Raw genomic sequence first — 103,039 nt, 5'->3', positions numbered from 1 at the left:
GCCACAAGCAATCACTGTAGTGGCAGCAGTGGCAGTTAAGCCTAATGCCGCTAATAGAGAAAGTAAGTTTTTCATTTTTTCTCTCCTCTCCTTTTGTAAGTACTATATTTTACCATTTTCTTTTTAGGTATTTTTTTAAAATAAAGGCAATAAAAAAGTGACTTTTGATATCTTTGTCACTCTTTTTTTAAATATTTATAGAGAAGTTAATTCAATCTCATACGCTTTTAATAACTCAAGTTTTACTATGCAAAAATTTTACAGGAGCCGAAACGATATTAAATTTTGTTTTTTAATAAACCATTCATACTTCAGAACCAGTTATAGCTGCAATTTCACCATAATAATTATTAGGGGTATTGTCAATATAAGCTCGATACTCTAAATCCAACATAAGTTGTCTTTCATTGTTCTCTCATTTAAATCAGACCGTAGAACGAGCAGTAAGATATATTCTCATAGTTGATGATAATGTTATATCTTGTTTTTCATATCAAGATCCTTGACCTGGTAAAATGCTACCAATTTTTCAAGTATCTTTTGTAAGTAAAAAAGTTTGGCCATTATATCCTCGATAAGCAACTTTTAAACCAGGAACTTCAAATCCTTCAAATAGTGATGTTAACTCTGGAAATTCATGAACTCCTGAAATAGCAGTTACATTAATACCGTAAATTCCAAAAGCAGCATACTCGTGTGGTTTAACAGTTTTTCTAGCAGACTGTTCTTGAAATCTTCAGATGTAATCATAATCAGTTTGATTAACATTGATAGTTTCTTGTTTGTTTTGCTCTGATGAAGTTATTGATGTTGCTATGTTTCCAACTGCCGTACCTCCAAAGATAATTAATCCAATTGTCATTAAGAATTTTTTCATAATTTATATTTTCCTTTCCTATCGATTAGTATAGTATCATAGTTTATTTTAAAATAATATGACCAATTACTACTTTCAATTTAATGAACCTTGTTTGTTTGGAATTTTTTTATCAAGAGATATTACACTAGTGAAAAATGTTTTATTCTTAAAATAAAAATCCAATGATATATGCCATTAGATTTATGATTACAACTTTAAGTTTTTCTAAATTAATTTTAATAAAATAAAACTAGAGAAACAGTAATCAGTACTAACACACGCATAGTCTGGCTTTCAATAAGAACCAAATGCAATTTTATATGCTAAACGCATCATTAAATTACCAGATTGATGTTTTACTACACAAAGATTTTACAGGAGACCGAGACAGTTGGTTAATTGTTATTGCTGTTGCTTTTGTTTTACTACACAAAGATTTTACAGGAGACCGAGACATAAGGAGGAGTTTCTGAATCGAAACTTTTGTTTTACTACACAAAGATTTTACAGGAGACCGAGACATAAGGAGGAGTTTCTGAATCGAAACTTTTGTTTTACTACACAAAGATTTTACAGGAGACCGAGACCTGGCGTGGTAATACTCATTGCTTGAATCTGTTTTACTACACAAAAATTTTACAGGGGGCCGAAACATTGACCTACCATTCGATATCTTTTATCAGTTTTACTACACAAAAATTTTACAGGGGGCCGAAACTGTTAATTTCGTCAAAAGCTTCTTTACCTGGTTTTACTACACAAAAATTTTACAGGGGGCCGAAACATTGTTATTGTAATCATTATTGAACATTGTGTTTTACTACACAAAAATTTTACAGGGGGCCGAAACAAGGGGAGGAAGAAGAAGAATATGAGGGTTGTTTTACTACACAAAAATTTTACAGGGGGCCGAAACACATTGATAACACAACTTTCTTCACAATCAGTTTTACTACACAAAAATTTTACAGGGGGCCGAAACATTTTATTAAAACGGGGTGGTAGAAACTTTGTTTTACTACACAAAAATTTTACAGGGGGCCGAAACAAATTGAAAAAAATTAAAAGGAGAATGGAAGTTTTACTACACAAAAATTTTACAGGGGGCCGAAACCCCCTATATCTTTACTTAGCTTTTGGTTGAGTTTTACTACACAAAAATTTTACAGGGGGCCGAAACTCACTATTAATAATACAGGATTAATTAACAGTTTTACTACACAAAAATTTTACAGGGGGCCGAAACCTATGAAGGTATTGAGGAATTCAAAAGATTGTTTTACTACACAAAAATTTTACAGGGGGCCGAAACTTAATAACCTGGTTGATTTCCTTAGCATATGTTTTACTACACAAAAATTTTACAGGGGGCCGAAACGGTTTAAGATTATTTAATGCAACTTTTAATGTTTTACTACACAAAAATTTTACAGGGGGCCGAAACGAACTTGAAACATTGTTAAAAGATATGGACGTTTTACTACACAAAAATTTTACAGGGGGCCGAAACGCTGAAGAGCACTCTATTCAGAAATAGGAAGTTTTACTACACAAAAATTTTACAGGGGGCCGAAACAGGAAACAAATTTTGGTTTTGCAACGACTGGTTTTACTACACAAAAATTTTACAGGGGGCCGAAACACAATCTGTGATAAAGCAAAAACGTTATCAGTTTTACTACACAAAAATTTTACAGGGGGCCGAAACTATTCAACAAATGTCTTGTCATAATTCATTGTTTTACTACACAAAAATTTTACAGGGGGCCGAAACTATGTTCTGAATCTAATAAAGCATTTTTTAGTTTTACTACACAAAAATTTTACAGGGGGCCGAAACTGACCAGAAGTAAACGAACGACAAACAAAAGTTTTACTACACAAAAATTTTACAGGGGGCCGAAACGTCAAATCAAGTATTTTAAGTAATTTTTTAAACTATTTGATAGTTTTTAATTGCAGTAAATAAAATTTCTTCGCTTTTATCGTTAAATAAAAGCATCTTTTCGTATTGGTAGTCATAAACGTTAAATTGTTGAACAATATTTTGAGAAACTTTGTTTAAAATTGGTTCAACATCTTGATCAATGAATTTTTGAATATCTTCTAAATTATTATAGAATTCTGAAAAATCAAGCAGAAATTGCTCACCAAAGATAAAAACATCACTTAAGTTTTTATCATCAATTAACGGCATTTCACTAAGTACTAAAATCTTATAATCAATTTTATTAATCAAGCTCATTATCTTTGGTAAATCTTGATATTTAATTCCAGTAAAAGGATTGTCAAAAATCACTAAAGCTTGGTTATCCATGCAAGCAATGATGAAGTTTAATAATTTGAAATAGAGGTTATTTAAAAGTTCAAAAGTAATGTTATCTTCGGTTAGTCTTTCATCATTTTGGTTTAGCATTTCCAATTCTAAATAATCACTCAATACTTGTGCAATTGAACCAATTAAATTAGTTTTTAAAGACAAGTGGTAATCACTTTTAATTTCTTTAAAAAGGTTATTTAATGATTCTAATTCATTTTCTAATTTAAAAGAGAATAGAAGACTTTCTAGTTCAATTAAGTTTTTGTTTTGATATTCCAAGGCTTGTAAAACTTCTTGAATTAAAGTTTTTACAATTGATTTTGAACCATCAAAGAAGTCTTTTTCAAAATCAATTAAGTTGGGAATATTAATTACTTTCAAATTTTTAAGGTTGTAAATCAAATCATTTTCTTCTCACTTGACCACAGCATCCTCAGGTATTTTTTTATTATTAAAGGTTAAGTTTAAGACTTCTAATAAATCTTTACGTTCTAAATAATCTTTATTGAGAATGATCTTAGTTTTTGTTAAGTTAAACTTAACATAATTTAAGCGTTTATAGTTTTTAATAATCACTACAAAATCACCATCCTTCTATCGTTTTGATCTTGTTCTTGTAAACTCTTATGCCCAACCATAATTTTGATTTTGGCATACTGTTTTTCTGTCACTTGTAATGCACGTACATTACCAAGTGCTGGTAAATTTTTCTCTAACCTTCTAATGGTGTTATCAACCACATCTTGATTCAGGCACAACTTACTATAAATTGATTGTTGCACCATCACATAACCTTCTTTTAATAAATACTTTCTGAACTTGGTATATTCTTTCACATAATGCTTCGAAGTCATTGGCAAATCATACATTACTAATAAACGCATATATCTATAACTCATAATACTGAATATGTTCTAAGTAAGGAAAAACTAAATAATCCATTTCACCAGATTCCATATAATTAATCACATTATCAACATATCGATTAATTGCCGATGTCAGAAATACATCCTTACCATCAAAGTTAATTTGCACATTTAATAAATTCACTAACGCTTGTTTTTGTTCCTTACCAAAGTACTCTCATTCTTGGTAATTCTTATAAACAAAATCATCAATCACCGGACGGAAAGGTTCCATTAAATCATCAGCCAAGGCAAAAGCATCGTACTGATTGGAGTGAAATAGACTAATTGATGGGTGTAAACCTTTAGATACAATTGTTCGACTAAATGCTGAACGAATCACTGTATAACCAAAGTTTAGAGCTGCATTAATAATATTGTCTTGACTGCGAGCAAATTCGTTACCAAATAGTTCGTTGAAATACACTTTTGCCGCATGTCCTTCCCGGTTACTAACATCACCTGGTTGAACCTCTTTAATATATCCTCTTAACATTTCTACTTTAATTGCACTTTTATTGTTCTCTTCTAAAATTTCTAGTTGACTCTCAATTTTTTGTTTAACAATTTTTGCTCATAATTCTCGCTTAGTTTCTATCTTTCAGTTAATTTGCTCTTTAATGATTTTAAATTGTAAATGATGAGCATCAATTGGATTAAGAACACTTGTAGGCATTAAATCAACATCACAAAAGATAACCATAACTGAATTAATTGCGAGTTTATTTAATATCTGTGTTGTGACAATCGAGCGGTAATCTTGAAAGATTACACAATTTAAATCTGAAATTAGAAACTGACGCGGAATTTCGTTTTTAGTTACTACCAAACTATCTAAAAATAAAGAAACTTTATCTGCATTTTCAACAATGACTGTTTTTCAACTCATTTTAAAAATAAAAAAATGGGATCGTTGCCAACCCCATGTTTACGACATAATGTCTTATTTCGACAGTCTGTAAAATTTTTGTGTAGTAAAGTAAATATAATAATATCTACATTTTTATTCTAACGCATATTTTGATGATTTAACACCTAAAACGTCAAGATTTAGTAATTTAATGTCAACAAGTTTATTCATAAAAGCAAATGTACGATTGTCCTTTTCTTTGTTAAACTCTATATTCTTTTTATCACGCTTATTTCTATGTAAGTAATTGACTTCAATCCTATTTTTTCCGTTAGAACCTCCATTCGCTTTTCGAATTTGTCATTCATCATCGAATTCTTTATAAAGTATAGTATCACCTGGATAAATTTGTAAATAAAGGTCGTAATTTTCATCTATTTTTAAATCAAATTTGCATTTATTATATCCACTCAGATTTTCAATTAGTTCTTTGTCATTTGCTTTTTTAAGCATAGAAGCATTCACAAAAAGAACCTTAAATTTTCCAGTTAATTTATTTTTGAAAATATCAATTCTAAAAGGTTTGAAACTTTCATAAACAACTTTGGTCTTTTCAGAATCAACACTTGGATATTTATGAGTAACATCTAAATAATTACCAATTCTATTTGAATAATACTTCAACACCTTCACTGGTCGAGTATTACTTTCTGGTTTCTCGCTTTGTTGCTTAGTAATTGCTTCTTTAAGGATATCTCGAACATAAACAAACGGATTTTTGATGACTATTTCTTTATCATCTTTATTTTTATAAGTTTTTTCCATATATTCATCATAAATTTTTTGTAAATAAGCAAAAGTTTTGGGATCAGATTGTTCCATCAAAGTTTTTACTTTTTTAGTTCCAAAAATATCATTTATTTTTCCATCATCTTCAAATAATTTACATTTTTCAATCTTGGTTCAACTTTTATCATCGTTTTCATTTAATTTTCTATAAACATATAAAGTTTCGTTGGTTAACTGTTTATTTAAATTCTTGGAATTCATCCTAGAAAAACGATAATCAAAATTCATTATTTCTCCACGATGTTGTTTAAAACTGTTTTTCTTAGTTTCTAATCCTTCAAGAGTTAATTGTGCATTACTACGAATTCTTGGCGAAGAAGCGATTGCAATTGCATCAATAGCATGATGTCTTAAATCATCACGATCTTTTGGTCCCAAATCAAAGTATTCTTTTTTAATATAATCAGTATAACGACCGTTAATAGCTTGAATTTTAAAGGGTTGGTTAGTCTCTTTAACATAATGATCTAAATAAGCCTTAACCTCTGAAGTTGCATAACGAGTGTCATTCAAATTACGGTTAATAAAATCTCTGCGATTATCAGGATTGCTGTAATCCTTTTCATCTAAAAGATTTTCAATCTTAGTTCTAAAATAGCGTGTTTTTCCCTCATCATACAGTCTTTTTTTTACAAATTCTTGAAATTCAGACCAGTTCATTTTTGTAGTCTTTGATGAGAAATAACCATAAGGAGTATCTTGTCCCTTAACATGGTTTTCATTACTATGGACTAAAACTAAATTATCCATTGAACTAGTATAAGAAATTGATTCAGGAATAATGTGATCAATTTCAGTATAACTTGGATTATCAACCACTTTCATCACATCTAAAGTTTCACCACAATAAGCACACATTTGGTGTTGTTCAAGATACAAACGCGCTTTCTTCGCTGCCTTACCCCTTAAATCACGACCCTCAAAACAATCTCTAATAAGTTTATTTGTTTTTTCATTTTTGTTTTGCATCTCATTAATATGCTTTTTCAAATCATCACTATTCTTTTCACGAACTAACTCAATCACAACATTACTAATTTCATAATCACAATAACGTCTTTGAATTTCTTTTAAGACTTTTAGTGACTGAATAAAAGCACGTTTAACGACTGGGGAAATATACATTTCGTTAATTTGACTTGCTGAAACCGGAACATACTTAGTATTTTCAAATTGAATCTTATATTCTGGTTTAATCCCTTTTTCATGGAACAAAGTAATTCCTTGCTTGGGTTCTACTAACATTTCACCCAAAACTTTCTCAATCGTACTATTACTTAAAGCGTGAGAACCAGAGAACTTGATGTGAGATAAACATTTGCTTGTCACTTCAACATCATTTATTTTCAAAACATCCTGGTTTTTCTCAATCAATTCCTTTAACTGTTCTTGTCGTTTTTCAACTGATTGATATTTTGTAAAAATTTCACTCATTGCATCCAAGATATTATTATTAGAATATTTTAATCAATGAGTTGGTAAAGTGTTTTGGGTGAGTTTTTTATAAATTTCATTCAAAACCTTAAACTCTGTAAAAATTGGATTTCCCTTCTTATCGATTCGATAACCGGTAATCAAAATATCCTTATCTAAACTTAGAATCGTTCTTAAACGACTAAGAGTTAAATTGGTTGGTTTTTTGCTCTCACTGTAAATTGATGCAATAACCTTTTCTTTTTCTTCCTTTGTCAATTTTGAACTATCACGATGCACAGGATCAATAATTGATAAACCATTTAAATCATTTAATAGGTTAAACAATGAAGCATAAATACCGTCTCTTGGTGCACGAATTTGAGTTTTGTCATAGGTATCGAATCCAATTAAGTTTTCATAAAATTTCTTTTCATCACGATTCCATCCAAAAGGAGAGGGATAATTGGGACCTTCATAATAATGTCGTTTTCGGTTAAAAATCTCCAAGAAGTCAGCTTTTAAATTCGTATCCAAATTAGTTAATTCTTCTTGTTTAGCAAAGATTGCCTTTAACTCTTTTTCATACATTTCATGAGTAATATCTTTGTTCTTAGTACCAACAATCTTTCCTTCCTTAGCTAAATTATCAAGTTGAATTTCACAAGCAAAACGATTATCTTTTTCAACTGCGTTTTCTGTTTTAATTTCTGCATCTTTCTTGTCACTTTTTTCAGCTTCTTCAATTTGGTCATCTAATCAACTAAAAGTTCCTCTTCGCTTCATCATACTATAAAGAATCATCATTAATTCTTCTTTGCTAACAACTTCACTTAAAGCATCTTTTCTTAGTTGGTAAACATCTTTTTGACTACCAATTTGTAAATCAAAGAAATCCTCTCTTTTTTCAAGTAAACCATGTTTAACAAATAAATCTAATAAGTCCTTACGACGTAATTTATCCCTACGGTTCATTCTCCGACTTGAACGTTTTTCTCTTCGTGATTGATTATTTTCTGAATCGGCCTCAACAAAAATTCGACTTCCTGCATCAATAATTTCAAATTCATCAGCACCAACAATTGCCCAACCAACCGACGAAATCCCAATATCTAAACCAATATTTACTTTTTTCTTTTCGTTCATGAAAAGACCTTCTCTCTCTATTTCCACTTCTTAAAATTTATTCTAACGATGAATAGAAAAAATAACAGAGAAAAAATTGAATTTACTAACTTTTTATCTGCTTTGGCAAAAAGAAAAACCACTTTCAATGGTTTTTCTTAATCAGTAATCTTGTCATAAATCTGATCAACATTTCTTAAAAAGTAATCTAAGTTAAAAATTTGATCAAGTTCAGTTGATTCAAGATATTTTTCAATCCCTTCATCAATTAACACCTGTTTAAAGTCAAGATTTTCTTTCAAACAAAGCATGGTACATTTTTGAATAAAGTCATAGACCTCTTCGCGAGAGTGATTAGTATGAATTAAGATGTAAGTCATTAAAGGTTGTGAATAAAAAACATTATTTGCACTCTTAATATGCTTTAACATTTGTTCTTGATCAATCACAAGATCAGTTAGAACATTAGTCATTCTTTGAATCAAATAAGAAACTAAATGGAAAACATCTGGGAGGATAACTCGTTCATTTGAAGAATGAGAAATATCACGCTCATGTCATAAAACATTATTTTCCAAACCAGGAATAACATAACTTCTTAACATTCGACTTAATCCAGTAATGTTTTCTGAACTAATCGGATTCTTTTTATGAGGCATTGAAGAAGAACCTTTTTGATTAACACTAAATCCTTCCATGATTTCTTTAACTTCACTACGTTGTAATAAGCGGATTTCTGTGGCCATCTTTTCAAAGGTAGTAGAAAGGTTAGCAAACACTAAGTATAAAGAAGCTAAACGGTCGCGTTGACTAACTTGCGTAGAAAGGTGATCTCGAGGCATTCCTAGTTGTTTAGCAACATCCTCTTCAATAGCAATTTCTAAATTAGCGTAATTACCCATTGACCCAGAAATCTTGGTCACACAAACATCATTGATTGCTAATTCTAAACGTTTTTCTTGACGTTTTAGCTCTTCTAATCACAATAAGAACTTCAATCCTAATGATGTTGGTTCTCCATACATTCCGTGGGTGCGACCCATAATCAAGGTATGTTTATGGGTTTGTGATAGTTCATTCAACCTTGCTTTTAAACCAGTTAAATATTCTTGAACTAAGCTTATTGACTCTTTAATCAAATAGTTTTGCGCTGTATCAACAATATCAGTAGAAGTAATTCCTAAGTGAATTCATTTACTTTCTTCACCCAACGATTCACTCAACATTCTGCTAAATGCAACCACGTCATGTTTAGTTTCTTGTTCTAACTCTAACATCCTTGTTTTATTAACCTTGATTTTTTGTTTAATCAAAGCCAAATCTTGTTCAGGAACAATCCCCAACTTGGTTCATCCTTGAACAACCAATACTTCAATCTTGGTTCAAATTTCGAGTTTATGATCATCATTTCAAATTGCTTTGATTGGTTTAACTTCATATCGTTCAATCATCTTTAACCTCCAAACTTATCTAATAAATTAATTGTCTGTTTGCGGTCAGGACCAACAGAAAAACCTTGAATCGGAATATTACATAACTCTGAAATCCGGTTAATATAGTTTTTCGCATTAACAGGAAGTTCATCTCAACTAGTCACTTTGGTAATATCAGTTTTTCAGCCTGGTAATTCTTCATAGACCGGAGTGCATTTTTCATACTCAGTATTTGATGCGAGAATTGTATTAATCACTTTGCCTTGATAGTTATAACTAGTACAGATTTTAATCGTCTCTTCACTATCTAAAACGTCGAGAAGAGTAATAAATAAAGTATCAAGTCCTCCAGTACGAATTGAGTAGTTCATAGCGACCGCATCAAATCATCCCAACCGACGGGGGCGTCCAGTATTTGAACCATACTCGTGCCCACGTTCTCTTAATCGATTACCAGTTTCATCTAATAGTTCAGTCGGCATTCCCCCAGTTCCTACCCGAGTATCATAAGCTTTTGCCACTCCAATAACTTTATTAATTAGTTTATTGTGAATTCCTACCCCAATACTAACATTGTTCGCTGTAGTATTAGAGCTGGTAACAAATGGGTAAGTGCCATGGTCAAGATCTAATAAAACCCCTTGTGCTCCTTCAAATAAAACCATTTTTTGAGCCCGGATTGCGTGATCTAAAAATTCCCCACAATCAATAATGCGGTCTTTAATTGCTTCATACTGGTTAACTGCTTCTTGATAAATTGTTGCAAAATCAACTGCTTGGCCTTGATAAATCGTAGTAATTAATTGGTTATGATATTCCACTTGTTCTTGAAGTAACTCTTTAAAGTTGGGTTCTTGAAAATCACAAAGACGAAGACCACATCTTGAGGCTTTATCAGCATAAGTAGGACCAATACCGCGCTTGGTCGTACCAATCTTTCGGTTAGCACGAACCTCTTCTTGTAAGGCATCAATTTCTTCATTGTACTTAAAAATAACATGAGCACGATCAGAAATAAATAAGTTTTTGGTATCAATGCCTGCATCTTGTAAAATCTTCATTTCACTATTTAATTTAGTTAAATTAACTACACACCCATTGCCAATAATATTGATTACTTGAGGATTCAAAATTCCTGAAGGAACAATGGTTACTTTGTATTTCTTTCCTTCATTTCAAATAATGTGACCAGCATTATCTCCTCCCGCAAAACGAACAACCAGATCAGCATCCTGAGCATAATAATCAGTAATTTTTCCTTTACCTTCGTCCCCTCATTGAGAACCAACCACCACCAGGGTTTTATATTCTTGGCTATTTAACATTAAAAGCTCCTTATCAATAAAAACAACACCACTATTCAATGTTATTTCAGAAAACTCACTAACCAAACAATGCTAGTAGAACTCATAATCTAGAATTAATACTTGGTAAAATCCCAACCTCTTTATTCGATGAGATAGTTTTCTTTTTATCTATTTAATACTTTTTAATTATATCTAAAAGTTAGTCAGAAACAAAAACCCAACCATTCAAGTTTAAAGATCCTTGACTGGTTCATTTTAAGAAAATACTTAATGATATAATTAGAACGAAAGTAGGTGAATAATATGAGTAAAGTATTAGTCATTAGTACTAGTGTTAGTGCTAAAGAAAAATCTTATTCGTTGGCATTACTTGACCGTTTTTTAAAACACTATCAAGCAAAAAACCCTAGTGATGAAATTATTAAATTAGATTTAAATCAAGTAAGTATTGCGCAAAAAACATTAAATGTTGAAAACCAAGCTACCTTTTGGGATGAAGAAACTAAAGAATATATTAACCAGTTGAAAACAGTTGATAAACTAGTAATTGCTTCACCAATGCACAACTTTAACATTCCTGCAATGATGAAGAACTACTTAGATCACGTTTTATTAGCTAATGAAACTTTTTCTTATAAGTATAGTGAAAAAGGTGATGCCAAAGGTTTATTACCAGACTTAACTGTGCAAATCTTAACTACTCAAGGCGCTCCTTATGGGTGATATCGCTGAGGCAATCATACCGATTATTTATGAGGAACTTGAGATTTTGTTGGGGCAAAGGTGAAAGAACCAATTTTGGTTGCAGGAACTAAAACTAAGCCTTATAGTCAGTTAGAACCAAGCAAAGTAATTGATGAATTCGATGCTAGAATTAAAGTTGCAGCAGAAGAATTTTAATAACAAAAAAAGACTAAGTTAGACTTAGTCTTTTTCTTATTTTAACTTTTAATTTTTAATCAAAGTTCCTGATTCACCTTTGATGACCGCTCCTGCCTTGTCTAAGCTTCCAATAATTGCTGGTCTACCTTGGGTGTTCTTCACAAATGACATTGCTGCCTCCACTTTTGGTAGCATACTCCCTGGGGCAAATTGTCCATCCTTGATATAACCATTTAACTGGTCAAGAGTTAAATTTGCAAATGTTTGTTGATCTGGTTTATTATAGTTAATTGCCACTTGTTCAACAGCAGTTAGAATAATTAATTTATCAGCATCGACTAATTCAGCAACCTTAGCTGCAGCAAAGTCTTTATCAATTACTGCAGCCACTCCTTTTAGCGTATTATTATCATTAACCACCGGAATTCCCCCGCCCCCAGTAGAAATGGTAATAAAACCAGCAGCAATCATCGTTTTAATAATCTCTTTTTCCACAATATCAACTGGGCGAGGTGAAGCAATCACCCTTCTTCAACCTCTTCCAGCGTCCTCTTTAATATCTCAATGATTAGTTTCAACCATTTTTTCTGCTTCTGCTTTTGAAAGAAAACTTCCAATTGGTTTGGTAGGATTTTTAAAAGCAGGATCATTTTGATCAACAATAGTTTGGGTGATGATTGAAGCTACCTTTTGACTCATTTTTCGCTTGGTTAATTCGTTACCAATCGCATTTTGCAAATCATAACCAATATACCCCTGACTCATCGCCCCACATTCAGGAAAATCAACCACTGGTGAATGCTCATCAGCTTTATGCGCTAAATCAAAACCATTGTTAATCATTCCCACTTGAGGTCCATTTCCATGAACAATAATTAAATCAAAACCTTGTTGTACAAAATCAACTAAATTTTTAGCCGTATTTTTGACAATTTCTTTTTGTTCTTGAGGATTATTACCTAAAGCATTTCCTCCAATTGCAACTACAATTTTCATTTTTATTCCTCCTTTAATTACCTTTTTTAGGCAATCTTTCCTCCGATGACTCCTCCAATTGCTAGCAAAATCACTGAAAGTACCAACAAACCAGCTAAGAAGGGTCAAATTCCTTTTAAGAACTTTCCATAATCGACACGAGCAATCCCAATTGCTCCCATGACAACTCCACTAGTTGGGGTAAACAAGTTTAATAAACCACTAGCAAAAGAAAAAGATAAGATTGATCCAGATCCAGCAATATCTCCAGCTACCAAATTAGGATTATTTGGATCAGCAGAAACTGTACTTGCCAATAGGGGAAAGACCGCAGTTGCAAAACCAGATGTCGAAGGAATTACAAAAGAAAGAGGAAGGAACAATAAGTAAAGCACAACAATTCTTCCTACTGGACTAATACCCCCAACTGAATCGGTTAGACCTTTAACAAATAGTTCTTGAAGGTGAGATTGTTCAAGAATTACTCCTACTCCTGCAGCAGTCGCAATAATTAAACAAACACTCAGAATATCAGCAGCACCCGCCATAAATTGTTTTAAGAAGCCATCTTCACCAAGACCATTAACTAATCCAAGCACAATTGCACTAATTAAGAAAAAGCAAGCAACAACTGTTAAATCCCCAATTCCAAACCCAGGAATTAAGGCAGTTAGATAAGGAGCACGATTATTGATTGTTTTTCCAGCATCAGCAAACTTACTTCCTCCCAAAATTGAATCTCAACCAATTAAATAAACAATCATTAAAATAAATGACAAAGCAAAAACTGCAAGCGTAAGTTTTTTTCTTCAATCCATTACTACGATGGTTTGGCTTTCACTTAAAAAGAACTTTTTATCCCCAGCAAGAGTGCTAAAAGTAATTGATTTAGCAGGATGTTTTTTTGTTTTAATTGCATAAGTCATCACCCCAATAATTGCTGCAGCAGTCATGATAAGTCAACAAATTAAACGTCAAACCAATCCATCTCCAACACTAATAAATTGAATACTACTATCGACATTACCAGCGCCACTATTTAACGCGTCAACTGCTACTGTAACTACAAACGGGTTAACTGTTGAAGCCAGAGTTCCTACTCCTGCTCCAACTAAAACAATTAATAACCCTGTAAAGACATCAAAACCAGCAGCTAACATTAAGGGGATACAAATCATGTAGAATCCTAAAGATTCTTCAGCCATTCCTTCCACAGTTCCACAAACAGAGAAGAAAAACATCAAAGGAACAATTGCTCAAACTTCTTTACCTTTTAAGGCTTTAGTAATTTGTTGAGCAAAACCATCTAAAGCTTTAGAATTAATGATAATTGTAATATAAGCACCAAGCATAAGGATGAAAATGATAATTCCACTTTTATTCATAAATCCTTGAAATAAAGAGTAGAAAATATCAACAATTCCCATTGCCTTAATAGTTTGAGGTTCAGATTGAGTAATTGGAATTCCCGTCGATGGATCATAACCAATGATAACGTTAACATCAGTTTTAACCCCAGTTCAATGTAAAATTCACGTTACTAAAACTAAAATTGCAATAATCAGTAAAATAATCGAAAACGCAGAAATCATTTTGAACATTTTTTTGTTCTTGGGTTTTTTGGTTTTCTGAGAAGAATCAGAATTCTTATCAACTTCTGAACCTAGCTTTTGACTCTTTTTCAATTTAACTTCGCTAGTTTTCTTCACTAACTGGTAATAATCAAGCATCAAGTTCTCCTTTGTCAGTTTAAATTCTTTAACCAATTGTCGCGACCATTACCGCTTTAATTGTGTGCAAACGGTTTTCGGCTTCTTCAAAAACAACCGAATGTTTTGAACGAAAGACTTCGTCAGTTACTTCCATTTCATTTAAACCAAATTGTTCGTGAACTTGTTGGGCTGTTTCAGTGTTTAAATCGTGAAATGCTGGTAAGCAGTGCATAAATAAAACATCAGGTTTAGCATTTTGAATCATTTTCATATTGACTTGATAAGGTTGTAAAAGTTTTACCCGTTGGTCCCAAACTTCTTTTGGTTCTCCCATTGATACCCATACATCAGTATAAATAGCATCAGCATCTTTACTAGCCTTCATTACATCAGCTTCTAATTCGATAATTGCACCAGTTTCTTTAGCAATTTCTTGACATTGTTCAACCAACTTAGAATCTGGTCAAACTTCTTTTGGTGCACAAGCTACAAAATGCATTCCCATTTTTGCACAACCAACCATTAGCGAATTTCCCATATTATTTCGTGCATCGCCACAAAAAACTAATTTCAATCCTTTTAGTTTACCCTTTTCTTCTTGAATGGTTAAAAAATCAGCCAAGATTTGGGTAGGGTGAAATTCATCAGTTAATCCGTTTCACACTGGTACTCCCGAATGAGCTGCTAAACTTTCAACATCAGTTTGTTTATAACCACGAAATTCAATTCCATCAAACATTCTTCCTAAAACTTTAGCAGTATCTTCAACTGATTCTTTCTTCCCAAATTGAGAACCAGAAGGTCCTAAATAAACTGTTCCTGCTCCCTGATCCATTGCTCCCACTTCAAAAGCGCAACGAGTTCTGGTTGAGTCTTTTTGAAACATTAAAGCAACATTTTTACCTTTTAATAATTGGTGTTCATTTCCCGTATACTTAGCACGTTTTAAATCACGTGACAAATCTAATAAATATTGGATTTCTCTGGGAGTAAAATCCAATAATTTTAAAAAACTTCTTCCTTTTAAATTAACACTCATAAAATTTCTCCTTTATTTAATTATTTGGTCTCTAAATCTTCACGATAAAGAGGCATCGTCATACAACGTGGTCCCCCTCTTCCACGAGAAAGTTCGCTTGAAGGTATAATTAAAACTTCTACACCCGCTTTTTTTAATAATTCAATAGTGACGCTGTTGCGTGAATAAGCAATTACTTTCCCTGGTTTTAACGTAATAACATTAGTTCCATCATTTCATTGCTCTCTACCAGCAGCAACAGGATCATCACCACCACAACGGATAATTTTTACATCCTTATTGGTCGCTTTCTTTAAAACATCAAGTAAAGATTTATCAATTGTTTTCATCTCATCACTATCAGCATCTAACTCATAAATTTTAAATTCACTTAAATTATCAAAAATTAGGGGGTGTGCGATAAATTTATCATAATCAATGTTAGTGAAAACTGTATCTAGGTGCATAAACGCACGTGATTTTGGTAAATCTAAAACAATAATTTTCTTATATGAACCATCAGTAAAAATATTTTTTGCAGCAATTTTAATTGCTTCCATAGTTGTTCGTTGTGAGCAACCAATAATTAGGGTATCTTTGTTCAAAACTAAAATATCACCACCCTCGATACTTGGCACTCCGTTACGTTCATAAAAATAAGGAACTTCACCTTTAAAACGGTCGTGATTTTTAAACACAAAATCGGGGAAGAAAGTTTCTCGATTTCTAGTTTCACTTCACATACGGTGCATAGTAATTCCGTGACCAATTGAAGCAAAAGGATCACGTTGGAATAAAACGTTTGGTAAAGGGTCAGCGACAAAAGGATAATCTTTAGCACCCGCTTTAATTCCTAGTTCAATCTTTTGAGTTCCCCCAATCATCTTATTAATCATGGTTTGGTTATCCATTTTTGTTAAATAATCTTTAAATTGATCAACGAATTCTGGTTTAACGTTTGCTTCTTTAATAAATTGATCAACGAATTCTGGTTTTAAGTCTGGATTTTGATCTAAAGTTTCAGCAGCCAAAATTTCGACATAGAGTACTTCTACCCCATTTTGACGCATCAACTCAGTAAAAGTATCATGCTCTTCTCTAGCAACCTTTAGAAAGGGAATATCATCAAATAGTAAACGTTCTAGAAGTTCGGGAGTTAAATTTTCCACCTCTTCTCCTGGTCGATGCACTAAAACAGTTTTTAAGACCCCAATTTCTGAAAACACATTAATTTTATTAGCCATTAAACAATGGTCCTCGTTTCTATAATTGTTTTGAAATATTACAATCACCTTTATTGTACTCTAAAAAAATAAATTAACTGTTATTTTTACAGTTTAACTGTGCTTTTGACAGTTATTAATATTCTTGTTTTTGCAATAATGCTTGTTAGAATAGATATTATTAATTATGAAGAAATCCTTCTCCATCAAAGAATAAGAAAAAAAATATTGTTTTTTTCAATTCTTTTTAAAAAGTTTATGGTAAAAAATGAAACAGAGAAAGTTAAGAGAGACATGGGAAAGCAAAAAAATATTTTAGTACTGGTTGAATCTCCAACCAAAATCAATAAAATTAAAAACTTTTTAGAAACAGGTCATCCTGAAGTTAAATTTGAAGTATTAGCAAGTGGAGGACATATTACCAAAATTCCTAATCGAGGCAAGGATAATTTGGGTATTGATGTTCAAACAATGACACCAGAATTTGTCAACGATCGTAGTAAAACCAAAAACATTACTGCCATTAAAAAGGCTGGAAAGAAAGCAGATTTGATTGTTTTAGCATCAGATCCTGACCGCGAAGGAGAAGCGATTGCTTGACATTTAAAATCCTTGTTTACCGATGAAAATAAAGTAGTAAAGCGCATGACTTTTGATGAAATTACTCCAGAAGCAGTTCTGGCTGCGTTTGACCAATTGCGAGATGTTGATCAAGATTTAGTTAACGCTCAAATTTCTCGACAAATGTTAGACAAAATTATTGGATTTTTAATTTCAGGAGTTTTACAAAAAGCTACTGGTCTTTTGAGTGCAGGAAGAGTTCAAACCCCAGCGTTAAATATCCTAGTCACTCGTGATAAGGAAATCAAAGCCTTTAAAGAGATAGCTTATCAAAAGATTAAAGTAATTGATGAGCAAAAAAATATTCACCTTGATTTAAATAAAGATCAACAAGGAGTTTTAATTAATAAACCAGAAACTTATTATTTGATAAAACCTCTTGATGAAAAGATTATTAATGAGTTAACCACGGAATATAAATGTGTTGATTATAAAGGAGCAGAATTCGAGACACGCTCATTTAAACCTTATTCAACTGCGGGGTTATTACAAGATGGGTTTAGTAAGTTGCGTTTGAGTAGTGCACAAATTACAATGACAGCCCAAAAGTTGTACGAAGAAGGATGAGTCACTTATATCCGTACTGATGCGCAACGATATAGTGAAAGCTTTATTCAAGAAGCTCATGACTATATCGATAAAAACTATGATACTAACTTGTTTGCACAACCTTTAAAACCCAAAGGAAAACAAGGTAATGTTCAAGATGCCCACGAATCAATTCGTCCCACTCATTTAAGTGATACACCCTGAAAAATTGCTGATCAGTTTGATAATGATTTGCAAAAGCGACTATACAACTTAATTTGGTGAAATACCTTAAAATCTTTAATGCATGGTCCTAGCGGAATTAACCATCGCTGAACCTTTGATAATAATGGTTATGAGTTTAAACAATCATGACAAGAAGTCAAAAACTTAGGTTATCAAATCTTAGATCTTGACCAGACTGATGAAAACATTGAATTAGATGATAATGACCAATTGGTAAGTAAAAACCACGAAACTGCTCCTGCTCTTGAAAAGAACAATGACTTCATCCTTAACCTTGGAAAAGATCATATTGTTAATGAAAATGCTAAAACCGCACCACCCAACATGTACAACCAAGCTTCGCTAGTAAGGGAATTAAAACGTTTAGGTTTAGGAAGACCTTCAACTTACAACCCGATTTTAACTAAACTTCAAGACCGTAGTTATGTTAAATATCATAAAGGCAAACCAATTGTGGTTGAAGATAAAGGTTATATTGCTAATAATTATTTATATGCAGAATTCCCTGATACTTTTGATGTTGGTTACACAGCAGGAATGGAAGAAAACTTAGATAAGATTTCTGAGGGAGAACTTGATTTCCACCCTTGGTTAAAAAATATTTATGATGAATTATCAACTAAAGTTGAAGCAGAAAAACTAAAGGTCAAAGCAGAAAGTGATATTATCTGTCCACGTTGTGGTCAGGGTCATTTAGTCTTTATCCGTTCTTATTTCAATCGTGGCCGTGGTTGTTCAAACTTTCCAATCACTGGTTGTTCTTATCGTGAATACGAACAAGCTGATGGCACTTGAAAAGAGTATGTTGCTCCTGAAAAAATTGATGGAGAAAAGAAAACTACCAAGAAAAAGACCTCAAAAAGAAGTACCACTCGAAAAACTAGTACAAAGAAATAAAAAAAACTAAACAAGATTCAAGTCTAACGCTTACTCTTGTTTAGTTTTTTTGTTCCTGCATATAATTCTGATTTATATTAGATTAAAAAAACAAGTTATATTTCCCATTTTTTCTATTAATTAAATCTATCTCAATTTAAAGAATATTATTTCTTTATCTTTGATTCTTAAATTCATTATAAATTTCAGGACTAACAAATCTTGAATGCATAATAGTATCAAGAGGTCACTTTGCTTCTTTTTGGCTTAAAGAATCACGTTTATTCTTCACTCAAATTACAAAATCAATCAATTGATCGTTACTTAAGAATTGAATTAAATCTGTATCTTTATCAATTTGATTAGTTGTCATCAAAAATTTACTACGGTTAATCTTTGAATAGTTGAATTGATATTTTTTTTGTTTAAATTCAGGTTTATTAAAGATATAAGTAATCAACTTTATTGCTTCACGATTAATAGGTAAATTCAGGCTTTTGAAGGTTATCTCGTTATTATTTTCAAGAATAACTGTTAGTTCTTTTTTCTTATTATCATAAGATAAATTTTGGTTACTTGAAACAAATAAGTTTTTTAACAAGAAATTTTCTAATTTTTGTTTATTAATTTCATAATTATTGTCATTTGGATAAGTTAAATAAATAAAACTTGATAAAAAAGCTTTATAAAAAACTTTTTTATTAGTCATCATTCTTTGTTTATTATTTTGACGCTCCAAAATTAATGAATAATAGATTTCATTAATTTTTCTATTATTTTCTTTTTCAACAAAGAAAGCGTTGATGAAGTAATCTGCTTGTAAAGAACTTCCAAAAACAGTAGTTATTGCATCAATTACAGACTGAATTATTTCTTCTGAATAAAACTGAAAATCAAGAACATCTTTGTAGGTTTGATTATTCTTTGCCAATAAAAGGTTTAAATCACCATAAAAATGAGAATAGAACCGATCAATGGAGTTTTTATCAACTTTTATTCGTTCGCTTTCTTCAGTATTTTGGTTCCCAAGATAAGCACCCAAACTCTTAAGGGTGGTTGATAAAAACTCCTTTAAGAAGGTTGGTTGGATTTCATTTCCTTTTCTAGGATTAATCTTGTTGTTATATTCCTTACTTAAATAGTTTTTACTCTTCACTCTATTTTTAAATTCTTCTAACTTATTGTGCTGACTATGAATATCTTTTTGATCAAGCTGTTGTTTGGTATTAGAAGTATTTTTTAATACAGTAAGTAAAGAACTTTTTTTATCATTTAGTAAATTGTTTTTATCCAAGAAACTAAAAATATTCTTTGAGTTAAAATGAATTGTATATCATTTGAACTTATTGTTTTTATAGTTCTTTAAAAAGTCGTCATCGTCAATATTAATATCTGTTTCTTCACCATACTTCAATTTCTTGACTTGAATTAAAAGAAAATTCTTCGCATCCGGTTTTAAATTATTAGAAAAAAAGAACAAGTTAAACTCGTTGTCGCTAATTTTAATAAAGTAAATTTTATTCTTATCTAATTTATCATAATCAACAATATTTGCTCGTTTATATTGAACCTCTCTTTGTTCACTATCTTCTTTTATTGGTGCTATCTTTCCATAATTTTCCTCTAAAAGAAAATTTCCTTTTGATGAAAAATATTCAATTTCCTCCTTACTAATTAACCTTAACAAAGTGTAAATATCAGAATTATTAAAAAATGAATATGCTTTATCTTTGGGAGTTAAGTCTGGAACTTGGCTAAGTTTACTATACAAGTTTCATCCCCGAATTTGTAAATCATCATACTTAGTTTGAAATTCTTTATCACCAATAATCTCAGTATGGGTAACCACTTCTTCTTTAAGAATATAATTCAAAACTTCTTTTATTTCGGGGTCATTATCAAAAATAGTTTTCAACCTTAGGTTATTAGGATTTAACAATCCACTCAATTCAAACTTATAAAGAAAAAATGTCATCGACAAAATAACAAGGGATTCAAGACGAAACTTAAGTTCTTTATTATCAAGATACTTTCTAAATAAATGATTTATTTTTTCGTATAAATAATTCTTATTTGCTGAAATTATCTTTTCTTTGTTAGATTCATAAATTTCTTGAAGATATTCTTCAATTGAACCTTCAAATTCAAGAATAGTTTTATTATCTGGTTTGAATAATTCTTCATTAGAATGACTTAAAATGGCTCTAGTTCTTTTATTCCATTCTCACAAAATTTTATCAAGTTTCTTAATTTCTTTTTTGCCAACAAGAATTGTTTGACTATCAGCATTTACGATCTTATTAATAGTTCGTAAAGATGATGGTCTTGTTTTTAATTTCCACTCTTCTTCATCTCTAAATGATAAAGCGTTAAATCCATAAATTAAAAACAAATCCGCTGCAATTTGCTCGTTTAATTTGTTCATACTTTTTCTCTCTTCTGTTCTTTAAGATTATAAAACAAAAAATCTCCACTACATAATCGTAGTGGAGATTTTTGAGGTTCTATTCCCCTGTGAATCCACAAGGGTGTATACCAAAAGATTCGCTGAATTGGCCGAAAGCGTCGTTCTATTCCCCTGTGAATCCACAAGGGTGTATACCATACAACGCCGCAATTAAAAAATTAATCGAGTTCTATTCCCCTGTGAATCCACAAGGGTGTATACCATCATTCAGATTTACATTTTAAAGAACCATGTTCTATTCCCCTGTGAATCCACAAGGGTGTATACCATTTCTCGTGCGATTAAAACTGAACCAATCGTTCTATTCCCCTGTGAATCCACAAGGGTGTATACCACCTAATGCTTTTGAACAAATAAAAAAAGAGTTCTATTCCCCTGTGAATCCACAAGGGTGTATACCATTTAAAAAATGATTTGAATTAGAAGATCAGTTCTATTCCCCTGTGAATCCACAAGGGTGTATACCTTCTGTTGAAAATTGTGTTTTGATTGTACCGTTCTATTCCCCTGTGAATCCACAAGGGTGTATACCATCTTGAAATCAAATTAACTAAACCAGCCGGTTCTATTCCCCTGTGAATCCACAAGGGTGTATACCCACACAACTATTTAAAAAGACGATGCAACAACTTTATTTACCCAGAATTATACAGGAATAAATATCTGAAACATCGTCATTAACGTTTATTGTACTCTTCTAAGATAAGATGGAAGTAAATACAAATCTAAAATGAATAAATATGAGAAATTTTTGCAATCTCCTATTAAATATAGGAGTGGATGCCTTTGTGTTTTACACACCTTAAATATACTATAAAAAAGTTAGTAATTAAACTATATTTTTGAAAGTTAATAAAAACCTCCTATTTTACTAGGAGGTTTTGGTTTTATGACTATCTACTTAAACTATAGATATCACTTTTTGTTTTTCTAAAAGAGTTGAATTTCTTTTCTTCAAGAATTTCACGATAAATTTCATCGCGATACTTTACACAACCATTGATTACATCATATAAAGGCTCAGCAGAACAACGAACTTCAAATTCGTCCCCTTCATAAACCTCACTAGAAATTAAGTTCCCTTTTTGATCAAAATCTTCTAAATGGTATTCTTTGGCTAATTCTGCTTGAATAAACTTATCAATTCCCTTAATGTAAGCTCCACCACCAGAAATGGTGATTCCTTTACCAAGTTTCTTTAAGTCAGCAACTGATCCTAAAGCTTTCTCAGTTGAAAGTCTTAACACCTTTCTAATTGCAGGAATAACGTGTTCACGGAACTCGTGAATCATTACTTCTCTGATTTCTTCAGGAGTAACATAAATTGTTTTTGAAATTGAAAGTACTTCTCCAGATTTAGCACTATCTTTAGGAATTAATAACCCGCTTACACGGTAAGGGCGTTCGTTTGGTCCGGGCACTAAAGAAGCAATCGCTTTTTTTAAATCTTCAGTTTCTTTTAACCCAATATGTACACTCTTAGTACTTAAAATATGTTCACGAATCTTTTCAGTTAAATAATCTCCAGCACAGTAGCTTGAAGCTGAATGCAAGATTGAATCCTTAGCAATTACGGCAATATCAGTTGATCCACCACCGATATCAACTGACATAATTGAAGTTCCGAAGATATCTTGTCCAGAACCCAAAGCGGCCATCTTTACTTCTTCTTGAACAAATCCCCGACTAGCACCAAGTTTAGTTACAATACTTTCTAATGCTTGGCGTTGCACTGGATTAATATCACTAGGAGTGGCCATAATTACCACTAACTTTTTTTTGGTTGCTTTAGAAATTTTGAAGTGGTCAAAAATTCTAATCAAGATTCTTTCTAATGCTTGAGGATCAGCAATATTTCCATCACGTACAGGACGTTTAATAGTAATATGTTCATTAACTTTATCAACCAAAGATTTGGCAGCTTCACCATAATAAACCCGGTTCTTTTCATAATCTTCAGCAATATAAGAAGGTTCATCAAAACGTAGACCAGTGTTAACATAACGAGCTTTCATGTTTTCTGTTCCTACATCCATACATAACCACTCATAACCCGCAATCGAGTCATTAAAAGTAGCACTCTTTTTAAATTGTCATTTTTTAAAATGTGTCATTTCTTTCTCTCTCCTTTCGCCTATCTACTTGGTCTGATAAATTCTTTATCATACAAGTCGTTTTTATACATTTCATAAATTTCAGTTCCCTTAATTACACAATGACGTGGTTCGGGAGCAATAATTACTTTTTCTAAGTCTAATCTTTGAGATAGATAAAGATCAATATTTCTCAATAAAGATCCTCCTCCAGTTAAAATTAAACCGTTTTCTTGGATTACTTTTGCAAAACTTGCTGCAGAACGCAGAATTATTGATTTGCAAAGGTTCACAATTGGTTCAATTGCTTCAAGAATAATTCCTTGAATTTCTTCTTTTTGTAAAATGATTTTGGTTGGTTTTCCAGTTTTCAAGCTTTTTCCATAAATCGCAATTTCTTTATCAATATCTTTTAAGTCATCATGACCTTGAACATTGATTCCAACTTCAATTTTAATGCTTTCTGCTTGTTCTCTGATAACTGAAATATAATGCTTATCTTCTAAATACTTTTGAATCGCAGCATCGATAGTATTACCAGCAACATTAACTGAATCTTGAACAATAATATCTCCAGTAGCTACAATCGAACAATCAGAAGTTCCAGCACCAATATCAAGAAGAAATGCTCCTTGTGAATCTCAAATTGAAATTCCAGCACCAATTGTTGCTAATTTAACCGCAGGCATGATCACAATTTTTTCTGCGTTCATTACCTTGCTAAAGTATTCATATCTTCTAAACTTTTCACTGAAGTTAGTAATTCTTGCTGGTTGGTTACCGTGTAAAGCTTGTCTTAAGACATCTTCATCCAAACGATAAATCTTTGAAGGTACAGCCACCAACACCACCGAGTTCTTCCAAAAAGATCCTCATTTTCAAATTTTTTTATTATTAACTTGCACGATATTTACAAAAATTTCTGTTAATAACGCCACTAAAGCATTAACATCAGAAATTACTCCGTTAGCTAAAGGCTCACGCACAAGTTTATTGGTTGGTGATTTATCACGCATAATTAACGCTTCTTCACCGATAAACACTTGACCACTTTCATTATCAAAAACAATAATCGAAGGTTGGTCGTAGACAATTTGATCATTAACTTTAACAATCAAATTTTTTGTTCCTAAATCAATAGAAACCATATTGACATTTTTCATCAGTTTCATCCTCTCTAAAAAATTTATATAGTGTTTTAATTTATTGTTTTATTTCTCTATCAATTCTAATAGAGATGAATACTGATCAATGAAGGAATTTTGAGGGGCTTTTTACCTTTCTCATTTGTTATTCTACAAGATATACACTCACAAAAAATAGTAAACTAACAAATAATTAAAATATTTTTCCAATTAGTAACGTTTAAGTGTTTTTTTGAAAGGATGAGGTAAAAATTTGCTTTTTTAGATAAAAAAAACTAGGACCGTTTATGATCTTAGTTTTCTTTTTGACTTTTCTTTACTAGTCTTTTTTGCTGTTGATTTTTGACTAATAGCAGCGATTAAAGCAACTAAACAAGGAAAGATTCCTGAAAAAATTGTTAATACTAATAAAAAGTAGGGGTTGTATTCCTTACTTCTCTTAAGATACTCGCAACCAAAAGCATAAAAAATGGTTAACAAAGCGCCTCCACCAATCATTGGTAAACATCAATAAAAAACATTAATGTTTAGTTTATGAATTTCTAAAGTTTGGTGATGAATATTGCCCCCTAAAATCAATCAATAGATTAAAAAGTAGGAAAAAAGACCAATTGTCAGGCAAGCAAACAGGATAGTAAAAAATGTTAAAGTAACATAAGAAAAAATTCGAAGGTTTTTATTCACAGATGCGTTCCTCTCTATACAATCTCCTCTTTGATTATATAAATAAAGCAAGCTATCAACAAGATATTAAGACCCCTTATTAACATTTTGTGTAAATATTCTACTTATTAAACTTAAAGAAGCAAATGTCTCCGTCCTGAACTTGATAGTTTTTTCCTTCCAAACGCATCTTTCCTGCATCTTTTACTCCCTTTTCTGATCCATACTTGACAAAATCATCAAAAGAGTAAACGTCAGCTTTAATGAATCCCTTTTCAAAATCGGTATGAATTACCCCTGCGGCCTGAGGAGCAGTATAACCAGTCTTTATTTGTCAAGCATGAGTTTCTTGGACTCCTGTAGTGAAAAAAGTTCGCAATCCTAAAGTGGTGTATGAGACTTGAATTAATTCATCCAATCCAGTTTGCACAGCACCTAAATCGGCAAGAAATTCTTGTTTTTCTGCCAAACTGACTTCAGAGAGTTCAGCTTCAATCTTGGCACAAATTTTTACTACCCCAGCGTGATGAGCAGTAGCAAAGGCTTTAACTTGTTGCACATAATGATTATCTTCGCTTAAAGTCGTGTCATCAACGTTTACTACATAAATAAAGGGTTTAGCAGTTAAAAGTTGGAAGGTTTTTAAAAGCTGAGTTTCTTTTTCATTTAAAATCAATTCACTTAATAACTGGTTATTTTTCAAAGTAGTTTGGCACTTAATTAACAAGTCGTATTCTGCTTTTAAATCGCTATCATGATTAGTCTTTAGTTTGGGAGCCAATTTAGCAAGACGTTTTTCAATTGATGCCTCATCAGCATAACCCAATTCTAAATTAATGATTTCAATATCACGAATCGGATCTACAGCCCCTTCTACATGCATAATTTCCTTATCATCAAAGCATCGTACCACTTCACAAATCGCATCAGTTTCACGAATGTTAGCTAAAAAAGCATTTCCTAAACCTTCACCTTTTGAGGCGCCTTTAATCAAACCAGCAATATCAACAAACTCAATCGTTGTGCGAACCACTTTTTTTGATTGGTTCTTCTCACTTAAAAAATCTACGCGCACATCTGGAACTTCAACCACACCAACATTTGGTTCAATTGTAGCAAACGGGTAGTTTGCAGCCTCTACTTGTGAATTAGTAATCGCATTAAATAGGGTTGACTTACCAACATTTGGCAAACCAACAATACCGACCTTTAAACTCATCTTTACTCTCTCCTTGTTTTTCTACACTTATGATTCGAACCCACCACTTGATTTTTTAATCACCCGATAACTTCGAGGATAATCTCTTGGTGTTTTACCTAACTTTTGATAAAACAAATTAACTCTAACACCTAAATACTTATCAACCAGAACTTGCTTATTCACCAACTTTAAATTTAATTTCTCTGCTAAATTACCACTTCTAGTAATTTCTTCTTCAGCGCGCGGTCCTTTTAATAAAATATAAGTTCCTTCAACTTTGAGCATTTGTACTCCTAATTCAAGAATAATATCCAAATAAGCAACTGCTCGAGAAACGATTATTTCAAACTCTTCTTGGTGTAAGACGCTATATTGTTCAGCACGATCACTAACTACTTCAATACCCTGTAAGTCTAAAGTATTAATCACTAACTTCAAAAAATTAACTTTCTTTTGGCTGGCTTCAATCAATACCATTGTTAATTGCGGAAAGAAAATCTTTAAAACAATCCCAGGAAATCCTGCTCCACTACCAATATCAGCAACTTTTTGTTGGTCTAAATTAAATTGGTTGGTGAACAATAAGCAATCAAAAATATGCTTATAATAAAAATCAGTTTCATTAATAATCCGGGTTAAATTATACTTTTCATTTTCTTGAACTAATAACTGGTAATAGTTATTTAATTGTTCTTTCACCAAAGGGGTTAAATTAACATTAATACATTGATCAAAAAGGTTTCACTGGTCAAAGTTACTTGCCTTCATGTTTGAATAAATCCTTATATCCGTTTTTAAAGTACAATCCACCACTATACAAACTAAAGATAGTGGCCAAATAAATCGGGATTAATACAAGTTGATTTAAATAACTATATTCATCACCTAAAACTTGATTAGCTGATGAACCGTTATGGAAATACAAGTAATTAATAAAGAACAATAAAGCTAACCCAACCATTTGAAAGACTGTTTTTAGCTTGCCATAAATTCCTGCCCCCAGAGTGACTCCCTTACTTGCTAAATTCATCCGAATAAAGTCTACAAAGATATCTCGTAAAATTAGAATCACTGTAATTCACACTGGTAACATTTTAGTAACTGCAAACAAGATAAGCACAGAGTTAACTAGTAATTTATCAGCAATCGGATCGAAGAACTTCCCAAAAGTTGTCACTTGATTGTATTTCCTTGCAATATAACCATCCAAAAAGTCAGTAAAAGAAGCTACAATAAATACCAAACCACCAGTTAGCATCATTACAGGTAAGTGAAAATCACCATTGTTAATTGCTCATTTTCAAGTTGGCGAAGCTAACTGATTAATTTCTGCATAATAAGAAACTAAAACTAAAGCAATGACTACTGGAACTAAAATCAGACGTAACAAAGTTAAGCGATTAGGTCAATTCATTTAAATAGTTCTCCTTACATTACTTCATTTTATCATTTTTAGTTTTTTTAGGTGATGATTTTGATTTTGGATCACGACGATAATAATTCTTTCAAGGTTTAAATTTAAACATAAAGGGAGAAAAATCTTCGTCATCCAAATACCCATCAAATCCACCAGGAAAGGGATGAATCTTAAAGAATTGTTCTTGAATTAACCACGCAATTACAGTTGAAAGGATTAGACTAACAAAAAGAATTAAAAAGTACATTCCACTAGTATCAACAAAACGGGTTTTATGAGTAGGGTCACTATCAATAAAAGTGTAAAGTCCTGCCAAAATAAAAATAGTTACAAAGATTCCTGAAATAATACTTAAAATCGGTACTCCAGGATATTTATCAACCTTGACCTTATTAGTTTTGCGGTTAATTAAAGCAGCAAAGATGAGAACATCAACAATGAAAAACGAAAGAATTGAACCCACTGACCCCATAATACCAATAAATTCAATTGGTCGTTCACTTAAAGAATTATTCATTGTAGTCCACCCGTGTCAATCGCCACGATGAATAAAAATTCCCATCGTTAAACAAAGGATATAGAAAAAACTTGCTCCTGTTATTCCAATCACCGCACATTTAAATTTACTTATCTTTCCCCGACGTTCACCCACAAACAATAATTTTGCTTCTACATCAGACTCTAAGTTAAGAATTCCAATCATGCTAAAGATGTTAAGGTTTAAAAAGCAAATTAGCATCATCATTAAGTTAGGAATGATTTTTGCAGCGATAGAACTATTTCCTAACATTCTTTTAAACAAGAAGGCGATTGAACCATCAGGTGAGCCTAGGAATAAAGAAATGGCCATTAAGACATAAAATGAAGCTGCGAAAATCATTCCCGCCATTAAAGCTTTTGGTACTACTTGTTTATGAGTAGCAGTTTTTTGAGAGTTAGCAATAAAATAAAACCCGTCAAAAGAAAGCATAATTCCCCCAAATCCCCGGAAAAAACTAGTTGCTTTCCAGTTGTGCTGTGATCAATCACCTAAATGTTCACCTTGATAAAACCCTTGGTTAAACATCGCACCATTTTTTCCACTCAAAACAAATCCAGCGACCAGGGCAATAAATAAAGGAATAAATTTAAAGATATTTCCCCCCACTTGCAATCACTTTGATCACTTTGGTTTAAAAGCATTAAATAAGGCGAAGAAAACCATCATAAAAATTCCCAGACTTAAGTAAAGAATTAATTGAAGACCCGCACTTAACTGAATACCAATAAGCTGAAACAAAAAGAAAATAAACGTCCCGGTAAATAAAGCATAAAAGGCAGGTGTATAAATAACTAAATAAAGCAAAGCAAAAAATGAAGCAGTTTTGCGATTGATAAATAACTTAGTTCAGTTTCCCATTGTTCCGTTACCAAAGTGTTTAGTTGATGATGATATTTCTATAAACACTAAGACACTCAAAAAACAAACCAGACCCACAATTGCTCAAAGCATAATACTAATAATCGGGTTTTGGGTTGCTTTAATAATTTCAGTATTTTTAATATAAATTCCAGCGCCAATGACAGTTCCTACCACCATTGTAAAAAGGGTAAGAAATTCAAAGGTTTGCTCACTAATTCGATGCTTTTTTATCATTTTTAACCCTTTCTCTCTTAATATAAAAAGAATATAACAAATCCTTGATTTTTTTCCCTCTTTTTTTAAAATCAATTATCGGTGTTTACGCTTTTCTTTCCCAGAATTTTTGCTAGGAAAGAAGACCTGATCCCAACTAGGAATTTTTTTATGTTCAGCAGATAATTCTCCGTCAAACCCATTTTTAAACGGATACTTCTTAAAGAGGTGTTCTTGAATTAAAAAAACAATTAAAACAATTAATAAAGAAACTATCATCGAGACGGTAAACCAAATACCACTGGTTTGAACTCAAGGAGTTTTATGATTAGGGTCAGGATCAATAAAGGCATAAATTCCTAGAATTGAAAACAAGAACATAAAAATTCCTGAAATAATCCCACAACTAATAACTCCATTATATTTTTCAACCTTGACCTTATTAGTTTTGCGATTAATAACTGCTGCAAAGATGAGAACATCAATCATGATAAAGGCAATCGCGGTGTCTGCAGAAGCAATAATGCCAATATATTCAGAAGGTTTATTGAAAAAATAAATTAATGCTTGACTTTCTGAAGGAACACCTTTGAATATATTGTCATTAACTCAGTTTAAATCAGTATGAATTCCGTTTCATCCGTGACTGGTTATTAAAAAACCAATTAAAATAAAAACAACATAAACTACAATCGAAACCCCAACTTGGAAGAAGGCGGTTTTTGCATGACTAACACTAGTTTTATCTTTGCCAATAAATAAAAGTTTCGCATCAGCATCTGATTCAATTGAAGTAGCACCAATGATTGTAAAAACATTAACATTTAAAAGACAAATAATCATTAGCAAAATGTTAGAAGTAATTCGTGAAGCATTACGCACACTTAAAGAAACTTCCTCACCGCTTTTCCCGCCAGCAAACATCTTTTCAAACAAAGAAACAATTGAACCATCAGGTGAACCTAAAAATAAAGAAATTGCAATCAAGAGATAAAAAGCAGTGACAAAAACCATCCCAAAGAATAACGCTTTAGGAACTTGTTCTTTATGAGTTACCCCTTTTTGAGCATTACAAATATAAACATAACCATCAAAAGAAAAGAGAATTGCCCCAAATCCGCGTAAAAATAAGGAAGGATCTCATTGGTGAGTACTTCAATCATTTCCTGCATAACCCCCATTGAACATCGCTGAATTTTTATCAATTAAACAAAAACCAGCGATTAAAGCAACAATTAAAGGAATGAACTTGAAAATCGTCCCAAAGAACTGAAGTTTCTCCCCAATAATCGGTTTTAAAACATTAATTGTTGTAAACCCTAACAAAATAACAATTCCCGCGACTAAATAAATCGTTAATTGAATTGAAGGTGTAATCTCTTTACCAATCGCCTGTAATAAAAAGGTGACAAATGAACCTGTAAAAAACGCATAACAACTGGGCATATACATAAAGACGTAAGTTAAACTAAAAAAAGAAGCAACCTTTCGGCTAATGAATAACTTAGTTCAGTTTCCCATTGTCCCGTTACCAAAATGACGGGTCGAAGAAGAAATTTCCATAAAAACGATGACACTTAACACACAAACAATTCCCACGATCAACCATAGAATAATCCCAATAATTGGATTTTTAGCTTGTTGTAATAGTTCACTATTTTTCATGTAAATACCAGATCCAACCACTGTTCCTAGTACCATCATAAATAGCGTCATAAATTCAAAGGATTTTGTTCTTGTCTGGCCTGCTTTTCTCTCCATTGAATTGCTCCTAAAAATATACTTAGATTTTATAACAAAGTGGGGAAAACACAGGATTATTTTTTAAGAAACAAAAAAACAACCTTTAAAGGTTGTTTAAGACATTTTTATTCTTTAGACAAGATTTCTAAAGTACGAACAACTTTTTCATCAGACATTATAAAATCACGATTCTTCTTGATATTCGCCTTCATCTTCGCAAAATCAGCCTTTGTCACTTCTCTTCGCATATTGATCAATACCTTTTCGTTTTTTAATTATAAATTAGCAAAGCTCTTTCCGCAATTCATTTATTGTCTTTTCTTCTGGCTCTTCTGCATGATTTTTTTCAACAATTTCGATTAATTATAGGTTTTTTGATCAAGAGCATAGTTATTCTTTAAATAAAATAACAACATCTGAATATCAGCAGGATTAACTCCTGTAATTCGAGAAGCTTGACCGATTGAAAACGGTCTGACCTTCATTAGTTTTTGTCTCGCTTCAGTAGCAAGGTTGGCAACTAATTCATAGTTTAAATCCGTAGGAATTAGTTTTCGCTCTAGTTTAGCAAAGCGAGCAGCTTGTTTTTTTTCGTTTTCAACATAACCTTCAAACCGACAGTTAATCACAATTGATTGGGCAAGGGTATCAGAAATAGTTGTTAAACTAGGGAAATAAGGTTCAAATTCTTTTAAATCAACTTTTGGTTGTTTTAAAATCTCATAGGCACTCAAACCTTGATTAATCACTGCTTGACTAGTTGCAATTAACCGCATTGCCAATTCACTTTTTGGCGAAAATCGTGTCGTTTTTAATTCACTAACAATTTGTTCAACTTTTGCTTGTTGTTCTAAAAATTCTTCATAGTCAGTTTGAGAAACCAGCTTCATTTCATAACCAATTTTTCTCAATCGAGCTTCAGCATTATCATTTCTTAATAACAAACGGTGTTCAGCTCGACTAGTTAATAAACGGTAGGGCTCTCAGACTCCTTTGGTAATCAAATCATCAATCATGACCCCGATATAAGCTTGATCACGGCCAAGAATTAAAGGTGGTTGATCATCAATTAATCTTGTAGCATTAATTCCTGCAATTAATCCTTGTCCTGCAGCCTCTTCATATCCACTTGTGCCATTAATTTGTCCTGCAGTAAACAAACCATGAATTAACTTGGTTTCTAAACTTGGCTTTAATTGTTGAGGATCAAGGCAATCATATTCAATTGCATAAGCTCATTTTTGTACCCGTACGTTGGCAAATCCTGGTAGACTTCTTAACATTTGGTCTTGAACTTCAATTGGCATTGATGTTGAAAAGCCTTGTACATAAAAAGTGTTCAAACTTAGTGATTCTGGTTCAATAAAAATTTGGTGGGTCTCTTTAGAAGCAAAGCGGACAATTTTATCTTCAAAACTTGGACAATATCGAGGCCCTGTGCCTACTTCTTTACCAGAATACATCGCTGAGGCCGCTAAATTTGCTTCAACAATCGCTTTAGTTTGGGGTGTAGAGTGAATTAAGTAACACATTGCTTGTTTTTCTAAAGAAGTGAAGGTTTTGGTTTGACTAGAAAACGAAAGCTTTGCATCAGTACCTGGTTCTAAACTTGCTTGACTTAAATCCACAGAATCTTGAAAGACTCGGGGAGGGGTTCCGGTTTTAAAACGCGATAGCATAAAACCATAATCAGCTAAGGTTTTTGATAACCCCGTGGTGGTCATTTCTCCATTTGGTCCTGAACTTGTCCGACTATGACCCATTAAAACATCTGCTTTCAAGTAAGTCCCAGTTGTCAAAACCACCGCTTGGGCAGTTATTTTTCGTCCATCTTGTAAAATCACACCTTGAATATGGTTTTGTTCATCAATAATTAAATCAAGAACAGCACCAATTACTAAGGTTAAATTAGGGGTGTTTTTTACAACATTTTCCATATATTTTGAATACGCTATCTTATCAGATTGCACCCTCAAGGCTCAAACTCCTGGTCCACGAGAAGAGTTCAAAAGTTTAGTTTGTAAAGCAGTGGCATCAGCTGCCTTGCCCATTTCTCCTCCCAGCGCATCAATTTCACGCACGACAATCCCCTTGGCAGGACCTCCGATACTTGGGTTACACGGCATTGTGGCAATTTTGTCATCATATAAATTAATCAAGGCAGTCTTCTTGCCAATCTTAGCACTCGAAAGAGCAGCTTCTACTCCAGCATGTCCAGCACCAACGACAATGACTTCATAATTTTGGTCATTCATTTTGATATTTCCTTTTCTTTTAATCAGATTAATCGAAGAGTTATATCTTTGACATATAACTTGTAAAAGCTTTAATTCTTTGACCATTAAAACTAAGTTGATTTTATCATTACTGGTAAGAAAACCATGACAAATTAACTGGAAAATTTAGCAGAAAAGTTAGGCTTCAAGAATACTAAAGACCCACTGGCTATTGACCTGCACAAGGTTAAATCCTAATGATTTAAAAAAGGTTTGCGCAGTTCCTTCATTGGCGTTCATTGCATTTTGATAAGGATAACTAGTACCATCAATAGTGCGGTTAAGCGTGGTTCCTCCCGTAGCAACAATTACTTTTTCAGTTTGTCAGTTACCAGTGTTCGGGTTTTTATAAGTTCTGGTAATGGTCCTATTGGTGGTATCAGTAGTATCAATCACTCACCCATTACTATTGGTAGCCTGGGTTAGTTCAGTATTAGCAGTGGCTAATTGATTAGTCAAATCATTAACTTGGATTTGCAAAACATTATTACTAGAACTTGTGGTTCCGATTTGCGTGTTTTGGCTCGTGATGGTGTCATTAAGCGTGGTAGTTATATCGCTTTGACTAGCGTTCCCATCCTTTAGCGAAGTGATACTAGTGGTAAGGTTATTGTTAGTAGTAGTTAAACTATTGATTTGATCAGTTTGGGTAATAATATCTTGATTCAAAGCATTAATTAAATCACCTTGATTCTTATTAATCGTGGTTAAAGAAGTGATTGTAGCATTCAAGTTTTGATTTGTGGTAGTTAAACTACTGATTGTGCCAGTATTACTGTTAATTGTTTCTTTAGCTACACTCAGTTGGTTTTGTAAAGCAGTCGCTTGCTCGTCACTGCTTAAAGCAAGGGTCTTAAAAGAAGGGTTGCCAGTCGTGGTCGCTGTGGTTTGTCATTGGGTCGATCCGTTTACCAATGATGCTTTAAACCCTAATTGAGCAAAGTAATTTAAAGTGGTAGTCGTATTCGCAGTTCACGTTCCAAAAGGATCGAATTCAATTCCGTTAATATAACGATCAAGCCCATAAGAAGTACCTGTTTTTAACATTCATTTTTCCACATTTCATTGACCAGTGGCGGCATTCTTGAAGTTTCTGATTAAAGATTTATTAGTTGTATCAGTGGTGCTAATCTTTCAACTGGTTCCAGCACGAACTGAAATTAAACTAGTATTTGCTGTGCTTAACTGTTGGGTTAACGTACTAATTTTTGTCGATAATGATCCTTGAGTGACAAATAAAGTTCTTAATTGCAGTTGGTTGGCAATTAAAGTGGCAAGCAAGGTGTCAATGTTGTCTTGGTTAGTAACGTTGCTGTTAATTAAATCTACTAATTGATTGTTTAAATCCGTGTTGGTGGCAATTAAGGTATTAAGTTGAGTTTGATTCGTACTCATCGTTGTGCTTAAAGTATTAATTTGGGTTTGGTTGGCAGTGGTTGTATCAACCAATCCTTGTAATTGGGTTTTCAAATTCGCATTAGTTGTGGTTAAGGTACTAATTTGAGTTGCTTGGTTACCAATTGTTTTTCCAGTTGTGGTTAGTTGATTAATCAAAGAAGTAATTAATTCTTGATTCTCATCCCCATCATCAGGTTGATTTGAACTACTTTTAGAAGAGCAAGCAACAACACTAACCGCACTAATACTAGTTAAACTAATTACACCTAAAATCGTTAATAATTTCTTCATTAATTCATCGTTTCTTTTTTAATAATTCTAAATATTTAAGTTTTTCATGCTTTTTATTCTAACACTTTATTTTTTATCATTCTCATTTTGAGAACGATAAAAAATAAAAACCAGTATTATAGCTGTGTGCTCAACTGGTTTTTTACAATTACATTTCGCTTCTTCTAATTATGAACAGAAGTTGATGTTTCTCTTTGTTGCTTCTTAGCAATTTTATGTTGACGACGCTTAGAAATAATCCCGTGAGATTCACGAATCAAACTATAACCAAGTAAATTCAAAGAACCCAAAACTAAATTAGCAGTTTTTAAACTTACGCCGTCTTGATTCTTACGTTCTTTTAGCATCACTACCAACACATAAACTGAATAGGCAAATAAAACTAAGAGTAAAATTCCCACAACCAGCATTGCTGCATAACTACCTTGGACCTTTAAGTCGCGAGCATTACCAGCTTGAACATCATTTCAAATCCCAGGATGAGCTAGGGCAACACAACCAAGCACAAATAGGGGAAAACCAAGAATCAGTTCACAAAAACTATAAACAATCTGCAAAAAAATCGCCGAACGTTGTTGGATTGTCGCATCACTTGTTTGATTTTTATTCATGAAAACTTCCTTCTAACTAATTTTGATTATAAACTCTAAAATCAAAAAACAGGATAAATTCAACCTAAACAACTGGTTTAATTCGTTCAAATAAAACCTTTTTTTCACCAAGTTTCTTAAACTTTAAGTTCTGATAAGTCTTTAATTCTCCATAACTAAGCACTTCTGGTTCACTAACTCCACATTGATTAACCATTAATGGATAACTAAAAACTAAAACTGGTTTTAATAAATAACTAATCGTAGTCATTGCTTTTTGCAAATCCATTAAAACCACTTTTAACTGGTCGAGTTTTTCTTCTTTTGCTAACACTCAGGGCATTTGTTCTTCAATGTACTTATTACAAAAACTTGAAAAATCAAGCACCTTACGCACCGCACCACTAAGATCATATTCATCCATTAACTGTTGAAAATCATCAATTACTTGATTAATCTTTTGGTTCATCAAAGGTGAAGTAATTGTTAAATCATCACCTAAATAACCATCAAAATATTTACTAATCATGTTATTAACTCGCGAAATCAAATTTCCAACATTATTGGCTAAATGCGCATTAAAAGATTCAATAAACATACTTTCACTAAAGTTACCATCCTTGTTAATTGGTAATTCATAAGCTAAATAAAAGCGAAGTCCATCAGCACCATACTGGTTAATATAAGCGATTGGATCAATAACATTTCCCAATGACTTTGACATTTTCTCACCATCATTAACAATTCACCCGTGACTTAAAAGTTTATCAGGCATTCTTAAATCTAGCATTTTAAGAATTGTTGGTCAATAAATCGCGTGAAAACGCGTGATTTCTTTACCTACCAGTTGAACAATTTCACTTTGATTACTTCAAAATTTTTCAAATAATTGACCATCATCTTGGAGATAACCCAACGCAGTTAAATAATTGGTCAAAGCATCTAATCATACATAGACAACGTGCTTTGGATCTTCGCTAATCGGAATTCCTCAAGCAAACGATACTCGGGTAATTGAAAGGTCTTTAAGACCAGGATCAACAAAGTTCTTTAACATTTCGTTTTGACGATAAACAGGGAGAATAAATTCTCCACTTAATAATTCACTAATAAAATCTTGAAAAGAAGAAACCTTTAAAAAATAGGTTTCTTCTTTTACTAATTGAGGAGCGTCGTGTGACACTTTGCACAACCCGTTTTCATCAATTTGGTCAGGATTTAGAAACTCTTCACAAGAAACGCAATACAACCCTTCATAAAATCCAGGATAAATATAACCTTTGTCCAATAGTTTGGTAAAGATTTTTTTTACTGTTGTGGTATGTTCGTGATCAGTGGTACGAATAAATTTAGAATAACCAATTCCTAGCTTGGTTCATAAAGTTTTAAATAGTTCAACTTTTTCATCCAAATAAGCTAAAGGAGCTAAACCCATCTCCAGGGCTTTTTTTTCAATTTTTTGTCCGTGTTCATCACTACCAGTTAAAAAGAAGGTTTCATAACCTTGACTTTGTTTATACCTGTTAAGAATATCTGCTAAAGTTGTGGTGTAAGCATGTCCAAGATGAAGGTTTCCACTTGGATAGTAAATTGGGGTAGTGACATAGAAATACTTCGCTTTATCCATTATTTTCTCCCTTAGTAACTAAGTAATTATACTTACTCATGATTTTATCAAAGCCTTCGCCTTTAGTTCAATCTTCTAAAAACATCACAACTTGATTAACTGTTGATTTTAATGTCGCAAGTTCATCCTTGCTAAACTTTGAAAGAACCCAATCAACCAAACTATAGTGTGCTTGAGGTTGACCAATACCAATTCTTAAACGTTTGAAACCTTGACTATTTAGAGATTGAACAATACTTTTAATCCCGTTATGACCCCCACTTGAACCTTGCTCTTTAAATTGAGCACGACCAAGAGGAAAGTCTTTTTCATCATATAAAACGATTAAATCAGTGAGTGGAACTTTGTAATAATTCATCAACGCTTGAATCGCTTGTCCTGAATTATTCATAAAAGTTAAGGGTTTAAGGAAATAAACCTTTTCACCATTAACTTGACTGAAATAAACTTCCCCATTAAATTCATTTTTAGTTTTTTCTCATCCGTACTTTTCTAAAAGGACATCAACAGCAAGAAAACCCGCATTATGACGGGTATTGGCATATTCTGAGCCAGGATTGCCTAAACCAACAACAACTTTCATTAGTGAACTTTAATGTACTTTTCTACTTTTTGATGAATTTTTTCCTTAGCTTGATCATAAACATGAGATAACGATTCATCATTAACACTTGCTTGAATCATCGGAGCAATTAAACTCGCTACTGACACAATCTCTAAACCTTCAAAGTGTTTAGTTTCAGGAATTTCAATCGTGTTAGTTACCACCACTTTTTTAATCACCTCATCCTTAATTGCTGTTGATAAACGTTCAATTGCTGGACCATTGAATAAACCGTGACAAGCAAAAATATAAATCTCCTTGGCTCCATGAGCTTTTAAAGCGTTAGCCGCATTAACAATAGTTCCTGCTGTATCAATTAAATCATCAATGATAAAGCAAGTTTTTCCCTCAATATCTCCCAAAACAAATTCCACTTCTGCTTTGTTTGGTTCTGGACGACGCTTAGCAATTACCGCTACACCTTCAGTTAAACCATGAGTATATTCATCAACCTTATGAACTCTGGTTAACCCTCCGTGATCTGGAGAAACTAATAAACAATTTTGATAATCCAATTTATCACTAATAATCGTATTAATAATTTGTTCAGCCAAAGTTTGTGAAGTTTCAAAGTTATCAAAAGGAATATCAAAAAATCCCATTGTTTGTGCTGAGTGAATGTCAACTGTAATTACCCGGTTAGCTCCAGCCACAGTTAGCAAATCAGCTACCAGTTTTGCGGTGATGGGTTGACGAGAACCAGCCTTACGATCTTGACGAGCATACCCAAAGTAAGGCATAACCACATTAATCTTTGCTGCACTAGCACGCTTAAAAGCATCTAAAGCAATTAATAACTCCATCAAGTTTTCATTAACAGGTTGATTGGTTGATTGGACAACATAGATTTCTTTTCCTCGAACCGATTCTAAGGATTGCACCAATACTTCCCCATCAGCAAACCGAATTGTTTGTACTTTTTTTTGTTCAATACCTAGTTGCTCACAAATCTGGTTAGTAAGTGCTTGACTAGCACTCAACCCAAAGATATTAATATCACGTTTATTATTCTGACCCATGCTTTCGACCTTTTCTTTGTTAGTTAATTTTATTTTAGCAAAAACCGCTTCAAAGTCCTGATTAATCTTTTATCAAATAATTGTTGCATTTCTATACATCGCAATAAGAATTTTGGCGGCGTTTAAACCAAGTAAACTTTTTACGTTTTGGTAGTTTTTGACTTTCTAATTGCAACTCCTGATTTAACTGCTTGAAATCAATTTGGTGTTGTGGATTAGAATCAACTTCAAATTCATGGCTAGTTCTTAATCGTTTAATTGTTTCTTTAAAGTGAATTGTACTGGTTGGATCAGCAGTTTCTAACTTTCAAATACGATACTTTCACCCCGATAGGTAAAGATCAACATAAATTCGTGAATCTAAAAAAGCATCTTGTCATAAACGGATACCTTTGATTTTGTCATAAGAATAAACCTTGATTTGGTTATTGATGATATTGTCTGTGGCTGAAGAACGTTGATAAATCTGTTGATCAGTAACAATTACTACATACAACCGCTGAACTAGAGAATAAGCACTGTTGGTAGCAAATAAAGCTGAAATGACCTTTTCTTCACGAGGAATCAAGTTTCTAGTTAACTTTCAAAACTGACGAGCAGTTAAGGGTGAAAGCGTATCGTTGCGTCAGTTTTGGTCAAATAACTGGTCGCGAACCTCATTCATGGTTAAGAAAGCAGTTTTTGTTAATCGGTGTTGCTTTTTTTTGATTTTGCTTAGTTTTGGTGATTGAACTTGCTTTTTTACCATTATTTCCTACCCTTTGTTACTGAAATTATATCAAAAAGATTGTTTTTTTCTTTTTTGGTCCTATAATGACTAAATATGCAATTAATCAAATCGGTTTATTTAGAACCTGATGTGTTAGAGGAAAGCATTTATGGATAGCAATAGTAAAAAAACTAAAAAGATCGTGACCACTGCTGATTATATTAGTATCAGTTTTGGGATTTGTGGGATTTTATTTGGAATTCTTAGTCTTTGTGCAATAGCAAGTTTTTGAAGCGAAAAAGAAACACTGCGAAACAAAGATGCCTTCATTTTTACCCTAACCACTTTGGTTGTAGACAGTATTTCTGTAGTTGCTGCCTTGATATCTTTCTTTTATGGTTATAAAATTTATAAAACTTTAAATAAAAAAGAAACCGATTTGGTTAAAGCTAAATTGGTAAGCCATGAACAAAATTCTTTTATTTTCGATATAGTCTCTTTTTTAATCGGAATTGTTGGGATGTGTTTTGGATTAACTAGTCTTTTAACAATCACTCCCTGACCAAATGACAAGATTTCAAAGATTGTTACAGGAGTAGGAATTGTTATGGATGCTTTAAGTTCAGTGATGATTATCTTTGCTTTAAGTGAATACCACAAGTATAACAACACCAGAGAAATCGCTATTCATTTGCGCGAACGAGATTCGTGATACCAACTAAGCACTCAAATTAGTATTCACAAGCTAAGAGTAACTCCTAAACATACTCATGGCTTACCATCAAAAAAAGAATCACTAAATATTGCTCATAGTAAAAATAATCAAGTTAGTAAAAACCGCGTCGAAATTTAAACGCGGTTTTTATTTTCGAAAATGAGTTTTTTCCAAATTATCAACAATTTCTTCATAACTAATTTGGGCTTGCTTTTGTTGTTTTTGATCAACTCCATACTTTACTAAAAACTTGTTATAGCTTGCAAGAGTCATTTTGTCATCACCCTTATTCTTCAACTGGTGCGTTGCTTTTTGTTGGTAATAAAACCCAATTAACATCGGAATCAAGATAAATGATGAAATCAAATCAGTTAAACCAATAAAGAAAAAGTATCACAGCGGATTATTTACTCCCTTAGCAGTGAAAAACCCAATTAAAGTTAAGGGAACAAAGATAACCAGCGAACGCAGCGAAGAAGCAATTGTTGCAGCGATCGTTCGTCCCTTTCCTTGAAATAAACCCAAATCAATATAACTAAAACATGCTAAAGGGTAAAACATAAAGAAAAGAATTAAATACCAGTAAAATTCATTCCCATATTTAGCATAAGTAGAAGGAAAGGCAAAAAGTTCTAACATGTAAGGACCAATTGCAAAAACTAACATTAAAATAAAAGCAAATCACCCCAACATCAGTCAACTTGAACGTTTCAAAATTTCTAAAATTCGGTCGTTTTTTCCTGCCCCATCATTATAAGCAATCATTGTTCGGACCCCTTGATTTAATCCTACGACTGCTGAAAGAATAAACTCATTTCACGGAGTAATTGAAGAAATTAATTGTTGAAGAATTGATACCCCCCCGTTAGCTTCAATTGAAGGTCCAGATCTTGATGCTGGTAACCGGATTACCAATGATGTGGTTAAATAGCCATTCACCACAAAAGAAAAGTAATTAATAAAGTTAGGAAATCCAGCCTTCAAAGCATAAGTTAAATTCTTCAAGCGAAGATTAAACAAATCGTGAAAACTAAAGTTAGAATAAGTCACTTTACTAAAAAACATCACAATTAAACAATAGATAAACTGGTATAAAAAAGAAAAGATTGTTCCTAATTGAGCAGCAGTCAATTCTAAATCAGTATATTTCATCAATAAGATTGAGGTAAGAAATTTCACTCCCAAACTTGTGATTGTCATAATCATGATATGAATCATTTTTCCTTCACTACGCAACATGTTCATACTCATAAACGCTAAAAAGATGGCACTAATTCCATAAATTAGGGGTTGAACATCTTTTCAAGCTAACTCTTCAACAATTAAATTTTGGTTATGACCCATTTGAGAAGCAATTAAAATTTGTCCTCATGGACGATAAGATAAAGCAAATAAAACTACTCCGATAATAATTGAACCCAAAAAAGAATAAGTTAACCCATTCCCAGCAATTTCTTTAAGCTTTTCTTTATTTCTTTTCCCAAATTCAGTAGAATAGTGCATTCCTGCTCCAATGGCTAAAATCTGAGTAAAAGAAAGCACAATGTTATATGATTGCACCGTATATTGGGTGGAGACATTAATGTACTCTTTCATCTTTGCACTCGTGATAGAAATGTTGTTATCCTTAAGAAAGTTTAAAAGGCTAAGTGGACCGTTGGTAGGATCGGCAAAATCGATGCCATTTTCAATCTTAAAGTAATTAAAAACTGTTTCTGCTTGTTGATTGTTTAATTGAAAGTATTGTTTTAAGGTAGCAATAAATAATCCATGATCATTAGCAATCCCCGTGGTATTATTCAAACTTTGCAAAAGAATCGAATGACTATCATCTCCAACCATATATTGTAAATAAAGCGGGTTTTTAATCGCGTTGGGAGTGACAAAAATTAAGGAAAGTGATTTATCTAAAATGTTATAAAGTCCTTGGACAACCATCAAAACAATTGTTGGCAAACAAAAAAACCAGATAGCTTTTCACGTACTTGCATAGCGCAGCATTGCTTCACGTTTAGTCATCATCGGAATAAAAAGTTTATCTTCATCCCACCCACCATTCAAACGAACTAACTCTTTTTGTTGTTCAGTAGTTAAAGAAACCTTTTGTTTTGAAGAAGATGTTTTTGTTCCATATAACCACTTAAAAAAGGGTTGATCGTATCAATTACTCTTGATCTTTTTTGATTTATGCATACTTTTTTTATTCTAACCCAGAATTAATCTTTCCAAAAATTATTACCAAATTAATTCTTTAATTTAGGAAAATACCATAATTTAATCAAAATTCAAATAAATAACCTTTAAAAAAGTTGTTTTTGTAACTTGTTTGTTTAGTTAATAATCAAAAAATAATATAATTCATAGGAGTTAAAGTTTCGAAATGAATGTTAACAAAAATGAGTTAAATTAACACTGTAATCAATAAAAACTGTCTTTTTTTAAATCGTTGTCGAATAGAAAGTATTTCGGAAATAAACTATAATTAAAATGTATTGTGTAAGTTTGTGCTAAACAATATAGCAAAGGGAATTGGGTTATGAGTATATTATTTATTGAAAATTTGACACACGCCAATGGAAATAAATTACTTTATAAAAACAGTTCTCTTCGTATCAACAAAGGGGAACATGTTGCCCTACTAGGACCGAACGGTGCTGGAAAAACTACTTTATTAAATATCATTAGTGAAAAAATCACTTTCGATCAAGGTAATGTCGAATTACACCCACGAGCAAAAATGGGATATTTAGATCAACACCAAGATATCGATTTGAAATTAAAAGTTGATGATTATTTAAAAGACGCCTATCGTAATTTATACGATATTAACGATCAGATTCACGAAATCTATGAAAAAATGGCTGTTGAGTATCAAGAAGCGGATTTGATTAAAGCGCTGGCATTACAAGAACAACTAAATGTGCAGGGGTTTGATCAAATTGATAAACAAGTTGGAAACTTAGTTAATGGTTTAGGAATTGAACTTCCTAACCTAAATAAAACTCTTGGTGAACTATCAGGAGGTCAACGAGGAAAGGTCTTATTAGCAAAGTTATTACTAGCTAACGATGACTTTATCTTACTTGACGAACCAACCAACTTTTTAGACGTTGAGCAAGTGGAATGACTAGCAAAGTTTTTACAAAATTATGAAAATAGTTTTCTTTTAGTTTCCCATGACAACGACTTTATTAACCAAACAGTCAACGTTATTTACGCAATCGAAAATAGAGAAATAAACCGCTATGTGGGAAATTACAACAAATATCTGGAATTATCACAGTTAAGAAAATACCAGTATGATCAAGCAGTTAAAAGTCAACAACAACAGATTAACAAACTGCAAGAATATGTGGCAAAAAACAAAGCTCGAGCTTCAACTGCTGCAAGCGCTCAATCAAGACAAAAACAATTAGATAAAATGAATGTGTTAGAAGAACGCAGAGATTTAGTCAAACCAAAGATGAATTTTCGTTACAGAAGACCAAGTGCAAGTGTAGTCGCTAAGATTAATAACCTAGAAATAGGTTATGATTTTTCATTACTACAACGACCCTTAAATTTTGAATTGAGGGAAGGGGAAAAGGCAATTGTGAAGGGTTATAACGGAATTGGTAAAACTACATTCTTAAAAACATTAGCAGGAGAATTAAACCCCTTTAAAGGGCAAGTCGAACTCGGGAACGGGGTGAGTGTGGCCTTTTTCCACCAAATTGAACAATTTGGCGAAGAAACCCCAGTTCAACTTTTAAAACGTGAATATCCAATGATGACTGATAGTGAGATTAGACAAACTATCGGAAGATTTGGAATTAAGTCGAACTTGATGAACCATCCGATGAATTTACTTTCGGGAGGAGAACAAACCAAGGTGAGACTTTCGGCGCTGAGTTTACAACCATGTAACCTATTAATTCTCGATGAACCAACTAATCATATTGATGTCTTAGCCAAAGAGGCTCTTTTAGAAGCGATCCAAGCTTTTGAAGGCACTGTTCTTCTAACAACTCACGACATCAATTTTGAAACAAATTGGGCAGATAAGGTCTTGAACTTCGAAGATTTAGTTTAAATCACGAATTGTCAAACCTTAACTAAGGAAAATTAGAAATAGGAGAGAAAATTTTTATGGACGATAGAAATTTTTCTGTTGTTACTAACTTTGCTTTAGATTCTTTCAACCTTGTAAAAAAAATCCAAAAAGAAATCAACAAAAAATACAACATTCACGCTGATAACTTATTCTACGTGTTAACTGTTTATTCTAACGAAGGTTTAAACCAAGAAAAAATTGGGGAAATCTTATGAGTAAATAAATCTAAAGTAGCAAGAACGCTAAACACTTTAGAAGATGAAGGGTTTGTAGAACGTCGTCAAGATCGTTCTAACCGTCGTCAAAATAACATTTACACTACTCCTAAGGGAAAAAGAGTGTTCAATGACACCATGGATTTATACAAGAAAATGTTAGCATCAGTTGATGCTGATGAATTTAAAAGCAAGTTAAACGGTTTTGTGCAAGCAAGCTTAAGTAATAACTAATGCAAGAAAAACTAGGATTATTCCTAGTTTTTTTTATTTAATTCTAAAAATTCGCTCACCATTTTTCCTGGTAGCAGAAATAATATCATCACTATCTAATTTTTTTAGTTTAGCAATTTTTTTCACAATAATTGGGGCAAGCCGTGGGTAGTTAACCTTACCTTCAAAAGGAATGGGAGAATTGTACGGAGCGTCGGTTTCGATTAACAATTGGTTCAAACTCATCTTCTGAACAATTGTTGCTAAGACTTCATTTTCAGGATAAGTAATCATTCCTGAAAATGACAAGTAATAACCACGATTTAAGAACTCTTCAGCAAACTGTTCATTGCCTTCTCAAGAATGAATCACAGCATTCTTTACTTTGTACTGGTCAAGGATTTCTAAACTATCTTGATAAGCTTGAATTTGGTCCTTAACATCCTTAACATGGAGGACGACTGGAAGATCACGATCTAAAGCAATTTTAATTTGAGCAATAAAAATTGCTTTTTGTTCTTCTTTAAATTTGTTAGTACGACTATAATCTAGTCCAATTTCTCCAATTGCAACCACATTATTTCCGCTAGTCATCTCTGTAATAGCATCCAATGCTTGAGAAGTAAAATACTGGGCTTCATTAGGATGAATTCCAATAATTGCATAAACATTAGGATAAACACTGGCATAACGCAAAGCAATTTTTGATGACTTCACATCATAACCAACAACATTTAACATACTTACACCCGCTTGTTGAGCACTCTTAATTAAATCCCCAGCAGTGGTATCCATTTGTAGGTAAACTTCATCATTTAAGTGAGTATGAGTATCATAAATTCCAGCCATTTTATTTCCTCCGCTAATGTCTTAATTTTATAACAATTAGGTTAAAGAAAAACAGTTTTATTTGTGTTTATCTTAATTTACTGATTCAAGAAAAAGTGAAAGGCGTTCTGAGTAGTTTTTTCGATCACTAATTGAGGACTAACTCCTTTCAATTCAGCAATCTTGTTCACTGTTAAACCAAGATACTTACTAAAATTCATTTGTCCACGAAAAGGATCAGGGGTCAAATAAGGAGCATCGGTTTCAAGTAACATTCGTTCTAAAGGGATAATTTTTACCGCATCTTGTAATTGCTTGGCATTTTTAAAAGTGACTGCTCCCCCAATCTCTAAATAACAACCATGATCAAGAAATTTTTGCGCATAACTTTTATTAGCAGAAAAACAATGAACAACCTTCTTCTCTACTTGATAATCTTTTAAAATCATCAACGCATCATCATAAGCTTGAAAATGATTAACCTGATCACGAAGGTGCATCATTAACGGAAGTTTGGTCTCTTGAGCAATTTTGATTTGTGCTTTAAATCACTTTTGTTGAAGTTCAATCTCTTTGTTTGAATAAAAATAATCTAAACCAACTTCACCAATGCCAACTACTTTTTTATTAACTGTTAATTCCTTTAATACTGCTAAATCATCAAAAGAGTGTTGACCAACCTCATTAGGATGCACTCCAATAATGGCAAAAGCGTTAGTAAAAGGTTCAACTTGACGAATTGCTAGTTGGGATGAGGCAAGACTAAAACCAACATTATTAAAGTAGCCAACTCCTGCATCCATAGCCTCACTAATAATGGTATTTAAAGCAATTTTTTCTTCTTGATACCAAGAGTCATTAAAATGAGTGTGAGCATCATAAATTTTTGAATTATCAAGTTTTAACATTAAAACCTACTTTCCTAAACAATACTTACGAAAAATGTTGTCAATAATTTCTTCATCATATTCTTGACCAATCAATTCACCCAAGCTATTTCATCCATCCATCAAATCAACATTAACAATGTCGATTGGATAATCGTGATTTAAATTAGTTAAAGCGTTTTTACAACTAAGAGCAACTTTTTCTAACAAAGCAATTTGGTTCAAATTAATTAATAACAAATCGTCATTTTTCAAGATTTCATCGTTATTATATAAAACTTTAATCGCTTTAATCAAATCATCAATATCATTGTCTACAGCATTAGTCAAAATTACTTCCTCATTGAAATAAGTTTGTACTTGAGTAATTTCATTCACAGTCAAAGACTTAGCTTTATTTAAGATAATTAAATGGGGTTTATTTTTAACTTGATTAAATAAAACTTTATTTTCTTGGTTATTGAAGTTATCAAAGTTAACCACATACAAAATCAATTGTGCTGTAGTTAAATACTCTTTAGCTTTATTAATTCCCAAACTTTCAACCACATCAGTGGTTTGACGAATTCCTGCTGTATCAATTAAATTAATTGTAACTCCTTCTAAATTAATCTTACCTTCAACAATATCACGAGTAGTACCAGGAATATCAGTAACAATTGCTTTATTTTCATTAATTAAAGCATTTAATAAAGAAGATTTTCCGACGTTAGTTTGACCAATGATCGCAGTTTTAATCCCTTCAATTGCTTTCATTGCTAACTTTGAACGGTGAATAATTGCTTGTAACTGTTCAAGAATTGAAGTTAAAGTTAACTTTAATTCTTCGGGAGTAGAACCTTCGATATCATCATAATCAGGATAATCAATTGAAACTTGAATTCGAGAAATTAAATCCATTAAACTTGCTTTAAAACTAAGAATCGCTTGATTATTTTTCCCACTCATATTATCAACACCAATTTTTAAAGCTAAATCATTGGTTGCATGAATTAAATCATTAATTCCTTCTGCTTGAATTAAATCAATCTTATTATTTAAGAAGGCACGTTGGGAAAATTCTCCTTTTAAAGCCATTCTAGCTCCTTTTTGAATTAACAAGTTAATAATTCTTTGGGTGTTCAAAATTCCGCCATGACAGGCAATTTCTATCACTTCTTCGCCAGTGAACGAAGCAGGAGCATTATAGAAAGTGATAACAACTTCATCAACTAATTGTTCTTGATCATACAATCTCCGGAAATAAAAACCACGAGAATCAGGAATTGATTGCTGAGTTAATTGGTTAATTAAATTTAAAGCTTCACTACCACTAAGACGAATTAAAGCAATCGCTTGGGTTGTTAAAGTAGTAGCAGGAGCTATGATGGTATCGTTAACTTTCATGTTCTTATCCTCTTAATGTATCTATTTTAACTAAAAACGTTGAATTTAAAAAAGAAACTTGAGAAAAAATATTTTGTCATATTAATCTTTTAATAAAGAAAAAAATGTCCCATCAGGACATTTTTGGCTAAATTATTTACTTGCAATTTTAGCTTTTTGTTTTCTTTCTTGACGTAAACGACGTTCACGTTCTTGAGAACCTTTTTGACGTTTATGTTGGTTATACCAGTGGAATCCCAAGGTTTGACAAATTTGAAAACTTGAAGACATAATCCAGTAAATTGCCACCCCTGAGGCGATTGAAGCAACTACGAAGATGAAGACCACAATCATCACAAGTTGGATAATTAAGTTTCTTCTTCGCGCTTTTTTCTGCGCTTCAGAAAGGGCAGTTCCTTTTTGACGACGATATTGTAAGAAGGTTGGTAGTAACATTGACACGATCTGTAGTGGTAAATAAACCGCTAACAGCGCAAGATAAATTGGTTGACCATGAGTCACTTGGTGTCATGGTTGTTCAATCAGAGAAATCGCACCAATATTGGCAATTTTTAAAACCCTAGTTGAACGAATTACTGCATAAATCGCAAACAAGAACGGTAGGGGTGCTAATCCCATCCCTACAGAACTTAAAGGAGAAATTCCTTCTTTCTTGTATAAAGCTTGCGTTTCCATAGTCATTTTTTGCCGAGAAACTTGATCTTTTTTTCCTTTATATTTGGCTTGGATTTCTGCTTGCTTAATCTGCATATCTTGCATTTTGTCTTGATTCTTTTGTGCTTTTCAAGAAAAGAGTAGAGTGATTAAACGAATAATTAAAACCGTGAAAAACATCGCAAAGAATACTGAAACTCCAAAAATTCTTTGTGAATGAGCGTCCAAACCTGGCTCTAAAGTACCAGAAAATCCTTTTACCAACCCTACAAGAATGAAGGCAATTGGATAAACAAAGAAACCATAGAAAGGCGATTTAGTAACAGTGAAAGCTTGGCCTCAACTTGTAATTGAATTATAACCATATTCACCAAAATCACTAATGTCTCCGTGAGGCATGTGAATCCGGCCACCGCTTTCACCCAAAGAACGAATGATAATCTCAAAAGCAGTTCCAGGAGCAAAAATCTTTGCTCCTGTCATATCAGTAACCTGACTAACCATGTAATCAGATTGGTACATCTGCGCACATCCTCAAACCATCGAAATCAAAACAAACAAGAAACCAATAATCTTAGTTCATTTTCAAATTTGTCGACGTACTCGTTTTGACTTTGGCTCATTACTTTGTTTAGGATTAAAGTAATCAAGGACACGACTATTTGTGCCCCCCTTGTTTTGTTTGTACAAAGGTTTTCCCTCCTTGCTAACTTATTTAACTTCTAATGCAATCCGACTAAATAATTTTTCTAACTCCTGAAGGTTCTTTTGATAATTCTGACTTTGATAACGCTTACGCACCATAATAATTACTTCAATATTCAAGGCTGCGTAGTTTTTTAATAAAGTTTGAATCATCATGCGAACTTGGCGTTTAATTTTATTTCGGCATACTGCATTACCTAGTTTCTTTCCCACACTAATTCCGTAATGTAATCCCTTATTATCGTTTGGTGCTTCATAGTATAAAACAAACGTAGGATTAAGTTTGGTTTGGTTGTGGTTAATAATGATTTGAAACTGGTGGTTTTTCTTAATAATTCTTTGGTTTTTCATTAAACGGTAAAAAAACTTAATTTAGTGAATAAATTAAGCACTCAATTCTGCTCTTCCCTTGGCACGACGAGCATTGATAACTCTTCTTCCGCTTTTAGTAGCCATTCTAGCTCTAAAACCGTGCGTGTGGGCAGTTTTAATCTTACTTGGTTGTCAAGTTCTTTTCATTGTTAACATAGCCTCCTTAAAAAGACAATTTCCAAAAGATTATAACGTATTCTTGACGTATTTTACAGTAAAATAAAAAGATTTTATTTAGTTTTCCACCATACTTGATTATTATTAGGTTATGGGGATAATTTTCCACCGATTTTGTTCTTCAAATGTTAAATTGTGGAAAAACTAAATCAAAGCCTGAAAATCAGGTTTAATCGATAAAAAGTTCCTAACAATTTTATGTTGAAACTTTTTCATTGTTAACATTTTTCACCACTAACACTAAGGAAAAAGATATAATATAAAACATGTTAAGAGGTTAGTTACAAATGAACGTTGATCAACTCTGGGATTTTATTAAAACAACTTTAGCTACTGACACATCAGTGGAAAGTAACATCTACAACAGCTATATTTCTCCCGCAAAATTAATTCAAAACGAAGAAGAAAACGAGTATTTAATCGTGGTAACTTCTTTGGTTGCTAAAAATTTCTTGGTTGATTTTTTACCTTTGATAAACGACCTGATTAAACGAAAACTCCACCATAATGTGGGTTTAAAAATTTTAACAACCAAAGAATATAATGTTCAAAAAAAGACTCAACCAGAGCAAACTTCTCCAATCTCGATTGTTAAAAGCAAATACAATTTCATTAACTTTGTGGTTGGTGAAAGTAATGAACAAGCTTACAAAGCTGCTAAGAAAGTCGGAGAAAAACTAGGAACATTGTGAAACCCTTTGTTTATTTATGGTGATTCTGGTTTGGGAAAAACTCACCTTTTAAAGGCAATTGAAGGCGAAATTAACACCAATCCTTTGCGTTTAAAAGCTCTTTATTTGACCAGCGAACGATTTGGCAGTATGGTGGTTGATTTAATTAGTAAAGGTCACCAAGCAATTGAAGAATACAAGCAAAAATTAAATGATTGTGACGTCTTATTAATTGATGACATTCAGTTTTTAGCTAAACGAGAAAAAACCAATGAAGTGCTTTTTTCAATCTTTAATAACTTTATTGAAGAAGATAAACAACTTGTTATTACCAGTGATAAAGGACCAGACGAACTTAATGGTTTTGATCAACGGATGATTACAAGATTTAATTTAGGTTTAAGTGTTAAGGTTCAAGCTCCTGATACCAGGACCGCTACTTTAATTATTGAAGAAATTATTCGGGATAACTATCCAGAAATGACTTTAACCGAAGAAGCAATTAAATATCTTGCTGCCTATTATTCTAGTGATATTCGCAAAATTTATGGCACAATCAACCGAATCGCCTTTTGAAAAGAAAGCGAACATTCAACTACCACCTCTCCAGTTAGTTTAAGTGATGTTCAATACGTTCTTCGCGATGTTCCAGTGGTAAACATTGGTAAATTAAGTACCACTAAAATTAAAGAAATTGTCGCCCAACGATACGGGGTAACAGTGAAACAAATTGATGGAAAAACCCGCACTGCTCCAGTAACTAACGCTCGACACGTAGCAATGTATTTAACTAAAGACATCCTTGGTTTAAGTTATGTTAAAATCGGAATTTCTTTTGGTAACAAAGACCATACGACAGTTTTAAATGCAGTTGATAAAATTCAAAAACGAAGCGAAGCAGATAAAGATTTTAAAAAGGTTTTGAGCACCATTAAAAACGACATCACTATCGCTCGTTAACCATCTAGTTTTTCACTACTAAACACAGTTCATAATTCAGTAATAAAACTTCAAATAATCATAAGTGCTTGATTAAAAAAAGTTTTCCACAATTCAATAGCATAACAATAATAAGAAAATAAAAAAGAAAATAACCCTGCTCCTAAACTCTAAAATTTTTGATCCTTGAAATTGATTAAGAAAAATCAAGAAAGCATTTCTTTAAGACCTTCTTTCCATTAGAATAAAAGAGATGTGAGGATAAAAAAATGAAGCTAAAAATGTCTCGTCTAGTTTTATTAGATGAAATTTCAAAAGCAAATAAAATCATTGATGCAAAAATAATTAATCCTGAACTATTAGGAGTTCATTTAGAAATTACTAATGATGCAATTATCTTTCTTAGTTCTAATGGGGGCGTTAATTGAAAAGCAACCATTAATAAGAAGACTGATCCTTTCTTAGAAATCCAAGAAGTGGGGACGTTACTTATAAAGGGACGCTATTTAATTGAGGTTTTAAGAAAGATTGAAGAAAATCTTGTAGAGTTAAGTGTGGTTGAAGAGAACCAGTTAGTTATTAAAACTGATAAAGTTCGTTTTAGTTTGCAAATTCTTAATGCAGATGATTATCCTTTGATTGGTTTTCGTGAAAATGGAGTTGAGTTAAAACTTAATCCTAGTGAATTGCGTAAGGGGATTAACCAAACGATAATTTCAATTGATGAATACAATAAAAAGATTATTTTCACAGGAATGAACTTACAAGGGGTATCTGGTGATAACTTTTTGAAGATTTTTACCACTGATGGTTTTCGAATTTCTACCAAAAATATTAGTTTAACTACACCACTGACAGAGGATGTTGAGTTTACCCTTTCTTTCAAACTTCTTGGTGAATTGATTAGGTTGTTGGATGGTTGCAAAGAACTGGTGATTTACTTGTTTGAAGGTTACATTACGTTTGTCTTTAACCAAAATTCTTTATTACAAACAACTTTAATTGAAGGGAAATATCCCAACGTTGCTAATGCCTTTCCTAAAAGCTTTCCCACCACTTTAAAATTGGGACGAACTACCTTCTTAAAGGCCTTGAATCGAGCTAATTTAACTAATGAAGAGGGTAATACTCCTGTGGTTGTTTTAGACATCGATCAAGAACGAATTGAGCTCTCATCAACAAGTCTTGAAATTGGTAATTATGCTGAAACTTTGACTAACTTTGAGTTTGAGGGTGAACCTCAAAAGATTAGTTTTAACATTAAGTACTTATTAGATGCTTTTCGCACCTTTGATCATGAAGAAGTGGTGGTCGGTTTAATTTCTTCAGTTAAACCTTTAGAAATTAGTAGTTTGAAAGATGAAGGTATCGATACTACTTTAAAGCAATTAGTCCTACCGCTTTCAATTGGTTAAGAAAACTCAGTGGTTAAACTGAGTTTTAGTTGTTTCATTATAAATTCGCTGCACCTTTTAAAGTTTGTTCTTCTAAATCCTTTGCGAATTCAATGGTAGTTTTATGTTCTAAATGAGATGTGATTTGATAAGTGTAATTAATGATTTCTTTAAAAAAATCTTGATTTTTTAAAGCAACACTACCACCGATAACAAGGTATTGTGGATTATAAAAATAGATTGCAGTTGCTAAAAACGCAGCCATTCGTTTTTTGTATTCAACAAAGTAATCTTCAATTCCTTTGTTAGTTGTTCTTAGTTGAAAAGCTTGTGTAGCGTCCTTAACATCAATTCCCCGTTCTTTTAGAACTTTAGGAATATTATTTCCACTAGCAAAGTATTCAATTCCTGTTTGAGATGGATTCTTATCTTCTGTTAGTGAAGGAAGGGAATTAAAGATTTCTGTTGCTGTATAGTTGTAGCCGTGAAAAATTTCTCCTTGATAAATAAATCCAGACCCAATTCCTGAAGAGACTGTAACATAATACAATGAGTGTGGTGCTGTTGGATAGGTTAAAAATTGTCCTAAGGCAGCAACGTTGGCATCATTATCTAAGTGAATTTCTTTGCTACCAGCAAACATTTGTTGAAATTGATCAACAATGTTTAAATTTCGCCATCCAGGCAAGTTTGGTGCGTTTAAAATCCGTCCTTCTTTTAGGTCTAAAGGCCCAGGAGCACAAATACCAATCCTTTTGATTGGACCAAACTGGGTTTCCATCTGGTTGATAATTTTTGAGATTTCATCCATTTGGTGAGCAAAATCATTTACATCTGTTGTGAATTTCTCTCCTTTTAAAAGTTTGTTTTTATCATTTAAAACTGCAATTCTGGTGCTTGTAGCTCCAATATCAATACCGACTTTATTCATTGTTAAATACCTCTATTTTCTAATTCAAGAAATTAAAACTTTCATTTTTCCAACTAACTCTACATCCTCTAAATTACCAATTCCAATTCCTGATTCCCCCTTTTTAAAGGGTTCTTGATGAATTGTTCCTTCCCCACTGATAACTGTGAATTGCAACCAATAGGGTTGTTCTGTTTTTGATAATTTAAACACCTCTTTTTCCTCTACATCAGCTAGATATAAACTAAAAGCAGAACTTGATCAAATTAATTTCTCTGCTTTTTTGATAATTTGATCCTTAGAATCTGGGACAGTTGTTACTTGTAGGGAGTCTTTGATGTTTAAAGAGCGCTTTTTTCCATACTCATCTTCTCGTTCAAAATCATAAAAACGATAAGTTATGTCACTTGAACGTTGTAATTCATAAACTACAACTCCAGGAGTAATGGCGTGAATTTTTCCTGCATCAACATAAACGAAATCTCCAACTTCAATTTGAACCTTTTTTAAAAGTTTTTCTCATTGATTATGCTTCACCATCGAAACTAATTCTGGACGTGTTTTAGCATGATGACCATAAATTAGTTGAGCATTTTCTGGTGCAGCTAAAACGTACCAAGATTCTGGCTTACCTAAGGATTGATGATGTTTTTTAGCATACTGATCATCAGGGTGAACTTGCACGGATAAAAAATCGTTTGCAGTAATAATCTTTACTAGTAAAGGAAATTCGCCTTGATAGTTGCCAAACTCTTGCCGGTTTTGATTGAAAAAATCTTTTAAAGATTGGTGGGGAATTCCTGGCGAATCTAAATAACTCATTCCGTTAGGATGAGCTGAAATAATTCACGCCTCACCGATTTTTTTATCTTGAGGAATTTGATAACCAAAGTTATTCAATTCCTGACCACCTCAGATTTTTTCTGAAAAATAAGGTTTTAATTTAATTATTTTCATACTTAACCTTTCTCAATTAATTTTTTAATTTGATTAATTTTTTCAATATCAATTGAAGAATCTCAACCATTAACCCGAACAGAAGAACCAACATGAAGTTCATCAACATGAAGCGAAACTTCCTTAGCATTATCTTGATTAACTCCACCTCCTGCCATGACGATTACCTTGTGCATTTTTTGCAATTGGTCTAAGGTCGTGAAGTTCTTGGTAATTGCTTGGTGACCTCCAGTAGTTAAAATTGTTTTAAAGCCTAATGATTTTAAAGTATCAAGAGCCTGGGAATAACTAGGAACTTGATCAATTGCGCGGTGAAAAACCAGTTCTTTGCTCTGCTTTTGGGCAATTTTGACTAACTTCTTTAACCGTTTTTCATCGACCTCATTACTGCCTTTTTTCAAAATTCCCAAGACAAAACCATTCACATCAGTTTTGGCAAATTGATAAACAGATCACTTCATGCGTTGATAAGCCAGTCAAGAGTAGGCGAAACTTTTAGCATTGGGACGAATCATCACGTTAATCGGTTGATGATCAGGGAGTAATAAGGCTTGCTTAACTTCTTTTATTTTTGGAGTTAGGCCACCATCGACCATCGTATGGCAATATTCAATCCGATCAGCTTGACTCTGACTAATTGCTTTAACATCTACTATGCTTGTGGCAATAACTTCTAATTTCATTTTTTTATTCTCCTTGGTCTAATTTTAACCTTCAATTCTTTTTGTTTGGTGATGATAAAAACTTTAAAAAGTAAGAATGATGGTGTTAGTATCAATCGCACTACTTTTTTAGTAAAATTAGGGCAATGGAAACAAGTAAAATAAAAGGTTTTCAACCAGCTGTGGTTGTGGTTGAAGGTAAAACTGATAGTGCGAAGTTAAAGAAAATTTATGGTGAAACAATTAAGGTGCTTGAAACTAGTGGAATGGGGATTAATTGTGAAATTATTAATCAAATTAAAACGCTAGGAATCGATCACCAAATCATTGTTTTTACCGATCCAGATACTCCGGGTAAAAAGATTAGAGAAATTATTAATCAGGCTTTAGAAGGTGAAGTTTATAACGCTTTTATTGAGAAAAAAGACATTCTTAAACCAGGAAAGATTGGGATTGCTGAGGCAAGTGATGAGGCAATCATTAAAGCGATGGGGAACCTCATTATTTTTGATCAACACCAGTCTCTAACTTGAAAAGAATATCTTGATTCTGGCTTCTTTCAACCTTTAATCAGAAAGCAAATTTGTGCTTACTATCATTTTGACCAACTTAACAATAAAACGTTGTTTAAATGGTTGAACTGAATGAACTTAAGTGCACAAGAAATTCAACAAATATTAGAAGAAAGTGAATAATAGATGAGTCAACAAGTTGCGGCTAAAAAAAGGTATGGACAAAATTTCATCAGTGATGGGAATTTAATTAATAAAATCCTTAATCTCTTAGGGGAAGAAAAAAATAGTTTGGTCATTGAAATTGGTCCAGGAACTGGAGCACTAACCACGAAGTTAGTTAAAAGATTTGCTAAAGTAATTGCGATTGAAATTGATCAAGAGATGGAAACGATTCTAAAAGAAAAAATTTCAGATGAAAACTTTGAACTGATTATTGCTGATGTTTTAGAAATTGACTTAAGGGAGTTAATTGCAAAACAAACCCAACAGTTTGACCATTTTTATCTGATTTCTAATACCCCCTACTACATTACTGGAGAAATTCTTTTTAAAACTTTGCATCTTAATGACATTTTAACCAAAGCAGTCTTTATGCTTCAAAAAGAAGTTGCTCTGCGCCTTTGTGCGGGAGTGAATGAAAATAATTACAATAACCTTTCAATTGCTTGTGCATTTTTTGCTCAAACTAAATATGAGTTTATGGTTAATAAAAAAATGTTTCGTCCCATTCCCAAAGTTGATAGTGCTGTGGTTAGTTTAACTTTTCATACTCGTTATTTAGACCAAGTGGTTGATAAATGGCGATTTCTTGATTTTGTTCGTACCTTGTTTAATAACCGCCGCAAAACAATTTTGAATAATTTAACCAGAGTGGTTAACAACAAGACAAAAGCAGCAGAAATTTTAACTCAAAGTGGTGTTGATTGGCAACTTCGTCCAGAAAATTTAACCTTGGAAAATTATTTAGGAATATTTAATTTAACTATTCTAAAATAAAACTTTTTAGAAAATTCACTCAAAAAGACGAAAAAATGCTTTATTTACGAGTTTCTTTTAATTTTATGTGTAGGTGATAATTCGATAATTGCTTTTCTTTATACATCGTTTTAAAAGCAAAAAAATGATATAATTAGTATGATAAATGGGTTTTAAAAGCTCCATTGATTCTATGAAGGAAATCAATAAAAATGGCTGAAGAAAAAAAACAAAATAATGAATATAATTCTGACTCGATTCAAGTCTTAAAAGGTTTAGAAGCAGTAAGAGTTCGTCCAGGAATGTATATTGGTTCAACTGGATCATCTGGGTTACACCACTTAGTTTGAGAAATTATTGATAACTCAATCGATGAAGTGATGGCTGGTCAAGCGAATAAAATTGATATCAAAATTACTGCAGAAAATGAAATTATTGTTCAAGATAACGGACGAGGAATCCCGGTAGGAATTAATCAAGATAGTGGTAAAACTGGTTTAGAACTGGTGTTCACCCAATTGCATGCTGGAGGAAAATTTAACTCTGATAGTTATAAAATTTCAGGAGGATTACACGGGGTTGGGGCTAGTGTTGTCAATGCTTTAAGTTTGTATGTTGATGTGCAAGTGTGAAGGGATGGAAATATTTACCACCAAAGGTTTTTTGATGGAGGAACCCAACAAACTGAATTAAAAGTTTTAGGAGAAACTCCGACTACTGGAACAATCGTTTGTTTTAAACCTGATCCAGAAATTTTTAAAGAAACCACTGTTTTTGTCTATGACACCATCAAAAATAAGGTAAAACAATTAGCCTATTTAAATAAGGGAGTTGTGATTAACTTAACTGATGAAAGAACCAATAAAAAAGTTACTTTCCATTTTCCTAACGGAATTATTGACTATGTTAAGGAAACTAATCAAGGAAAAAACGCTATTAATCAAGAAGTTTTTTATGCTGATGGTTTAGTTAATAATATTGAAGTTGAAGTTGCGCTCCAATATAATGCCGAGTACAACGATGATTTAGCTTCATTTGTAAATAACATTAATACTCGGGATGGGGGAACTCACGAAGAAGGATTCAAACAAGCTTTAGTTCGAATTTTTAACCGTTATGCTAATGAAAAAGATTCAAAAAATAAAACTAATTCTTCGCGTTTTACTTGAGATGACATTAAAGAGGGAATGACTACTGTAATCAGTGTTAAACATACTGATCCTCAATATGAAGGGCAAACTAAAACTAAATTGGCAAACCCTGATGCTAAAAATGCAGTTGATTTAGTTGTTGGTGAAAAATTAGAAGACTATTTATGAGGAAACCCTGATGATGCGGCATTGATTTTAGAAAAATTGCAAACTTCGCAACGATCAAGATTTGCTGCTCAACGAGCACGTGAAGAAACTAGAAGAAAATCAGTTCTTGATAAGTTTGATTTACCAGGAAAACTAGCTGATTGTGCTTCTAAAGACCCAGAATTTGCTGAACTTTACATTGTCGAAGGAGATTCTGCAGGAGGAAGTGCCAAACAAGGACGAAATAGTAAATATCAAGCTATTCTTCCTTTGAAAGGGAAGGTTTTGAATGTTGAAAAAGTTCAACCAACCAAGGTTTTTAACAACAACGAAATTAAAACGATGATTACTGCAATTGGAGCAGGAGTTAAAGAAGATTTTGATATTAGTAAAATTCGTTATGGCAAAATTGTCATCATGACTGATGCTGATGTTGATGGAGCTCACATTAGAACGTTATTGTTAACTTTTTTCTATCGTTACATGCGTCCATTAATTCAAAGTGGTAATGTCTTTATTGCTCAACCACCACTTTATAAAATTGAAGCAGGAAAACAAGTAGCTTATGCTTATACTGATAAAGAATTAGAAGACTTTAAGAGTAAGGAATTTGCCAATAGACGTTACACAATTCAACGTTATAAAGGTTTAGGAGAAATGGATCCACAACAATTGTGAGAAACCACAATGGATCCAAAAGAACGGATGATGTTGCAAATTAATTTAGAAGATGCGGCTATTGCTAACGAAGTGTTTGGGAATTTAATGGGAGAAGATCCTGAATTAAGACGCCAATTTATTCAAGAGAATGCTGAATATGTTAAAAACCTTGATTTTTAACAATTAACTTAAGAAAGAGAAATAAATTTATGACAAAGAAAATTATTTACAACGCTGGATCAATGTTTAACGAAGCGCAGTGAGATCAAAGAAAAAGAGAGGGAGCAGTTTTGCGTGAACTTTTTCCTGATTATGAGATTAAAAATCCAGTAGATTTTGATACTAATCAAGGTACTGCTCCAACCAACAAAGAGATTTTTGAGTTAGATTATGCAGGACTAAAAGCAGCAGAATATGTGATTTTAGAGATTGATGGTTGAGATTCAGGAACACATATGGAATTTGGATTAGTTGTTGAAATGGCAAAGAATAATCCTGATAAACGACTTTATCCAATTATTTCTGATTTTAGATATAAACAAGGAATCATTAAGGGTGAAATTGTTGGTTTTGGTTTAAATGAAATGATTACTGGTGCTTTCTATGATGAAGATTTAAATTCTGGAGATGTACCTAGACTTACTTTGTGTGATTCTCACCAATCAGCTCGTGAAGCTATCAAAGCTTTTGAAACTGGTGATTTAAAAGATTACCGACAAAGGTTTGATATTAAACACTTGTATCATGATAGTGAAAGTGTTTATCACGGTTTTGAAAAATAATAGAAAGGAAACCTTAAAATGAGTGAAAAAGAAGAATTTGGCCATGGCCGCTTAGAACCAATTGATATTGCAACCGAAGTTCGTCGTGACTTTTTAGAATACTCAATGAGTGTTATTGTTTCACGTGCCTTACCAGATTTACGTGATGGGTTAAAACCAGTGCATCGGAGAATTATTTATGCGATGGATAACTTGAAGATTACAGCTAACCAACCGCACAAAAAGTCTGCACGAATTGTAGGAGAAGTGATTGGGAAGTATCACCCTCACGGAGATACTGCTGTTTATGATTCGATGGTCAGAATGGCTCAGGATTTCTCTTATCGTTATCCTCTGGTTGATGGTCATGGAAACTTTGGCTCAATCGATGGGGATGGCGCTGCTGCAATGCGTTATACTGAAGCCAGATTAACAAAAATGTCTGGTTATTTAATTAAAGATATTGATATGGAAACTGTTCCTTTCATTGATAACTATGATGCTTCTGAAATTGAACCAGCCTACTTAACTGGTTATTTTCCTAACCTTTTAGCTAATGGAGCAATGGGAATTGCTGTGGGAATGGCTACTAATATTCCTCCTCATAACTTAATTGAGGTGAATAATGCAATTATTGCTTATATTAATAACCCCCAAATTACAATTGATCAATTATTAGATGATTATATTCAAGGTCCAGACTTCCCGACCGGAGCATTAATGACTAACGGAAAATCAATGCGAGAAGGTTATAAAACTGGTAAGGGTAGTGTGCGTATGCGTGCTAAAACCAAAACCGAAAACTATAAAGGTCGAGACCGAATTATTGTCACTGAAATTCCTTACCAAACCAATAAAGTTAAGATTATTGAAAAAATCGCTGATTTGGTTCGTAATAAAGAAATTAACGGAATTAGTGATATTCGTGATGAATCTAACCTAAAAGAAGGAATTAAAGTTGTGATTGACCTAAAAAAAGAGGCTAATCCAGAATTGATTCTTTCCCAATTGTTCCGTCAAACTCCTTTACAGAGCAGTTTTTCAATTAATTTATTAGCGTTGCGAAATAATGTTCCTGAACTCTTGGATTTAAAATCAATTATTCGTTATTATGTTGATTATCAACTAGAAATTATTGTGAAACGTTCACTTTTTGAACAAACAAAAAAACAAGCACGTTTACATATTTTAGAAGGTTTAAGCAAAGCATTGGATTACATCGATCCAATTATTAAAACGATTCGTGATTCGCAAAGTGTGGAAATTGCTAGAAATGCTTTAATGACTACTTATGAATTTGATGAAGACCAAGTTAAAGCGATCTTGGAAATGAGCCTGCAACGTTTAGTTGGTTTAGAACAAGAAAAAATTCATACTGAAATGAATGAAATTTCTACTCGTTTAGATTATTTGAACTTATTAATTAATGATTCTTCAGAACAGAACCAAGTTTTAATCAATCAATTAAATGAAATTAGTGAAAAATTTGGTGATGCTCGTCGAACTGAAACCATTTCTGATGGATTATTAAATATTGATGATGAAGATTTAATTCCTGATCAAAAAATGATTATCTTACTTTCTCAAGAAGGTAACTTGCGTAGAGTTGACCCAAACGAATTTAAGGTTCAAAAACGTGGTGGTCGCGGAATTAATGTTAATAGTAATAACAATGATCCGATTGTAATTGCAGCAATGGGTAAAACTCGTGACTGGGTCATGATGTTTACTGATTCTGGAAAAGTGTTCCGGGTAAAAGCTTATCAAGTGCAACAATATTCACGAAATTCAAAGGGAATTCCTGCACTTAACTTTTTACCAGGTTTAACTAAAGAAGATAAAATTACTGCCATTCTCCCGCTTAGAAATAATAAAGAAAAATTCAAGTATTTAGTATTTGTTACTGAAAAAGGAACAATTAAGAAGACTGAGATTGAAAACTTTAACCGGGTAAACCAAAACGGAAAAATTGCCATCTCTTTAAAAGAGGGTGACCGTTTAATTACAGTCTTACCAACCACTGGTGAAGAAACCATCTTTATTGCAACAACTCTTGGTAAAGTAATTCGAATTGATGAACGCATTGTTCGCTCTTTATCTAGAACTGCTACTGGAGTAAAAGGAATTAAGTTAGAAGAACATGATGAGGTAGTGGGAGCGACAACTTCGTTTGGAACTGATGAAATTATTACCATTTCTTCAAAAGGTAATTTCAAAAAAACTAAGATTGATCAATACCGTATTAGTGGAAGAAATGGTAAAGGGGTTAAGGTTATGGACCTTAATGAAGGAAAATTTAGTGGTTTATTAGCTGCTAGAGAAACTGATTTACTCCTAATCATTTCAAGTGATGGTAACTTGATTAAAACTAAAGTTAGTGCCATTCCGACTCTTTCAAGAACTGCCAGGGGAGTAAAAGGAATTAATTTAGGTTCTAACCAAGAAATTAGTGCTGTTGCTTTAGAGTACAATAAGCATGGGTTAGAAGATCTTGATTATGAGGAAAACTTTGAACCAACCATCATTTTTGACAATGATGATCAGACAATTGATATCACGCAAATTTTTGACAATGATGATGATTTAACTATTACTGAATAAAAAAACTCCTTAAGAAAATAAGGAGTTTTTCTTTGCTTGTATTCACAATACTAAATAGATAGGATTATTAATCTACTAAAATTTGTTGAGTAGAAGAATTGGTTGTATTTTTTTTAAAGAAATAATGAGATTCTTTTTGATTAATTGTTTTCAATAACAAATAAAATCAACTAATAGGAAATCCGAATCAACTTAAAACTTCAAAGGCCTTTTTAGGATGATAATTGTTAATCACCAAAAAAATAGAACTAATAATCAAGATTAATCCAATAATAATTCCAATACCTGAAATGATTAAATCGATACCATTTGGAATGTCAAGATGGTGACTTTTTACTATATAGTTTAAGATAAAATTTCAAAACATTTCTCTAATTGAAACTAAAATCACAACTATTCCAAAAGCTAAATTAATTCCAAAAATTACTCACAAAAGCGTTAATCCATTTTGTTCATTTGTTGTTTTACTAATTACTTCTTTTGACTTTCTTGATTCAATAAAATCAATAATTAAAAAAGGGATACTAATAGGAAGGATTAATAAAGCTGGAAGTTTTCACAACCAAAATCCTTTGCCAACATTAGTGATTCAACAAAGACTTGAAATGAAGGCAAAAATAAAAGCTACTGTAACTATTCAAGAAAAAATAATGTTTATACCTGTATCGCCAGCATATCAAGGCGGATTGATAACATTCAAAATTGCTGTAAACAATTCTTCAATACCAAGACAAGCACTGAAAATGCAAATTAAGGAAAGTAGAACCTTTTTGGTTGTTTGCATTACTTGTTAGGATCTTTCTCTATTTTTACAATATTTTTATGTTTAATGAAGAAGCAGATTCCCTTTTCATCAATTCTTTCTAAGGACAGATAGAATCAATTGAATATCAAACCACTTAAACTTAAAACTTTAAACACTTTTTTTGGATAATAAAAATTAATAATTAAGAAAACCGAACCAAGAGCAAGTAAGAATAAAACGACTAATTCTTCTCAAAATAGTGCTTCTGTGGTATTGGAAAAGTATTTTATATTGTGTGCTATAAGTCACGGCAGTCCTTTTAGCGAAGAAAAAACGATAATAAAAGTAAAAATAAGTAAATTTATAATGAATAATATTCAAACTATTATCATCTTAGTTTTTCTATTCATTGGTTCTTGAATTATTATTGTTCTTTTAGATTCAAGATAATCAATAATTAAAAAAGGAATACTGAATGGCAGAATTAATAATGAGGGTAACTTTCATAATCAAAAATTATTAATATTGTTCATTCAACAAATACTAGAAATAGCTGCACACAAGAAAACAAAGGAAGTGAGCCAAACAAGGATAATATTAATCCCTTTACTGTGGAGTAAATCAAACATATAAGGAGCAAGAACAATACTTGAGATAAGTGTTAAAGACAATAAAATTTTCTTAGTTATTTGCATGATTATTTGTTAGAACCTCATCCTAAACCAACATTACCTAAAAAACACCCTATTCATACTCCTTTGCCGTGGTCGTATTCACTGAACAACCAAGCACTAAGGATGCAAAAAATTGCCAAAGTAGCCAAAACTATTTTAGTTGTAGGTTCTTGATCGAAGACGCTCATTATTACTCCAATAGTCGCACCTCCAGTATCTAAGGCTCTTTTTATTTTTTGAGTTAAATCATGATTAAGATGGACTTTAAAATACCCAAATCAATATCAATGAATTTCAATTCAGATTGATTTAGAAAGATTACTTTCGATTTTAAAATTTTCATCTCCGAAACTAAAAACTTGATAATCAGCATCATAAGTTAAGAGTTTTTGGTTATAAATAGCATTTAAATTATTAACAAGTTCCGTACTTGTTAATATGTTGTAAAGTTTAGTATCGCTCTTGTAAACTTCTAATAAATCAAAATTTATTTGGATGCTTTGATTTATTAGAACTAAAGAACTAAGAAGATCATCTTCTAACGAACTATCTGGATGAGTAGTTAAATATTGTTCTAAAAATTGGGAAATATTGAATTGTTCCTCACTTTGAGTTTGAATGTTATAACCATAATCTAATAATTTTTCATTCTTATCAGTAGAATTATTAGTGCTTATTTCTACAAATTCATTTGTAACAAATTTTTGCTCTACATTTTGATTCCTAATAATACTACTGTGATTAGTTTTTGTAGATTGATGAGTAATGTTGGCAAGAGATGTTGCCCCCGACCCGGCAATTGTTAGTGAGCCTAAAATCGATAATAATATTTTCATATTTTCCTTTCTCAGAAGACTTCAGTCTCCCTTTTTTCATTATATGCTTACAGATAAACTTATTGGTGTTTACTGATTAAATTTTGTTGAAATAAATCTGTTAATTAAGTATTTATGTTTAAACCTGATTTCTTTCTTTTGGAAAATATTTTCTTAATTTAATTAACGATTATAATTTATTTATAACTAAAAGGGAGTTTAACGATGTTAGATATTAATTTTATTGAAGCCAACCAAAAAGAGGTCGTTAAACGTTTGAATTCTCGTAATGCTGATTACACTAGCGACGTTCACAAGATAGTAGAGTTAAACCACCAACGGAAACTAATTTTGATTGATGTTGAAAAGTTAAAAAGTGATCGTAACAATTTGTCAAAAACCATTGGTGAACTAGTTCGAGCAAAAAAGAATGATGAGGTTGAATCAATCAAGACCAGGGTTGGTAAAATTAACCAAGCTATTACTAGATATGATGAACAACTTAAAGAAGTTAATTATCTATTAGACCGTTTTTTACGTACCATTCCTAATCTTCCTGATGCTGAAATCAAAGTCGGTATTGATGAAAATGATAATCAAGAAATCCGTAGGTGGGGTGATGAAAAGAAAAAAGAACAAACAGTCCCTCATTGGGAGATTGCTACGAAATTAAATTTAGTTGATTTTGATTTAGGTGCAAAATTAAGTGGTTCACGTTTTGTGGTTTATACCAACCAAGGGGCAAAAATGGTGCGAGCTTTAGCAGATTTATTGATTCAATCTCATACTAATCACGATTATCAAGAAATGTTTGTTCCAGTAATTGTGAACCAAGAATTAATGTATGGAACAGGACAATTACCTAAGTTTGCTGAGGACGCTTATATTACTGGGAATCAGTATTTAATTCCCACTGCTGAAGTACCCTTAACTAATATTCATGCTAACGAGATTCTTGATTTAAAAACATTACCAAAAAAATATGTGGCTTTTAGTCAATGTTTTCGTCAAGAAGCTGGAAGTGCAGGAAGAGACACTAAAGGATTAATTCGTTTGCACCAATTTAATAAAGTGGAGCTAGTAAAAATTGTTGAACAAAAAAATTCAGTCCAAGAATTAGAACTATTAGTTGAGGATGCCCAATTAATCTTAGAGCTTTTTGATTTACCTTATCGCGTGGTGGAGTTATGTACTGGGGATTTAGGTTTTAGTGCGACAAAAACTTATGATTTAGAAGTTTGGTTTCCATCACAAAATAAATATCGAGAAATTTCTTCTTGTTCTAATTGCGGTGATTTTCAAGCACGGAACATGATGATTCGTTATAAGGATGATAATAATGAAACAAAATTAGCACATACTCTTAATGGAAGTGGAGTGGCAATCGATCGCTTGATTGCTGCTATTTTAGAGAACTATTATGATGGAGAAAAACTTGTTCTACCCGCTAAATTACAACCTTACTTTAATGGTGAAAAATTCTTAAAGTAAGTAGAATTAATGATAAAATAATGTTGCCATTATAAAGATTGCATCTGAATCTAGTCAGGACCGGAAGGTAGCAGCTATAAAGAAAAGCGTCTTGTATAGTGGTTTTTCTTTTGTGAGGTTAAGAAAATGGAAAACGAATACTTTAATGAATTAATGGTTTTAGCCGATTTGGCTTTAAGTAGTGATGATATCCCTGCAAGTGCGATTATTATTGATCAAGACCAAAACATTATTGCTAAGTCATATAACAACCGGATGAAAACTAAAACAATTTGTGGTCATGCTGAAATTAATGCCATTAACGATGCCTTCCAAATAAAGACTACTAACAATCTTAAGGGGTGCAAAATCTATACTAGTCTTGAGCCTTGTGATATGTGTTTTGGGGCAATTCGTCAGGCAAGAATTGATGAAATCTGTTATGTGATTGATAATAATAAAAACACAGTGACTAAAAGTTTTGCCTTAAATAGCAGAGAAGTCATTTTAAAAAAGGCAGGAACTAGAGAACAAGAAAAAATTTATCAAACGAAATTAAGAACTTTTTTTGATGATAATTTACGATAAAAAATCGCTGATTAAGCGATTTTTTCAATTGGTTTAAAATTTTTATTGCCAAATTCGGTAACGGCACTGATAATCGGAATTAAGTCATTCCCGATTTGGCTTAGTTTATATTCAACCCTCAACGGACCATTATGAATCTCATCTCGATTAATTATCTTTTGAGATTCTAACTCTTTCAACGAAACACTTAACATTTTTTCAGAGATGTTAGGAATTTCTCGTTTGATTTGGTTAAAACGTAATGTCCCATTTATTAACTTATAAACGATTAAAATCTTCCATGGTGTATTAATGACTTCAAGGGTCTTGGCCACGGGACAAAATTTATCATCTAACATATATTTTTTCATTTGTTCTCAAACTCATTTCTCATAAATCACTCATAGAATTTATACACCCAAATTTTGTAAATATCTATGTTTTTTCATAGCAAAAAGTTAGCGAAAAGAAAAAAAGAAACATTTAATTATATAATTAAGGAGCAAAAGAGGTGAAAACGAAATGCAACAACATAATTCTTTATACCGAGTTTATCGTCCGAATGCTTTTAAAGATGTTGCTGGTCATCAAAATATTGTGGAGATTTTAACGTTTGAATTAAAGAACAATAATTTTGATCATGCTTATTTGTTTGCGGGTCAACGCGGAACTGGAAAGACGTCAGTGGCGAGAATTTTAGCAAAGGGAATTAATTGTTTAGACTTGCAGAACGGTGATTCGTGTAATGCTTGTGCTAATTGTCAGACTTTTAACAATAACCAGTTTCCTGATATTTATGAAATTGATGCTGCTTCTAACAACGGAGTGGATGAAATTCGTAATATTAAAAATAATGTCCAAACCTTACCAATTATTGGCCAATATAAAGTTTATATTATTGATGAAGTTCACATGCTTTCAAAAGCTGCTTTCAACGCTTTATTAAAGACTTTAGAAGAACCACCAAAACATGTGGTGTTTATTCTGGCGACCACTGAATATGACAAGATTCCCCAAACAATTATTTCGCGTTGCCAAACGTTTAACTTTAAACGAATTAGTAACCAAGATTTAACTGCTCGAATTGATTTTATTGCTCATGAAGAAGGTTATCATTTAAGTCAAGAAGCCGCCAGACAAATTTATGCGATTAGTGAAGGATCGTTGCGGGATGCTTTAAATGATTTAGAACAATTAATGGTCGTAGCTTATGATTCTAAAAAAATTGATATTGAAGAGGTAAAAACTTTATTTTATATCGCTACTAAAGCAGAAAAGTTAGCGATTATTCACCAGATTTTAAATCACGAAAGTCAGGAAGTAATTAGTTATTTTGAGCACAGTCGTCAACAAGGAATGGATTTCAACCTTTTAACATTGGCTTTAATCAAAATGATTAAAGAAATCATTGAATACCAGTTAACTCTTGATCAAAGCTTTCTCACTGAACTTAATGTTGAGGATGCAATGGCATTTAAAACCATTCCTTTAAACGATTTATTTTTAATCACTGATAATCTAACTCAAGCTTATATTAAAACCAAAAATACCACGGCTGGCTTTGACTATATTTTGTTGAGTGTTTTAAAAACGATTCAAACCATGGATTCACAACTATCAAGTGGAAGATCACAAGCAGTAGTCACAAAGAAGGTCGTGCTTAATCCAAAGCAAAAAGAAGCATCTGATGAAATTGTGTCATCACCTTCCACACCAGATAATCAGCAAATAAAAGTAGATCAAGAACCTTTGAGAGAAAATCTAACTACTGCAGAATTATCAGAAAAAGAAGAGACGAGTAAAACTCTTAGTGTTGATGAATATTCTGAAATTATTAATCAATCACAACCAAATCCTTCTAAAAAAATAAACCTTAATCCTTTGACTAAAACTACTCAAAGTTTAGAAGCGTTAATTGATCATCAACACCAATTAATTGAAGTTAGTTTGAACGAACCAAAGATTAATTACTTAATTGATGATTTAATTAATGTTTTAATGGGGGTGGTTCAGGAAGAAAACCCTACTCTTCGCCATGAATTAAACGATAAACTCCAAAAGATTTTTGAAACTAATCAAGCCAATGAGTTAATCTCTTCTGATGAAGCTTATCAACTTTCAGCTTTTTATGGAGCAAAGATTGCTGCGGCTAATCGTTCTGAAATTATTATTACTACTGATAATTTTATCAGTGCTAATTTGATTAATTTATCGTTAGTTAAGCCAGAAATTAGTGCTGCTTTGTTTAAGGTATTGAAAGACAAGTATGTGGTGTACGGAGTAAGTGCTTCAATGTGAAAAGAAACTAAAACTACCTTTGCTGATTTAAAGCAAAAAAACTTTCTACCTGAGTATACACAAATTAACTTTGACAATTTTTATACTGCAAATGAAAAGAAGGCAACTAGTCATCAACTTGAACAAAGCCAAGAATTATTAGACAAGGCTGCCCAATTATTTGATTTAACTGATGTTAACTTTGGGGATAAATAATGGAAAATAAGTTTGACCAAGTTGTAGAAAAATTTCAAAATCTTCAAGGAATTAGTAAGAAAACTGCCCAACGCTTAGTGATGGGTTTGATTAATAATCCAAACACTTTAAAAGAACTTGATGAAGGGTTATTGATGATTAAAACCAAATTAGGTGAATGTTCAACCTGTTTTTATTTAACTATTGATGGAATTTGTCCAATTTGTAGTGATTCACACCGAAACCAAAACCAGGTAATGGTTGTGGCTAACATGATGGATGCCAAAATCGTTGAAGAGAGCAAAACTTTTAATGGGATTTATGCGATTTTAAAAGGAGAGATTGATTTAAATAAAAACATTACTCCTGATAAGTTAAAGATTCCAGAATTATTAATGCGAGTGAATCAGAACAGTGAGTTAATTTTTGCTTTAAACGCTACTTTTAATGGTGAATTAACAGCTAATTACTTACGTGACATTGCACGAAAAAACCAGATTAGTTATGCTAGATTGGCTCGGGGAATCCCTCGTGGTGGGGTTTTAGATTATATTGATGAACAAACTTTAAAAGAGGCAATTAGAAATCGGCATAAAAACGATGAAGAATAAAGGTAGGTTTTAAAATGTTTATTACAATTGAAGGAATTGATGGTGGGGGAAAAACCACTCTAATTGAACCATTAAAAAAATATATTGAAAAGAAAGGGTACGAAGTTTTTTTAACTCGTGAACCAGGAGGAACAGCAATTTCTGAGGAAATTCGCACCATCCTTTTAAAAAAACGTCCTGAAAAAATTGATGGATGAACTGAAGCATTGTTATTCATTGCCTCAAGAAAACAACACCTCTCTGAAGCAATTATTCCTGCTTTAAAAGCAAATAAAATTGTAATTTGCGACCGCTATATGGATTCAACTACTGCTTATCAAGGAGCGGGTAGGGGGTTAAAACTTGATGATATTGATGAAGTGCAAAACATTGTTCTGGGTGAACATAAACCAGATCTCACTATTTATCTTGATTTAAACTTACAATCAGCTAATCAAAGAATTAACCATCGTCGTGATGTTGATGATGCGAACCGTTTAGATGAAGAAAATAATGAGTATAAACAAAAAGTTATTGATGGTTATCATGATTTAGTTCAAAAGTATCCTAACCGGTTTAAGGTAATTGATGCCAGTTTATCAAAAGAGGAAGTCATTAACCAAGCAAAAATGATTATTGATCAGGTTTTAAAATAATGACTCAACCAGAAATTATGAACTACTTACACCAAGCGTTGGTGAAAAACAAGTTGTTTGAAAGTATCCTTTTTGAAGGAGATAACATCAGTTTGGATGAATTGGTTAACCAGTTGGGACGCATGCTTTATTGTGATAATCACGCCATCACTAACGATCAGTGTCAGTGGTGTCTGTCATATGAAAATCACTTGATAACTGATGTTAAGGTCATTGGTGATCATTATCAAGTAATTGATAAAGAAACTGTTTTAACAATGGTTAATGAATTGAACTATGCACCATTATATTTAAATAAGCCTAAACTAAGAATCATCGCTAATGTTGAAAGTTTAAAACCAGAAGGTGCAAACGCCTTATTGAAGTTTTTAGAAGAACCTACTCCTAATACTTACTTTTTTTTGTTAACTAATGATCAAAACCAAGTTTTGCCAACCCTTGAATCTCGAGCAAAACTTTTAACCTTAACTAGAGGAACAAATGAACTTGATGATAATTTTTTAGTTGAAGTAATTAGCACTAAAAACAAAGATAATATTTTATTATTAAATAATAAGTTAAAAAAAATGGAAAAAACCAAGTTACAAGAATTAGTACAAAGCGGGGGCAAGCACTTTTTAAACACTGCTAATGTCTTGATATATGAATTATTTTTAGAATTAAGTCACGATCTAAAGTTTTCTAATAATTCGCAGTTAGCAATTGACCGGTTTTTAATCCAAATTACAAGGGCAATTTAAAATGAAAGTGTTAAACGATTTATTAGGGTATGAAAATTTACAGCTTTATCAAGATGATACAATGTTTAGTTTTACATTAGATAGTATCTTATTGGCACGATTTATTAATTTTAATAAAAGAATGACAAAAATTGTTGATTTTGGCACTAATAATGGGGTGATTCCTTTAATCATCAGTCGTTATACCACTGCTGCAATCACGGGGGTGGAAATTAATTCTCAAGCAGTAGTTTTAGCTCAAGAAAATATGAGTTTAAATGAATTGAATCATCAAGTAAAAATTGTGAATGATGATATTAAAGTATTTGCTAAGAAGAACATTCATGGTTTTGATCTTGTGGTTTGTAATCCACCCTTTTTTGAAGTGGGTGAAAAAACTAAGACTAGAGAAACTAATCCCTTAATGGTTGATGCTCGTCATGAAACGTTGATTAACTTAGCAGAAATTATTCAAAGCGCTAGTTTGTGTTTAAACAATAAAGGAGTATTTGTGATGGTTCATCGTGCTCAAAGAACTGGTGAAATTATTGAGTTATTTCACCAGTATCATCTGGTGGTTAAGCGTTTGCGTTTTGTTTATTCTAAAAGTAAGTATGAGGCAAAAACTGTTTTAATTGAAGGTCAAAAACAAGGTAATAAAGGAGTTGAAATCCTTCCTGCCTTGATTGCCCATAATGATGATGAAACTTATAGTGATGAAATTTTAGAATTTTTTCGGGATTAGAAGTAATGTTAGGAATTAAAATTAATCAAAAAATATTGATTGGGGTCTCTGGAGGACCTGATAGCATGTTTCTCTTGGATTTGTTAGTAAATCAAGGTTATCAACAAATCATTGTTTGTCATGTCAATTACCATACCAGAACTTCATCAATTCGTGATGAAGCGATTGTTAAACGTTATTGTGATTTGCACCACTTGAAATACTATAATAAGAATATTACTTCTGAATTTGAAGATAATCACACCAACTTTGAATCAACAGCAAGAAAGCTACGTTATGATTTTTTTGCCCAAATTGGCTTAAAAGAAAACGCCACAATTCTTTTAATCGCCCATAATTTAAATGATCACATTGAAACTTATTTATTGCAAAAACAACGCCATAATTTAGTGGATTATTATGGTTTAAAAGTTAAGAATAAGTACCAACAACTAACTGTGTTACGACCTTTGTTAAATCAAACTAAAAGTAGTATTTTAAATCACGTGAATCAGAAAAAAATTCCTTTTGGAATTGATGAAACAAACTTTGATTTGAAGTATGCGCGAAACCAGTTAAGATCACAACTCAATGAAGTTGATTTTGACTTTTATTTAGCAGAAATTAAACAGGCAAACCACTTAAATGAAGCTGATAAACAAGTTGCTTTGAAGTATTTTACTAAGAACTTGATTGGTGATAAGTTAGTCCTTGATTCTTGGTTTTATCATTTGAGTCAAAAACAAGTGATGTTTGTCTTAATTAATTATTTTAAGTACTTAAAAGTTGACCAGATTTTTCTGCATCGGAAAAATAATACTTTAAAAGCAATTGCTCAAACACTTTTGACAAGTAAAAAACCAATTTTAAAAATTAAAATCCCAAACTATTGGTTAGTTAAAGACTTCAACACTTGTTATTTCCTTATTGATAATGAAATAGAACTTGTTAAAACTATGATTAACAATCATCAAGAGTTAAATCAATTAACTACGAAGTGGGTTCAAGAATTAATTGCTAAAGATGGTTTTCAATTCCCCTATTTGTTAACCAATGATTTTGAAAATTATAAACTAAAGACTTTCTGTCAGAAAAAAAAGACTAATCGTTTCTTTATTGACCATAAAATTAGTTTTTTTGCTCGGGTAAAACAACCAGCAATTATTCGGTTGAACAACCAGCAGTTAATTAATTATCAAAACTTTCTAGGGGATTAAAAAATTTTGTTTTTATGTTAATATTACTATGTTATTTTGTATAACTTTTAGATAGTAAGCAGAAATGAGGGATGGTTAGTGAATAATCAGAAAAATAATAATGCCAATAAAAAGAATAACCGTCGTGGTGGAATTTGAATTTGATTAATTCTGATTATCATTATCATCATTGCCATTATTGTTGCTTCTATCTTCTTAAAAAGTAGTCCTGACGCTTTAAGTGTTAATGAAGTGCAATCTTATCTTAACTCAGGAAAAATTAATAGTGTGACTATTCAACGATCAGCTTCCTTGTTGATTTTGAGAGGTACTTACCTTGATGAAAACAATAATCTTCATGCTTTTGTGGTCAACAATATTCCTATTGAAGCTTTAGATGCAGTTTATGGAATTGGTAGTGCTAATAGTGCTGATGTGCTTCTATTGGAACAAATTATTTACAATTCTGGAAATACTTTCCAAGGAATTACCAATATTCCTGTTGATCAAACTGGACAAATTGTAGGAACGATTGTTCCATTAGTGGTCATGATTTTAATCTATGTCTTCTTGTTTTGGTTCTTATTCCGTTCAATGGGTGCAGCTGGGGCTGGAGGTGCTGGTAACCTATTTGGAATGGGTAAAAGTAAAGCTAAACTTTCTAAATCAACAGTTAAATTCAGTGATGTTGCAGGAATTAACGAAGAAAAGAACGAAATTGTTGAATTAGTTGATTACATGAAAAATCCTCAAAAATACCAAGAAGCTGGAGCCAGAATTCCTAAGGGAGTCCTTTTAGAGGGACCACCAGGAACTGGAAAAACTCTTCTTGCCAAAGCGGTTGCTGGTGAAGCCAACGTTAACTTTTATGCAACTTCTGGTTCAGAATTTGACGAAATGTTTGTGGGGTTGGGAGCTTCAAGAATTCGAGAAATGTTCCAAGATGCAAAAAACAATGCTCCTTGTGTTATTTTTATTGATGAAATTGATGCCTTGGCCCGAAAAAGAACTGCCAATGTTGCTGGTTCAAACGACCAAACTTTAAACCAACTATTAGTGGAAATGGATGGTTTTGATACTAATTCAGGAGTAATCATTATGGCAGCCACTAACCGAAGTGATGTGCTTGATCCAGCCATTTTGAGACCAGGAAGATTTGACCGAACAATTCAAGTTTCTCTTCCAGATATTAAGGAAAGAGAAGCTATCTTGAAATTGCATGCTCGTAACAAGAAAATTTCGCCAACTATTGATTGATACCGAATTTCACAAAGAACTCCGGGATTCTCAGGAGCACAGTTAGAAAATGTGCTTAATGAAGCAGCGATTTTAACTGTTAGAGAAAATACTCCTGAAATTACTATTACCCAAATTGATGAAGCGATTGATCGGGTAGTTGGAGGACCTGCGAAAAAATCTCGAGTAATGACACCAAAAGATAAGGACATTGTTTCTTATCACGAATCAGGTCATGCTTTGGTTGGGTTAAAACTTGAATCAGCAAGCAAGGTGCAAAAGGTAACAATTATTCCGCGGGGAAATGCGGGAGGATACACGATTACTACTCCAAATGATGAAAGCATGTTTCAAACTAAACAAGATTTGTTTGCCACAATTGCTGGTTATATGGGAGGAAGAGCTGCTGAAGCTATTATCTTTGGTGATGATAATGTGACTACTGGTGCTGATGATGACTTAGAAAAGGCTACAAATATTGCCCGTCAAATGGTGGTAAGATTTGGAATGAGTGAAGCTTTGGGAATGGCTAAATTAGTTACTCAAGAAGATTTGAGTTATGGTCGTACTAGTGGTAGTTATTCTGATCAAACTGCAGCAGCAATTGATGAGGAAGTAACTAAAATTCTAACCACTGCTTATAATCAGGCAAATAAAATTATTCGTGATAATCGCGAAGAGTTAGAGTTATTGGCTGAATCTTTACGAGTAATGGAAACAATTACTGCTGAACAAATTGAGTTTATTGACCAAAACTTAGCCTTACCAGATGATGTTAAGGCTGAAAAGGTTAAGTATGATGAAGAGTTAAAACGAATTAAAGATGGTGACATCATTGATATTGATTTAGCTGATGTTGAACCAAAACCAAAAAAAGAAGCAAAAAAACCAACCACCACCAAAAAGAAACCAAAGAAAAAACCAGAAGATGAAACTGATGATCAAAAAGATGACAGTTCTTCTAAGGGCAAAAAATAATTTTGATAATAACGAGACGAGAAAGTTTCGTTATTTTATTTAAGGAGCGAGAAAATGGATGTAAGTTCAAGAGCAATTAGTACAGAACATAATTTAAAGATTACGATTGTTGATTTAACCCAATCTTTAACCAAAATCGTAGAGTTACACCAAACCAACCCGTTAGCAACAATTGTCTTGGGAAAAATTACTTTGGCAAACGCCTTATTAGGATTAGAATTAAAAAATAACGAAATTACAACCTCAACAATTTCGACTAACGATGGATTAATTAAAACGACCATTGCTGAATTTCAAAATGACCGGGTACGAAGTTTTATCAGTGATTCAAACTTTGTTGTAACAGGATTGAAACCAGAGAAAAAACTTGATGAATTACTTTCCCAAGTTGTAGGAAAAGAAGGTACTTTAACAGTTGCTCGTTCGACAGTTCAAGGTGAACCTTATGTTTCAAGAGTTAGTTTAACTGATGGTTCAATTGATCGTGATTATATGGAATATTTACGGATTTCAAGCCAAGTTAATTCTTTTATTAGTACCAATGTAGAGCTAGATGACGATTTCAAGATTAAGAGTGCTGTGGGAATTCTTATTCAACTGTTGCCCAATTATAAAGAAGAGGATGTTGATTATCTTATTAAAACAATTGGTAACACAGCGTTTATTAATAAAATTTTAGTAAAAACAACAAACTATGTTTCTTTAATTGAAGAAATTGCAACCGATGCAATTGTTTTAGAATCAAAGGAATTAAAATTTCAATGTACTTGCTCGCGAGAAAAAACAATTGTTGCAGTTAAGTTATTAGGTGTTGATGCTGTTGATGACATTATCAAGAAAAATGAAACAGTGGAAGTTATTTGTGATTTTTGTAAAACAAAGTATGAAATTACTCCCGAAGAATTAAAAGACTAAATCTTTGTTTAAACAATAGTTTTTATCAAGTTCTTTTTATAAAATTAAACAAGAAGTAGAGGTATAAAGCGATGGAAATGAATACTTATTGTGCTAAATGCAAAAATAAAGGTCCTGTAGTTGATGTTAAGGTAGGAAATGAAGATAATCCTGTTCAGGTTTCAATGCAGTTGTGCTATGGTTGTTTTGAAGAAAGCTTTAACAAAGATGCTGATGATTCGGTTTATTATTTAGATGATTATGAAGATGACGAAGCAGACGATCTTGATGACGAATTTGATAACACGTTTGAGAGTGATTAATTCAATTTGTTGCCTCCCACAATAGGGAGGTTTTTCTTTTCTATGATAAAATCAGGAAGACATTGTTTTAACTAGTGGTTTGATAGTTTTGTTAAACCACTAAATTAATAATCATTATTTAAACAGTTAGAAGGAAATCTTGAGCATAGATTTTAGTCTATCAGGATAATGGTTATTTTGACTTGATAAAAAACAAACTTGAAAAAAGAAAATAGTTGATAATAGTATAAAATTATCAGCAAGAGAAGGAAGAAGGTGCTTTGAGGAATGCCATTAAAGAGTAGAACTAAATCAGCTAAAACCCCAAAAGTAAAAAAGACTAAACCTAAAAAAACCGAAGAAGCTAAGGTTAAGAAAAAACACCTAAAAAAACCAAAAACTAATAAAAGATCAGCAAAGGGAAGAGCAGAAGAATTATTAGATAGCCATGGTGATAAAAACTTAACTGGTAGTGATGCTTTTCTTGACCTTGATTTACCAGAGATTGAAGATACTGGGATTAAAGCATTGAAACAAATTCAAAAACGTCAAAAACAATTAACCTCAAAGTATTCAAAAGAAATCTTAAATGGGACAGTTGTTACTACTACGCATTATGATCCTAACTTAGAGAAACACGTTATTGAGTTAAATGATGTGACTAAGTCTTATTTAACTGGAGATGTAGAAACCCAAGTTTTAAAGGGAATTGACATTAAGTTAAATAAATCTGATTTTATTGTTATTTTAGGACCATCTGGTTCAGGAAAAACAACCTTCTTGAACACCATTTCTGGTTTAGACAAAGCAACAAAAGGGGATGTCTTTGTTTTGGGATATAACCTAAGTTTGTTAAAAGATTCTCATTTAACCAAGTTTAGAAGAAAACACGTGGGATTTATCTTCCAACAGTATAATTTATTGACGAACTTAACTGCTAAAGAAAATGCTGAAGTTGGAGAAAATCTATCAACAAAAAAACATCCTGAAATGGAAATTGAAGATATTTTTGCCACAATTGGAATGAAAGACCAAATGAATAAATATCCTCACCAAATGTCAGGGGGACAACAACAACGGGTATCAATTGCACGAGCCTTAGCAAAAAATCCTGATATCTTGTTTGCTGATGAACCAACTGGGGCTTTGGATGAAGAAATGGGACGGAAAGTATTACAAATTTTAGTTGATGTTAACAAACTTTATAAAACAACTGTAATTGTGGTTACTCATAACCCTAATATTGCTAAAATTGGAAACACGATTATTCACATTAAAAACGGGTTGATTGATAAATTAGAACGCAATGCCCATCCAGCAAATCCTGAAGATATTGAGTGATCATAAAAGAAAGACCAAAAAGGTCTTTTTTTGTTTCTTTTTAAAACAATAAAAATAATTAACTTTATTTTATAATCTCAATATGAGAATGTAAAATAAAAGGGGTCTTGGGTACCAATGTTAAAACTATTTAAGAGCTTTCATAATTTAAGTTTTGCCAAATGACTTCAATCTTTAGCGTTCGTTTTGTTTATTTTTCTTTTTTCTGCCTTAACAACAGGAATTGTTTCTACTCCTTTGCAGATTATTAATGTAACAGGTGGGATTAGTGATAAACAAGCGGGATGAGATTATAGTTGAAAACCCCGATTAAATAATTTTACTGACGATTATCTTTTTGATTACTTTGAAAGTATTGATGATAATGGTAATTACAAAAATTCTTTGCAAACTAATCTTTTTAATTGAGAATATGAGTATAAAGGTTTGCTTTTAGACGACTATTTTAGAGAGTATTATAAGGAACGTTTCAACGCTAGTGATCGTGATTATCAAACTAATCGTAGTGATTTTTTAGGTAACTTTATTAAAAATAATTTATATGCCTATGGAAATTTATATAACCGAATGGTTTATCTTTATCCAGTTAAAGGACAAGAATCATCAACCAAGACCAACTATGTCAGTTTGGATGATCTTTTAACCAGTTCGTGAGATGAGTATTCTAAACTAAACTATGATCAGGTTTATAAGAAAGTTGTTGAAGATTTACCAATGATGATCAACTGAAATGATAAAGTGAGTATTGATGCAAATTTTATTCTTGATTATAGTTGAGCATCAATAGGACACAATGAAACCTTATTTAATCTTGAACCTTTAAATTTAGGAAAAACCAACAATGTAGTTGTTTTTGAAGGATTAAAGAACTTGAAAAACATGCAAGATGATGAGGTTTTGATTAATAACAAGTACGCTCAGAAAAATAATTTAAAGATTGGTGATGAAATTGAGTTAAATAATTTTGGTGATGAGACAATTCACCAGAAGTATAAAATTGTTGGTTTTGCTAATAAGATCAATAACGTTTTTCTTGAAAACCAGTTAAGTAATGAATATGACAAAATCAATAACAGTGTTTATGTTTATTTGACAGAAAATGAGATGGAAAACTATGTCAGTTTCTTTTATAAAAATTCTAATTCTATTGAAGCACCACTAAGAAAAGATCCAGTCAAAGCTGACGTTTTCACCACCACCAGAATTAATGCTTATGGTAATAAAAAGAATTTTCGTAAGTTTGCTAGCAAACTGACTACTGATGAAATCCTTGTTAAACCAATTGAGGTTAGTAAGTACAATAATTTAAGTTTTATTAAAACTATCCAACTTTATATTGTTGAAGCTGCAATTTTTATTGTGATTGGATTTATTATGTTAATTCTTTCCACTGGTTTTATTAATTACTGTTTAAAAAAAGAATTAGACCAGTCGGCGCCTCAAATTGGGGTTTTAAAAGCAAATGGTTTTCCTTCCGAAAAGATTGCCTTTATCTTTTGAACTCGAGTTTTAATGTTGATGTTAATTGGTTTTGGTTTAGGGTTTGGAATGAGTATCCCGATTCAAGGTTTGGTCCACGACATTATCGTGGTGAATACTTTTGTAGTAATTAAAACTCATCTGTTTAATCCGTGATTTATAACCATTGTTGTTGCTTTTATCCCTTTGCTACTATCACTTGTTAGCTTCTTGACTTTAAATAATTACTTAAAGAAAAGTTCTCTGGAGTTAACCAACTTTAAAAGTGTCCAAAGCATGAAACAAAAGAAATTCAATTCTTTAGCTGCGATTTTTCCAACTAGATTGACAAAACATCGTTTGGTGATGAAGGATGCTCTTAAAACGTTCTTTTTAACCTTACTACTAGTACTAGCTAATTTGATAATCTTAGTGGAATTTAATGCCCGAACGTTTACCAACCGTTTGATTGATAACTGAAGTACGGTTTATGATAAGAACACTAATTCTGCTTTTAATAATGGGTATCAATTTCAATGACAAATAGAAACCTATGGAAGTTACTCCTTTGCTAACAGTGACTTATATAATATGGACTATATTGGTTATAATGACCAAAAAGATTTAAAAGAGATAGTAACTAATGATTCAAAAAGTACAATCTTGACTAATGAGATCCAAGATTATCTGGCAATTGATCGAAACTTAGTGCAAAATTGAGTTTTGATAGCTGCACAACTCCAAAAGATTTATCATACTGACATCAATCATGCCTCAATTAGTTTTCAGTTATTGCAACAGTTTTTAATTCAAGGTTCAGATGATTATGAACAAATTGCTCCATTTCTACCAGACCAAAATCAGGGAGACGCTATGAATGAAGAAATTAAAACAACTTGACTCCCTAGTCTTCAAATTCTTAGTGATTCGTTAATTAATCCTGACCCGTTAATTACTTTAAATAATGCTTTTGTGCAAGAAAAAATTGATTTTCCTGTGTTAAAGTTTGATTTGGCTTCACCTGGTTATTATTACAAGAGTAATGAAAATTGAAAGCTTTATTTAGTTGATGATAATAGTTACAACCTTTTTAATCTAAGTGGTGATAAAGTAGCTAACCTTAAGAAGCTTCAAGACCAAACTTTACCAGACCAACAACTTCCAGTAATTATTTCAAAACACTTTGCTAAACTAAACAATATGAAAATTAATAAGGTCTTTCAAGTTTCGCTTTCTCAAGATAATTACAATATTTTAGTGCCATTAAAAATTGTGGGAATTAATGAAAATGATAATTATTCAAACAACATTTATGGAATTCGAACAATTCTGATGAATAAGTTTCTTTCGACAATTCCACCTTCTCCTCTGTATAATGAAGTTTTTACCAAACGGCAATTTCTTCATTTTGACCAAGATAATTCTGTTGCTGCAGCAAAAATGGATACTAATTATTTCAATTTCTTCTATCCTACATCAAATGATGGTGAAGTTTTTCTGGGTGATCTTGTCAATAATTACAACGCTACTTATAGTTATGTTAACTGGTTTAATTTAGGGACAAATAACTTTTTACCAATTGATTTATCAAAGCGTTTAGCCCAAGAAAAAGTGCATGAATTTTATGCTTTAATTGACTTGTTAATCGGAGCAACCGTTTTGATTGTTCTAGTGCTTTATCTTGTCTTTTTATTAGTTAATGTTAATGAAAAACGGAAGATAATCTCAACTTTTAAAGCGTTAGGTTATAACAATTGAGAAATTAATTTAAGTATCCTTGGAAAGTACTTTATCAGTGAATTGGTTGCAATTGGTGGAGGTCTGGGAATTAGTTATTTAATGTGATGAATTGCAGTAAAAGAACTTTATGTGCAAGCAGAAGTGATTATGAATAATCCCTTTAGTTGAATTGTTTTTGTTATTGTCTTAGTGATTATGATGGCAGTTTTATTAATTGGTGCCTTCTCATCTCAATATTTAATTAAAACAGTCTATAGTAAAAATGATGAAGATTAAAAAAAGACACCAGGGGGGTGTCTTTTTTATCGATTTATTTTAACTTTGAGGAATAACAATTTTAAATGTTATTGGTCAATAACCCTTAACATTCTTAATTTCAATTGTCGCTCCATTCAACTTACTATCTTTGATTTGGAAAACTGTATTTGTGACATTTTTGTTATTGTCAAAAGCAGTTCAGAAGTACCAACGATCAGTTGTGACATTAATAACATTATCATCAGCATCCTTAACAACGATGTTATTTTCATCTAAAACAAGATCATACAACGAAAAGTACATATTATTACTGTCGTATTGTTCACTTCCATAATCAGCAGTGAAAGTCTTATTAGTCTCATCATACTTCCCGTTTGAAACGTCAGGGTTAACAACTACGTTTTGATCTTGAGGAATAGCAACATTGAAAACAATTGGTCAATATCCCTCAATTCCTTTGATTTCAATTGTCGCTTCATTTAGACTGTAATCATTAATGGTAATAGTAGTATTTTCATCACTTGTTTTGAAACTTCATCCGTTTGTAGTAATTGTTCCACTACTATTCTTAACTACGATATTATCAGCACTCAAAACATGATTTAACTCAAAACTCATTTGATGATTCTCTTCTTGATAAGTACTATTTCCATAACTCGCAGTAAAAGTCTTGGTATTCCCATCATACTTCCCGTTTGACACGTCAGGGTTAACAACTACGTTTTGATCTTGAGGAATAGCAATATTGAAAATTTCAGGTCAATACCCATCGATGTTTTGAATGAAAGCTTTTGTGTTATTTAAATTGTAATCGTTAATAGTAATAATTGTGTCACTACCACTGATGGTTAAACTTCACCCGGTAGTGATTTTTTCACCACCATCATTTCTAACAAGTACAAAATCTTTTCCCTCTAGGGGTAAACCTTTAACTTTGAAGCTCATTTGATGATTCTCTTCTTGATAAGTACTATTTCCATAACTCGCAGTAAAAGTCTTGGTATTCCCATCATACTTTCCGTTTTTAATATCTTCAATCACGATATGTTTATCTTGGATGATTGCAATATTAAAAGTCACTGGCCAATATCCCTCAATTCCTTTGATTTCAATTGTCGCTCCATTCATGTTCGCATCTTTAATTTCAATAACAGTGCTAGCACCATCATCAGCAGTTCAGAAACTTCAACGGTTGCTTGCTTGGTCAATTACTTGTCCGTTTAAATCTTTAACAACAATTTTTTCTTCAGTTGAAATGAAATCTTTTAGTGAGAAAATCAGATGGTTATCATCATATTTACTACTTCCATAATCAGCAGTAAAAGTCTTGGTAGTCTCATCATACTTTCCGTTTCTAACATCTGGATTAACAAACACATCTTTATCCTGGTTAATGTTGATCTTGAAAACAATTGGTCAATATCCCTCAATTCCTTTGATTTCAATTGTCGCTTCATTTAGACTGTAATCATTAATGGTAATAGTAGTATTTTCATCACTTGTTTTGAAACTTCATCCGTTTGTAGTAATTGTTCCACTACTATTCTTAACTACGATATTATCAGCACTCAAAGTTACACCAATCAATGCAAAACTTAGCTCATGACCTTTATAAGTACTACTTGGGTTGCTGGCGATAAAAGTCTTTATATCAGCTTGATAACCTCCGTTGGTAACGCTTCCAACGGCAATATTTTGATCTTGATTAATGACTACATTAAAAGTCACTGGTCAATATCCATTTACATCTTGAATCCTAACTGTCGCTCCATTTAAATGGTAATCATCAAGACTAATTGTTGTCGTATTAGTGGTTGTAGTCAAACTTCATCCAGTAGTCACTTCCCCATCGCTTGTTTTAACTACAATATTATTTGCATTCAAAGTTAAATCATTAATGGTAAAACTCATCTTGTAGTCACTATACTGCGCGCTTCTATAACTAGCAATAAAGGTTTTACTATCAGAATTATAACTTCCATTAGCAACAGTGTTGTTGATCACGATTTCTTTGTCTTGAACGATTACAATTTTGAAAGTAATTGAATTATAACCATCCAAATTAATTTGAATTATCGCTCCATTTAAATGGTAATCATCGATGTGAATCGTCGTGGTGTTATCAATAACAACAAAACTTCATAACCCATCTTTAGTTTCAACTTTTGTCCCATCACTTTTAACAACATTAAGATTATTTTCACTTAGACTAACATTTGTTAACGAAAAGCGCATTACATTATCGTTGTATTGACTACTTCCATATTTAGCAGTAAACGTAGTAGTGTTTGAATTATAACTTCCGTTAATAACGTTATTAACAACGATATTTTCATCTTGGTGGATAACGATTTTAAAAATGATTGATAAATGATTATCAAGATTAATTTGAATTGTCGCTCCATTTAAACTGCTATCTTCAATTTCAAAAACAGTATTAGCACCATTTTCAGAAATTCAAAAGTTTCAAAGTCCAGCTTCTTGGTCAACATTGTTTCCTTCAACTGTAGTGACAAGGATGTTTTCTGTTTTTAAAATTACCTTGTTTAAAGAAAAACTCATTTTGTGCTCTTGGTATTTATCACTACCATATTGAGCAATAAAAGTTTTACTATCAGAATTATAACTTCCATTAGTAATGGTAGGACTAACTACAATGTTCCCATCACCATCAACGTCGGAGTTATTTTTGTCTCCACAAGCAACCACCGAGATGGCAGCAGTACTGGTTAAACCAATTGACCCTAAAATTGCTAATAATTTCTTCATTCAGTTCTTTTACCTCTTATATCTAATATAAATTAACTGTGCTAATTATAGCAACATATAAGTGTTTGATGGGAAAAAAAGACCTTAAAAGGTCTTTTTTGTGGGATTGTAATTTAATTTTAACTCAATTTTTCGTCTTTTAAATCTTTTTTAGTAATCATTTCATCAAGTTTTCATTCCTTAACTAATTGCTCATATTCTGTTTGATTATTATCCATTAGAGCAACATAACGACTAATTGCACGAACGTGAGTTTTAAAGTGACTTCTTAAAGCTTGGGTATGAATACAGTAATTATAAAGGATGTAATCATCATTTTGAATTAACTTTGCTCGTTGATCAATTAACTGCATAGTGTCAAAACCAGGAGTTACCCCATCATTTTTGGCATGGGAAAAGAAAATTGGATAACTTGGGGTGTGACCTTGCTCAATTAGTTTAAAAAGATTAGCATCAAATAAATTGATATTAGATTTAGCCTCAACCTTGTTCCCCTTTTTAAGCAGTCATTTTACTAATTGTTTAGTTTTTCGTTTTGGTACAAGGTGTAAATGACGGTTACGAACATTTTGAAATAATGATTCTAAACTGCCAAATCCACAATCAGAAATTCCGAACTTAATTTTATATTCTTGAACTAGTTTTGGATCACTTAAAGAAAGATGATTAGTAATATAAGCCCCCATACTTGTTCCTAGTAAGACGACTTGTTCAGGATTGTGGTTAGCTTTTAATCACGCCAATGCTCCTAATGTATCGCGAACCTCTTTTATTCCTAAAGTAGAAGTATCATTATCAGATTTAGCGTGCCCTCGAAAGTCAAAACTCATCACGTTGTAACCTAACTTAGTTAAAAACTGGGCGTGATATAAACCAAAGAACTTGTCTCCAGCAAACCAGTGTAAAGAAATTATTCACTTATGAGAATTGGGGTGAGGAATATAAGTCAAACCACTTAAGGTCAAGTTATCAGTGCTAGAAAAAGTAAAGAAATTAATGTTATCAAAATCATTAATAACTAACTGGGGCGTGTGGTAAAACCGTTTCATCACGTTGTTCATTTTTTTTAGTTGGACTTGGTTATGTTTGCTTCTTCTAAAAGGAATATGTCAAGGTTTAAAACAACTTCACCACAAAGCATAAACAAATTGGAGGCATTTTCTTACTCTAGTAATAATTGTTGAACGAAACATGGACTAATTTTTATCCTTTGATAACATCGCTTCGATTGCTTGATTTAAACTTGCAGCAAACTTATTTTTTTCCAAACTTAAAATTCCTTTAATTGTGGTTCCGCCCGGTGAAGAAACCACGTCAATCAAGTTTCTCGCGTTTTGGTTTCAAGCGAGTTTTTCTTGAACATAAGCTCCACTTGCCTCGACCATGCTAGCAACAATCTTTGTCGCCAAATCCTTTTTCATTCCTTGTTTGACTGCACTATTAGCAATTGCGTCAATGAAGAGATAAACAATCGCAGGAGCACTCCCAGCAATTGCAGCAAACAACTCAAAATCTTTTTCTGCAATGATATAAGTGTCGCCAAAACTATTTAAAACCGTTTCATACTTATTAATTAGTTCTTGATTTGAAGCGCAAATTGCACTAGTGGCTTGACTGATTGCAGCATTAATATTTGGCATGATTCTAATGATGTTAGGATGGTGGAAGGTGTTGGTTAACTGTTCAAGAGAGGTAGCTCCCATCATTGAAATAATCACTTTATTGTTTCATAGGGTTGTATATTTAACATCATCAACACAATTCTTAGCGAAGGTAGTCAAACTTTGAGGCTTAATTCCTAAGAAAATAACGTCATTGTTTTTTAAGAACTCTTCTAAATTGTCACTTTTTTTGATAATTTCTTGTTGAGCATTTAATTGTTCAAATTTATTTGAGTGGTGGTCAAATCCACTTAGAATGAAGTTATCAAAGGCTGGTGATTTACTCATTCCTTCAATAATTGAACCAGCCATATTACCGACCCCCAAGAAACCGATTTTTATTTTTTCCACGCTTTTCTGCCTCCGTTTTCAATAAGTTGGACCTTATTAATCTCTTCTTTGAGAAGAGTATAACTTTATTATAAGATAAGACTAACAAATAATTAGTAAAAGAAAGGATTACCAGAATGCCAAATATTCGAATTAAAGGTGCTAATAAAGCATTGGTGCAAAGTTATGCCACAAAAATTAGTGAGTTAAGTGGATTATTAAATTGTAGTGAAGACAAGATTTTTATCATTGATGAAGGTCTAGAAACTATTTATGCTGATGCTAAAGTGAAAAACCCAGTTTATGTTGTGGTGGAATGAAAGCAACGTCGTGATCAAGAACAATTAATGTCACAGCATTTGACTCAACACTTCAAGGATTATTCTAGTAGTGTTCGGGTGACTTTCCGTGATTTTGATAACCAGTGATATATTAACGGGATTAAAAGTTAGGTTTAGAGAAATATTGAACGTGTCTGAGCTAAAGCGAAGTTAGGTTTTAGGGTAAAATAATACAAATAAACATAGGTTAGTCATCAATTTTAAGGAGTAGTAATGGAAAAAAATAATGAGCGTAAATTTAGTGAGCAAGAGTTAGTTCGCAGGGAAAAGTACCAAAAACTTGTTGATCAAAACTTAGATCCGTTCCAAATTAGTAAATGGGAAAACAATACTGATTTAAAGTCAATCCGTGATAAGTACCAAGATTATTCAAAAGAAGAATTGCAAACACTTGACCAAGTTCCTGTACAAGTAGCAGGAAGAATTCGTTTATATCGTGAAGCTGGGAAGAAGGCAGTTTTTTCTAATATTCAAGATGAAAACGGAAACTTACAATTATATGTGCGCATGGATGAATTGGGTGAAGCAGCTTTTGCCTTGTTTAAAGACCTTGATTTAGGAGACATTATCGGGGTTAAAGGAATGATTATGAAAACTGATCATGGTGAACTTTCAATTCGAGTGCAAAGTTTTAGTTTGTTAAGTAAGGCGTTAAGACCTTTACCAGATAAGCATGCAGGAATTGTAGATATTGAAGAAAAGTATCGTCGTCGGTATGTAGATTTAATTATGAATCCTGACCAACTCCAATTATTTAAAAACCGTACCAAGGTGATTCGTACCTTACAACATTATTTAGATGATCGGGGTTATATTGAAGTAGAAACTCCAATTCTTCAGGCAATTAAGGGAGGGGCTGCAGCCAAACCGTTTATTTCCCATTACAACGCTTTGGATCGTGACTTCTATTTAAGAATTGCCACTGAATTACATCTAAAACGTTTAATTGTAGGAGGATTTAACGGGGTTTATGAAATTGGTCGGATCTTTAGAAATGAGGGGATGGATACCCGTCATAATCCAGAATTTACCACAATGGAGTTATATGTGGCGTACGAAGATTTCCACTTCTTAATGGATTTAACCCAAAAGTTATTCCAACTAACTAGTCTTGCTGTTAATAATAGTTTACAAATCAAGTATGGGGAAGTTGAAATTGATTTAGCTAAACCGTTTGCTAGAGTTCATATGGTTGATGCCGTTAAAACAGCTACTGGGATTGACTTTTGAAAACCAATGACTTTTGAAGAGGCTAAACAAATTGCAGGAGAAAAAGGATTAAAAGTTGAACCACACTTCAATGATGTGGGTCACATTATTAACTTATTCTTCGAAGAGTTTGTTGAAGATAGCATCGAACAACCAACCTTTATTTATGGTCATCCTAAAGCAATTTCGCCTCTTGCTAAAGCTAATAAGGATGATGATCGTTTTACTGATCGGTTTGAGTTATTTATTATCAGAAGAGAATATGCCAATGCCTTTTCAGAATTAAACAATCCTATTGATCAATACGAACGTTTTAAAGCTCAAATCCAAGAAGCTAAGCAAGGAAATGATGAAGCTACAGAAATGGACTTAGACTTTGTCGAAGCTTTAGAATACGGGATGCCCCCAACTGCAGGAATTGGTTTGGGAATTGACCGGTTAGTGATGTTATTAACTAATTCAGAATCAATTAAAGATGTTTTATTATTTCCACAATTGAAACCAAGGGATAATAATTAATGAAAATTGCATTAGTTGGTAATGGTTTGGAGATTGAGTTTCAAAAGCAATTAACTAAAGAAAATATGATTAAAAATGCTTTGGAAGGAAAGTTGAGTTACAACGGTGTAATTCAAAAATCAAACTATCCATCAGCCATTAAAGCATTTGCTGATAATCATGAATTAAGTTATGAGAATATTGATAAAAATCTTCATCGTTGAAAATGACTTGAAGAAGTTCTAAAAAGTGAAAGTAGTAATAAATCAATTGAAGATCTATTTATGGATATTGAAACTGCTTTGCAAGATTCACAAGCTGCTGCAGAATTCAAAAGTATCTTTTTAAAGTACATTGAATATTTTTCTTCAGAAGTTAAATCAGATTTTTTTGAAAAAGAAGAATCAAGATGAAATTATCAAGATAAAAAGTATCATTCTACTAAAAATAAACTAAACTTTTTAAATGAAAAATTTCGTAATTACGATTTAATTTTAACGACTAATTATACTGACTTCATTGAGAAAAATTTAAGCAATGAAAATAAAGGTAAACTTGTTCATTTGCATGGTGAATTTGACAATCAAGAAAATCTGCCTTTATTGGGTGGAGATAAATTTGCTGATTCTATAATGTTAAAAGTCGAGAAAAATATTATAGAAACACTTAAGAAAATAAAAGATGAAGAAATTGACTTAACAAAAATTGAATTAGATATCTTTGGTTGAAGTTTTAGTAATGAACACGACCTTATTCAAGTAATTATTAATATTATTCTGGATTGATATTATAGAAATTCTTATTTTAAATGAGCCCACGGAACCGATACTTATAGAAATAATAAGAAATGAGAATTTTTATATGATGAGTCACAAACTGGAAATAGACTAGTGCAACTAGAACTTAAAGTTAAAATAAAAATCAATTATTACTATTATAGCAGTACAGGAGAAAAATCTAACGACGTATCAAACGCTAAAGATTATGTTAATGATCATAAAGACTTTTGAAAAGGAATTGAGTTTTTAGGGGTAGTTACCGGATGATGAGGGGAAAAAAAGTATTGTATTCCAACAATTTCCAATCAAAAAAAATTTATGAATCAGGGTTCTGTTCATAATCAATATTCAGATGTTAAATCTCTACCTGAAAAATTACAATGGTTATTCATTGAACCAATAAAGTTTGAAACATATCCATATACAAATTTTAATTTGACAAATAATGATTTAACATCATTTAAAGATTCAAATGATAAAGATGAATCTCAATAAATGTTAGTATTATCAATAGCGGTTAGTTTAAGTCTTATAAATAAGATTATGGCAATGCTCTTGTATCCCCTAACAATTTCAAAATTGAGGGCCGAGTTCTAATGCGGAACAGATATACTCGATTCATCAAAAGTTCGATTATATCTGTTTTTTAATTCATAATTTAACTGAAAAGATAATAATATAAAATAGGAATAACTTAACTTTTATTCGTACACTATGAGAAGGAGAAATTAATGGCAGATAAAAGAGGTTCGTGAGCAAAACCAGAACGAAATTTGATTTGAAAAGATTATATTGATAATAAAATGTGAATTCGTTTCAATGAAGAATATTTATCGAATTTAGATTGAGATTGAAAACAAAAAGCACCCTGTCCACGTTGCAAAAAAATAATGTTAAAAGCACAATACGAGGGTTTTCAATCGGGACAACCCGGATCTTGGAATATTGATCATTGAGATAACAATTCCAAGAATAATAATTTAATGAATTTGTTTCCGATGCATACTACCTGCAATAATAAAAAGAGCAATGGCTAAATATTATATTTACATTGATGATTCTGGAAAATTTCGAACAGGAATTGATGGTCATGTTATTTATTCGTACTTAGTATTTGATAAAGAACAAAGAGATAATTTTAATTCAAATTTTATTTTTTATTCCTCTCAACTTAGGAAATTCTTGAGCTTCAAAAAGAAAAAAAACTTTAAAGAAAAAGTATGACAAGTCAGAAATTAAAAAATGAAATGATTGACTTGGTGAACCGATTAAAGGAAATGAACTTTCTAAAAAATATACAGAGTTAATTAAAAGCAATAACAAGAATGTGTTGAGAAAATATAATAACTTCTTAAAATGTATAAACAACTCTTTGTATTTTGGTAGCGTTAGTTGATGCAAAGAGTATTCAGCAAAGCACTTTGTCTATGATTGGACAGTAAATGATTTGTTTAAAAAAAGCATCCTTATTTTAACAATTCTTAAAACTCTACTTGATAAGAAAATTATTGTTCATGATTCTATAGTTAATATATATTTAGACGAAGAAACTGATGATAATTTGAAAAAAAATTTTAAAGAAAAGCAATTAAAAAACTTTCTTATGCAAGAAAAAAATGCTTTTTCTACTATCAAAGGAACTGAAGATAATTCTGATCAAGAAAAGAAAAATTACTATAATTTTAATCTTTTGATTTGTCAATTAAGAGATGCCGAATTGAAGATTAAAAATTTAAAATATTTAAAATCAGAACATTCTTTCCCGATTCAAATGGCTGATATTACTGCTAATTTAACCTTCAAAATTTTAAATAAAAATTTGACTATTGATGAAACGCTCAAGTATTTTTCTTCGGAGAAAACTAATATTCTTACTTACGTATTTCCAAAGTTTAAACAATTCAATATTGTTAATAATGAAGAAAGATGCTGCAAAAAATGTTAATATATATAGGACGTCAGTTGGAACAAGAAACCTGTTCCTGGTAATCTCTTGCTGTCCGTAAGCACTTACTTGTAAGTGTTAGGCCGAGAACTGACGGAGAATCGATTTGTTGGTATTGATATTCAATCCTTCAGATCGATTTTTTCGATCTAAATTATTTGCCATTACTCCTTAAAACTACTTAGTTTTTTTGCTATAATTTTATAGCGAGTTAATATCACACGAGTTAACTCCTTGGCTGCAAAGCCCATTAGACCAAAAGGAGGATACATAAATGAGAAAATACGAGATTATGTACATCTTAGACCAAGATACTGCTGAAAATACAGTAAAAGATACTAAAGCAAAGTTAGAAAAAATCTTAACTGAAAATGGCGGAAAAATTGAAGAACAAAAAGAATGAGGATTGATGGATTTCGCTTATGAAATTAATCATAAGAAAAAAGGTTTTTACTTTGTTGCAATTGTAGATACTAATGCTGAAAATATTGCTGAGTTCCAACGTGTTGCTAAGATTGATAAAAACGTTGTACGAGAAATGGTTATTAATACTGAAAAAGAACAAGATTATGTTCAATCAGTAGAATTATCAAAAACTGATATGACTAAATTTGAAGAAGAACGTAAAGAAAGAAGAACTTTCAATAAACGCAACTTCAATAGTCGTCCTCGTCCAGAAAATAGTACTGAGGAAAACAACAATACTTCAACTGAACCAAACAAAGAAGCTTAATAAAAATAAGTAAAGAAGGTAATGGAAATGAATCAAGTTCAATTAATTGGAAGATTAACCAAGAATGTCGAATTAAGAGAAAATACAAACGGAACTGCTTACTGTTTTTTTACAGTAGCAGTGAATGAGTATCGAAACGGAAAAGAACAAGCAAACTTTATTTCTTGTGTAGCTTGAGAAAACGTTGCTCGAAACATGAGTAACTTTTTAGGAAGTGGGTCTTTGGTTGGTGTTACTGGAAGATTGTCTTCAAGAAGTACCAATGATAACGGAAATTTCCAAACTATTACCAATGTAGTTGCTGATCGTGTTGAATTTTTAGAACCAAGAAATGGCGCTCGAACTCAAACCAAAGGAAATAATAATGACTATGTGCGAAACGATTCAAACTTAGACATGGATTTGGTTAACGGATTCGAGCAAGAAGAACAACCATCATCAATTAAAAGTGAACCTAAAGAAGAACTTTTTAAAGATGATGATTCAATTCTTTGAGATTAAAGAAAAGAGAATATTAAAATGATTAAAAAAGGACCAAGAAGAAAAAAACCCAATCCTTTTGCTAAGAATCAAATTAAGTACATCGACTTTAAAGATGTTGAACTATTAAAAAAATTTGTTTCTGGTAATGGACAAATCTTACCTAAACGGGTAACTGGTGCTAGTCCTAAAGACCAAAGAAAACTAGCTACTGCGATTAAAAGAGCAAGAACCATGGGTCTTTTATCTTACGTAATTGAATAACTAAAAAAGAACCTCCTAACATTTTGTTAGGAGGTTCTTTTCTTTTTTGGTAAATCAGGAGAAAATAGTAAACAGAAAGGATTGGTTTTATTTATGGAAAAACGAATCGAAAGTTATGTTAATAAATTAGAAGCTGATCAAATTACTTTTGCTCAATTTCTTCGGGATTTAAAAAAAGAATTAGGAGTATCTAGTTTAGTTTTTGATACTAAAACTGATGTTGTTGAAGCACGTTATGGTGATAATAATGAAAAAGTTATCATGAGTGGAAATCAATGACCAAAAATTAAAGAAACTGAAGCAATCGATTTAGCAGATCACCTAGTTGATCTAAAAAAAGATTGAGCGGCTCTATTAAATGATGAAAAGTATCACCAAGAATTAGGAGAATTTTTAAACAAATATAAATTAACGAAAGTTGATTTTAATTTAGAAAATGATGAAGTGAAGTTTTATTCTGGAAATACTCATTTAGTTGAAGGAATTGATTACGATAATCAATAAAATTAAAAACAACCACTTTTAAAGTGGTTGTTTTTTTATTAAATTAAACGTTTATTTTCGCTAGTTCACGTTCCAAAGGCAGTCACGATAAAGTTGTTTGTAACTCCATAAACTTGATCAGAATTAATTCCAACCAAAGTGGTTCCGCCCAACTGCTCTCCATTATAGTTATAAACCCCTTTTGTTGTGGCAATAATGTTGTTCTGAACGCTGATGATGTCATCAAGAGTTAAACCAATTAAAACACTTCCACCAACCAAATGGTTATCAAGATTGTAGACTCCTTTTGTGGTCACAATGAAATTATCACTAATAGCAAGAATATCAGCAGTGGTTAATCCTACCAAGGCATCGCCTCCCAACTGCTCTCCATCATAGTTATAAACCCCTTTTGTTGTGGCAATAATATTGTTTCCTTGACCAAGATATTCTGATTTTTGCAAGCCTCTTAAAGGTCTGATAGGAATCGAGAAACCAAGTCAACTAGTGCTGGTTTGATAGACTCCTTTGCTAGTAGTGATGATTTTGTCACTTAATGCCCAGATATCATCAGCAGTTGGTTTCCCCAGTTCTAGAGACATAACTTGTTGATCTTGAGTATTATAAATTCCTTTTGTTGTTGCTACAGCAGAATTACCAACCATCAAGATATCATCAGCAGTTAACCCTCGAAGTTTTTGAGAGTAGTAATAAAGTTCAGCAGGGAAAAGTAAAGAACTATAGGTTCTAAAAACTCCTTTGGTGGTTACAATTAGTGATTTACCAATTGAAAGAATATCACTTTTATCAAAAGTAACTCCCGAAGAATTTAATAAACTGCCACTATCATTATATAAACCTTGTTGGGTGACTACGACTGAACCACTAACTCCATAAATCGTGTCGTTGCTATAAGTTGTCAGACTTTTAGCAATTTCAACTCCTTGCTGATTAAAAATTCCTTTAGTAGTGGCGATTACAGTATCAGAAAGGCCAAGAATGTCGTTTTTAGTGAGATCTTTTAAAACATATGGGGATAATTGGCGACCGTTGATGTTATAAACTCCTCTAGTAGTAGCGATAATGTTGCCACTCATCGCTAAAATCTCATCACTACTCATCCCACTTAAAGCATCAGCAGCAATCAGATTTCCATCTTGATCATAAACTCCTGTACTGGTTGCAAAGAGGTTATCACTCATCGCTAAGAAATCTTCACGAGCAAGTGAAGTTACTTGCATCTTAAAGTGATAAGGATTGATATTATCAGCAGTTAAACTAAAGGTAACTTCACCTGCAACCTCAAAAGTATTAATAGCAGCATAATATCAACCATCACGTTCAATTAAATTAATTTTAGCAAGGTTGGTGTCTGAAGAAGTTAATTCTGGATTAACTAAATCATCAACTCTACCCAATTTGATTTCACTAGTTTGATCAGGGTTCAAATCAGGATTAAAACTTGGAATTGTAATATCAGTTTTTGTCGCAACTTCAAAGTCATAGGTTCGAGAATTTTTCATATTATCAGCTTGGATATTGATGGTTGCTTTTCCACTTCCTGTAGCTTCAAGGAATCAATTTTTGTTAGTATCTTTTTTTGGCTCAATAACAGCGTTATTTGTTGAAGAAATTACCAGGTTAATATAATCGTTTGAATTAAGATTCAAGTCAAGTTGATTACCAATTCAAATTTGGAGACGATCAAAAACGTGGTTGTAATCATGTTTGGCTTCAACATTCATTCCAAATGTTTCGCCAAGCATTCCAGAGGAGATAATTTTTAAAATTTCATTCCCTGCTTTTTTAGCTGTTAGAGTAAAGGTAATTAAGTGGTTATTATCATCAATCTCTTTTTGAACATCAACAATATCATTTCCATTAGAAAGAATATTAAGACTTTGCTTATCAGCATCAGGCATATCATAAGGGAAAAGAAAAACTGTAACTCTGGTGTTAACTTCGATTGTAGCACTTTCACCAAATCGCAAAGTACTTGGCAAATTAGTAGTTTTCATTCAAGTTGATTTTGCTAGGTTAGTATAGTCAGTGTCATCGGGAGCGGACTTAATCGTTCAAGAAAATGATGTGGGAGTAGTGAGATTAGAGTTATCACTTTCAACATTAAAGTTTGCCGTTCCAGCCTTTAAAGGATTAATGTTTATTCTTCCGCTGTTTTGATCAATACTTGCACTAATTAAACCTCGATCAATTGCATCTCCAGTTACCCGAAGGTTAACTTCTTGAGCGTAATTTTGGACTTGTAAGATCTGGTTGATGTTAACTTTTTGACTTGTACTTACTCCATCAGTATCAATATCAACAGTAGTTTCTGGTAAAACTGTGAAAGCAACATTAGTGGTTTGGGCACTATTTTTACTATTAATAACTACACTAGCACTTCCAAGACCTAAAGCTGTAACTCTAACAATTCCTCCGTTTGCTAAATCAGAACTATCAACACTAAGGATGTCTGGATCACTACTAATAGCTACTGGATCAACCAAATCTTGATAGTTGTCAACACTAAAAGTGGTGGTTTTGCGATCATCAGTTAAAACCAATCCACTTCTGGTTTGAGTGATGATTGTATTGATTTTTTCAAGAACAGTTAAAGTAAAAGAGGTGGAATTAATGTTATCTCCACTTAAAGTAATTGTGGTCGTTCCTGATCCAAGTGCACTGATGCTAAATTTTCCTGTTCGATCAATTTCAGAAACATCAGCTACTTGTTGATTTGATGATTCAATTTGTAAATTAATTAAATTTAGCGCACTAAAATCAGCAATGCTTAATTCGTTGACTTGACCAATTTTTAAACTTGATATTGGAGTTTGTTCAAAACTAATGTCATGTTTAGCAGGAACATTTAAACTAAATTCGTAGTTATTAATAGCATTATCAGCAGTAATAGTTGCTTGAATTGTTCCTGAAATTAATGGTTTAAAAATGATTGTACCACTATCTTGATTAATGGTCACTTTCAAAGCCTTGCTTGGTTGGGTAGTAATTCTAGGATTTACAAGTTGATTGAAATTGGGTAGAGTAATTACTTGGTCTTCACCAATTTCAGGACTTAAGTTTAAGGTTTCATTTGGAGTAGCAACATCAACTGGGGTAGCAACAGTCAAACTAACTTCTTTATTGGCTGTGATGTTAGCAGCACTAATAATTACTTTTGCCACTCCTGGTTTCAATCCTTTAATAGTAATCGTATTACCATCAACAAAATAACTTTCCACACTTAGAATCGTACTATCACTACTTGTCACTTTTGGATCGACTAAGTTTTGATAATCAGGAACACTAATTGTTATGGTGGCACCAACCTTCATTCCTTTTGGAGTTGTAGAATCATCTAAAACAATGGTGACACGATCAGGAATAATAAAGTCAAGATCCTTTTGGTTAATGTTATCACCACTAATCATTAAAGTAGCGATTCCTGGATTAATCGGATTAAGGGTAATATTTCCTTGATGATCATTTGTAATTGTGGCAACATTATCATCACTTGTTTGGATGTTTGGATTAATAATATCAACATAATTATCAATTTTAAGTTTGACATTTTCCCCAATTTTAGGTGTCGTGTTTAAATTCGCTTCATCATTAATTACAATATCTTCTTTTGGTAAACAAGTAATTGCAATAACTTTTTCACTAGTACTATCATCAGCACGAATGGTAATGTTTGCAGTTCCTTGAGCAATCGGTACAAGATTAATTGTTGCTGTATCTTGATCGACATTTACTCCGAGAATATCAGGATTATCACTTTGAGCACCAAGGTTAATTAGTGTTTTAGGATTTCCGATAATAATTGCTTGGGATTCACCAACTCTTGGATTTGTAATAAAGTTTGGGTTCAAAGTAGTTAAGTCTAAATTAGCTAATTTAGCATCATCAGCAACTTGAAGTTGAATTGTTTGGGGTTGAGTGATGTTAGCAGCATCAATTTTCAAACTAGCACTTCCAGCACCTTGGCCAATCAGTCTAATCGTTTCATTAGTAGCATCGATTGAATCGACTTTAAAAACGTTATTATCACTTGAAGTAGCAGTGACATTAACCATATCATTTAAATTATCAATTTTGATATCACAAGTGTGTCCGGTAATAAATCCTTGTGCCACATCATCTAAATAAGGATTAATTCTTGAAGGAATAACAAACGGAATTATTTGTTTATTGGCGTTATCAGCTTTAATGATAATATTGGCTTTTCCTGGATTGGTGGGGATAACATTAAAAGTAGCTATTCTTGTTGTTTTTCTTTGCGTCCCCTTTTGTTGATTATCATCAGTGACGTCTGCATAAGTCAGGTTAGTGACTCTTGCAACATCAGTTTGATCTGAAGCTACAGATAAGTTTTCATAGTCATCAGCATTAGTGATATTAATCTTACTAGTTTCACCAAGTTTTGGTGAGGTATTGATTTCTGTACTATTATCATCACCGCTGATTGGGGTTAAATCTAACTTTGGTTGAACTGATAAAGCGAGGATGCAAGCAGCAGTTTTGCCCTCTTTAGTACCAGTAACGTTGTCTGCAAAGATTCCGATACTTAAATCACCTTGGATTAATGGTTTGATAGTAATTTTACCAGTATCATAGTCAAGCGCAATTTTAGCTTTATTACTACCACCACTATCAATGCTGCCATCAGAATTCAAAACTGCAACTTGAAGGTTAGCGAAGGTTTGGGGATTATTTAAGATGATTGTTTGGGTTTTTTCAACACTTGGGGTGGTAGTGAAGTTGGTTTTGTCAAGATCAGTGTCTTCATCAAAATCACAATCATCAACCACCACCAAAGGTTTTGGATTTCCATCAAAGACATTTAACTTTTTACTTTTTGAAGAATTGTCTGTGGAAAGTAAAACATCTCCACTTCCTGATTTTCCTGTTGAAGTTACTTGAATTTCGCCATCATCATTTATTTGCGAAACTGTAAATAAGTTTTGATCAGCAGTGGCAGTTAAACCAAGTTCTTGAGCTTTCTGGATATCGGCTTGTTCGCTAATGACTTTAAAAGTTATTGCTTTATTCTTCGCCATGATTGGCGAAGTTTGACTAGCGCTAATATCTTTAGCGACTTTATCGAGAAACTTATTTTCTTCCTTGACTTCTGAATTGTGATTGGTGCGGTTATGAATAGCTACCCCAACTCCAGCTCCGACAGCTCCACCAATGATGATAACTCCTGCAGCAGTTGAGGAGTAAATAATAATCTTCTTGTCCTTTTTGCTGGTTTGTTTTTGCTTTGTCATTTTTCCTCCGTTTTCTTAAACCATAAGTAGAATTGGTGTCAAAATATTACTTTAATTGTTTCTTATTGAGATTATAGCAAAGAGATTTTTTGATTAGGATTTTTTACTTTAGAAAAATTTTTTTACTTTTAAAACGATAGTTTAATTCTAATTATTGGTAATCATTAAGAAGAATTAGTAGAATAAACTTATAAATTAAGTGAGGGAAAACTGATGAAGGTAATTTTTTTAAAAGATGTAAAGGGGCAAGGATTAAAAGATGAAGTTAAAGTCGTAAGCGATGGGTACGCTTTGAACTACTTGTTTCCCAATCATTTAGCGATGCAAGCCACTCTTGGAGCAACAAAATCTCTAAATACAAAAAAACAAATTCAGGGTGAAGAAAACCAGTTAGCTACTGCAGAAATGAAACAACTAAAACAAAAAATTGAAGAACTAAAACCAGTTTTTCAACTTGATATTATCCAAGATAAGGCCCAGGGATCAATTACTGCTAAAGAAGTTGTGAATTATTTAAAGGTTGAAGAAGGAATTGAAATCTCTACTAAACAATTGAAAAACTTTAATAATTTGAAAGAAGCAGGTACTTTTAAAGTGGAGATTAACCTAGAGATGGGTGTGAAAGCAACACTTGTTGTTCGAGTAGAAAAAAAAGATAAAAAGAAATAGTTATAAGTTAGAAAGAAATGGGATAAAAGCATGATTGATGAAAAAGCTAATCTGGAGATTTTAAATGAAGCTGAACAAAATGTTTTAGCAATTGCGTTAAAGTCTCCCAATGCTTTACCAGATATTTTGATTAATCTTAGTCATGATGACTTTTTTTCAGGAGCTCATAAGTTGATTTTTCAAGCAATTGAAGAATTACAGATTACTAATCAAGAAATCTCAGAAATTAATGTTGCTGACTATTTAGAAGGTAAGGGAAGGTTAGCAAAGGCAGGGAATACTTCTTATCTCTTTATGATTGCTGCGAAGTATTATTCTGATGAAAATGTTGATAGTTATATTAAAATTGTTCACGAACAAAGTGCTGAACGTCAGTTGAAAGGTTTAATTAACGAAGTTTCTAACCTGACTAAAACATCAACTAATATGCGTGAGGTTTTAGAAACAGCGCAAAACCAGTTATTAGAAATTGACTTTGACTTAAAAACCAATGATACAACTAAAATTGGTGATAGTGCCCAGGTGGTGTTAACTAAGTTAAGAAAGTTAGCTTCTTCAAAAGAAAAGTTAACAGGAATTACTACTGGATTTGCTGAGTTGGACCGGGTTACTGCAGGATTACAAGCTCAAGATTTCATTATTTTGGCTGCTAGACCAAGTATGGGAAAAACCGCCTTTGCCTTAAACCTTGCTTATAATGCCGCAAGTGATCCTAAACAAAAACAGAGAAATGGGGTAGTCATTTTTTCTTTAGAAATGCCTGGCGAACAGTTAACCCAACGGATCTTATCCCTAATGACAGAGGTTGAAGGTGATAAGTTACGACATGGTCAAGGAATTAAAAAAGAAGAATGAACCGAATTGGGAGTGGCTAAAGACACGCTTGATCACACTAGAATTTTTATTGATGATACACCAGGGATTAATGTTCAACAAATTCAGTCTAAACTGCATAAGTTAAAACGTGATGAAAACATCAACTTGTGTATTATTGATTACTTGCAATTGGTGACAACACCAGGATCAAGTGGCAACGACCGTCAAAACGAAATTTCAACGATTTCGCGTCAGTTGAAACGGATTGCTCGGGATTTGGGAATAACAATTATTTGTCTTTCCCAATTAAGTCGAAGTGTTGAAAAACGGGAAGACAAACGTCCGATTATGTCTGATTTACGAGATTCAGGAGCGATTGAACAAGATGCTGATATTATCATGTTTTTATATCGTCCTGACTATTATGTCCATGATGATGGGTCGATGCCAAGTGAGGTTTCGCCAACTCAATTAGTAATTGCTAAGCATCGGAACGGAGCTACAAAAGATATTGAACTATCTTTTTTAAAGCGATACGGAAAATTTATCGATGCTTAATGGTTTTTCCTAACTTTTATCACCATCAGGCTATCTTCTTTTTGGTGGCTAATTTTGGTATAATTTACTCATTAACGAGCTTATTAAATTTCAAGGGAGAAAAGAAGTGAAAAAATTAATTGCGTTATTGACGGTTTTTTCTGTTGCCGGCGTTTCAGCGACTAGTGTGGTGTCTTGTGGAGTAAAGACTGATCCAATTGGTATTTATCTTGGTGATGCTGACAAAAGCATTAAAGAACAAGAAACTAATATCAATAGCATCAACTATACTGCTAAACAACTAGCAACTGCTACTAATGGTTTTTCTCAATCATATAAGGGAAGAGAAGGTTATCTGGTTAACCCAGCAATGACTTTTAGTGAACTTAATGATATGTTGTTTCGGGTAATGGCAAATGATGCAAGATTAATTACTAAACCCCAAGAAAACCAAAAACAACTTCATGATTCTCGTGATACTTTTATTGGTCGGTTTGGCAATGATGCTGATGCTGCTTATCAATCAGTTAATGATAAGGGAATTTATACCCCTAGTGTTGATGGTTCGCGAATTTCAAGTTTAGAGTCTGATGAAAGTAAGTATTATGACCAGTTTGGTTATACTCATGTTAATTCAATTAATGGTTTACATGACTTAAGTGCTTATAGTGGTGATGTAAGTGGTTTAGCTGCCTTAAATGAATCAAAGACGGAAGCTAATAACTTGTTTGGTGCTGCTGATAATGATGCAAATGCTTTCTATGAAAGTTATCATAATAGTACGAAATATTCTAGTTTTGTTGGTGTGCGTTATGCTTTGAGTGATGATCAAAGTGGCAGTGTCTTACAAGAGTATAAAACCATGAGTTCGATTTTTACTTACAATAAGAACGATGGTTCAATTTCTCAAGCACCAGCTTCTTATGTGAGTTATGCATCAGCTAATAATATTAAACAAGAAGACCAAGATTCAGAAAAGACTAAACCTTTAGGACAACGCACCAAATCTGATCCTTATGCTCGTTTAATTTTGTCTGCTGCTGATAGTCTAGATCCTTTAATTGGTACTAACGCTGCACCAACGCTTAACTTACCTGATGGGCTTGATGCTGGAGGAATAATGCCAGAAAACACCACTTTTGCAGAAAAGATTAGCAGTATTAGTGCTACACCAAGTGTGGATTATGTTAATACTAAAACTAAAATTAAAGATAGTAATAATAACGATGTTGATGGTTATTCTTTTGTTTATAACCAAAATAGTTTTTATTATGCTAAAGCCAAACCAATTAAAGTCACCTATTCTTTTGCTCCTAATACTAAAACTAGTAAGGATCAAACTTATCAAATTAGTTTTACTTTAAACAATCTAGTCGAAGTATTTACTCCAATCGTTCAAAGCATTACCCAAACTGATGATCAAAAGAAGGACAATACTCAAAGTTATCAAGTTATTTGATTATTTAATGGTTATAAATTCTTCAACGTTAGTGATGATCGTCTTTATTCTCAAAACACTTTGATTAATAGCAAGGATAAAGACCAAACAAAGTATCAAGCAATGGTGGAATATGAATTGAATCATCAGTTAAGAGATTTATATACTAGTGGTTGAGAAATTAAGAAAAATTCAAATTAAGACTTGCATTGAAGTCAATTTATTCAGAAAGAAAACAGCGAAGGTAGTATTTAATTTTCGCTGTTTTTGTTTTTAAAATCTTGTCCTCTAAAAAACATGGTTTTCTGAAAAAAAGAAAACAGGTTTTTGTTATAATCAAAAAAGAAAACAAGTTTAAATAAGAAAGGTAAAAGAAAAAAGACAAACCGTTTGGTTTGCCTACTTTTAAGGGAAAAAACTAAAATCAACCCTTTAAGCATTTTTAATTAACAACAAAATACCCTGGTTTTAATAAAATAGACAGAAAGTTTCTATTTTTAACCAGAATTAGAAAAATGGTCAAATTATTAAGTTATTGTCATTAGGAGTAATCAGTCAAAAATTCATCATTAGCATGAGTTTTGTTAGATTGATGAATTTAATTAACCTAAAGGTATTAAATTATTGTTGTTTTTAAATTGAATGGTGTAATCCTTTTAAACTTAAGTCAATCTGTAAATACCTTATTGATTAAATTGTTAGTTGTTACATTAACAACTAATTACTCATATCCAACAACATAAACATTAGATTACGGCACAAAATAAGTATTATTAATCAATCAGATGACATAACTGCTGAGTGGTTGTTACAGTTTTTGTTTAGGTCTTTAATAAAATCTCTTAATAATCCGATCATTAATTATTAACAAGTTAAATAAACAAAATTAGCTTAAGTTTATGGAAGGAAATTATGAAGAAAAAACAAAACCCAAATTTAATTAAAAATGAATTTATGTGGGAGGAGCCAAAGAAAAAAACAAAACTCTATAAAAACTGAAAACTTTATGCAATTGCTTTACCAGTAATTGCAATTGCAGCGGGAACTGGATCTGGAATTTATTATGGTGTCAATGGCCATTCTAAAAAGGTTGATTTAAGCACCCTTCATCTTAATACACAATCAATTGCTGGCTTTGAAGGCATGAGTAAGGTTGATGCTTTCGAAATGTTTTTGAAAAACAATGAAAATATTTCTAATTTAGAAACCAAAGTTGAAGTTGGTGATTTTTCTCCGCCTTCATACAATTCAAATGGTAATTTAACTATAAAAGCAAAAGCTAATAGTGGGTGCAAAGGTGAAGTTGCAGTCATGATCGATACCTTTGGACAAGTAAATTTGAATAACCTTATTAAAACCGACCTGATTGGATTTGAGAACATGAATCAAGA

The 103,039-nt window shown here is 32.3% G+C and carries 84 protein-coding genes, 1 other RNA gene and 2 CRISPR repeat arrays; of the genes, 39 read left to right on the top strand and 46 right to left on the bottom strand.

Going from position 1 to position 103,039, the window contains the following annotated elements:
- The 8 genes from LD125_RS04055 to LD125_RS03445 all read right to left on the bottom strand — a co-directional run.
- Positions 1–75 (bottom strand): lipoprotein (locus LD125_RS04055; protein ID WP_374982319.1); only part of this gene is annotated, 75 nt, incomplete at its 3' end.
- Between the two features lie 217 nt (positions 76–292).
- Positions 293–877, bottom strand: coding sequence for a hypothetical protein (locus tag LD125_RS03475; RefSeq protein WP_250136677.1), 585 nt, complete (start codon positions 875–877; stop codon positions 293–295).
- 335 nt (positions 878–1,212) lie between these two features.
- Positions 1,213–2,765: a CRISPR direct-repeat array (repeat unit 36 nt; unit sequence GTTTTACTACACAAAAATTTTACAGGGGGCCGAAAC).
- Between the two features lie 27 nt (positions 2,766–2,792).
- Positions 2,793–3,755, bottom strand: coding sequence for a hypothetical protein (locus LD125_RS03470; RefSeq protein WP_250136676.1), 963 nt, complete (start codon positions 3,753–3,755; stop codon positions 2,793–2,795).
- Positions 3,755–4,063: a CRISPR-associated endonuclease Cas2 gene (gene cas2 / locus LD125_RS03465; protein WP_250137183.1), complete on the bottom strand. Its 309-nt coding sequence runs from the start codon at positions 4,061–4,063 to the stop codon at positions 3,755–3,757. Before cas2 ends, LD125_RS03470 begins: the two co-directional genes overlap by 1 nt.
- A 4-nt stretch (positions 4,064–4,067) precedes the next feature.
- Positions 4,068–4,973 (bottom strand): type II CRISPR-associated endonuclease Cas1, encoded by a 906-nt coding sequence (gene cas1, locus LD125_RS03460; RefSeq protein ID WP_250137619.1) that lies wholly within the window; start codon positions 4,971–4,973, stop codon positions 4,068–4,070.
- Positions 4,974–5,087: 114 nt separating this feature from the next.
- A complete protein-coding gene (cas9, locus tag LD125_RS03455) occupies positions 5,088–8,342 on the bottom strand; it encodes a type II CRISPR RNA-guided endonuclease Cas9 (protein WP_250137620.1) in 3,255 nt (1,084 codons plus the stop codon).
- A 137-nt stretch (positions 8,343–8,479) separates the two neighbouring features.
- On the bottom strand, positions 8,480–9,772 hold the full coding sequence (purB, locus tag LD125_RS03450) for an adenylosuccinate lyase (RefSeq protein ID WP_250137621.1): 1,293 nt from the start codon (positions 9,770–9,772) through the stop codon (positions 8,480–8,482).
- 2 nt (positions 9,773–9,774) lie between these two features.
- Positions 9,775–11,079, bottom strand: a complete 1,305-nt coding sequence (locus tag LD125_RS03445; protein ID WP_250137622.1) for an adenylosuccinate synthase — start codon at positions 11,077–11,079, stop codon at positions 9,775–9,777.
- Positions 11,080–11,364: 285 nt separating this feature from the next.
- Here LD125_RS03445 and LD125_RS03440 point away from each other — a divergent pair, with 285 nt between their 5' ends.
- Positions 11,365–11,961, top strand: coding sequence for an FMN-dependent NADH-azoreductase (locus LD125_RS03440; RefSeq protein ID WP_250136670.1), 597 nt, complete (start codon positions 11,365–11,367; stop codon positions 11,959–11,961).
- A gap of 48 nt (positions 11,962–12,009) precedes the next feature.
- Here the strand turns inward: LD125_RS03440 and arcC are convergent, their stop codons facing one another.
- The 4 genes from arcC to LD125_RS03420 form a co-directional block, all read right to left on the bottom strand.
- Entirely contained in the window at positions 12,010–12,939 is a 930-nt protein-coding gene (gene arcC, locus LD125_RS03435) for a carbamate kinase (RefSeq protein ID WP_250137623.1), read from the bottom strand.
- Between the two features lie 26 nt (positions 12,940–12,965).
- Positions 12,966–14,510: a YfcC family protein gene (locus LD125_RS03430; protein WP_374982243.1), complete on the bottom strand. Its 1,545-nt coding sequence runs from the start codon at positions 14,508–14,510 to the stop codon at positions 12,966–12,968.
- Positions 14,511–14,676: 166 nt separating this feature from the next.
- Positions 14,677–15,669 (bottom strand): ornithine carbamoyltransferase, encoded by a 993-nt coding sequence (gene argF / locus LD125_RS03425; RefSeq protein WP_250136667.1) that lies wholly within the window; start codon positions 15,667–15,669, stop codon positions 14,677–14,679.
- 20 nt (positions 15,670–15,689) lie between these two features.
- On the bottom strand, positions 15,690–16,892 hold the full coding sequence (locus tag LD125_RS03420; RefSeq protein ID WP_250137625.1) for an arginine deiminase: 1,203 nt from the start codon (positions 16,890–16,892) through the stop codon (positions 15,690–15,692).
- Between the two features lie 273 nt (positions 16,893–17,165).
- On the opposite strand from LD125_RS03420, the gene LD125_RS04045 reads away from it, so the two are divergent.
- On the top strand, positions 17,166–19,163 hold the full coding sequence (locus tag LD125_RS04045; protein ID WP_250136665.1) for a type IA DNA topoisomerase: 1,998 nt from the start codon (positions 17,166–17,168) through the stop codon (positions 19,161–19,163).
- 154 nt (positions 19,164–19,317) lie between these two features.
- On the opposite strand, the gene LD125_RS03410 is transcribed toward LD125_RS04045, so the two are convergent.
- The 17 genes from LD125_RS03410 to LD125_RS03335 all read right to left on the bottom strand — a co-directional run bounded on the left by LD125_RS03410 (position 19,318) and on the right by LD125_RS03335 (position 40,039).
- Entirely contained in the window at positions 19,318–21,567 is a 2,250-nt protein-coding gene (locus LD125_RS03410) for a hypothetical protein (RefSeq protein WP_250137626.1), read from the bottom strand.
- Positions 21,568–21,643: 76 nt separating this feature from the next.
- A CRISPR array of direct repeats spans positions 21,644–22,208; the repeat unit is 37 nt; unit sequence GTTCTATTCCCCTGTGAATCCACAAGGGTGTATACCA.
- Between the two features lie 294 nt (positions 22,209–22,502).
- On the bottom strand, positions 22,503–23,723 hold the full coding sequence (locus tag LD125_RS03405) for a rod shape-determining protein (RefSeq protein WP_250136663.1): 1,221 nt from the start codon (positions 23,721–23,723) through the stop codon (positions 22,503–22,505).
- Between the two features lie 20 nt (positions 23,724–23,743).
- Positions 23,744–24,865, bottom strand: a complete 1,122-nt coding sequence (locus tag LD125_RS03400; protein WP_250136662.1) for a rod shape-determining protein — start codon at positions 24,863–24,865, stop codon at positions 23,744–23,746.
- Positions 24,866–25,132: 267 nt separating this feature from the next.
- Positions 25,133–25,531 carry a hypothetical protein gene (locus LD125_RS03395; protein WP_250136661.1) on the bottom strand — a complete coding sequence of 133 codons (399 nt, stop codon included), beginning with the start codon at positions 25,529–25,531 and terminating at the stop codon, positions 25,133–25,135.
- Positions 25,532–25,631: 100 nt separating this feature from the next.
- Entirely contained in the window at positions 25,632–26,729 is a 1,098-nt protein-coding gene (gene ychF / locus LD125_RS03390) for a redox-regulated ATPase YchF (protein ID WP_250137627.1), read from the bottom strand.
- A 27-nt stretch (positions 26,730–26,756) separates the two neighbouring features.
- Positions 26,757–27,479 (bottom strand): 16S rRNA (guanine(527)-N(7))-methyltransferase RsmG, encoded by a 723-nt coding sequence (gene rsmG / locus LD125_RS03385; protein ID WP_250137628.1) that lies wholly within the window; start codon positions 27,477–27,479, stop codon positions 26,757–26,759.
- Positions 27,466–28,125: a CDP-diacylglycerol--glycerol-3-phosphate 3-phosphatidyltransferase gene (gene pgsA / locus LD125_RS03380; protein WP_250137629.1), complete on the bottom strand. Its 660-nt coding sequence runs from the start codon at positions 28,123–28,125 to the stop codon at positions 27,466–27,468. Before pgsA ends, rsmG begins: the two co-directional genes overlap by 14 nt.
- A gap of 19 nt (positions 28,126–28,144) precedes the next feature.
- Entirely contained in the window at positions 28,145–29,764 is a 1,620-nt protein-coding gene (locus LD125_RS03375; protein WP_250137630.1) for an APC family permease, read from the bottom strand.
- A gap of 75 nt (positions 29,765–29,839) precedes the next feature.
- Positions 29,840–31,459, bottom strand: a complete 1,620-nt coding sequence (locus LD125_RS03370) for an APC family permease (protein ID WP_250136656.1) — start codon at positions 31,457–31,459, stop codon at positions 29,840–29,842.
- 152 nt (positions 31,460–31,611) lie between these two features.
- A complete protein-coding gene (locus LD125_RS03810; RefSeq protein ID WP_284069457.1) occupies positions 31,612–31,734 on the bottom strand; it encodes a hypothetical protein in 123 nt (40 codons plus the stop codon).
- 111 nt (positions 31,735–31,845) lie between these two features.
- Positions 31,846–33,741 carry a tRNA uridine-5-carboxymethylaminomethyl(34) synthesis enzyme MnmG gene (gene mnmG / locus LD125_RS03365; protein ID WP_250137197.1) on the bottom strand — a complete coding sequence of 632 codons (1,896 nt, stop codon included), beginning with the start codon at positions 33,739–33,741 and terminating at the stop codon, positions 31,846–31,848.
- Positions 33,742–33,900: 159 nt separating this feature from the next.
- Positions 33,901–35,451: a lipoprotein gene (locus LD125_RS04040; RefSeq protein ID WP_250137198.1), complete on the bottom strand. Its 1,551-nt coding sequence runs from the start codon at positions 35,449–35,451 to the stop codon at positions 33,901–33,903.
- A 164-nt stretch (positions 35,452–35,615) separates the two neighbouring features.
- A complete protein-coding gene (locus LD125_RS03355; protein WP_250137199.1) occupies positions 35,616–36,062 on the bottom strand; it encodes a hypothetical protein in 447 nt (148 codons plus the stop codon).
- Between the two features lie 64 nt (positions 36,063–36,126).
- Complete coding sequence (gene metG, locus LD125_RS03350) at positions 36,127–37,668, bottom strand: methionine--tRNA ligase (protein WP_250137200.1); 1,542 nt, start codon at positions 37,666–37,668, stop codon at positions 36,127–36,129.
- Positions 37,661–38,251 carry an aminoacyl-tRNA hydrolase gene (gene pth, locus LD125_RS03345; protein WP_250137201.1) on the bottom strand — a complete coding sequence of 197 codons (591 nt, stop codon included), beginning with the start codon at positions 38,249–38,251 and terminating at the stop codon, positions 37,661–37,663. Before pth ends, metG begins: the two co-directional genes overlap by 8 nt.
- Complete coding sequence (locus LD125_RS03340) at positions 38,251–39,291, bottom strand: ribose-phosphate diphosphokinase (RefSeq protein WP_250136649.1); 1,041 nt, start codon at positions 39,289–39,291, stop codon at positions 38,251–38,253. Before LD125_RS03340 ends, pth begins: the two co-directional genes overlap by 1 nt.
- Positions 39,292–39,382: 91 nt before the next feature.
- Entirely contained in the window at positions 39,383–40,039 is a 657-nt protein-coding gene (locus LD125_RS03335) for a hypothetical protein (protein ID WP_250137202.1), read from the bottom strand.
- A gap of 130 nt (positions 40,040–40,169) precedes the next feature.
- Between LD125_RS03335 and LD125_RS03330 the strand changes: the two genes are divergently transcribed.
- Positions 40,170–40,853, top strand: coding sequence for a DUF373 family protein (locus LD125_RS03330; RefSeq protein WP_250136647.1), 684 nt, complete (start codon positions 40,170–40,172; stop codon positions 40,851–40,853).
- 9 nt (positions 40,854–40,862) lie between these two features.
- Here the strand turns inward: LD125_RS03330 and LD125_RS03325 are convergent, their stop codons facing one another.
- Positions 40,863–42,908 (bottom strand): MATE family efflux transporter, encoded by a 2,046-nt coding sequence (locus tag LD125_RS03325; protein WP_250137203.1) that lies wholly within the window; start codon positions 42,906–42,908, stop codon positions 40,863–40,865.
- Positions 42,909–43,251: 343 nt separating this feature from the next.
- On the opposite strand from LD125_RS03325, the gene LD125_RS04035 reads away from it, so the two are divergent.
- Together LD125_RS04035 and LD125_RS03315 are read left to right on the top strand one after the other, a co-directional pair.
- A complete protein-coding gene (locus LD125_RS04035; protein WP_250137204.1) occupies positions 43,252–44,787 on the top strand; it encodes an ABC-F family ATP-binding cassette domain-containing protein in 1,536 nt (511 codons plus the stop codon).
- Positions 44,788–44,843: 56 nt separating this feature from the next.
- The gene (locus LD125_RS03315) at positions 44,844–45,257 is read left to right on the top strand and encodes a MarR family winged helix-turn-helix transcriptional regulator (RefSeq protein ID WP_250136644.1); all 414 of its coding nucleotides are present in this window, start codon (positions 44,844–44,846) and stop codon (positions 45,255–45,257) included.
- A gap of 33 nt (positions 45,258–45,290) precedes the next feature.
- On the opposite strand, the gene LD125_RS03310 is transcribed toward LD125_RS03315, so the two are convergent.
- The 6 genes from LD125_RS03310 to rpmH form a co-directional block, all read right to left on the bottom strand.
- The gene (locus tag LD125_RS03310) at positions 45,291–46,085 is read right to left on the bottom strand and encodes a TatD family hydrolase (protein WP_250136643.1); all 795 of its coding nucleotides are present in this window, start codon (positions 46,083–46,085) and stop codon (positions 45,291–45,293) included.
- A 77-nt stretch (positions 46,086–46,162) separates the two neighbouring features.
- Complete coding sequence (locus LD125_RS03305) at positions 46,163–46,972, bottom strand: TatD family hydrolase (protein WP_250136642.1); 810 nt, start codon at positions 46,970–46,972, stop codon at positions 46,163–46,165.
- 6 nt (positions 46,973–46,978) lie between these two features.
- Positions 46,979–48,337, bottom strand: coding sequence for a tRNA uridine-5-carboxymethylaminomethyl(34) synthesis GTPase MnmE (gene mnmE, locus LD125_RS03300; RefSeq protein WP_250136641.1), 1,359 nt, complete (start codon positions 48,335–48,337; stop codon positions 46,979–46,981).
- Positions 48,338–48,469: 132 nt separating this feature from the next.
- Complete coding sequence (gene yidC, locus LD125_RS03295) at positions 48,470–49,681, bottom strand: membrane protein insertase YidC (protein ID WP_250136640.1); 1,212 nt, start codon at positions 49,679–49,681, stop codon at positions 48,470–48,472.
- 21 nt (positions 49,682–49,702) lie between these two features.
- Positions 49,703–50,047, bottom strand: a complete 345-nt coding sequence (gene rnpA / locus LD125_RS03290; RefSeq protein WP_250136639.1) for a ribonuclease P protein component — start codon at positions 50,045–50,047, stop codon at positions 49,703–49,705.
- Between the two features lie 33 nt (positions 50,048–50,080).
- Positions 50,081–50,215, bottom strand: coding sequence for a 50S ribosomal protein L34 (rpmH, locus tag LD125_RS03285; RefSeq protein WP_250136638.1), 135 nt, complete (start codon positions 50,213–50,215; stop codon positions 50,081–50,083).
- A gap of 317 nt (positions 50,216–50,532) precedes the next feature.
- On the opposite strand from rpmH, the gene dnaA reads away from it, so the two are divergent.
- Both dnaA and dnaN read left to right on the top strand, forming a co-directional pair.
- Positions 50,533–51,876 (top strand): chromosomal replication initiator protein DnaA, encoded by a 1,344-nt coding sequence (gene dnaA, locus LD125_RS03280; RefSeq protein WP_250136637.1) that lies wholly within the window; start codon positions 50,533–50,535, stop codon positions 51,874–51,876.
- Between the two features lie 248 nt (positions 51,877–52,124).
- A complete protein-coding gene (dnaN, locus tag LD125_RS03275; RefSeq protein ID WP_250137205.1) occupies positions 52,125–53,270 on the top strand; it encodes a DNA polymerase III subunit beta in 1,146 nt (381 codons plus the stop codon).
- Between the two features lie 37 nt (positions 53,271–53,307).
- Here dnaN and LD125_RS03270 read toward each other — a convergent pair whose 3' ends face one another.
- From LD125_RS03270 to LD125_RS03260, 3 genes are read right to left on the bottom strand one after another with little or no spacing between them, the layout of a single operon-like run.
- The gene (locus LD125_RS03270) at positions 53,308–54,180 is read right to left on the bottom strand and encodes an ROK family protein (RefSeq protein ID WP_250137632.1); all 873 of its coding nucleotides are present in this window, start codon (positions 54,178–54,180) and stop codon (positions 53,308–53,310) included.
- A gap of 12 nt (positions 54,181–54,192) precedes the next feature.
- The gene (locus tag LD125_RS03265; RefSeq protein WP_250137633.1) at positions 54,193–55,116 is read right to left on the bottom strand and encodes a type I phosphomannose isomerase catalytic subunit; all 924 of its coding nucleotides are present in this window, start codon (positions 55,114–55,116) and stop codon (positions 54,193–54,195) included.
- 2 nt (positions 55,117–55,118) lie between these two features.
- Positions 55,119–55,799 carry a copper homeostasis protein CutC gene (locus LD125_RS03260; protein ID WP_250137634.1) on the bottom strand — a complete coding sequence of 227 codons (681 nt, stop codon included), beginning with the start codon at positions 55,797–55,799 and terminating at the stop codon, positions 55,119–55,121.
- A 125-nt stretch (positions 55,800–55,924) separates the two neighbouring features.
- Here LD125_RS03260 and rnmV point away from each other — a divergent pair, with 125 nt between their 5' ends.
- The 5 genes from rnmV (at position 55,925) to gyrA (ending at position 62,588) form a co-directional block, all read left to right on the top strand.
- Positions 55,925–56,473 (top strand): ribonuclease M5, encoded by a 549-nt coding sequence (gene rnmV / locus LD125_RS03255; protein ID WP_250137635.1) that lies wholly within the window; start codon positions 55,925–55,927, stop codon positions 56,471–56,473.
- Positions 56,474–56,476: 3 nt separating this feature from the next.
- Entirely contained in the window at positions 56,477–57,289 is an 813-nt protein-coding gene (rsmA, locus tag LD125_RS03250; protein ID WP_250137636.1) for a 16S rRNA (adenine(1518)-N(6)/adenine(1519)-N(6))-dimethyltransferase RsmA, read from the top strand.
- A gap of 191 nt (positions 57,290–57,480) precedes the next feature.
- Positions 57,481–59,406, top strand: coding sequence for a DNA topoisomerase (ATP-hydrolyzing) subunit B (gyrB, locus tag LD125_RS03245; RefSeq protein WP_250136630.1), 1,926 nt, complete (start codon positions 57,481–57,483; stop codon positions 59,404–59,406).
- A gap of 29 nt (positions 59,407–59,435) precedes the next feature.
- The gene (locus LD125_RS03240; RefSeq protein ID WP_250137210.1) at positions 59,436–60,008 is read left to right on the top strand and encodes a nucleoside 2-deoxyribosyltransferase; all 573 of its coding nucleotides are present in this window, start codon (positions 59,436–59,438) and stop codon (positions 60,006–60,008) included.
- 18 nt (positions 60,009–60,026) lie between these two features.
- Positions 60,027–62,588 (top strand): DNA gyrase subunit A, encoded by a 2,562-nt coding sequence (gene gyrA / locus LD125_RS03235; RefSeq protein ID WP_250137211.1) that lies wholly within the window; start codon positions 60,027–60,029, stop codon positions 62,586–62,588.
- Between the two features lie 67 nt (positions 62,589–62,655).
- On the opposite strand, the gene LD125_RS03230 is transcribed toward gyrA, so the two are convergent.
- Both LD125_RS03230 and LD125_RS03225 read right to left on the bottom strand, forming a co-directional pair.
- The gene (locus tag LD125_RS03230) at positions 62,656–63,372 is read right to left on the bottom strand and encodes a hypothetical protein (RefSeq protein ID WP_250137637.1); all 717 of its coding nucleotides are present in this window, start codon (positions 63,370–63,372) and stop codon (positions 62,656–62,658) included.
- A gap of 658 nt (positions 63,373–64,030) precedes the next feature.
- Entirely contained in the window at positions 64,031–64,843 is an 813-nt protein-coding gene (locus LD125_RS03225; RefSeq protein ID WP_250137638.1) for a hypothetical protein, read from the bottom strand.
- Between the two features lie 204 nt (positions 64,844–65,047).
- Between LD125_RS03225 and serS the strand changes: the two genes are divergently transcribed.
- The 3 genes from serS (at position 65,048) to LD125_RS03210 (ending at position 66,880) form a co-directional block, all read left to right on the top strand.
- On the top strand, positions 65,048–66,313 hold the full coding sequence (gene serS / locus LD125_RS03220) for a serine--tRNA ligase (protein ID WP_250137639.1): 1,266 nt from the start codon (positions 65,048–65,050) through the stop codon (positions 66,311–66,313).
- A gap of 18 nt (positions 66,314–66,331) precedes the next feature.
- Positions 66,332–66,428, top strand: an RNA gene (gene ffs, locus LD125_RS03215) — signal recognition particle sRNA small type.
- An 11-nt stretch (positions 66,429–66,439) separates the two neighbouring features.
- The gene (locus LD125_RS03210; RefSeq protein ID WP_250136625.1) at positions 66,440–66,880 is read left to right on the top strand and encodes a deaminase; all 441 of its coding nucleotides are present in this window, start codon (positions 66,440–66,442) and stop codon (positions 66,878–66,880) included.
- 11 nt (positions 66,881–66,891) lie between these two features.
- Here the strand turns inward: LD125_RS03210 and LD125_RS03205 are convergent, their stop codons facing one another.
- Positions 66,892–67,230 carry a winged helix-turn-helix transcriptional regulator gene (locus tag LD125_RS03205; protein ID WP_250136624.1) on the bottom strand — a complete coding sequence of 113 codons (339 nt, stop codon included), beginning with the start codon at positions 67,228–67,230 and terminating at the stop codon, positions 66,892–66,894.
- 151 nt (positions 67,231–67,381) lie between these two features.
- On the opposite strand from LD125_RS03205, the gene dnaX reads away from it, so the two are divergent.
- From dnaX to LD125_RS03150, 11 genes are all read left to right on the top strand, one after another.
- Positions 67,382–69,352, top strand: a complete 1,971-nt coding sequence (dnaX, locus tag LD125_RS03200) for a DNA polymerase III subunit gamma/tau (protein WP_250137640.1) — start codon at positions 67,382–67,384, stop codon at positions 69,350–69,352.
- The gene (gene recR / locus LD125_RS03195; protein WP_250137215.1) at positions 69,352–69,942 is read left to right on the top strand and encodes a recombination mediator RecR; all 591 of its coding nucleotides are present in this window, start codon (positions 69,352–69,354) and stop codon (positions 69,940–69,942) included. Before dnaX ends, recR begins: the two co-directional genes overlap by 1 nt.
- A 14-nt stretch (positions 69,943–69,956) precedes the next feature.
- Positions 69,957–70,577 (top strand): dTMP kinase, encoded by a 621-nt coding sequence (tmk, locus tag LD125_RS03190; RefSeq protein ID WP_250136621.1) that lies wholly within the window; start codon positions 69,957–69,959, stop codon positions 70,575–70,577.
- Positions 70,577–71,317, top strand: a complete 741-nt coding sequence (locus LD125_RS03185) for a DNA polymerase III delta subunit-related protein (protein WP_250137641.1) — start codon at positions 70,577–70,579, stop codon at positions 71,315–71,317. Before tmk ends, LD125_RS03185 begins: the two co-directional genes overlap by 1 nt.
- Position 71,318: 1 nt before the next feature.
- Positions 71,319–72,041, top strand: coding sequence for a tRNA1(Val) (adenine(37)-N6)-methyltransferase (locus LD125_RS03180; RefSeq protein ID WP_250136619.1), 723 nt, complete (start codon positions 71,319–71,321; stop codon positions 72,039–72,041).
- A 5-nt stretch (positions 72,042–72,046) separates the two neighbouring features.
- Positions 72,047–73,237 (top strand): tRNA lysidine(34) synthetase TilS, encoded by a 1,191-nt coding sequence (gene tilS / locus LD125_RS03175; RefSeq protein WP_250137642.1) that lies wholly within the window; start codon positions 72,047–72,049, stop codon positions 73,235–73,237.
- A 78-nt stretch (positions 73,238–73,315) separates the two neighbouring features.
- A complete protein-coding gene (ftsH, locus tag LD125_RS03170; RefSeq protein WP_250136617.1) occupies positions 73,316–75,430 on the top strand; it encodes an ATP-dependent zinc metalloprotease FtsH in 2,115 nt (704 codons plus the stop codon).
- A gap of 54 nt (positions 75,431–75,484) precedes the next feature.
- A complete protein-coding gene (locus LD125_RS03165) occupies positions 75,485–76,345 on the top strand; it encodes an Hsp33 family molecular chaperone HslO (RefSeq protein WP_250136616.1) in 861 nt (286 codons plus the stop codon).
- Between the two features lie 71 nt (positions 76,346–76,416).
- Positions 76,417–76,647 (top strand): hypothetical protein, encoded by a 231-nt coding sequence (locus LD125_RS03160; protein WP_250136615.1) that lies wholly within the window; start codon positions 76,417–76,419, stop codon positions 76,645–76,647.
- A gap of 267 nt (positions 76,648–76,914) precedes the next feature.
- Positions 76,915–77,973, top strand: coding sequence for an ABC transporter ATP-binding protein (locus LD125_RS03155; RefSeq protein WP_250137643.1), 1,059 nt, complete (start codon positions 76,915–76,917; stop codon positions 77,971–77,973).
- Between the two features lie 111 nt (positions 77,974–78,084).
- Positions 78,085–81,441, top strand: coding sequence for an ABC transporter permease (locus tag LD125_RS03150; RefSeq protein WP_250137644.1), 3,357 nt, complete (start codon positions 78,085–78,087; stop codon positions 81,439–81,441).
- A gap of 39 nt (positions 81,442–81,480) precedes the next feature.
- On the opposite strand, the gene LD125_RS04030 is transcribed toward LD125_RS03150, so the two are convergent.
- The 3 genes from LD125_RS04030 to proC form a co-directional block, all read right to left on the bottom strand.
- Positions 81,481–84,192, bottom strand: coding sequence for a lipoprotein (locus tag LD125_RS04030; protein WP_250137645.1), 2,712 nt, complete (start codon positions 84,190–84,192; stop codon positions 81,481–81,483).
- 119 nt (positions 84,193–84,311) lie between these two features.
- Positions 84,312–85,241, bottom strand: a complete 930-nt coding sequence (locus tag LD125_RS03140) for an alpha/beta hydrolase (protein WP_250137646.1) — start codon at positions 85,239–85,241, stop codon at positions 84,312–84,314.
- A gap of 147 nt (positions 85,242–85,388) precedes the next feature.
- Entirely contained in the window at positions 85,389–86,204 is an 816-nt protein-coding gene (gene proC / locus LD125_RS03135; protein WP_250137223.1) for a pyrroline-5-carboxylate reductase, read from the bottom strand.
- A 116-nt stretch (positions 86,205–86,320) separates the two neighbouring features.
- On the opposite strand from proC, the gene LD125_RS03130 reads away from it, so the two are divergent.
- The 9 genes from LD125_RS03130 (at position 86,321) to LD125_RS03090 (ending at position 92,936) form a co-directional block, all read left to right on the top strand.
- A complete protein-coding gene (locus LD125_RS03130) occupies positions 86,321–86,635 on the top strand; it encodes a DUF1904 family protein (protein WP_250136609.1) in 315 nt (104 codons plus the stop codon).
- 102 nt (positions 86,636–86,737) lie between these two features.
- Positions 86,738–88,252, top strand: coding sequence for a lysine--tRNA ligase (gene lysS / locus LD125_RS03125; protein ID WP_250137647.1), 1,515 nt, complete (start codon positions 86,738–86,740; stop codon positions 88,250–88,252).
- Complete coding sequence (locus LD125_RS03120; protein WP_250137648.1) at positions 88,252–89,505, top strand: hypothetical protein; 1,254 nt, start codon at positions 88,252–88,254, stop codon at positions 89,503–89,505. Before lysS ends, LD125_RS03120 begins: the two co-directional genes overlap by 1 nt.
- A gap of 236 nt (positions 89,506–89,741) precedes the next feature.
- Complete coding sequence (locus tag LD125_RS03115; protein WP_250137649.1) at positions 89,742–90,047, top strand: HNH endonuclease; 306 nt, start codon at positions 89,742–89,744, stop codon at positions 90,045–90,047.
- A gap of 77 nt (positions 90,048–90,124) precedes the next feature.
- Positions 90,125–90,955 carry a DUF3800 domain-containing protein gene (locus LD125_RS03110; protein ID WP_250137650.1) on the top strand — a complete coding sequence of 277 codons (831 nt, stop codon included), beginning with the start codon at positions 90,125–90,127 and terminating at the stop codon, positions 90,953–90,955.
- 274 nt (positions 90,956–91,229) lie between these two features.
- Entirely contained in the window at positions 91,230–91,688 is a 459-nt protein-coding gene (gene rpsF, locus LD125_RS03105) for a 30S ribosomal protein S6 (RefSeq protein WP_250136605.1), read from the top strand.
- Between the two features lie 27 nt (positions 91,689–91,715).
- The gene (locus LD125_RS03100; RefSeq protein ID WP_250136604.1) at positions 91,716–92,189 is read left to right on the top strand and encodes a single-stranded DNA-binding protein; all 474 of its coding nucleotides are present in this window, start codon (positions 91,716–91,718) and stop codon (positions 92,187–92,189) included.
- Between the two features lie 18 nt (positions 92,190–92,207).
- Positions 92,208–92,432 carry a 30S ribosomal protein S18 gene (gene rpsR, locus LD125_RS03095; RefSeq protein WP_250136603.1) on the top strand — a complete coding sequence of 75 codons (225 nt, stop codon included), beginning with the start codon at positions 92,208–92,210 and terminating at the stop codon, positions 92,430–92,432.
- Positions 92,433–92,525: 93 nt separating this feature from the next.
- Complete coding sequence (locus LD125_RS03090; RefSeq protein WP_250136602.1) at positions 92,526–92,936, top strand: hypothetical protein; 411 nt, start codon at positions 92,526–92,528, stop codon at positions 92,934–92,936.
- A 38-nt stretch (positions 92,937–92,974) separates the two neighbouring features.
- Here LD125_RS03090 and LD125_RS03085 read toward each other — a convergent pair whose 3' ends face one another.
- On the bottom strand, positions 92,975–98,188 hold the full coding sequence (locus tag LD125_RS03085) for a hypothetical protein (RefSeq protein ID WP_250137651.1): 5,214 nt from the start codon (positions 98,186–98,188) through the stop codon (positions 92,975–92,977).
- A 213-nt stretch (positions 98,189–98,401) separates the two neighbouring features.
- Here LD125_RS03085 and rplI point away from each other — a divergent pair, with 213 nt between their 5' ends.
- The 4 genes from rplI to LD125_RS03065 form a co-directional block, all read left to right on the top strand.
- A complete protein-coding gene (gene rplI / locus LD125_RS03080) occupies positions 98,402–98,857 on the top strand; it encodes a 50S ribosomal protein L9 (protein WP_250136600.1) in 456 nt (151 codons plus the stop codon).
- Between the two features lie 30 nt (positions 98,858–98,887).
- Positions 98,888–100,231, top strand: coding sequence for a replicative DNA helicase (gene dnaB / locus LD125_RS03075; protein WP_250136599.1), 1,344 nt, complete (start codon positions 98,888–98,890; stop codon positions 100,229–100,231).
- Between the two features lie 106 nt (positions 100,232–100,337).
- Entirely contained in the window at positions 100,338–101,849 is a 1,512-nt protein-coding gene (locus LD125_RS03070; RefSeq protein WP_250136598.1) for a hypothetical protein, read from the top strand.
- Positions 101,850–102,560: 711 nt separating this feature from the next.
- Positions 102,561–103,039 (top strand): hypothetical protein (locus LD125_RS03065; RefSeq protein ID WP_250138376.1); only part of this gene is annotated, 479 nt, incomplete at its 3' end.

Source organism: Mesoplasma sp. JKS002658 (assembly GCF_023566355.1).
Lineage (GTDB): Bacteria > Bacillota_I > Bacilli_A > Mycoplasmatales > Mycoplasmataceae > Edwardiiplasma > Edwardiiplasma whartonense.
This window is presented reverse-complemented; position numbering and strand designations above follow the sequence as displayed.